Source organism: Poritiphilus flavus (genome assembly GCF_009901585.1).
Lineage (GTDB): Bacteria > Bacteroidota > Bacteroidia > Flavobacteriales > Flavobacteriaceae > Poritiphilus > Poritiphilus flavus.
Map to the genome: position 1 here is coordinate 692,057 of NZ_WXYO01000002.1, position 115,343 is coordinate 807,399.

Genomic DNA, 115,343 nt, shown 5'->3' on the forward strand with positions numbered 1-115,343 from the left:
GGAGGCCTTATTTGGGAAAGAAGATCCTATTGGCAAGGTGGTGGAAGTAAACAACGAGTTTGACATGATGGTGACGGCGGTTTATAAGGACATCCCTACGAACAACGCCTTTGACGATCTGGAATTCATTTTGCCCTGGGATAAATACCTGGCGGAATCCGAATGGGTCCGGGAAGCGGAGGACAACTGGGGTAACAACTCCTTCCAGATGTTCGTACAGATTGCCGAGAATACCACCATGGAAAAGGTCACCTCCACGATCAGGAACGTCAAAAAGGACCTGAATGAAGACACTGCAGAATTTAACCCTCAACTTATGCTTTTGCCTATGAAGGACTGGCACCTTCGTTCTAATTTTGAAAATGGTAAGCAAAGCGGCGGCAGGATCCAATACGTGTGGTTGTTTGGGATAATCGGTGCCTTTGTGCTGTTGTTGGCCTGTATCAATTTTATGAATCTCAGTACCGCCAGGTCTGAGAAACGCGCCAAGGAGGTGGGTATCAGAAAGTCTATCGGATCCCAAAGAAATCAATTGATCAACCAGTTCTTAAGCGAGTCTTTCCTGGTGGTTGTATTTGCCTTTTTTGTCGCGCTCATAATTGTATTGATCTCTTTAAATGGCTTTAACGATCTGGCCAAAAAAGAAATTGTATTTCCGTGGACCAGTCCGTTTTTCTGGGCTATTTCTGTGGTCTTTATTCTCTTTACTTCGCTCTTGTCCGGAAGTTATCCGGCGCTTTACCTCTCTTCCTTCAAGCCTGTGGAGGTTTTAAAGGGAACTTTCAAAGCCGGGAGATATTCCAGTCTTCCCAGAAAGATCTTGGTTGTTCTCCAATTTACCGTTTCCGTGGCTTTCATTATTGGTACTGTAATCGTAATGCAACAGATCAATCATGCTAAGAACCGTCCTGTGGGCTATGACAAAGAAGGACTTATTCAAATCCCAGCGATGAGCGAAGACTTTAGTGGAAAGTTCGAACTCATGAGGGACGAATTCATTGGATCCAATGCAGCAATTGAAGTGTCCGGTTCCAGTAGTCCCACAACCAATATATGGTCTAACCGAAGTGGGTATAATTGGGAAGGAAAACCAGAAGGTTTCCAGGAAGATTTTGCCTGGACCGAGGTAACACCGGAGTATGCCAGCTCACTGAACCTCCGCATTGTTGAAGGCCGAGATTTTTCAAGGGAATTCGCTTCAGATTCCAACGCAGTGCTGATCAACGAAACAGCCAAGAAGTACATGGGTGTATCGAATCCGATAGGTATGCTTCTAAAGGATGACGACGAGGAAGATCCCGCCCCGCCTATGAAAATTATAGGCGTAGTTCAGGATATTATCGCTCAAAGCCCTTATGAGCCTGTAAAACAAGCCCTTTACGTTTTTGACAGTGAGGAGAATTCCAACTTCTATAACTTAAGGTTGAATCCTAAGCAAAGTGTAAGTCAGAACCTGGCCATTATTGAAAGGGTCTTTAAGGAGCACTTTCCTGACCTTCCTTTTCAGTACGACTTTGTGGACCAGGAATACGCGGTGAAGTTCGCTTCCGAAGAGCGCGTCGGAAGACTGGCGGCAATATTCACGGCTCTGGCCATTTTGATCAGTTGTCTGGGACTATTTGGTCTCACTTCTTTCGTAGCCGAACAACGAACCAAGGAGATCGGAGTTCGCAAAGTGTTGGGGGCCTCAGCTTTTAATGTCTGGAATATGCTCTCAAAAGACTTTTTACGCCTGGTGACCATTTCCTGTTTTATTGCCATTCCCATTTCATATTACGTGATGAATGGCTGGCTACAGGATTATCCTTACCGGGTGATCATATCCTGGTGGAGCTTTGCCCTTGCCATGCTGGGCGCTATGCTGATCACCATCATCACTGTGAGTTTCCAGGCTATACGGGCGGCAAATGCCAATCCGATAAAAAGCCTGCGTACAGAATAAGCCATAATCAGGCGTCAAAAAACGTACAATCATGATCAAGAACTATCTAAAAATAGCCTGGAGAAACCTGAATAAGGACAGGGTGTATTCCGGTATAAACATCGGGGGCCTGGCCATAGGAATATGTGCATGCCTTCTTATACTGCAATATGTTGTCTTTGAGTTCAGTTATGAGGATTTTCACGATAAGAAGGACAGGATATATCGAATCCAGCAAGATCGTTATGACAATGGCAAGCTCGCCACCCAATGGGCAGCTGGTGCCTATGCCGTAGGCAATGACTTTAAAGCTGCTATCCCGGAAATTGAAGATTATGTAAAAGTGATACCTACCAGGGATCTTGTTGTAGACGTCAACGGGGATCCCCTCAAAATAGACAAGGTATACTATTCTAAAACTTCATTCTTCTCCATATTTTCTTACCCTTTGGTTAAAGGAGACCCAAATACCGTTCTGGATGAACCCAATACGGCGGCCATCTCGGAGTCTACTGCTCTGCAGGTATTCGGAAATACAAATGTAATTGGGGAAACACTTAAAATAAGTGGAGGAGAGGACTATAAAATAACCGGGGTGTACCAGGACATGCCAGCCAATACTCAACTAAAGCCCAATTTCTTAGCCTCTTACCCGACGCTACTGCAAATCCGAGGGGATAACCTACCGGAGACGCATTGGGCCTGGGACGGATGTTTGACCTATGTGCTGCTTCAAAAAAATGTGGACCCCAAACAGGTTGAAGCTAAATTTCCCCCTATAGTAGAGGAAAAGGTAGGAGAGCTATTAGAGCAATTCAATTCTTCGGTTGTCTACAATCTACAACCCATAACTGACATACATCTCTATTCCAATTATATGGAAGAACCCGGACCTAACGGCGATGCCAAGACGGTTTACCTGCTTCTGGGTATTGCCTTCTTCATTATCCTGATCGCCTGGGTGAACTATATCAATCTGGCCACAGCCAGATCCCTGGGTCGAGCCCGCGAAGTTGGGGTGCGCAAATCTGTGGGTTCCCAACGCAAGCAGTTGGTTGTTCAATTCTTCCTGGAATCAGCCTTGTTCAATGGTTTGGCTCTTATAGTGGCCCTTGCTATTATGTTTTTGGTACTGCCTTCCTTCAACCGGATTTCAGGTCAGCCAGTGTCTTACGCGCTGTTTACGGAACCCGTCTTCTGGTTGGGTCTTGGGTCTTTATTTGTTCTGGGTGTATTACTGTCCGGGTCTTATCCTGCTTTTGTACTGTCCAGCTTTCGGCCGGTTGAGGTATTGAAGGGAAAGATGGTAAGCACTAAACAGGGCGCCATGCTTCGAAAATCCCTAGTGGTATTGCAGTTTACTGCTTCGCTGTTCCTGTTGATCGGATCTTTGATAGTCTATCAGCAAATTCAATTCATGCGTAATCAGTCGCTGGGGATAAAAATAGATCAGACCCTCGTTGTTAAACCACCATTGGTGGCAGATTCTACCTTTTCTAACCGCAAACGGGCATTAAAAGAAGCGCTGCTTCAATATCCTACGATCAAGGAGGTCACAGTTTCGTCTACCGTACCTGGTCAGGATGGTGGCCTTAATGCAGGTGGCATAAGACTGGTCACTCAGGATCCTTCCGAGCAAAAACAATATCGTTTTATGCGGGTTGATCACGATTTTGCAGACCTGTTTGATCTTCAAATGCTGGCCGGAAGAAAATTCTCAAGGGATTTTGGTTCCGAAGAAGGATCTGTGATCTTTAACAGGATGGGCATAAAACAATTGGGCTTTGACCAGCCTGAAGAAGCCATAGGTAAGCGAATTGAGTTCTGGGGAGACCAATATACCATTGTTGGGGTGACAGAGAATTTTCATCAGCAATCCCTGAGGCAGGCATACGAACCTCTCATTCTTTGCCTGGTTCCGGATGTTTACGGTTTTTTCTCTTTGAGGACGGGTACGGATCAGATCGCAAGTACCATATCGAGAGTACAGTCGGAATGGGACAAATTTTTCCCGGGAAACACCTTTGAATTCTTTTTCCTGGATGATCATTTTAATGCGCAGTACAAGGCAGACCACAAGTTTGGCCAGGTGTTCGCACTCTTCACTTTACTCGCAATTTTTGTCGCCTGCCTGGGACTTTTCGGGCTGGCTTCATTCACCACTTTACAAAGAACGCGGGAGATTGGTGTTCGAAAAGTACTTGGAGCTTCGATAAGCGGTATTTTAAAATTGCTTTACAAGGAATTTGCCTTCTTGCTGCTCCTGGCATTTATAATTTCAATACCTCTGGCATGGTATGGCGCGACCAACTGGCTGGAAGGTTACGCTTTTAGAATTCCGATCAGCTGGACCTTCTTCCTTTGGCCTTTTATAGCTATGGCCGCTGTTGCATTGCTCACAGTTAGCTTTCAATCCATAAAGGCTGCCTTGCAAAACCCGGTAACAAGCCTGAGAACCGAATAAGTTGTAAAAGATGAAGAGCACTATCACATTGACAGCGAATTGGCAGGACATAAAAGGAAGGTCCATGTTTACCCTATGCATTCTTATGTTATGCGGTAGCGGACTGTATTCGCAGGATCAGGGCACTGCCAATGCAATGGACCTGGGTAAAGTGGTTCCGCAATTTAACCAAATCTACGTTTCCGGGGTAGCAAAGGTATTCTTTAAACAGGGATCCGGTCCGGAAATTACGGAAAAGTTAGAGGGGAACACGGTACCGGAACTGATCAAAGAAGTAAAAAACGGGGTGCTGAGAGTCTATACCAAAGGTCCGGCCAGAGGAGAAACTGTTGAGGTATACGTCAGTAACCCTGAGTTAAAAAAAGTTGAAGTCTGGGACAGAGGTGAGTTTTACAATACTGATACTTTGAAAGCTGAGGTGCTCGAAGTTGAGGTAAATGAGTTGGGGGCTGCATTTATGGTAGTGGATACCCAGGAGGTGTTGATCACCATGAATGGGGGTGATCTGGATATAGGCGGGATCACCAGGAAACAACAAGTAACGAAAACCCCGGAAAGTGATCGTGGAACCCTGAAAGACGCTAAGTTGATAATTGTAGAAAAATAGACCAATATGCTGAAGAACAACCTGAAAATAGCATGGAGAAACCTTCTCAAACGTAAGGGTTTCAGTCTGATTAACATTTTGGGCCTAACCATTGGGTTTGCCTGTAGCGTCTTGGTCTTTCTATTTGTAAGCCATCACCTGAAGTATGACAACTTCCACGAGAACGCTGATCGTATCTACAGGGTTGTGACGGAACAACATCGGGAAGAGATCTATTATACGGCCAGTGTCCCACCGGGATTTGCGGAGGCGTTCAGAAATGACTATGATTTTGCCGAAAGAGTAGCAAACCTGGTCAGTTGGGAAGAACAGCAACTTACAATCTCCAGGACAGACGAAAAGGAAAAGTTTGTTGTAGATATTGCCTTTTCCGAGCCGGACTTTTTTGAAATAATGAATTTCCCCCTGCTTTACAAAAACAGCGGGCGAAACCTTATGGAGCCTAATGTGGCCTATATCACCCAAAGTGAAGCGAAGCGGATCTTCGGAACCGAGGACGTCATCGACCGCACCTTTGTTTTCAACAATCTGGAAACTGTTCAGGTCATAGGTGTTTTGGAGGACCTGCCTGTTACCACTTTGATTAACACGGATATCTTTTTATCCTATAAAACTGTTGAGGCCTACAACAGCTTCCTGGCTGAAGGTAGCTGGCACGGCTTAATGTCCAGCCTTCAATGTTTCACTTTGTTACGTCCTGATCAGGACCCTCAACAAATAGAATCCGTACTACCGGAATTGGTACAAAAACACCGTGCCGGGGTCAAGAACGTACATCATTATAAGCTGCAACCACTGGCAGATGTTCATTTCAATCCGGACTATGCCGGTAGTATGAACGCAGAGCTATTGTGGATTTTTTCCATTATAGGAGTTTTTATAATCGCAGTGGCCTGCATAAACTTCATTAACATTTCTACGGCTCAGGCTTTTGTTCGTTCAAAAGAAATTGGGGTAAGAAAAGTTTTGGGAGGGCAAAAAAAGAGCCTCTTCTGGCAGTTCATTTCTGAAACCTTTATTCTAAGTCTTGTATCCCTGATTTTTGGGTTATTGTTGGCGATGCTGCTATTGCCTGAGATGAGTACACTATTTGATATTGATCTTTCCGGTAACCTTTTCCGGTTTGAAGTCATCGGCTTTTCGCTTCTCTTGCTCATACTGGTATCATTTCTTGCAGGGAGTTATCCAGGTATCATTCTGGCCCGGGTTACCCCTGTGTTGGGCTTAAAGGGAAAATTGACTCAAAAGGATGCTGGCGGGCAGCTTACCAGGAAGGCCTTGGTTACAATACAATTCGCTATATCAATCGTACTTTTGATAGCTACCATAGTGATAGGCAAACAATTGGATTATGCGGTAAATGCGGATCTTGGTTTTGACAAGGAGGCTATTGTTATGATGACATTGCCTGAGGAGCTGGACCAGCTTGCTTTGGATGGCTTGAAAGAGAGAATGTCTGAAGTTCCGGGGGTGACACATATCTCCGCCTGTCTGTCTAGCCCTGGAGCGGCTGAAAACAGCTGGGGTACGGGTATCCAATATCACAATAGGCCCGAACGTGAAGAGTTCTCTATACAGGCTAAGATGGCAGATCAGGATTACATCAAAACTTTCGGACTTGAAGTTGTTGCCGGAAGAAATTTTAAAACGACAGACTCTATTCAGGAAGTAGTTGTTAATGAGATCCTTGCTCAAAAACTTGGACTCGAATCTATTGATGAGCTATTGGGGAAACGCCTTAAACTGAGTGGAGGTCACATTCAGGCGGAAGTGGTCGGTGTGGTTGCGAATTTTCATGACCAAAACTTCCACGAGGCCATAAGACCTGTTTTTATTGCCCCAAGAGTTGATGCCTATAGCGAACTGGCAGTAAAAATGCAGGGTTCTAACATTAAAACTACCCTGTCCGGAATTGCCGATCATTGGAAGCAGACTTTCCCGGATTATATCCATGAGTTTCATTTTATGGATGAAAGAGTGGCCGAACAATACGAGTCTGAACAACGGTTATTAAGCTTGTCAAAGCTGTTTTCCATTATTGCAATTTCAATTTGCTGCCTTGGCCTGTACGGAATGCTCACTTTTTTTGTCTCTCAAAAAACCAAAGAAATAGGGATTAGAAAAGTGCTGGGTGGGAGTGTCTTCCACATTCTAAATTTGTTTACAAATGGATTTTTGAAACTTCTGGGCATCGCCTCTTTGATTGCCTGTCCACTGGCTTGGTACTTTATGCGAAACTGGCTGGAGGGATATCAATTCAGAACAGAATTAAACTGGTGGATTTTTGCCCTTTCTCTTGTAGCAATCATGCTGATCACCATGGTCACCATCACCTATAAAATATATAAAGCCGCCAGGGCAAATCCGATCAAAAGTATACGAACAGAATAACCTCATGGGATAACAAAATTAAGACAAGGATCATGCTAAAGAATAACCTTAAAATAGCCTGGAGAAACCTACTCAAACGTAAGGGTTTCAGCCTGATAAACATTATCGGGCTCGCATTTGGATTTACATGCAGTATACTGGTCTTTCTCTTTGTAAGCCATCACCTGAAATTTGATAATTTTCACGAGAATTCCGATCGTATCTACCGTTTTGTGACCGAAGAACACACAGACGAGATAGAATATGCCGCGAGTGTCCCCCCGGGATTCTCTAATGCCTTCAAAGAGGATTACAACTATGCCGAACTAACCGCGCGTGTTGTTAATCGCGAAAACCAGCTAATCTGGGTAGAGGAGGCCAATTATAAAAACAGGCTTGAGGAGGGGGTTGTTTTTGCCGAAGCGGATCTTTTCAAGATTTTCAACTACCCTATGCTCAACGGTTCCAATGAGGTGCCAATAGTTGATCCGAATACCGCGGTCATAAGCGAAAGCATGGCAAAGCAAATCTTTGGGCATACGGATGTTACAGGCAGATCTTTTGTGCTGTCTAACGAGGAACTCATTACCATAACCGGTGTGCTCAGAGACCTTCCGGAACATACCCTGATCCAGGGAGAAATCTTTGTTTCCTTTCCCACACTGGAAACTTACAGCCGTTTTCTCGGTGGGGAATCCTGGGGTGGGATCAGTTCCGATCTGCAATGCTTCGGGCTGTTATATCCAAACCAAAAGGTAGCCGAAATCGAAGAAGTCATTGCCGGATATGTTCAAAAGTTCCGACCGACCTCCAAAAACGTTCATCATTATAAACTCCAACCGCTTTCTGAGATCCACTTTAGCTCAGACTATAGCGGCGGGATAGATCTTGCCATATTGTGGATCTTTTCCATGATAGGCTTTTTTATTCTGTTTATCGCCTGCATCAACTTTATTAATATCGCAACGGCCCAGTCTGTATATCGATCTAAAGAGGTTGGTGTACGTAAGGTTCTCGGCGGGTATAAGAACCATCTGTTTTGGCAGTTTATGGCTGAGGCCTTTTTAGTAAGCCTTATAGCGCTATGCCTTGGTTTTGCCTTGTGCTTCCTTGTTTTGCCATACTTTAATGCTGTTTTTGATCTGAGCCTTTCCATGGCGACGCTCTGGGAACTCCCTTCACTCGTATTCGTGCTGCTGCTCTTATTAACCGTTGCCTTTTTTGCAGGTAGCTATCCGGGTATAGTACTCACCAGAATAACTCCCATATTGGCACTGAAAGGGAAACTCACCCAAAAGGATGCCGGCGGTTACCTTACCAGAAAAACCCTGGTAATCCTGCAGTTTTCAATTTCGGCCGCACTTATCATAGGTACTTTGGTGATCAACAAACAACTCCGATACGCCATTAATTCTGATCTTGGTTATGACAAGTCGGCAGTATTAATGCTTGAAATACCGGATGAACTGGAATCTTTGCAGATAAAGAGCCTGAAAGAACGATTTTTACGGTCCGCAGGGGTTGAAAAGGTTACGGCCTGTTTTGCTTCCCCTGGCGGGGCAGGTAACAACAGGTGGGGAACCAATCTGAACTACGACAACCGCCCGGAGGATGAAGAGTTTCCTATCCAGATCAAGACTGCTGACAGGGATTACCTGAATACTTTCAATCTAAACCTGGTTGCCGGAAGGAACTTTTACGAAAAGGACACGGTAGACGAAGTTCTGGTGAATGAGACATTCGTCAGAAAGATAGGTTCTCAATCACCGGAAGAGGTACTTGGCCATCAGCTGGAAGTATCAGGTGGCTTTGCAAAAGGCACGATTGTGGGGGTAGTAGCTGATTTTCACGATCGGGATTTCCGCGAAAGCATCAATCCTATATTTATCGCTCCGGTGAGCCGAAGTTATGCGGAGTTGGCGGTAAAGGTCAATATGGCCAATATCTCTGAAGTCCTTCCATATTTGGAGAAAGAGTGGTCTTCTGTATTTCCGGATCACATATTTGTCTATGACTTCCTCGATGAAAGGGTGGCTGAATTGTATAGGTCAGAACAACAATTCCTTTCACTGACCTCTATCTTCTCTGCTTTGGCCATCTTAATAGCCTGTCTGGGGATCTACGGGCTGATCGCCTTCCTTATCGCCCAAAAAACCAAGGAAATCGGAATTCGAAAAGTACTGGGAAGCAGCATCTCCAGTATCCTCGTATTGCTTACCAAGGATTTTTTAAAACTCATCTTATTCGCCGGCTTACTGGCTGCGCCGGTTGCCTGGTATTTTGGAGACCGCTGGCTGGAGCAGTTCCAGTACAGGGTTGAAGTACCCTGGTGGTCTTTTGGTATCGCAGTGGGATCGCTGATGCTCATAGCCCTTTTAACCATAAGTTTTCAAGCCCTTAGAGCAGCCAGGGCAAATCCGGTGAAAAGCCTTCGAACAGAATAAAAAAAGCAAGTCATGATAAAAAGCAACCTAAAAATAACCTGGAGAAACTTATTGAAGAACAAAACCTATTTTTCTATCAATGTTCTTGGATTGTCTATCGCCTTAACCGTGTCTTTCCTGATGTTGCTTTGGGCGAATGACGAATGGAACATGGACAAGTTCCACGAACAGGACGCTCAGCTCTATCTGGCCAAAAGGACCATCCCGCTGGAAGGCAATGTACTGGATGTGTACAATAACGTGTCTTATCCATTTTTGGAAGCTGCAAAGGCTGAAATCCCTGAAATAGAAAACTATCTGATCCTCGGTCCGGCCTTTGAGGATAACCTGACACATGATAATGTCAATTTCCGGGCCAGGGGGTCTTATACCAAAGCGAACTTTTTTAAAGATTTTAGCTTCCCCGTATTGCTGGGCGATATTGATCAACTAGACGCAAAAGTAGAAGCTCTGGCCATTTCGGAAAGCCTTGCACATCGGATCTGGGGAGACGAGTGGCGAACCAGGGCCCTTGGAAGCACTATTCATATTCATGATAATGGAGATTTTAGCGTGGAAGCGGTTTATGCCGATTTCCCGGAACAATCCTCTATTCGCAATGAGTTCTATTATAGCTTTGATAACTTCCTGAACAGGAATGAGTGGGTCATGCAGTGGGGCAGCAATGGTATGCGGGGAGTTTTTGTCCTGGATCCAAAGGCAGACCCGGCTCTTGTCAGCACCAAAACCCATGAGTTATTCCAGGCCAATTTAAGTGGAGAGTTTAAGGAGGGTATAATCTTTCAAAAGTTTTCGGATAACTACCTATATGGAAATTTTGACGAGCAAGCCAGGGTGAGCGGCGGCCGCATAGAATATGTCAGGATATTCACTATTGCCGCGATTTTCCTGCTAATCATTTCATGTATAAATTTCATTAATCTGGCCACGGCCTATGCTACCAAAAGGGCTGCAGAGATAGGAGTTCGCAAGAGTATCGGTGCCAGAAAGGGAATACTGATCTCCCAGTTCCTGACCGAAACCGCATTGATCACTTCCATAGCATTTCTGATTGCTTATTTCCTCACCTTGTTGTTGCTTCCCGCTACGAACGACTTTACTGCCAAGAACCTGGCCCTGAATCCGGCTAATTGGACGATGTGGCTTGTGATCATTGGGGTTTACCTGGTAACAACGCTTTTGTCCGGATTGTACCCTGCTGCTGTAATTTCTTCTTTTAAACCGGTGGATGCATTAAAGGGTAAAAGCCTGGAGAAGAAAAACACCATCTCCTTGAGAAAAGGCCTGGTGGTATTACAGTTCACGCTAACCACGCTTCTAATCGTCGCGGCTATGGTGGTAAGACTGCAGGTAGACTATATAAACCAGAAAGATCTGGGCATTGCCAAAGACCATATTATATCTATCCATCAGGATCAGAAGCTTACTGAGAAATACGATGTACTGCGAGAAGAACTCGTCAAATCACCAGCAGTCCGGGACGTGACACTTGTAGGGCCAAGTCCGCTGCATAACAATGCTTCAACCGGTGGTGTTGTCTGGCCTGGAAAACGGGAAGATCAGTCGAATATCGAATTTAACTTGCAATGGACATCGCACAACTTTCCGGAAGTCTTTGATATTCCGCTGGCAGATGGCAACTATTATCGTGAAGGCTTGATAGACACACTTCAGATTGTGGTCAACGAAAGGGCGGTGGAGATCATGGGCCTTGAAGATCCGATAGGCAAAACCATTGAGCTTTGGCGAACTCCAAGGCAGATCATTGGGGTATTGAAGGATTATCACAATCGCTCCCTCTATGAACCTATCCAGCCGGGAGTATACCTTCTGGACGCCCTGGATGCCGGAAATATGTTTGTAAAGCTGAAAGCAGGCAGTACAGAGGAAGGCTTAACGGCCGTGCAGCAGGCTTTTGCCGCGGTTTTGCCGGATGTCCCTCTGCACTATGATTTCCTGGACGAACAACACGCCGCCAATTACAGGAGCGAGATCGTTACAGGTGGATTGACTTTTTATTTTGCCCTGGTTTCCATACTCATTTCCTGCCTTGGACTTTTCGGGCTGGCGACTTTTGTAGTGAAGCAACGGACTAAAGAAATTGGGATACGTAAGGTTTTGGGAGCCAGTGTTTCGAATATCACCAGTTTAATTTCAAAAGACTTTCTGAAACTGGTCACTGCGGCTATTCTGATCGCCACACCTGTTGCCTGGTTCTTTATGTCTAAATGGCTAGAAGGCTTTGCCTATAAGATTGAAATGTCCTGGTGGGTCTTTGCGATCACCGGACTGTTTACAGTTTTGATCGCGTTCCTGACCATTGGTTTTCACACCCTGCGGTCGGCACAATCAGATCCGGTAGAAAGTTTAAGAACAGAATAAAATCAATGCTATGATCAAGAATTATTTAAAAATCGCCTGGCGGAACCTCCTCAAGAATAAGGGCTATTCTGCTATAAACATCGGAGGTCTGGCTCTGGGTATGGCCGTGGTTATTCTGATTGGCCTTTGGGTTGCAGACGAACTCAGTTTCAACACATATCACAAGAATTACGACAGGATTGGTCAGATCTATGAGCGGGCAGAAGACCCGGATTCAGGTGGATTGGTAGAAGGGAATTCCATGATGTACGTCACGGGCACGGTATTAAAAGAAAATTTCCAGGATTATTTCAAGCACATTCTCAGGGCCTATTGGGTAATGGATTTTAGCGTACGATATCAGGACGAGACCCTGACTCAGACAGGAGAATTCATTGACAGCGGTGCACTGGAAATGTTCTCGCTTGAGATGATCAAAGGGACATATTCAAGCATGGACGAGAGAAACGCCATAGTAATCTCGAATTCTGCAGCCAAAGCAATATTCGGTAAAGAGGACCCGATTGGTAAATCAGTAAGAATAAACAATGAGATGAATGGGGTGGTCAAGGGAATATATAAGGATCTTCCTAAAAATACGCGCTTTGAAAATGTTGATTTCTTTGCGAACTGGAATTTGTTAGAAGACAATTCCCCATGGATTGATGACATCCGCGATGTCTGGGATGATTATTCCTTTAATCTGTACGTAGAACTCAAACCGCAAGTCGACCCGGAATCAGCGCAGCTGGCACTAAGCCGTTTTTTTCGGGATTATGCCCCGGAAAGCTTTGCCCGACTGGAAAAGTACAAGCCGGAGCTTTTCATGTATCCCATGAGCAAATGGCACCTCTATAACGACTTTGAACAAAGCTACCCGACAAAGGGCAGGATCAGTTTTGTATGGCTCTTTGCAGGGATCGGGCTGTTTGTGCTTTGTCTTGCCTGTATCAACTTTATGAATCTCAGTACGGCCAGATCGGAAAAAAGAGCCAAGGAAGTAGGTATCCGAAAAACACTCGGGTCCGAGAAAAAGCTATTGGTATATCAGTTTCTGGGCGAATCCCTGCTGGTGGCGACAATGTCCTTTGTCTTAGCCTTGGCCCTGGTTTCCCTGGCACTTCCGTGGTTCAATAATCTGGCTGATAAAGCAATGCATCTTCCTCTGACTGAGCCCGGCTTCTGGTTGGTATGTCTTTTAATTACTGTCACAACCGGTCTTCTCGCTGGAAGCTATCCAGCCTTGTTCCTGTCTTCGTTTAGACCCATAAAGGTGCTAAAAGGCACATTTAAGGCCGGAAACTCTGCATCCTTACCTCGTAAAGTACTGGTCGTATTTCAATTTGCGGTTTCCATTGTACTCACCATAGGTACAGTGATCGTCTTCGGTCAGATCCAGCATACCAAGAACAGACCTATGGGGTATGACAGCCAGAACCTGATTTCAATCGAAATGAACAACCCGGAATACACGGGCAAATACAATCTGCTTAGAAATGAGTTAAAAAAAACCGGATTAGTCCTGGAAATGTCCCAATCCTCATCGCCATTAACCGGAATATATTCCAATTCCGGAGGGTTCGATTGGGAAGGTAAGGATCCCGACAGGGACACCCATTTCGGTATACTAAGGGTAAGTCATGATCACGGTAATGCCATAGGATGGGAGTTTGCAGAAGGAAGGGATTTTTCCCGTGACCTGGCTTCGGATTCAACAGCCATCATTATTAATGAAACCGCTGTCACTTATATGGGCCTGGAAGACCCGGTAGGTAAATATGTGACCAGGCCGAATACCCCACCACTCAAAATCATTGGCATTGTTAAGGACCTGGTGATGGAGTCTCCCTATCAACCTGTAAGGCAATCGGTCTTCTTTTTGAGTTATGAGGATGTTAATTATATCAATATTAAACTCAATACGAACGGCAAAACTTCCGCGGCAATTTCCAGGATAAGAGAAGTCTTTGCAAAAGTTGTCCCCTCGGCAAATTTTGATTATCGCTTTGTGGACCTGGAATACAACAAGAAATTCCAGTCCGAGCAAAGATTGGGGAGTTTAGCAGGGGTGTTCACGGCCCTGGCCATCTTCATCAGTTGCCTGGGATTGTTTGGGCTGGCCTCATTTGTCTCAGAACAAAGAACCAAAGAAATTGGTGTGCGTAAGGTACTTGGGGCTACGGTTTATAACCTCTGGAGTATGCTTTCCAAAGACTTTGTCACGCTGGTACTGATCTCTTGTTTAATCGCTGTTCCTATGGCCTTTTATTTTATGAATCGCTGGCTGGAAGGTTATGAATATCGTATGGAGATTTCCTGGTGGATCTTTGGTTTGGCCGTAGCCGGGGCAATGACCATTACCATTCTAACGGTCAGTTTCCAGGCCCTGAAGGCCGCATCTGCCAACCCAATAAAGAGTTTAAGGACGGAGTAATAAAAACAAAAATGTAATCATGCTCAGAAATAATTTGAAAATCGCCTGGAGGAACTTATTGCAAAAAAAGGGGTTCTCCTTCCTGAATATCGCCGGCCTTGCAATAGGAATGGCTGCAAGCTTACTCATCGGACTTTGGATCTATAGCGAGCTTTCCTTTAATCAGGAATTCGAGAATTACGATGATATAGCCCAGGTAATGCAAACGCAGACCTTTGGCGGTGAACTTAGTACAGCGGTCAATCAACCCATGCAATTAGCAGGGGCACTTAGAAATTCCTTTGATGATCATTTTAAACATGTGATTACCAGTTCATTTACCGGTGATGAACTGCTCACTTATGAAGAAACCAGGATCACTCGTTCCGGAAACTTCATGGAACCGGGAATAACCGAAATGTTGTCTCTTCAAATGATTGCCGGAAGTAGAAATGCCCTGGAAGATCCTACAGCTATCTTATTGTCAGAATCAACCGCAAATGCCCTTTTTCCTAATGCGGATCCAATGGGCAAGCTTATAAAGATCGGTACGGGCATGAAGGCTCAGGTGAAGGGAGTCTATAAAGACCTTCCCCGGAATTCAGATTTTGGCGACCTTACTTTCATTGCACCCTGGGAGTTGCTGAATACCGTAGCAAATTTCGAAGCGAGGTTGGGCTGGGGCAATAACTGGTTTCAAACCTATGTACAACTGCAGCAGGGAGCGGATATTACTGCAGTTTCAGAACTGATAAGGGATGTTAAGTACGATAACATTAAAAGTTCCGGAGACGATTCAGGGCCCATATCCAAACCAGTCTTGCATTTACACCCAATGAGCAAATGGCATCTTTACTCTAGATTTGAAAATGGGGTGAATGTCGGAGGGGCAATAGACAGGGTTTGGTTATTCGGTATCATAGGGGTATTTATTCTTCTTCTGGCTTGCATTAATTTCATGAATCTTAGCACCGCCAAATCCGTAAAGCGGGCCAAAGAAGTTGGAATTCGAAAAACGATTGGGTCAGGAAAAAATCAATTGATATTTCAATTCCTCAGTGAAGCATTTCTTGTTGTTTTGCTTGCATTCGTGATTTCTATAGTTCTGGTCCTTGCCGGCCTGCCTTTTTTCAATGACCTTACAGATAAGACCATGGCTATTCCATGGGGAAATCCCATGTTTTGGTTTAGCTGTCTTCTTTTTATGCTATTTACGGGATTTATTGCCGGCAGTTATCCAGCCTTCTACCTGTCGTCTTTCCGCCCCGCCAGCGTTTTAAAGGGAACCTTTGGCAATGCACAGGGAGCCTCGGGTCTAAGAAGAGTACTCGTTGTTTTCCAATTTACCATTTCTACCGTTCTCATTATAGGAACGATTACAATTTTCAAACAAATAGAACACGCCAAGAACAGGCCGTTGGGTTATAATAAGGAACAACTGCTCTATTTTCCAATCAATACCCCGGAGGTTAGGGAAAGGTTTGAAACCATACGGGATGAATTGCTACAATCCTCTTCCATTGAGGAAGTTGCTGCCTCAGATGTACTTATTTCTGACACTTTTATAAGCAATAGCGGTTTTAGCTGGAAAGGAAAAGATCCTGGGATGAGTGAAGAATTCAATACCCTAAGGGCTACCTATGGTTTTGGTGAAATGATCGATTGGGAATTGAAAGACGGGAGGAATTTTTCCAGGGAATTTAAAGGTGATTCCCTGGCTTTTATCGTTAACGAATCCGCGGTTCGTTATATGGGACTTGAGAATCCCATAGGGGAGATGGTAAAATGGGGTGATAACGGATCGTATAAGATAGTAGGAGTTGTTGAAGATATGATCACCCGTTCTCCGTACGATCAGGTCCGGCCTACCTTATTTATCCTGCACTACGGCCGTTTTCTCAGTTTTGTAAACATTAAAATAGGTGGCCGAGGAAACACCAGGCAGGCCCTTGCGCATATCGAAAAAATATTCAATAAGTACGACCCCGAAAGCCTTTTTACCTACAATTTTATCGATCAGGAATACGCTCGGAATTTCCTCAATGAAGAGCGAATGGGGAAACTGGCAACTTTCTTTGCACTTCTTGCTATTTGTATAAGTTGCCTGGGAATTTTTGGTCTCTCGGCCTTCGTTGCCGAACAGCGTACTAAGGAGATAGGGATCCGAAAAGTGTTGGGAGCATCGGTATCTGGTTTGATCGGACTTTTGTCCAGAGAATTTGTTGTTCTGGTGCTCGTTTCCTGTCTGATCGCAATTCCTACCTCTTATTACTATATGAACAGCTGGATGGACGACTTCTACTACAGAACTGAAATCAGCTGGTGGATCTTTATTGCCGCATTGGTCGGAGCCCTTGCTATAACGCTTCTCACGGTTGGCTACCATGCGTTTAGGGCATCTTATCTCAATCCGGTAAAGAGTTTGAGGGCAGAGTAAATCATCAATCATCAAAAAACGAGAATCATGAGGTCGAATTTCTTTAGAATCGCTTTTAGAAAGTTTTGGAAACAAAAGGCAAGTACTTTTACCAAATTGTTTAGCCTGATCGTTGGCATTGTAAGCCTTTTTTATATCGGGGTCTATATTTTTCACGAGACCTCTTACGATCGGTTTCACCGAAACTACAACAATATCTATAAGCTGAATACGGCCATAATATCACCCACAGGGAATCTGTCCCTGGGTCTTAGCGCCACTCCCTTAGGGCCATATCTGCAGACTGTGGTACCAGAGATTAAAAAATTTGTAAGAATAAACAAGGAATACGGCAGCCATGCCCTTCGATATCAGGATCAGTTGTTTTCCGAAACCGAAAACATTTACTATGCGGACCCCGATTTTTTCGCTCTTTTCAACTTTGATTTCCTGAGAGGTAACCCGGATGAAGCACTGATCGGGCCAAACAAAGTGGTTATTACAGAAAGAATGGCTCAAAAATATATGGGTAGCCTGGATGCGGTAAATAAGACCATCAACTATGACGACAAGGTTTTTACGGTTACCGCTGTCCTTAAGGACCTTCCGTCTAATTCGCACCTACAGTTTGATTTTCTGGTCTCTATGGACACTTTTATGGCCAAAAGCGATCCGAATGCCACACAAAACTGGACCTGGTGCCCGATGAATACCTATTTGCTTATCAACGAAAATGCCAGGCCCGGATCATTAGAACAAAGCCTGAAGAACATTCCCGCTTATCTTGAAGAGACCGAGGCCGGAGATCGGTATGTTGCTTCCATTGAACCCCTTAAAGGCCTGCATTTTAGTGACCCCAAACTGGGAGAATTGGGGACAAAGGGCAAAATATCAGACTTATACGTCCTGCTGGGAATAGGAATTATGATCCTGCTTTTGGCAGTATCCAATTTCATCAATCTGAGCACTGCCCAGTTCAGTTTCCAACACAAGGAAGTATTTGTAAAGAAAACCGTAGGAGCTACCAGGAGTGCGATTTTCAGTCAGTTTTTTAATGAAACCGTATTGCTTAGTTCCCTGGCCACCGTGCTAGCCCTTTTTGTGATCCTTGCCTCATCAGGTGTTTACGGAGATTTCCTGGGGTATAATCTGGATCTGAGTTGGATGTATAAGCCCCTTGCAATACTAGGCCTGATCCTGATCCCCATGGCACTTTCGCTTTTAGGAGGCATCTTTCCCGCCTTTAAATATTCGAAAATTGCCGAGGTTTCCGGAACCAATATAGCGAAGCGAAAGCAGTACCTGATCGATACCAGGAGCGCGCTTGTCGCTTTTCAGTTCCTTATCACCAGTGGATTGATCATTGGCGCTTTGCTTATCTATTCACAAATGAAGTATCTCAACGATAAGGATCTTGGAATGGACATTGCCCAGAGGATCGTTCTGGAATACGGTCCCAATTCCGGCATTGGGAATTCGTTTGAAACACTGAAAGAGGAGCTGGGGCAAATTCCCGGCATAGAAACGGTGTCTTTTAGCTCTCATGTTCCCGGGCAAATACCTAACGGGGTTTCCACCGGGATTTACGGGCTTAACGGTCACAATAGCAATGGGGAGATCAATGTGAACCTGGTGGATTACGATTTCATTAAAGACTATGGTCTGGAGATTATCGCAGGAAGAGATTTCAGAAGGGGGGAGGCAGACCGTACATCAGCCCTGATACTGAATGAGTCTGCCGTAAAGGCCTTTGGGTTTCAAAATCCGGAAGATATTCTTGGCGCGTCCTTTGAACAATGGGGAGGTGATGGCAAGGTGATTGGAGTTGTGAAGGATTTTAATTATCTGTCCTTACACCAAAAAGTAGGTCTTTTATCCTTAAAGATCTGGCCGGATCAGTTCATGAAGATCAGCATGAGGATCAATCCCCTGGAATTTGAGAATACCCTGGAACAACTGGCATCCAAATGGACCTCTTTATACCCTCAGATCCCATTCAACTATTATTTTGTTGACGATAATTTCCGGGCTCAGTATAATAAAGACCAACAATTCGCCAGTATCATAAACGGATTTACGCTGGTTTCCATATGTATAGGGATCCTTGGCCTTATTGCCTATGCCACCTTTTGGTGTGGCAGAAGGCGAAAGGAACTTTCCATTCGCAAGGTCCTTGGAGCTACAACAGGCTTACTTACCTGGAGGTTATACAGCGGATTCAGTATTCCTGTGCTCTCTGGTTTTGTACTGGCCATACCGCTAGCATATTACCTTGGAAAACAATGGTTACAGGGCTTTGCATATCAGGTAGAACTACAATGGTACTTTTTTATCATACCCCTGGGTATCTTATTGGTATTTACCTGGTTGGCCGTAGGGGTTCAGACCTTGCGGGTAGTAAGTTCGAATCCTGTGGATAATTTAAAGGAAGAATAAAAAATTAGCTATGCACCTACTGTATTTTAAAATAGCGATAAGACATCTGTTTAAAAACAAGATGTACGCTTTTATCAACATATTTGGACTTTCCGTTGGGGTGGCCTCTTTCTTACTTATCATGCTCTATGTTAATTATGAGAGAAGCTACGATACCTTCAAGGATTCAGACCGGGTTTACCGGGTTTATATGGACTATACGGAAGGCGATCGCTTCGTTCCCGGAGATGCGCAAACCTATATCGTCAGCGGACCGACATTGCAGGCAGAATTCCCCGAAATATTACAGTTTGTACGCATGAGACACGGCACGGGAGTAGTTTTTATGAGGGATAATCAGGTTTTTAAGGACAATACAGGAGCTATGGCAGACCCGTCTTATTTTGAGGTCTTTAACCGTAGCCTGACTCGGGGCGATGAAGCCACCGCACTCTCTGAACCCTTTTCCATTGTGCTTACCAAATCCCTGGCCGGGAAAATCTTTGGGGACACAGACCCTATGGGCAAAACCCTGCAGATTTACGGAGGAAGTAAACCCTTGCTGACGGTGACAGGAATAATGGAAGACATAGGAGAAAACACCCACATTAAGACATCCTACCTAATGTCTCTGTCTTCTTTCTATAAATGGGAGATTTTCCGGCAGCAATGGGACGTGACCTGGAACCAAAACAATTATTTCACCTATATCAAACTGGATGAGAATGCGGATCCGGCCAGTGTCAAAGAGAAGATCATGGGGTATAAGGTAGAAGCGTTACCCTACGAAAGGCACAATATGGAGCCTATAGAAGATATACACCTCTATTCTAATAAACCCTATGAAGCGGAAGCCAATGGGAACGCCAATAGTGTTCGCTTTTTGACTATCATAGCCTTTATTACCATATTGCTATCCTGGCTGAATTACATCAACCTCTCAACCACAAAGTCCCTGGAAAGGGCTAAGGAAATAGGAATACGAAAAGTTGCCGGGGCCAAAAGAACACAGTTAGTGCTGCAGTCATTGTTTGAATCTGCCGTGTTGAACCTGGCCGCTATGGGGATAGCTCTGGGCCTCACATACCTATTTTTGCCGGCATTTAACGGCTTTGTGGGACATGAGCTGAGCTTTCAACTCATGCAATCCGGTGACCTTCTGATCATGGGAGGTATTCTTCTTCTTGGGACTGTCCTGGCAGCACTATACCCGGCTTTTGTTCTTAGTTCGTATAAGCCTTCAAAGGCGCTAAAGGGAAAAATACGGGTTTCGTCTTCGGGGCTTAATATTCGGAAAGCTCTGATCGTTGGCCAATTCCTGGCAACTATTAGCTTATTGGTCGGGACCTTTGTGGCAAACAAGCAGATCCGGTTTATCCGAAATCAGCCCATAGGAGCAAATCTTAATAATTTAGTTGCCCTGAATGGCCAGATCCTTGAAACCGCATCCGATTCGATAATTCAGCTAAAGCGCGAAACCTTAAAGTCCGAGCTGCTTAAAAACCCCTTTGTCAATGGTGTGTCAATGGTTGAAACTTATCCTGGTGAAGACGAGATCAACCTCTCATCTTCCGTTGGTATTACATTTCCTAACGGGGTTACAGACGATAAGCGAATTTGGTATAACTATGGTGTGGATCATGTTTACTTTGACCTATTAGAAATGGAATTCGCGGCCGGCGAGCCTTTCAGGCCTGCCCAGCCGGAGGGCATAAAACAAGTTGTGATCAACGAAAGGTTTGCCAGGCATATGGGGATAACGGATTTTGAAGGTCTTGTCGGAAAAAACCTGGAATTTTTCGGCGATAACTGGGAAGTTTCAGGAGTCTTGAAAGACTATCATCATCTGGGATTGAAAAAGGCCATAGAACCATTGTTGATAAGACCAATACTAAGAAATACAAATACTTTATTAGTTAAGTTGAATCAGGAGGCCTCTTCGCTAAAAGCGACCGATGAAGCCCTTAAACAATTCCGCGAGACCTGGTATGAAGTCTTTCCTGAAAGTTCATTTGACTTTTCTTTTTTAGACAAACAATTCGAGGCTCAATACCAGGAAGACGTAAAGTTCAACACTGCCTTTATGATCTTTACCGTATTGGCTATTGTGATCGCTTCTCTGGGCTTGTTCGGACTCACCTCATATTCCTGCCTGCAAAGAAGGAAAGAGATCGGGGTTCGCAAAGTGAACGGGGCTTCCACTACCCAGGTATTGCAATTGTTGAATCGAGATCTTGTGCGGTGGGTAGGTATTGCCTTTTTGCTTTCCATACCGCTTTCCTGGTATGCGATGAGTAAATGGCTGGAGTCTTTTGCCTATAAGACTGAAATGAATTGGTGGATATTCGGGCTTTCAGGTCTGATGGCCTTGACGATAGCGCTTGCTACAGTCAGCTGGCAAAGTTTTAAGACAGCTTCTCTGAATCCGGCCGAAACCCTTAGGGATGAATAGCGATTAAATACTTAAAGAAACGAATCATGCTAAAACACAGTATCACTATATTTTTACGGAGCATAAAAAGAGACAGAAGTACCTTTTTCATTAACATCGTTGGTCTTTCTACCGGATTGGCCTGCGTGATCCTGATCGCCATTTGGGTAAGGGACGAACTCGCTGTTGATAAATTCCACGAGAACGATAAGGAACTATACCAGGTCTGGAACCGATTTGGGGAGGCTGGCAACATCAAACTAGTTGACTGGACACCAGACATGCTTGCCGAAACCATGGCGGACAAACTACCGGAAGTAAAATATGCCTCTCCATTTATTCCTTCAGGATGGTTAGGGTCCGTACCACTGACTATTTCCGAAGAAACCCATAAGGCCAAAGGAGTGTTTGCAGGAGAAGACTATTTTAGGATGTTTTCCTTTGATTTCCTGATAGGAGATCCTGAAAAGGCCCTGAGTGAAATCGGATCCATGGTCATTTCGGAGTCCCTGGCCAGAAGGATTTTTGGAGAGCCACAGCGGGCAATCGGAAAGGCCTTGCGCTGGAACACCCTGAATACTTCGGAAACCAATACCATAGCCGGAGTATTTAAGGACATTCCGTCAAACTCCACACAGCAGTTTGATTTCGTACTGCCTTTTGAAAGGTTCGTTCAATTATCCCCAAACATTGGACGGGAATCCAGTTGGACGCAAAATGCCCCTATTACCTATATACTCTTAAAGGGCGGTACAGATGTAGCCGCTTTTTCGAAGAAAATAGAAGGGTTTTCCAAAGCTCAAAACCCGGATGTTCAGGCAGACTTATTCCTAAAGCAGTATTCCAGTAATTATTTGCACGGGAATTTTGAAAATGGCAAAGTTGCAGGGGGTCGTATTGATTACATATACCTATTTTCAGCAATCGCTTTATTCACCCTCATTATCGCCTGTATAAATTTTATGAACCTTACTACTGCCAACGCTACACGAAGGCTGAAAGAAATAGGGGTAAAGAAGGCCCTGGGATCCAGGAGAAAAACGCTTGTCGGGCAGTATTTCGGCGAGGCACTGCTTACGGCTATAATTGCCTTGCTTATTGCCTTAGTCCTTATCCAGTTGGTATTGCCGCAATTTAATCTGATAACTGGTAAGGAGCTATCTATTCCTTTTAATGTTAGTACAATTGCGACGGTTCTTGGCGTAACACTCTTCGCAGGACTACTTGCAGGAAGTTACCCTGCGCTTTACCTGGCACGTTTCAACCCAATTGCGGTATTGCGTGGCAAGTTGAAAAAGAGCCTTAATGAAGTCCGTGTACGTAAAAGCTTAGTTGTTTTTCAGTTTAGTTTGTCCATTATTCTGATCGTTGCAGTATTGGTAGTCTACCAACAGGTCAATTATATACAAAGCCGTAACCTTGGAATGGATAAGGACAATGTCGTTTACTTTCAGAAAGAAGGCTTGTTACAGCAGAATTCCGAAGCCTTTCTTACAGAGGTTAGAGAGATACCTGGAGTACGAAATGCAACTACTGCAGTTCAGAGCTTCATTGGCAACCAGCTAAACAATACTATGGGTGTACGATGGCCAGGCTTTGAGGAAGGCAACGAAGTCGATTTTACCGATATGAGCAGCACTATGGGGCTCATCGAGACACTTAACTTGGAAATGAAAGAGGGGAGAAGTTTTTCGAAAACCTATGCTTCAGACAGTACCCAGGCCATCATCTTTAATGAAACTGCCGTAGAAGCAATGGGATTGGAAGACGCTGTAGGAAAAACAGTCCAGCTTTGGGGCCAGGATAGAAAGGTAATCGGTGTGGTAAAAGATTTTCACTTTCAGTCTTTCAAGGAAACCATCAAACCATCCTTCCTTCGTCTGGTTCCGGATCATCGAACGTTTTTGTTCATTGCCAGCATTGAATCTGGCAGGGAAAAGGAAGTACTTGCGCAACTGGAAAATGCCTATGCCAAATTTAATCCTGGGTTTACCTTTGAATACAGGTTCCTGGATGAAGATTATCAGGTGCTGTATGAGTCTGAGCAGCGGGTATCCGTGCTTTCGGGTTATTTCGCCGGACTGGCCATATTGATCTCTTGTTTGGGCTTGTTTGGCCTGGCCATGTTCACCGCGGAGCGAAAAAGGAAAGAGATAAGTATACGGAAAGTGCTTGGGCAATCGGCCACTCAGGTTGCTGTAATGCTTTCTGCCGAATTCGGGAAACTCGTACTTTTGGCGATCGTCATAGGTTTGCCCCTTGCATACCTGCTAACTGATGATTGGCTAAAGGACTATGCTTATGGAATTTCGCTTAAATGGAGTTATTTCCTGGGTGCCGGACTATTGGCTATGTTCATCGCATTGCTAACCGTTGGAAGTCAGGCTTTAAAGGCCGCTGCCGCTAATCCGGTCAACGCGCTGAAGGAAGAATAAAGAAAACAGTGATTGAATAGCCCTTGTATTCAAAGGGGTAATATAATTTACGGTCTAAGCGCTATTCCTGAACGGTAAGGATGGTGCAGATTGAAGAACTTTAAATGAAATATGATGTTATTACAATTAAACAACCTTTTTAAATGGGTGCAGTCCGGCGGACAGCGGATCTTTCTGTTAAAAGATATCAATTTAGACGTGGAAGAAGGGGAGTTCATCTCCATTATGGGTCCTTCCGGATCCGGAAAATCCACCTTATTGAATGTTATTGGAATGCTGGACAATTTTGACGAAGGTGAATATCACTTTCTGGGAGAATCGGTTCACAACTTAAAAGAAAAATACCGGGCCAATTTGTATAAGGAATATATTGGCTTTGTTTTTCAGAGCTATCATTTGCTGGACGACCTGACCGTAAAGGAAAACCTGGAAATGCCCTTACTTTATAAAAAGTTCAAGGCGTCTGAACGCAAAGCTATGGTAGCCGATATGCTGGACCGTTTCAATATTGTGGGAAAAAAAGACCTTTTTCCAGTTCAGTTAAGCGGAGGCCAGCAACAGCTTGTGGGGATCGCAAGGGCCCTGATCTCAAATCCTAAATTGCTACTTGCAGATGAACCCACAGGGAACCTGAATTCCCAGCAGGGTGAGGAGATTATGGATCTGTTCAAACAGCTCAATAACGAGGGAGTCACAATAATCCAGGTAACGCATTCTGAAAAAAATGCCGCCTATGGTTCCAGAATAATTAATTTGCTTGACGGACGGATGATTTAAGAAGTTTGGCTCAGGAGGCCTCTAACTGACCCAGTGTGTATAATTGTTCCATGGTCGGAGTATCACTTCCCCCTTCAGGCTCCAGGGTTATTCCAAAGGCTTGGGATTCATTGGGATTAGACAGCTCAAAGATCTTGTCTCCGTCTGATGCAAAGGAATCCAGGATCCCGATGCTTGTAGGGCTCAGCGGGTTGAGTGTCAGTGACCAAACCTGGTAAACTTTGCCTTCAGGAGGTTCGGGGAGGCCAAGTGCATCAATGTAGACTTTCTGTTCGTTTTTACTCCAATAGACCCTGGCGTAGGACGAAGGTGCAACTTCCTGGCCTTCGAGGGGCGTGAAAATGACGTCCTTATCCCTGAACGCGTTCATGATCTCTTCTGTGCTATTTAGCGAGCTCCTGGCCTCAAAGATCTCTTGTCGCAGCACGGTGTTCTCTTTGTAAATAACATCGAATTCTGATTGCAACCTGGAATTCTCGTAGAAGAACCAGCTCAGTCCAGCTCCCAGTAAAACGGCCGCGGCCCATCCGATTCTTGCGCTCCAATTCCGTTTTGGCCTGGGAAGTTGTACCACGGTGGTATCCCGTCTCTGACCTATCCGAACTTTGAGATCATCAAAACCTTTTTTTCTGGCAATGTTTGGGGTAACGGTCTTACTTAGGGCCAGGACCGAAGCTTCAATTGCCTGGATCTCCTCCTTGATCTTTGGGTATAACTGAGCATTGCGGAATACTTCCATGTTTTCCTCTTCAGAAAGTTCTCCAGCTACGTATAGCTCAAGTATACCAGACGCTATGTACTTTTCTATGTCCATTCTAAAGTAATGTTCTCCCGCAATTGGGAAATACAACTTCTGTTTCTCGTCTTAACAGTACCTAGTGGAATGTCTAATTGTTCAGACGCTTCCTTTTGGGTGTATCCTTTAAAATATAATAACTCTATTAGTTCAATGCACTTCCGGCTCAGGTTTTTGACCAGTTTTTTAAGGCCTATATGATCTGAAATACGGGAAATATCCTGTTTGTCAGCTATATCTACGAAATAGTTTAGGGACAGGTTCTTTTTTTGATTTTTATAGGATTTTGATCGCAGTTCGTCGATAGCCGCGTTACGGGCAATATTCAGGACCCAGGTAAAAAAACGTCCTTTACCCGGATTATAGCTTTCCGAGTTATTCCATGCCTTGGCAAAAACATCCTGGGAGATCTCTTCCGCCCTTTCCCTGTCCTTTACAATGGTGTAAACAACGCCACAGATATTGTCCCAATACATTCCGTATAGCTTTTCAAAAGCTATGATATCTTTTTTCTGAAAACGTCTGACCAATCCGTCGAGTTCCATAAGTAGAATTTATGGGAGAACCTTACCAAATAAGTTGGTATATCGCTATATACGGAAATGGTGAATTACTGGATTATTCCTGTACAGCTAATTCGAGCCCCGGCAGCTCCGCTGGGTTGAGAGGTGAAGTCGTCTACCCCCTGATGTACAATTACTGCTTTACCAATAATGTTTTTGTTTGGATCATCGCATCCCATACACCATTGATCGGTGTCAAACTCCACTGTGGCATAACCTTCGGCATTGGCAACAAAGTTTCCTATGTCTCCTTTGTGGTAACCCTCTGCTGCACCCCATTTTCCATGAGGTTCATGAGTTGGATTCCAATGCCCTCCCGTAGATTTGCCGTCTGCGGAAGAACAATCCGCTTTTTCGTGTATGTGAATAGCGTGTTCTCCTTCGGAAAGTCCGCTTAATCTGGCTACCATTTTAACTCTACCGTCCTTCTCGGTAAAGAGGACTTCCCCTGTAACTTCGCTGTCGCTTTTAGGTTCCATGGTGAACTTAACGCTCTCTACCACGACCTCTTTTTTTACCTCTTCCACAGCCTCTTCCGTATTTTCTTTGACCTCCTTTTTGGCCTCTTTGCAGTTATATGATGCCAGGAGAACTAGTCCTAGGGCCACTAGTTTTATCTTTTTCATCTTCTTAGGTTTTATGTTTAGCGAGAAAGTTACACAATATTCAATGGCAAGTCAACTCTAGGTCAGAATGATTTTAACAGAAGCCTGGGGTCGCGGATCCCCCGTTTAAGATTTTCACATAACAACAGTGATTTATCAATTCTGGTCTGGGAATTCTTGTACCTGGCAATCATATAAATAATCCCTCTCTTTTTTCCGTCGGTAAGGGATTCAAAGGCCTGATATGCTTCGTGATCACTAAAAAGGACGGCTTCAAACTCCTCAGATAGCTCTACACCATACTTTGTGGTATCTTCAAACAACTGAAGCTCAAAATAATCGTTTGGAAAAATACCAAGGGCTTTCTGATTGTTTTTGCTAAACATGATATAGTAATTGCCATGTCTTTTCATCAAAGCCGCATAAATCTCAACATTTCGCCCCTCAAAAGTAGCCACGACACGTACACGCTTTTGATCTTTATCTATAAAAGGTTGTACCGCAGGCTTCGGAAGCAATATGCTGTGTGTCCCTAAAATGGTAACTTCAAAAGGATGGCTTTTCATACAGAAAATGGACGGAATACTAGATCTTAAACTTGATCTTAAACTTATACTTAATCTTAATTTTACCTAAACTTCAATCATTCTATTAAGGTGGAGATCACCTGAGTCTCACTATGCAGTGTTCTGTGTACAGGACATTTATCGGCAATTTCCATGATACGCGCTTTCTGCTTGTCATCGAGATCCCCAATTAATCTGATCTCCCGGTTAAATGTATCAATTTTGGAAGAATCAGATTCACATGCTTCACAATCCTGTGCGTGTTCTTTGCCGTACGAGGTATGTACTTCCACATTGCGAACATCCCATCCTTTTCTGCGTGCATACATCTGAATGGTCATGGCAGTACACGCGGATAGCCCGGCGGAAACCAGCTCGTAAGGTGAAGGCCCAAAATCATTCCCACCAAAGGAAGTTGGTTCATCGGCAGTCATATAATGATTACCCACACGCATTTGCGTAGTATAGCCGTCTTCGGCATCTAAGCTGGCCACCACATGATGATCCGTTCTCAAAGCTTCTTCTTCCGTGATCTCCAAATAGCGCTGTGCCCATCCGGCAATTACTCGCCCCGCGTAGGCAGAATCTTCTTTTTTAGACAAAAGATGATCCGCACCGTCTAAGGACACGAAACTTTTGGGGTGCCTTGCCGCGACATAGATCTCCTCTGCATTTTTGATCTCTACCGTCGCATCCTGCGGTGAATGCATGATCAGCAATGGTTTTCTTAGTTTCTGAGCCACATCTGCTAATGATTGGGTTTCCAGGTCGTCCAGGAACTGCTTTTTGATGGTAAAATCCCTTCCACTAAGATTCACCACCGCTTTCCCTTCGGCCTGGATCTGCTCTATTCCGGATCTAAGCAGGTGTTTAACATGCGTCGGGTTAGAAGGTGCTCCAATAGTAGCCAGAGCTCGCACAGACGTAATTTCAGCCGCTGCAAAGATCACCGCTGCACCTCCCAGGGAATGACCGATCAATAATGATGGCGCCTCAAAATTTTCGCTGAGGTAATCGGCCGCTGCTACAAGATCTTCAACATTTCCCGAAAAATTAGTGTCAGCAAAATCCCCATCACTTTCACCCAATCCGGTAAAATCAAAACGCAATACCCCAAAACCCTGTGAAGTAAGGGCCTTTCCAATATTCCTGACAGCTTGCAGGTTTTTGTTACAGGTAAAGCAGTGCGCGAAAAGTGCGTAATTATGAGGATGGCGATCTGCCGGAAGCTCTAATCTTCCCACCAATTCCTGACCTTGCTTGTTCTTAAAGCGTATTTTTTGAAGATTCATCCCTAAGCGGTTCTTAATTATAGTCTGTTGCTTGATTCCAACCCATGTCGGTTTCTACTCACCTAAACCTATAATTCCTGGATCTGACAACCGCCAGGTTGATCTGTTCCCGGGATCAATTAGGTGTAGGATTAGCTTTTTTAAAGATACCTCTTAAGTCGGGGTTATAAAAGATTCCTATCTGAAAACGATCAAAGTCAATCGCGTTGAAGTGATTTTTTAAATACCCGATCTGAACACTGCTGTTTTCGGTCACATTCAAACCAACTGCTCCGTACAAACGGTTCTGCCCGAATATCTCATCCTGCAGGTTTATAAATACTTCATCGTAAAAATTAAGAAAGAAAATATCTGTAAGAGGTAAGGTAACCTGTAAGCGATATCGAGCTCTGTGCTGGGTTTCAGATCTTGGTCCAAAGTCAATAAAACGTTGTTCCAGTCTATACCGGTGTTCAAACAGGAACTCTCCAACCTTATTTTTCAATATGAACTGTTGAAAGATCCTGTGTTCTTCGGAATCTATGGCACCCGGAGGTTCTTCAAAGGTACCGTCTGTACCTATGAACGCATATCCAAGTGTGGCAATGGCATTTGGATTTAAGTGATAGTTTGCCCCGGTACGCAGCAAGATCTGATTAAAATTGCCGGTGGTTTCGTAATAACGGAACTGGGCTTCTGTATGGATGCTCCACTTTTCAGAGACCCTGTTCATCCCGAAGTACATATACCAGGCTCCCCATACATTTTCGCCCGTATTTTGCGCCATTCCGGAACTTATGCCGAAAAAGACCAGCAAGAGAACGATACTTTTCTTCACTTTAGTATTGGTGTATTGATTAGATCAAATATTTGGTTTAGTCCAGACTAAAAACCTCTACTTCTTTGAAAGGTGAGATCTCAAGTTGCTCTATTTCTTCCTGATATTCCTTCCAGCTGTCATTAAAAAAAGCGTTGGTCTTGCTCAGTGCACCCTTTAATTCTTCTTCCGCGAATCGGATCAACTTCCTTTCGGTATCTGTTATTCCGGTTTTTCTTGAAGCTACATAAAATCTGGCAGTATTTAGTCTTCGAACAACAGTAGGTTCAGGATTTCTTGTGATTCCCTGTCTTTTGTCCTCTTTACCAACAAAAATGGCCACTACGGAATCAATCTTTTTGGAGATCAATTCAGAGGCTTTGATCTGATCTTTGAATTTCTCTTTATCCAAAGTCTTCAGTTCTTTGCCGTACTTGTTAGCGATATTCTTGCTCTTAACCAATTGCTTAACCGCATCTGCGGCTTTTTGCTGGTAGTCCTGAAGCCTCTTACCGATGTCATAGACTTCATTGATCGACGCGATGGATGGATTTAGCCTTGGGTCCGTTTTGACTTCAATTACAGTTTCATCGGTCTGTTCCCCGTAGTGGACTTTAATCCGGTAACTACCTGGCTTAACATCTATGCCTCCGGGCTCTTTCTTGCTTTTAGAGATTTTACGTGATGGTGTTTCGGCTCCTTTTTCATCCATTTCCCAGTAAATGCGATGGAAACCTGCTTTTTTTGGTGTTTTGTATTTCAATGTTCGAATGAGTCTTTCCCCATCAAAGAATTCAAAAACAAGGGAGTCTTTGGTTTTTTTGGATTTAGCCTTTTCACCTTCTGTATCCGTAGTTTCATCAGTCTTTTCCTCTTTTTTCGTTTTAGGGACGTTGTCCTTTTTCAGGAAATAAGTGATCATGGCACCGGACTTACGGTTTTCCGCATTGTATAGCGCATCTCCACCGAACCTGCTTCCGGAAGGCTGTTGATAGGCTGCCTGATAAGCCACTGGTGGTGAGAACAACGCGATATCTTTTTCCAGTATCCCTTGGTCCGAAGCAATCGCCCTCAGTGGCCGAATATCATCGAGAACCCAGGCTGCCCGCCCAAAAGTTCCTATGATGAGATCGTGTTCTCTGGGATGTATGGCCAGATCTTTGGTAGAAACTGTAGGGAAACCCTCGGTCCACTTTTGCCATTTTACTCCTGCATTAAAAGATATGTAAAGCCCATCGTCCGTACCCAAAAACATCAGATCCCGGTTTTCAGGATCTTCCAGTATGGATAAGGTATAACTTTGTACATCCTCAGCATCCACGATGCGCTCCCATGATTTGCCGTAATCCTTAGTCCGATAAGCATAAGGGGTGTAGTTAAATCTCCGGTAATCATTTGCGATGAGCAGTGCTTCTCCGGCATTGGTTTTAGAAGCCCTGATCTGAGGTATCCAGCTTCCTTCAGGCAGTCCCTTAATATTCCCTGATACCTCCGTCCAGTTTGCTCCACCATCACGGGTGTAATGTACTCTGCCGTCATCAGTACTAACCCAAAGCATGTCCTTTTCAACCGTGGAGGGTTCTATGACCAAAATGGTACAGTAGTTCTCCGCGCCTGTGGCATCCATGGTAAGGCCACCGCTTTCGCTTTGTTTTTGCTTTTCGGGATCGTTGGTAGTGAGGTCTGGGGATATGATGGTCCAGGTAAGACCCTTGTCTGTGCTTTTGTGAACAAACTGGCTGCCAAAATATACCGTGCTATTGTCAAAAGGATCCTGACCAATTCCGGCATTCCAGTTAAAACGAAGTTTGGTCTCCCGATCCGGCGGAGTGGGTCTCACGGTATAATTATTCCCTGTCATCCAGTCGTACCGGCGGACAAATCCCTGTTGACTCATGGCATATCCGTATCGGGAATCATCCGGATCCGGGACCACATCAAAACCGTCGCCAAAGGCGATCTCCTGCCAATAACTATTTCGTATTCCCTGGGCGCGCCATACATATGCCGGACCTCTCCAGGAGCCATTGTCCTGCATCCCTCCGTATACGTTATACGGGAATTCATTGTCTACACTAATGTGATAGAATTGGGCCACCGGTAAATTCCCGATGAAACGCCAGGAAGTACCACCGTCCTTGGTGATGTTTAGTCCACCGTCGTTTCCATCTATCATAAATTGTCCGTTTTCAGGATGTATCCACCAGGCATGATGGTCCGGATGCACGCCGTTATTGGCATTATATGCCGGCATCAGTTGCTTAAAGCTTTTGCCGCCGTCCTCCGAGACATTGACATAAGTGAATATAGAGTAGAGGCGATTCTCATTTTGAGGATCAACATAGATTTCGGAGTAATAAAAAGGGCGGTTACCTATATCGTTCTTGTCATTGACCTTATCCCATTTAGCTCCTCCATCCACAGATTTGTAAAGGGCATTTTTCTTAGCCTCAACAAGGGCATAGACCACATTGGGTTTACTTTTAGCTATTGCAACCCCGATCCTTCCAAGTTCTCCTTTAGGAAAGCCCTCTTCCTCTGTAACCTTTTTCCAATTTTTACCCCCGTCATAGGTAATATATAATCCGCTGCCTTTTCCACCGGACTTAAAGAACCAGGGGTCCCTTTTGTGTTCCCATAGGGCAGCGAACAATTTATTCGGATTGGTAGGATCCATAACCAGGTCTGCTACTCCGCTTTGGTTGTTAACAAAGAGGATCTTTTCCCAGTTTTCGCCACCGTCGGTGCTCTTAAATACCCCTCTCTCAGGGTGCGCTCCCCAGGGGGAACCTATAGCCCCGACATATATGGTCTGAGGGTCTGTCGGGTCTATGATAATACGATGTATGTGCCTTGTCTTTTCCAGGCCCATGGATTGCCAGGTCTTTCCCCCGTCAAGAGATCTGTAGATCCCGTAACCACCATTTAGGCTATTCCTGGGGTTACCCTCTCCAGTGCCCACCCAGATCGCAGAAGGGTTGGATTGTTGTATGGCCACGGCACCGATAGAAGCAGTTACCTCCTTATCAAAGATGGGCTTCCAACTGACGCCTCCGGAAGTAGATTTCCAAAGTCCTCCGGATGCGGTACCTGCGTAAATAATGTCAGGATCCTTATGAACTACATCTATTGCGGTAACCCGGCCACTCATTCCGCCAGGGCCTATATTTCTGGGTTTAAGGTCTTGTAAAAGCTTCATATTGAAGTCCTGGGCAGTAAGCGATAGGAAACTAAAAATAAGGAATAGCAGCGGTAGAGATTTTTTCAAGTTGCATTAGTTTAAGAGGTAGAGGACCTGAGATTCCACACAGGGAAATATCCTCTCCGAATTAGCCGCCTAAAGATACCAAAATCCCTAACGGGATTTCTTAAAGGGGTGTTAAGGTGGTTTTCAGTTGGCAGCCCTCCTTCGCTAAAGCTACGGAGGATGAGGTCAGTTGGCAGTTGGCAGTTAGCAGTTGGCAGTAATCAGTAATCAGTAAACAGTGAACAGTGAACGGTACCCATCACTTAACACTCAACATTTAAAACTTATAAACTTAGACTTAAACTTATACTTAATCTTTGATTTCTCTGCTTTTAAGTTGCAGCATGAATGATTAACTTGATATAGGGGAGGGGTTTAGACCCCTGGTCAGTTAGCAGTTGGCGGTTGCCAGTTAGCAGTTGGCAGTAATCAGTAAACAGTGAACAGTGAACAGTGAACAGTGAACGGCACCCCTCACTTAACACTCAAAACTTAAAACCTTTAAACTTAAGCTTATACTTAAACTTGAACTTTGTCTTTTCTGCTTTTAAAATGCGGTATGACCGATTAACTTAATATCGGGGAGGGGTCTGGACCCCTGGTCAGTTGGCAGTTGCCAGTTGGCGGTAATCAGTCCTCCTTCGCTAAAGCTACGGAGGATGAGGTCAGTTGGCAGTTGGCAGTTAGCAGTTGGCAGTAATCAGTAATCAGTAAACAGTGAACAGTGAACGGCACCTCTCACTTAACACTCAAAACTTAAAACCTTTAAACTTAAGCTTATACTTAAACTTGAACTTTGTCTTTTCTGCTTTTAAAATGCGGTATGACCGATTAACTTGAATTTGGGGAGGGGTTTGGACCCCCGGTCAGTAAGCAGTAATCAGTTTTCCTTATCCAAAACTTAAAACTCAAAACTCAACACTTAAAACCTCTAAACTTATACTTAAACTTGATCTTAAACTTATACTTAATCCCATTACCGCCTCATCAACTTAAATCCGATTTCCCTTCCCTGACCCTGGAAAATAGCCAGATTGATCCAAAACCAGGCGAATTGCTCCATAAGCTCAAATTTGTCATTCCCCCCAACATCATAACATTCACCAAATCCGGCATCCTTAGCTAGAATAGCGGCGATTTTCTTCCCCTTTGCGCTATCACCACACACAAACATATCTGTAGCAACACCCTGATAAACCGGGTCTTCCATATTATTAGAGCCAGTGGTGTTAAAACACTTTACCACCTCTTTGGTATTGGTGCTGGCTAAAACGGCGTCCGAGGTGTTGGAAAAACCCTCGGGACCCCGCCCCATAACAATATTCATAGCGTCAATGATGACCTTTCCTGCAGTATTTCCAAGGCTCTCACTTACAGTAACGGCTGCTGTGGCAGGAGTGGCTAGCAAAATGACCTCTGAGAGCTCCACGGCCTGACTAATTTCGAATACCTCAGTATTAGGGTTTTCCAGCAGCTCATCTCCTTTAAAACTACTCTTGTCCCTTACCCCTAAACGTATATGATGCCCGGATTTGGACCATTTGGTAGCCAGGGCGCTTCCTACATTTCCCGTCCCAACAATAGCAATATTCATCTTACAATATTTTAATTCTACATTTTTTTGAGTAATTCGATTTCAGCGATAAGATAGAAGGTCTACGACCATATGAGCTGCAGCGGCACCTGAGTTTTGCTGTTGTCCGGTAACCAGATTCCCGTCCCTTATAGCAAAGGACGAAAAGGCATCGGCTACCTTGAATTTGGTATCCCGTATCTTCCTGGCTTCATCTTCAATACGATAAGGCTGGATCTTTTGTCCTACCGCCTGGTCCGCATAATCTTCTTCTGCATTGGCGAAACCTGTCCAGGTCTTTCCCTTTACCAACAATTCTCCATCAGTCCGCCTGGTTTCCAAAAGCAGTGTTGTAGAATGACAAACCGCTGCACTGGGTTTTCCGGAGTCATAAAATGAAGCGAAAAGCTCTTGCAACTCCTTATTGTCCTTAAAGGTATACATGGGTCCCTGGCCACCAACCAGGAAAATAGCATCGTGATCCGCCGGATCCAGATGGCTTATTTTTTTGGTATTTCCCAGAAGTTGCCTAAACCAATCGTATTGCATATATCCCAAAGATATCACATCGTCGGCGGCATAGCCACTGGAATCAGTGGGGTCTGACCAGGCGTCCATTAAGATCTCGCCGCCTTCGGTTGAGGCTATATCGACTTCGTATCCCGCCTCCTGAAATACCCGTAGAGGATGAGTAAGTTCGGCAGCCCAAAAACCGATTGGCCAACCCGTTTGTTGAGAAACTGACGGACTGCTGGCCACCATCAAAATCCGCCCTTTCAAAGGCATACCATGTGCATGTACATATTGCTGTTGCTCAATTATTTCTTTTTTCATACCTGGTTACATTTGTCAATTCAGAGATGGTTTAAAATTATAGAAGTTACCTACTTTTGTCAATATACTGTCAACTAAGTACGATACTAACTAAAATGAAAGTATACTGTAAATCAAAAAGTTATGGGTGATTTTATGTACAACAACAAACTGTATTACAATCCTGTGGAGTTCGCGCTTGATAAAATAGGGGGTACCTGGAAAATGCCGATCTTGTGGAGATTGAACAAAAAGGTGATGCGTTTTAGTGAGTTGAAACGTAGCATGCCACATATCTCTGATAAGATGCTTACCTCACAACTCAGGGACCTGGAAGGTAACGGTTTCATTAAGCGCAAGGTTTATGCCGTGGTGCCGCCTAAAGTAGAATATTCGATCACAGAGGATGGGAAGCGTGTAATACCTGTTTTGGAAACCCTTCGGAATTTTGGTTTGGAACTGATGAAAGAAGCCGGAATAGAGCTCAAGAAAGGCACTGCGGGAACAGCTAAGCCTTAAACGTCAATGAGGAAGCCCGTTTACACATATCCTGATTTTGTAAGCAGGATCGCACTGTATCAACAACCCGGCAAACGGTATTGGTTGACCCTGACCGTTTGTGAACATATGGAGGAGGAATTGTGTGTTATCTTAAAAAATCCAAGCAGGGCGAACAGGGAGGTTTCAGACAAAACCGTTTATAATGTGGCCAGCTATATATACAGGAATAAAGAAAGATATGAGGAACTGCGCAATGTAGGGAAGGTAACTATTCTCAACCTGATTCCCTTTTATCAGACCTATTCGGATCGACTTCAACTCCACAGAAATGGCATAGCAGACCATAAAAACCTTAGTTTTATTGATAAGTTCAGTAAAAACTGTGACAAGGTGATCCTCGCCTGGGGAAATCATCCAAAAGGACTTTACGAGGAATACGAGGCTTTGAAAGAGGAGGTGAAAAACATATTGAGAAATAATGGGAATTCTCTCTTTTATGTGGATCGGCTGAGTTTGAGCGGAAACCCCAAACACGGGCAAGTGTGGGGATATCAGGATTCATTTTGCAAAATTTGGGTTTAGACTATTCTTTAAATAGCTAAAAATTCTGCTGACTTTTTCAAAATCAACTCAATATTCCAATTGATTTACTATCCATTTCTCGTATTGGCCTAAGAAAAATCCATTTTTATTTTAGGAAAATATGTAATAGATTTATAGTAAGCAGATTAAGACGACATAACTTGAATTGTGGCATCAAATATGTCAAAGTCGTTATCTGTATTCCTGGTTCCCCCTTCACTCTTGGTACTCATTTAAATCAAAGTAATGAGAATAAATATCTTGTCTGATAAGAAGGCGGAAGAAAAGAAAGACGCGCTGATAGTTTTTGTACATGGCTTTACAGGAGGGTCTGATACCTGGATTAGAAAGGATAATCTAAAGTCGATTTTAGATCACCTTCGAGATGATGAGGAGCTTTCAAAGAGTTATGACTTTGCTGTGGCCGAATACTTCACGAAAATCACCGACCTACTCGAAAAACCCTCCTGGATACTGGCAAAGTTATCCGGTCGTAAGAAGAAGCTACATAAGAATATAGACATCAATGGGATTTCCCAAATGCTACAGTCCGAAATAAGGTACCGTTGTAAAGAATACAAAACAATCGTACTGGTGGCCCATAGCATGGGAGGATTAGTTTCAAAGTCCTATATATTAGGTGAGATCGACGCTTTCGAAAGGGGCAAGATAAACACCGCCTTGCCAATACAACTCTTTATTTCGCTTGCTGTTCCTCATCGTGGAGCTACTTTAGCTTCCTTTGGAAAGATGGTCGCCGGAAACCCTCAAATCAGGGACCTTGATCCTTTATCATCAATTGTTACCGAAATGAACGACAAATGGGTTGAATTCTCCCGATTCGTACCTGAAACCCTATATTTTCAAGGGAAACAAGATCAAATTGTGCCCGATACGGCAACGGTAGGTAATGAAGGCAGAAATCCTGAAGTTATATATACTAATGACGACCATTTCTCAATTGTTACAACCGGAATTGACGATATTGTGGTTGAGGTGATAAAGGACCGTTGTAAGTCTCTTCTACAGCAAAACAGTAGTAGCACATCAACTAAGCAATCCCAAACCGTAGCCAATAAAACACAACTAAAAGATCCTGCCAAACCTGGTTCCGATACGAAGGAAAAACCTAGTGAAACGACATATGATTTTGTCTTTGACTTTAACTCCCGATTCAAAGCAAATGGAATTACCGTGGCGGACGTTATAAATAAGTTGGATAGCAAAAACCTTGACAAGGATTTTTTAATTCAGTGGTCTCCGGAATTATGGGAAGCCAAAAAAGCCTGTGAATCGGTCTATGAGGAGGTTAAGAATCACCTAAAAGAAAGTTCAATATTCTTTAATCAAAAAGAAGAAACAATAGAAAGTCTGGTAAGTTATATCCCCAGTGCACTCAGGGGTGCCGAAAGTATTATGGAAGGGGCTGCTGAAAGAATTCCAAAACTTATCAAGGGGATGAGCTTCGAAAGGCAGGGAACTCTGGGATGTAAGGTCTCGTTGATAAATTTCCTTAGCCATTGCAATATTAAGGCCCTTGAAACTTTATGCTATCCACTTACCTTTAATTTGCTCGAAAATACGGACTACCATTACAAGAGTATTGTGGCTCAATTCCCTGATGAGATCTTTAGTACGGTTGGATTTTATCATTATGTATACAACTTGGATAAAGAGGCTATGGAGTCAGTTTCTCTTTACTCCCTAAAAGATCCGGAAGGAGTGGCACTTGCGAATGTCAAATATGGACTAACTGTAGTGGGTAACAAAGCATCCTTGGATAATAAAGACCACAACTATAAGTTCTACGATCAGGTGTTTGTTCCTCAAATAGAATTTCAAATGATAGGCAAACCTGAAACGGTTAAATACGATCTGGATCGTAAAATTTACATGAAGGAACATAGATCACCTTGTTATTAGGGCTTACCTTAATAAGGAAATCTTTGTATACAATTTTATTTGCTTCAATTAAAATTTGTACTTTTATCTACCTGATTTGCTTCCCCGAACAGTAGAAACGGCCCTGGCCCCTGGCTAGTTGGGACCTTTAAAATTGTGTTTGCCCTATGAAGAATACATATTTTAATACCCTGTATCTGCTTGCTCTGATCCTTTTAGGATTACTCTTTTTTCTCAGTATTTCGCGGGATGCTGCAGCAGAGGGAACTTATTCCGATATCGGTTATACCATAAGCCCCTGGGGGGTTGTCATTGGTGGTTTGCTGATAATTATGTTACTGATGTACTTCCAGGTTCGCAAAAAGTTCAGAAACCGATTCCCCAAATCCTGAAGACCCCTTCAGATATCCCCTGGGATACCGGATGGCCTAATTCTTTTCAGCATTTTTGGCGATTTGAGCCAGTTTCGAGTCTATATGTGATCTACTGAGCCAGGTACCCCTTACCATTACACCTATGGGTTCTTTGAGTGCAGAAAGATCAGTCAAAGGGTTACTATTGATTATGAATAGGTCGGCAGACTGTCCAACGCCAATCTCTCCGAATTCCCCTTCCTTCTCAAAGAAGATAGCTGGATTAATGGTCCCGGACTGCAATATCTGCAATGGTGTTAGACCCGCATCCAGCATTCCCTGAATTTCGTGATGTATGGAAAAACCTGGAACATTAAAGAGTTGTGGGGCATCAGAACCCAAAAGCATGCCGTAGCCGTTTTCCTGAAGTCGGTTGATCAGCCGTTTTCTTATTTCATCAAATTTCTTCCATTGTTCTGGACTAAAATTTTCATCCGCCATATACTCCCGTTTAACGCGTTCCCAATTAGCAAGGGTGGTCTTGGGCATGTACTTCATTTCGGGTTGTGCTAATAATTCTTCAACCCCAACCGGGGCGAACCATCGTTCAAAAAGACTTTGGGTAGGGACTATCCAGACTTTATTGGCCTTGGTCATGGCTACCAATTCGTCAATTTTCTCCGGATCCGCCAAAGGGGTGAAGTTGTATCCGAAAAACCCGTTTGCTGCCGGGTTCACATTCTCGGACTCTGGTACCAGACCCTCCAGATAACCATCCACATGATCGATAGAGGCGTATTGACTCTCAAGAGCATGCCTTATACCAACAGCCACAGGAACGTGTCCGGAGAATCTAATTCCTACTTCGTTAGCTGTGGCAACTAATTCGTCAAAGACATTCAAAAGAATGCCAGGATGTATTTTTAAAAAGTCATAGCCGTCCTTTTGAAATGCGGTTACTTTGGTTCTTGCCTCTTCTGGTGTGCGGACGGTTAATCCGTTAAGCGACGGACTGGAAGTAAAGATCCGTGGGCTTAGCAATTCCCCTGCTGCTGCCTTAGAACGCATCTCAAGATGAGAAGGGTGTCCAAGCATTCCTCTAATAGTAGTTACTCCGTTAGATAGGTAAAGGAAAAGTACCTCTTCAATACGCTCTTGGGAGGTGTTGGGAGATGGAATATGCGCGTGCATTTCAGCAAGCCCGGGGACCGCAAATTTACCTGTCCCGTCTATGGTCTCCTTAAATTTTGTCGCGTCCTCAACGGACTGTTCTATGGCCATGATCTTACCGGAATCTATAATAATATTCCTGTTTTCCCGTATTACACCATTCCTGACATCAACAATATTGATATTAGATATTAGAATTCCTTTTGGGTTCGATTTTTCCTGGGCCTGATTACAAGAAATGACTATCAGCCCGATGAATAAGAGTGCTAACTTTTTCATGCCTCGGTTGTTTGTAGTTATCTTGAGAACCTGTCTTTGATATTATCCTGACAGAGTTGAACGATCTCTTTGATCCTTTTATTCCTGGTCTCCTGCCGTTTAGCCTGATTTAGCCAATATAAATAGCTCTTTCGTTGTCCACGCGTAAATGCATTATAATTCTCAAAGGCAATCGTATTTTGGTCAAAGGCCAATTGCAGGTCCTTTGGGATCACGCCGTTCTCTACGTCATCCAGGGCGGTCCAGGAGCCGTCCTTTTTCGCTGAAGCAATTTTTTTTAATCCACTCTCGTGCATCAGGCCTTTGGAAATAAGATCCTTTATATGGGTCTTGTTCACCTTGCTCCATACGCTTTTGGGCTTTCTGGGGCAGAAGTATTGCCTTCTTCTTCCATTTCCAAGACTTTTTACAGTGCTATCAATCCAACCATAACACAAGGCTACTTTAACAGCCTCTTCCCAGCGCATGCTTTCCTTTTTATGGGCCACGGCATAAAAGATAAGGTAAATGCCGCCGGATTTATCGTGATTCAAGTGAAGCCACTCCCTCCACTCCTGGTCATTTTTGAAATAAATTTCTTCCAAAGCGTTAAATTTTGTTGATCTATTGGAAAAAGATGTACCGTACGCACGGAATGTTTGGTTTTTAACAACAACAATACATATCTTTAAAAACGAGTGAACTTAAAGGTAATATTTTATAATGAAAAATTCGTTTTGGATGACAGCTCTTGTGTGCTGTCTTTTTTTAATTGGTTGCAGTAAGAAAAGGGAAGGTAACCCAAAGGTTTTAGTTTTTTCCAAGACCATGGGATTTAAGCATTCCTCTATTCCCAATGGAATTGCCGCCATCCAGAAATTAGGGGCTGAGAATAACTTTGAAGTGGATACAACGAAAAACGCTGATCTTTTTGAAGACGATATCCTCAAGCAATATTCTGCCATCATTTTCCTTAGTACTACAGGAAATGTGCTCGATAACAAACAAGAGGCGGCCTTTGAACGTTACATTCAATCCGGTGGCGGATATGTGGGGATACATGCCGCTACGGACACCGAATACGATTGGGGATGGTATGGAAAACTTGTAGGAGCTTATTTTCAGAGTCACCCTTCCGGGACACCAGAGGCGGACTTCATCATAAAAAGCAAGACATTCCCGGCCACCTCTTTCTTTACCGATAGTATCTGGCACCGCACGGATGAGATGTATAATTTCAAGAAAATGAATCCGGAGGTCAATGTGGTGATGACCATAGACGAAAGCACCTATGAAGGGGGCACCAATGGAGATTATCACCCCATGAGCTGGTATCATGAATACGACGGCGGACGCGCATTCTACACCGCTCTGGGGCATACTGAGGAGAGTTATACCGAAGAAAAGTTTCTCAAACATGTATTAGGGGGGATCCAATATGCCATTGGGGATAATCTGATGTTGGATTATGCCAAGGCCACCTCACAAATTCCACCAGATGCGGATAGGTTTACCAAAGCGCCCCTGGTAGGGGGGGAATTTTTTGAACCTACGGAAATGGCGGTTCTCCCGAATGATGATATCCTGATCTCACAAAGACGGGGTGAGATCCTGCATTATAGTGCAAGTACCAATGAAATGAAACAGGTCGCATTTTTGGATGTGTATTATAAGACCCTGAATACCCCTGGTGTAAATGCGGAGGAAGGCCTGATGGGAATCCAAAAAGATCCCAACTATGCGCAGAATAATTGGATCTATGTATTCTATTCCCCGTCCGGGGACGAATGGGTTAACAGGCTCTCCAGGTTCAAGTTTGTAGATGGTAATTTCGACATGAGTTCCGAGCAGGTAATTCTAGATGTGGAAAGTCAACGAGAGATTTGTTGTCATACCGGAGGTTCCATTGCATTCGGACCCGGGGATCTGCTTTATCTTTCAACAGGTGATAATTCCACACCATTTAATGAAAAAGGAGTCAAATACGTAAACAACGGATATGCACCTCTAAATGATGTTCCCGGGCATGAGCAGTACGATGCAAGGAGATCTTCGGGCAATACCAATGACCTTAGAGGTAAAATACTAAGGATTAAAGTGAATGAAGATGGTACGTATGATATCCCTGAAGGGAATTTGTTCCCTCCGGGTACCGAGAAAACCCGTCCGGAGATCTATACTATGGGGCATAGGAATCCATACAGGATATCTGTTGATCCTAAGAACGGGTATCTGTATTGGGGAGATGTAGGTCCCGATTCCAGAATAGACAGTCTGGCAACCCGTGGACCTATGGGTTACGACGAGGTAGGGCAGGCCAGGGAAGCCGGAAACTTTGGCTGGCCGTTGTTCATCGCGGATAACAAGGCCTATGTGGACTACGACTATGTGACAGGCGAAAGCGGTACTGCCTTTGATCCGGAAAAACCGATCAACGACTCCCGAAACAATACGGGACTACGGGAACTCCCTAAAGCCATGCCGGCAATGATCTATTATCCTTATGTGGATTCGTCAGACTTTCCACAGACCAGTACCGGAGGGCGGAACGCTATGGCCGGTCCTGTTTATTACGCCGATATGTATTCTGGCGAATCGAAATTGCCGGATTATTACGATGGGAAAGTAATCGTCTATGACTGGATGCGAGGCTGGATGATGGCTTTAAGCCTCTTTGAAGACGGCTCGCTGAACAAAATGGAGCCCTTTGCTCCGGAAATTGAAGTCAATAATCTTATAGATATGGAAATGGGCCAGGATGGCCGGGTCTACCTGCTGGAATACGGCAGTGGATGGTTCTCACAGAATGAGGATTCCGGGCTGAGTTACATTGATTATAATGGAGGTAACAGACCACCACTGATCGATCAGCTCATTGTGGATAAAACTTCAGGACCCCTGCCGCTAAAGATTGCGGCTGAAGTAAGTGCGGTAGATCGTGAAAAAGATGGTATTAGCTATGTCTGGAGCACTGGAAATGGAACAACCATGGTAACCGCCGAACCCAAGGCTGAATTCAGCTTTGACGAAGCCGGAGAATATAAGATCTCCGTGGAAGTAAAAGATGACAAAGGAGCTTCGGCAAGCAGTGAGACCATCTCCGTGGTAGCCGGGAACTCCCGACCCGAAGTTAGTATAGACCTAAGCGGAGGAAACTCCTCATTCTTCATGGCAGGTGTTCCTGTTAATTACAGCGTTTCTGTAAAGGATCCGGATGGAGGCTCCGAGATAGATTCGGATAATATCTTTGTTTCGGTGGATTACAGGGAAAGTATGGATGAGGTTAATATGTCCCTTGGTCACCAGGAAGTCTCTGCCGCTGTTACCGGTAAAGCTTTGGCCCTGGCCATGGATTGTAAAACCTGCCATAAAGAGAAGGAAGCTTCTATTGGGCCAAACTATATAGACATCGCCGAGAAATACAAGGATAATCCAAAAGCACAGGGTTATATACAAAAAAAGATCGTTGAAGGAGGTTCCGGAGTATGGGGTGAAGTGACCATGCCGGCTCATCCTAATGTTACTGCAGACGAGTCCAGGCAACTGGCGCTATATATCATGTCCCTGGCCGGAGGTCAGGCAAAAAAAGAGTCCTTGCCTCCTAGAGGAACTGTAGTGCCGCAACCCACGCAGGGTGCGAACGTAATGGTGCTTACGGCCAGCTATACCGACGGTGGTGTAGGATCTGCTAAACCGCTAACCGGGGTGAAAACTGTAACCCTTATGGGTAGCACCGTACCATTTACCCCCGCAACCAAAGCCGAAGGAATGATGTCTATTGCCTTTAACGGAATGGATCTGCTGGTAGTTCCACCACAGGAATGCTGGTTCGCCCTGGAGGAAATCGATCTGAAAGGAGTAAAGACCGCCATGATCACCGCAGGCTGGCAGGAACCACCTAAAACCGGCCTGGATTTTGAAATGCGTCTAAACGCTCCTGACGGAGAGTTGGTCGGTAAAGGAAGTATGCCAAAACCTGTGGAAGGTCAGCCGGGAGGTATGGTCCCGATCAAACTAAACCGGAAAGTCGATGGTAAGGCAGACGAGATCTACTTCGTGTACAAACCTCGGGAAGGTGAAGATAGGGGAGCAAACCCAGTCGCACTTATGAATGTGCGATTCGAAAGCAGATAAAAAGCATTGACCCCGTCCGTTCTTCACGACGGGGTTTTTTACAATTGGCGGACTTCAATGTAGAAGTTCTTGTCGAACTGTGGAGGGGTAGTGGTTCCTAAATCGGTCGTTTTCCACTCCGAGGACGGAAACAACCACTTTTCAGATTCACCTGCGAATACGCGAACCGGCATATCAAAATCCGCTACTACATCGGCATAACGGAATTTTATAGAATTACCCGCCATTTCATATTCCAAAACAGGAATTTTAGTCGTTCGCAGGTACTGATTAAAGAAGGCTGTAAGGTCTTTTTTTGTGTGTTTACTCAAATAAGACTCCACTTGTTCTGTGGTCACGGTCTGATGGTAGAATTCCTTGTTGAGACCTCTTAGGATCTCCCGCCATTTTTCATCGTCTTCAATCAGTTGGCGTAAGGTATGCAACATATTCGCCCCTTTGTAATACATATCTCCGGAACCTCGCTTATTTACGCCGTAGGGTCCAATAATCGGCTTGTCATTCTTAATATTCCGTCTGGTTCCGACAACGTATTCAGAGGCGGCTTTAGTACCGTAGTGATAATCCAGGTACAGGTTTTCAGAATAAGCTGTAAAACCTTCATGGATCCACATATCCGCGATGTCCTTGTATGTGATATTGTTCGCAAACCACTCATGCCCTGCTTCGTGAATGATAATAAAGTCAAATTCCAATCCCCAGCCACTTCCTGAGAGGTCGTTGCCGAGGTAGCCGTTCTGGTACATATTGCCATAGGTAATGGAACTTTGATGTTCCATACCCAGGTAAGGAACTTCCACCAGTTTAAAGGAATCCTCGTAAAAGGGATAGGGCCCAAACCAATGCTCAAAGGCCTGAAGCATCAATGGTACCTGCTTAAATTGCTCCTTCGCTTTTTCCTGGTTGTTTCTAAGCACGTAGTAGTCCAATTGTAATTCGCCTTTCTCCCCCTCATAGGTCTCTCCAAAGTGGACGTAGTCTCCAATATTGACATTCACCCCGTAGTTGTTGATCGGGTTTTGTACATACCAGTGGAAAGTCTTAGTGCTGTCCTGTTCACTTATCCCCTTTAACCTGCCGTTTCCAACGGCTATAAGGTCTTTAGGTGCGGTAATGCTTATGGCCATACTGTCTACCTCGTCGTACATATGGTCCTTATTGGGCCACCATACGCTTGCGCCAAGGCCCTGGCAGGATGTGGCTACGAAGGGTTTGCCATTGGTGTCCATTTTCCAGGAAAAGCCCCCGTCCCAGGGTGCCCGAACCGCCTCTTTGGGTTTGCCGGAATAGGTGACCACCAATTCGTTCAGATCTCCTTTATTTTGGGGCTTTTGGAGGTACACAAAATGTGCGTTCCCATTGGAATCAAAACTGAGCTCTTTCCCGTCCTGGCTAACACTTTCAATCTCTAATGGCGGTTGCAGGTCTATCTGCATGACATGATTCTCGTTAAGGACCTCATACCTGATGGTGTTGCTTCCGCTAATGAACTTTTCATAGGGCTTTACATCAATTTCCAGGTCGTAAAATACCAGATCCCACCATTCCCTTTCCATGGTAATACTGCCTCTCAGGGTATCCTGCGAGGTGAACAGGTCCTGTTGGGCGTAAGTACTTAATATCCCACCTAGTGCAAAAATTAAAAGTCTGGTTCTCATTACGTTTCAATTACTTTCCTGATTTAACAGATAGGCATATTCACTTTCCTCTACGATCATTGTAAAATCATCGGTGTTTAGCAACTCATATATTGCCGCTTTTTTGTCGGGCTGCAAATTGTAGTACGATTTTGTGATCAGGTAGCCAACCGTATATCCCAGATCGTGAGGGCGATCTTCTATAGCCCCGCCATTGTAAAGCCACCTGGAAAGATCGTTCGTATAGAGGTCCTGTTTGAGGTCGTTCATAATATTTTCCAGTTTTCCCGGTTTCTCAAGATAGCTTAAATTCTTATTCTTTAAGGGCTTTTGGGAGGATAACTCCAGCAGAAAATCACAAACCCCTTCTTCAATTACGCCGCGTAAAACATTGTTTGTATTCAGCGTATCTCGATAGCTTTGTTGAAAATGCATCAATTCGTGAATCGTGAGGCCGGGAAGTTCGGAAAACTTCATAATGGCACCTTTCTGCCAGTCGTTCAACCCTTCGGTGGGCATATTATCGGACCGTCCGTACATATCTCCGCCAATAAACAAACCCATTTCAGTTGCCGTACCCCCGGAATTTAGGATTCCGGGAACCACATAAACTTTAGGAAAAACCGCTTGAGGATACAATTGTTTGAAACGACTCATCCATTTTTTTGTCTGAGCCTTTAATGCATTCATACTATCCGGACTGAACTGATGTTTTAAATACCTATAATAACCAGGCGCCGCATTGATCATTTGGCCGTACATATTGTCTATGCTGGAATATCGTACCACATAAAAATCCCTTAATTCTTTGGGTCCGTCAAAAATAAACTCTTTAAAAGCGGTTTTAGCCTTAGCGCTATCGGCTACAGCTATTTCAAAATAATCCCAAAAGCGATTCATAGACTCCATTTCCAGATCGAAATGCGAAAGCTCCTGCACCTCTTGTTGTAAAGAATCCAGGCGAATCTTAAGTCTTTTCCACGATTCCGAATTCTCAGAAGGCTTCAGGTTTGGGAATTTTGAAAGCAGCTTCGGGTTCGCCATGCCCTGGTCTATCGCTAAGTTCAAAAGAGGGGCGACTTCATCGGATTTCCCGGCCTGATGATACAGCATGGCCGCCTGTACGTACATTTCAGAGGATCTGAGGTCTCGGTTTGCTTCGACCAGTTGCTCGGCAAAGTCACTGTAGTTTTTTGTACTGTCCAGTAGATCGTAGTTCTCAAAAACACGATCCATATTTGGCAGGTAAAGGGCTTCAACACCTTTGGCCATTTTCTTGTCCTCCCGGCAGCTCACTAAATTTAAAAGGAAGCCGGCAAGTAGAACTAAGGTGAGGTATCGACTTAGGGTTTTCACGATCATAATTTCACTCTCTAATAATGCCATTTGGAAAAACAACTACACTTTCATGCCCATCCGCTCCTATGGCGGCCAGTCCGAAGAAATAATTGTCAACGACAATACCCTCAAGGGTATACTCGTCCACATCGCCAACATAGCGGTGGTGATCCCAGGTAGGAGAGGTGGTTTCCCTCCAGTAAATCTTATATCCCGCCGCGCCTTCAACTTTACTCCATTTAAACTTGGCTGCCGGTTGTACAATTCCTCCTATCCTCACTTCCTCGGGTGCGGCTGGAGCCCATGCCAGGGAGGCAAGGTTAATAGCATTAACCGCCGTCAGTTTTCGTGCATATTCAAAGTTGACATGTTCCAGGACATCTCCATAAACTATTCCATCCTCCACCCGGATGTCCTGATGCTGTTGCGTATAATTTTCATGGGATTCCATAATCCGTATCCCTGCGAAGCCTGCATCGTTGAAAGGCCGGTGATGTCCACCCCTGCCAAAACGATCGAGCCTGTATATCATGGTTGGGTTCATTTCAGGCATGTAGGTCCTGGTGGTTTTGTGAACATAACGTGCCAGTTGCCTCGATATCCCATCTACTTCACCACCGAAAAACCGCCGGCCCCTGCGCTGCTGGTCGGTTTCAGTTGGAGGTACAGGTTCGGAGAAGATCCTGAAATCCGTATTGCTGATAATGCCGTCCACCCCCTTAATGTTCCCTATCATATCGTTGTTAAAAATACCCACAATGTCCCAGCCCTGGGTTTTTGCGTAAGCCGCCAGCCCTTTACCTCCAAAGAGACCCTGTTCTTCGCCGGATAAGCCAACATACATGATACTGCTTTCAAATTGGTATTTAGAAAGCACTCTAGCTGCTTCTATGGTCCCGGCCATACCACTGGCATTGTCGTTAGCCCCTGGGGCATCCGAAGTAAAATTATTGGGGTCGCTGACCCTTGAATCGATATCACCGCTCATGATCACAAATCTGTTCGGGTATTTACTCCCCCGTTGAATGGCCACCACGTTTACCACCCACACATCGTGAACGATCCTTTGATTTTCTCCTTTTTTCACCAGATCTTTCTGATAGAACACTTCCAAACAACCCTGGCAGTCTGCTGAAACATTCTCAAACTCTGCCTTGATCCACCGTCGTGCGGCTCCTATACCCCTGGTTTGTGATAGGGTGTCGCTAAGGGTATGCCTGGTGCCAAAATTCGCCAGGGTGGTAATGTCCGCCTTCAATCTTTCTGAAGAAACGGAATCTATAATGTTATAGAGACGGCTGTCTGTCTGACAGAGACCCCATAACGGAAGCAGTAACAAGATCCAAAGACTCCTCATAAATCTGTTTGGTATTTTCGATTAAACAATTTGCCATGTGCATAACACAATGGCCCCAGAAGGCCATAGATGATCCCCGGTAGGGCAAATTTTAAGCCTACTTGAAATTTAGATAGTAATATGGATAATATGGCAACCCCCACGTAGATTCCAAAGTGCCTGGTATAGAAAAGCAGTTGAATGTTTGGTTTGGTACTTTTTGTCTTAACGTAAACCCGGTAATACATTAACGACAGACATCCAAAGATCAGGAAGAATCCAAGGCTGTATAACTGGAACAGGGTTCCCAGGTCTTCCATAGTTCGCATGGCGACCTTCCCGGTCATGGAGTTTATCAGTGATTTTAAGGGAAAGACATAATACAGGACCACAAACAGTAGAACAGCATTTATAGCAATGATCCAATTATCCATATAGTCCGTTCTCCGGAAAAAATTGTAATGTAACCACCAAAGGGAAACCAGCACAAAAAAGCTTACGCTAAAACTGAGAAAAACAACCCAATCAATCCGAAGTATGGAAGTGCCACTTTCACTTCCAACAGAAACAACCAGCAAGGTCGCAGCAAACGCAAAAACAGCGTCGCTAAAGGCTTCAACCCTACTTACATTATGCAAATACTTCACTTTGAATGGTCTGTGTTGGTTATTAAGAAGTACAGCAAACAAACAATTTCTTTAGATTACAATGTATAAAATTAATGCAACTTTCTCCGGAATAATTGCCATAATCCTAGCAATGGGCCAGGTACTAAAACCAGAAAGAGAAGTTGCCCGTCAATTTTATCGATAAGGGCCGAAAGCAGTTCAATGCTAACAATGCTGATGGCAAAACCTATAGAGTTCACCATAGTTAGCCCGGTACCTTTCAGCTCAGGTACCACGGAATTGGCAACAAGCGAAGAGAACTGTGGGGAATCTGCAGTAACCGCCATCCCCCAAATTGAAAAGCAGAACAGGAAACCGGCCGGAGCTAATTCAAAAAACAAGGGAGATAACAGACAGCATAACCCGGAAAGGGCAAGGGCAGTCCTGGCCACTCTAAGGCTTCCGAACCTCAGGGAAAAATAACCTCCGAGAATGCAGGATATACCTCCCAGGGCTATGATAATAAAAGTCCAGACAGGAACCGATACCTTCTCAACCTGACCTTCGTTAAAGACATATAAGGCGTAAGCTAAAAAGCCCCAGAAGGCGTAAAGTTCCCACATATGCCCAAAATAGCCAATAGCGGCTTTCCTGAATCCGCTGATCCTGAATAGCGCGGGGCCAGCCTCCAGCCGCAGTTTTATACTCGGCCTTCGGTATGGGCCATCTTTTACAAGTATCCAAAGCAGTATTCCACCAAAGACGGCCATTGCCGAGGCTGCCAAAATTACGATTTCGTAATCCCGACCGAATTCTGCGCCTTTTATAAAGTAGGGAAAGGACTTTCCTAGTACTAATGCCCCTACTAATAGTCCAAGTGCTTTTCCAAGGCCCGATTCAAAATAATCCGCTGCGATCTTCATACCTACCGGATATATACCTGCCAGGAAGAATCCGGTCCCGAATCTCGCTGTTAGCAGCAGCAGCTTGGAATCACCGGTAAAGAGGACCGCCAGATTGCAGAAGGCGGCAAGAAAGGCAGAAAACATAAATACCCTGGATGGAGAAAACCGATCGGCGATCATCAACAACGCGAACACCAGGGTGCCTATAATGAAACCCAATTGTACCGAAGACAGTATGTAACCTATGATCTCATTTCCAAACCCAGCTTTGGCACCCAACTCATCCACCACCGCATTTCCGGCAAACCAGACCGTGGTGCAGGCGAACTGGGAAAATATTATGGTAGGGAGGATATGCGGCTTCGGTTTCAAACTCAGCGATTATTGAATAAAAGTGACCCTGGCGATCTTTCCGTTTTCTACCTCATAGATTGCAACAGCAGTAAACTGTTGACCATTTACTGTAACCAATTCCTGATCTATGACCTTTTGGCCGATAACAATGCGATTCAGGATCTCGGCCTTTAGATCCGGTGTTGAGGCGAAAAACCCACCGTATTGTTCCTTGAGCTTTTCTATACCCTCAGACCTTAAGGTATTGGGAAATGAAAATAGTTTGACCTTATCTGAATAAGTATCTGCAAAAGCTTCGATATCCCGGGAGTTGTAAGCATCCAACTGTTGCTGGACAATAAATTCAGGAGATCCCTCCGCGACCAGGGCCAGTTTAGTTCCAGTGTCGTTAATGGCTAATCTGCTTATACTGTAAAGTTCTTTATTTTCGAATGTTTTGATAGTTTCCCATTCCTGCCCGCTAGCCGGATTGTACAAAAGGAGTTTGTTGCCCTCTCCGGCAAGGATGCTGCCATTTTTCATCCAACATATGTCCTGAATACCTGCTGGCATTTTGACGATCAGGTCGGTAGCCCCACTGATCGGATCAAGGGATCTTAACTCAGCAGAGCCATTTTCATAACTAATGTAACTAATGCGATCAGAATCCGGAATGTTTTGTAAAGAACGTCCTATGTTTTTCTGAACCGTATAATTAGAGCCGTCCTTAAAATTAGAGTTAACCAGGTCCATTCGTTCTTCGGTCAAAACCGCGGAAAGGACTTGCTGCTTAGAGACCCAGACATGATAACCGACCTTTAGATCTTCCAGAAGCAGATCCGGCTTTCCGTCGGAAAGCTTGTAAGAATACAGCAATTGGGTACCGTCTTTATCCAGACGAATAGCTGAAACCGCTTTTTTTCCGGGTATTTTTAAGGGGGAATACTCACTTCCTTCCGTAGTAGCTGAAACCCATGAAATACCACCCGAATTAAGATCGTACTTGGCAATATCCGTCTGTCCATCCCTGGTAGACGAGAAAAGGACAGACCCATCTTCGTAAAATGAAGGTTGATTGTCATAGCCCGGATTGTTGGAAATGTTCCTCAGGTTCTTAAATTCAAAACCGTCCGATGCAGGTATCAGATCCAATAAATAAACTTCAGTATCTGGCTGCCCAAAGAGATAAGATCCTGACAGGCATGCCAGGAAGAAGAAACAGTTCTTCATAACTTAAAGGTATTTGGAAAGATGTTATTAATTCGTCACAAATTTTTGAAGAAGCGCACGTACCCTTGCCGTGTTCTCTACAAAGTACTGGGCCTGAGTCTTTTGACGCCCTACTTTTACGGTAATACTATCATTGGGTAATTCCTGGAACATAAACTCATCCGTCCAGTCGTCTCCTATGGCAAAGATAAAATCGTACTCCTTTTCAGATATCATTCGCATCGCGGCCCGTCCTTTGTTTACATTACTGCTCTTGATCTCCAGTACCTTATTCCCGGAGAGCACGCTGATATCGTCAGTACCGATAAGACTTGTAAGCACGGTGGTAAGTTCTGTCGCCCTAAGGTTCCCAAAATCCGGATCCGTATTGCGGTAGTGCCAGGCAAGGGAGTAATTCTTTTCCTCGATAAATGAGCCGGGGGTACGGTCTACAAAGGACTCCAAAACAGGTCTTATTTTTTCCATCCAGTCATTCTTTACTTGTTCCAGCAAACTAAAAGGCTCACCGTCCCTGGAAATCCAAACCCCGTGCTCTACGATCATATTGTACTTCTTTTTGAGAAACCAGCGTTCAAAAGTGTCCTTGTCCCTGCCGCTTATCAAAAAAACTGTAGTGTCCGGCTGTTTGTTCAGCTCATCCAGCAGTTTGTACAATTCTTTATCCGGACTGGCTTTTTGGGGGTCGGACTGAAAGCCCGCCAGGGTACCATCATAGTCAAGGAATAGGATCTTTTCGTCAGCTTTCCCGAATTTCTCTACCAGGGAATTTTGAAGGCTTTCCGTGATTCTCCTGGAAATGTTTATGGCATCGAGCTCTCTTTGTTCTCTTAGAGAAGTCATGAAATCATTGGCCCATTTTTCCACATTGTAACGCTCAAGACGTTTCTGAAGCTGAGAATTTCGTTCTTTCTGCTCTTCTACAGGCATATTGATAGCCCGGTAGAGCGATTCGGATATCTGTTCAAAATTATTGGGATTAATAAGCAAGGCTTCATTCATTTCGTTGGCAGATCCGGCCATCTCGCTCAGGATCAAAACCCCTGTTTTATCTGTCCTGGTAGCAATGTATTCCTTAGCCACCAGATTCATACCATCGCGAATAGGAGTAAGCCATGCGATATCGCTGGAAGTGTACAGGTCAATGAGGTTCTCAAAGGGTAGCGACCTGTAAAAGTACCAGATGGGTGTCCAACTGACCGTTGCCAATTCTCCATTGATCCGCCCCACGAGTTCATCCACTTCTCTTTTAAGGAGTTGATATTGAGGCACGTTGGAACGGGAAGGAACAGCCAGGATGATTAGTCGGACTTTTTCCTTGTATTCCGGGTATTTTTTGAGGAAATACTCAAAGGCATTCAATCGTTTAGCGATCCCTTTGGTATAATCCAGCCGGTCTATGGAAAGGATGAATTTGGCATCCGGTGTAGATTCTTTGTGCTTGTTTAACCTTCGTTGAAGATCAGATTGCTCACTAGCCTTATTGTTGCCATGATTTTTGGCAGCTGTACTGAATTTCTTGTAATCAATACCCATGGGGAAAGAATCCACTTTAACCAATCTATTGCTAACATCTATTTCATTGAAATGCACTTCCAGTCCCAGCAATCTTCTAACGGAACTCAGAAAGTGCCTTTCGTAGTCGTAAGTGTGAAACCCGATCAGATCCGATCCGAGCAGGCCCTCTAATACTTCTTCCCTCCAGGGCAGGGTACGGAAAATCTCGTAAGATGGAAAAGGAATATGCAAGAAGAAACCAATGGCGATGTTGGGCCTTTGTTTTCTAACCATCTGCGGAACCAACATCAATTGGTAGTCATGTATCCATATAGTGTCTTCCTCATCAGAACTGGCAAGGACGGCATCCGCGAATTTTTGATTTACATTTTTGTAGGTATTCCAACTGTCGAGTTCAAACTCCGAATATTCCAAAAAGTAGTGAAATAATGGCCAGATGGTCCGGTTACTGAAACCGAAATAAAACCCGTCCACTTCTTCCTGGCTGAGGTTTACCTTGGAGGAGCCGTGTTCTGCAAGGGCTTTATCTATCTGCGGAGCAAGCTCTTTTGGAATTTCCTCATCTGTGAGTCCACTCCAACCTATCCAAAGACTGTCTCCACCGGAATGAACGGATTTCATGCCTGTCGCCAATCCTCCCACGCTGGGTACAGCGGTAATGCTTCCATTGCTAATTTGTAGCTGTACGGGGAGTCTATTTGAGATTATGATAGTTTTGCCCATAAAAAGGAGGTTTTTGGCGGGAATTGCTTTTAATTTCTCTAAATTTCGTCAAATTGCACGGCAAAACCAACTTGTAAAAAACATTTAGCGGATATTTAAAAATGGACAATCTGGATTACGGAATTATCGGAAATTGCAGAAGTGCGGCATTAATTTCCAAAACTGGTTCATTAGAGTGGTGTTGCCTTCCTGAATTTGACTCTTCTTCTGTCTTTGCCAAGCTACTGGATACTGAGAAGGGGGGTAGTTTTGAGATCCTGGTTGACGATTCCTACGAGATCAGCCAACGGTATAAAAAAAATACCGCAGTACTGATCACGAAGTTCTCTGATGGGGACAACATCTTTGAAGTGCATGATTTCATGCCGCGTTATTACACTGAGAGCGGTAAGTATCACGCACCACCGGAAGTAGCCAGGCATATAAGACATATACAGGGCAAACCAAAGTTTCGGGTGCACTATGATCCGAAACTGGAGTACGCGCTGGGAAAAACCAAGACCTATGTCAAAAAGAATTTTGTAGTCAGCCTTACCACCAAGGAAAAATTCGACACAATTTTCCTGTATACCTCATTTAACAAAAATGCCGTGGTTGAAGGCCGGGAACTGGAGGTTACCAAAAACGGCTACTTTCTTTTAGGATATAATGAAAAGATATTACAACCCACTTCAAGGAAAATATATCTGGACCTTGAGCGCACCAAGGTCTATTGGCTAAACTGGACCAACCGTACCCCCACTTATAACAAATACAACAAAGAGATCACCAGGAGCGCTATTACCTTGAAATTGCTCAGCTATGACAAGACCGGGGCGGTTCTTGCAGCAGCCACAACTTCCTTACCTGAAACTATTGGGGAGGTACGCAATTGGGATTATCGCTTTTGCTGGATCCGTGATGCCTCCATGGTTATAAAGGTTATGGCCAATTTGGGGCACAAGAATGTTGCCCGAAGGTATTTACAGTTCATAATTGACCTTATTCCGGATAAGGACGAGAAGCTGCAGATAATGTACGGGATCAATAAGGAAAAGACCCTCACGGAAGAAACGCTGGACCATTTAAGCGGTTATAAGGGATCTAAACCGGTTCGAATAGGAAACGCCGCCTATGCGCAAAAGCAGAATGATATCTATGGGATATTGATGGATGTAATGCACGCTCAATTGGTCCGATTCAGTACCGATATTGAAAACGGGGAGGAACTTTGGGGGATAACCAAAGGTATCGTCTGGATCGTTACCAGGCACTGGCGTGAACCAGATAAAGGAATTTGGGAATTCCGGACAGAAGACCGACACTTTACTTTCTCAAAAGTGTTGTGCTGGGTGGCCATAGACCGGGCTATCAAAGTAGCGCGTATCCTTAAGAAAACCCGTAAACTGGATCAGTGGGTTCCCCTGGAGCAGGAGATCAAACAGGATATTCTTGAAAACTCATGGAACAAAAAGGTCAATGCCTTTACGCAATCCTATGGCTCAGACCACCTGGACGCATCGGTATTGCTCATGGAATCTTACGGTTTTATTCACGCAAGGGACCCTAAATTTGTGAGTACGGTAAAAGCTATTGGAAAAGATCTTAACAACGGCGGCTTACTCTATCGTTATAAGAACGAAGATGATTTCGGTCTTCCTTCATCTTCATTTACTATCTGTACATTTTGGTACATCAATAGCCTGTTCAAAATAGGGGAGGAAGACGAGGCAATGAAACTCTTTGATCAGATCCTGGGCTATAGTAATCACCTGGGGCTGTTTAGTGAGGACATCGATTTCAAAACCAAAAGGCTATTGGGTAATTTTCCACAGGCCTATTCCCACCTTGCGCTTATAGAATGCGCGGTCAACTTTGCCAACAAAGCAGGGGAGGAAAAGGTTTTGGAATCCATGCGCGAATAGGACTGCCAAACACTAATTTCTAGGACTTAATTGCTCAGCTTTTTGTTTAATGTTTTCTAATAGCCCTCTAAAGTGTTCCGCGGTAGTAAACGGATTCATTATCGTTGTTCGCAAATAGTGTTTTCCCCTGAGTTTTGTTTGTACGATATAGAAGGTACCTTCTTCCAGGATCTGTTGCCTGATCTTTTGGTTAATACGATTTAAGGCTTCCTCATCATGGTTCTTATCCCGGTACCTGAAGCATAAAATGTTGGTCATTGGCCTTACGGCAAGCTCAAAATCGGGATGCTGATCAATGAGATCGGCAAATTGATGGCCCAGATCGTAAAGGGTACTAACAAAAGTGTCAAATATTACAGGGCCGTATTGCTTCAGCAGCATATACCAGTGCAAACTCATCATATGTTTGGTACATTCAAATGTTCGCTTGGCCAGGTTGTACCAGTCTTCTTCCCTGGAGGCCTCTAAAAGATAGTCTGCTTTCTGCCTGAAGGTTGTATGGGAATTGGTTCCGTCCCGGAACAGTAGGGCAGTGGTAATGCCGGGCATCATCATCATCTTATGTCCGTCAATAACCACGGAATCAGACATAGCCGCACCGGATAAAAGGTGTTTGTATTTTTCCGAAAAGAAAGCCCCTCCGCCATGGGCCGCGTCGACATGGAACCACAGGCCATTTTCTTGTGCGAATCGCGCCAGGGATTCAAGGTTGTCATGGATCCCGGTTGCTGTCGCGGGAGCACTGCCAACTATGGCAAAGACTTCCAGGCCGTTTTCTTTTGCTTGCTGATAAGCTTCTTCCAGTTTATCCGTCCTTATGCTGAAATCGGCATTGGTCGGGATTTTGATGATCCCATTTTCTCCCAGTCCCATGATCCTGACCGCCCGATCTATACAATAATGCGCTTCCTCAGAAACCATTACCGCCAGATTGGTTTTGGTTCCCTCGTTCCACACATCATGAGAAGCTTTATTTTTTCTTGCACTTAAGAGTGCGGTGAGGTTAGCCAGGGTACCGCCGGAGGTAAGAAAACCGTTGGCGCCTTCCGGATAACCCACAGTACTACACAACATGTCTGTAACCACCCTTTCCATTGCGGTAGGTGCTGCGCCCATTTCATAGATCCCCATGCCGTTATTCATAAAGGCGCTTAGCAGCCCGCTTAGCCCCGTGATCGGCGCGGCCGGACTTATCTGATGCCCCATGTATTTAGGATGGTGAATGTGAATGGTATGTTCAAGCATTCGCTCGAGGAAATCGTCCGGATCGCCTTCCTTGAAGAACCGCTTCCAAAACTTATGCTCTTCTACCGGTATTTTCCAATCGATTACTTTGGAGTTTTCCCCTTTAAGTGACTCCTCCAAATGGTCTGCCAGTTTATCTATGAGTTGGTGCCCCTGATGCCTGAAATCAGATGGTGAATATACCTCACCTAATAAATCTTTACCCATAACGTAAATGTAAGGGTATTTGCCTTCCTAACAATCCTTGTAAAAACAAAAACCATCCTCATTCGGAGGATGGTTTCAACTTCTGTCTCACAAAAGTTTTGATTTGAATTAGTCAAAGGTATATCCGCCGTCAGCGGCTATTTTGTCTGCTATTTGAGTGCGAAGCGCAACTACATTGGGTTGATTGGTATACTTGGTAAATCGCTTCAGACCCATAAGCATGATACGTTGCTCATCTCCTTCGGCAAATGATACTATCGCTTCTTTGCCTTTTTGAATGGTGGTATCTACCGCCTCGTAGAGGTACAATTTGGCCATGGCTATCTGGGCTGCCTGAGAATCCTCTCCAAACCTTTTGGCGTTCTTTTCGGTTCTTAGTAGCGTTGATTCTGCCATATAGATCTCGATCAGGATATCGGAAGCAGCCATTAGCAGTTGCTGGTGCTTGTCCAATTCAGTACCGTATTTCTGGACGGCACTTCCCGCCACCATGAGGAACACTTTTTTGAGTCTGGCCAGCAATTCCTTTTCTTCTGAGAAGAGTTCTGAAAAGTCAGGCGTTTCAAAAGAAGGGATCCCCATCAGTTCCTCTCCAACCGCCGTTGCGGGTCCCAGCAGATCTACATGACCTCTCATCGCCTTCTTTACCAGCATTCCTACTGCGAGCATGCGGTTGATCTCGTTTGTTCCTTCGTATATTCTTGAGATCCTGGCGTCTCTCCAGGCAGATTCCATGGGAGTGTCCGCGCTGAAGCCCATGCCACCAAAGATCTGTATTCCCTCATCTGTGGTGTCTTGTACATCTTCGGACACCGCAACCTTCAGTATGGAACATTCAATAGCGTATTCCTCAACCCCTTTGAGCTCGGCCTCCTGATGCGAATTGCCTTCGGCTTCACGGATAGCGATACGATCTTCAATATCCTTGGCTGCCCTGTAGCAAGCAGATTCACCTGCATAGGCGTTGGTAGCCATACGAGCGATCTTAACCTTTATAGCCCCGAAATTAGCAATAGGGGTTTTGAACTGAATGCGTTCGTTGGCATATTTCACGGCCTCGCCGGTTACCCTCCTTTGTGCATCCAGGCATGCGGCTGCCAGTTTGATCCTTCCGATATTCAAAGCATTCATGGCTATTTTAAAACCGTTTCCTCGTTCGGAAAGCATGTTTTCAACAGGTACCTTGGTTTCATTAAAGAATACCTGCCGGGTAGAGGAGGAGTGAATTCCCAGCTTTTTTTCCTCGTCCCCAAGGCTAATACCGTTATCAGGATCATTCTCTACTATAAAACCTGTAATATTCTTATCATCCTCTATACGGGCAAATACAATGAACAGTTTGCAAAAACCAGCATTAGAGATCCACATTTTCTGTCCACTGATACTGTAGTACTTCCCATCTTTGGAGCGTACAGCTTTGGTCTTTCCTGAATTTGCATCAGAACCAGCTCCGGGTTCGGTAAGGCAATAGGCTCCGAACCACTCGCCGGAAGCTAGTTTCGGCACATATTTTTGTTTCTGCTCTTCGGTACCATACAAAGTGATCGGCATAGTTCCAATTCCCGTATGCGCCCCGAATGCGGTGCTAAAGGATCCGGTGGCACCGGAAATGTAGTCGCACACCAGCATGGTTGACACAAAACCCATACCCATTCCTCCACAGGATTCAGGAACAGCAACGCTGAGCAGTCCAAGCTCACCGGCCTTTTTCATGCATTCCTCTGTATAGGCATAGTCTTTTTGCTCAAAGCGCTCCCAATGGGCCCATAACTCGCGGTCGACAAACTCCTTAGTGCTTTCACGCATCATCTTTTGTTCTTCAGACAGGTCTTCGAGCGTAAAAACATCCTCGCATTTGGTTTCCTTTACCAAAAACTGCCCGCCTCTCAGCAATTCTTTATTTAAGGTTTCTGTACTCATAGATATTTGATTTGAGAAAAAAGAGGAAAGAAAAGAGCTAAAAGATTTCTATTTTAAGACCATTTTGAAAGCTCATGGTCATTCTTTGCCATTCTTCTATGTTATCTTCCAGTTTTTTCAGGGTGTTATTGTTTATGTACTTTCACAGGATTTATCCTTTTTAATTCAAAAACTCATAGATGCCTGCTGCGCCCTGGCCTGTTCCAACACACATAGTCACCATGCCGTATTTCCCCTTCATGTCCCTTTTCCGCATTTCGTCAAACAGTTGCACGGACAATTTAGCTCCTGTACAGCCGAGGGGATGACCTAAAGCGATAGCACCTCCATTGACATTGATAATATCAGGATTAAGGTCTAGTTCCCGTATCACGGCCAGGGATTGGGAAGCAAAGGCCTCATTGAGCTCAATCAGCTCAACCTCAGATTGTTTCATCCCAGCTTGTTTAAGGGCTTTTGGCACTGCTTTTACCGGCCCGATCCCCATGATCCTGGGCTCCACCCCGGCAGCTGCATAATTAACAAGACGGGCGATGGGCTCCAGATTGAGTTCTTTCACCATTTCCTCACTCATTACCAATACGAAGGCAGCTCCGTCACTCATCTGTGAAGAATTACCAGCGGTTACACTTCCGCCAGCCGCAAATACCGGACGCAGTTTAGCCAGGACTTCTTTAGAAGTGTCCGCCCTGGGTCCTTCATCCACGCCAACGGTATAGTTTTTCGTCTCTTTTTTGCCAACTGTATTAATAAAAGTGTGTTCAACTTCAATAGGAACAATTTGTTCTTTGAAACGGTCTCCTTCCTGTGCCTTTAAGGCCTTCATATGGGAGTTGTAAGCAAATTCATCCTGATCTTCCCGGGATACATTGAATTGTTGGGCCACCGCTTCCGCAGTAAGTCCCATTCCCCAGTAGTAGTCCTCATTACCCTCCTTGGCTACCTCGTAGTCCGGAGTGGGTTTGTACCCTCCCATAGGAATGTAACTCATGCTTTCCGCTCCTCCGGCGATAATACAGTCTGCCATTCCGGCCTGTATCTTTGCCGTAGCGATACCAATGGTTTCAAGTCCCGAAGCGCAATAGCGATTCACTGTTACCCCGGGTACATCCTCTATCTCAAGGCCCATAAGGGATATGAGTCGAGCCATATTCAGACCCTGCTCGGCTTCTGGCATTGCATTTCCAACAATGACATCGTCGATGCGCTTTTTATCCAATTGGGGCACCTCTTTCATCATGTGTTCTATGGTCTCCGCTGCCAGTTCATCCGGCCTTTTGAAACGGAATAATCCTCTTGGGGCTTTGCCTACAGCCGTTCTATAGGCTTTTACGATATATGCTGTTTTATTCATTGCTCATTTATATTGTGATGGTTCAAGTAACTGGACGTTCAGAGCCTAGATGCTGGACTTCTTGTCACTAAGGTTATCTATGAACGATCCTATCATTTTTTGAATCTGTAATACTTTAGTTTCCAATTCTTTAAATAAGCCATCATTTAGATATGATTGACTATGCGCTACTATTAGCTGTGTTTCCCATTCAAATGCCGATCCCAGGCTGTTTTCCAGAAAGATCTTAAAATGCCTATTCGTACTTTTGCTTGAGCCTTCTACAATATTAGATGGTATAGAAACTGCAGATCTGTTCATTTGACTCGCAAGATTAAATCTTTCGAAATCAGGAAAGTTTCTGGTGATTCCATAACTTTCTTTCACCAGTTCAATTCCCTCTTGCCAGATCTTAAGTTTTTTAAAATTGTGTCTACTCATCTGTCTAGGCTCTATTATCTACACATCTAATTTCTTAATGGTTTACCTGTCTTCAACATATGCTGTATTCTTTCCAGCGTTTTTCTTTCTGTACAAAGCGAAAGGAAGGCTTCTCTTTCCAGGTCCAGCAAGTATTGTTCGCTTACGTAACTGGCTTCTGAAAGATCACCTCCGGCCATGACGTAGGCCAGCTTGTTGGCAATTTTCTTGTCGTGTTCGGAAATATAGTGTCCGGCCTCCATGGAATCTGTTCCAACCAGGAACATTCCCAGGGCCTGTTTACCGAGCACCTTTACATCTTTTCGCTTAACCGGCCTGGTATAACCAGACTCAGCCATAAGTTTGGCATAAGCCTTGGCGGTGGCAATCTGCCTGTCCTTGTTTACCACAACGATATCTTTTCCTTTCTGGAGGATGCCCAGATCGTAGGCCTCATAGGCGGAAGTAGAGACTTTGGCCATCCCTATGGTTAAAAAGTATTCCTGAAGAACATTCAGTTCCACATCATTTTTCCTAAAGGTATCTGAAGCCCTGAGCGCCATTTCCTTGGAACCTCCGCCACCCGGGATAACGCCCACTCCGAATTCTACCAATCCGATATAGGATTCGGCCGCGGCAACAACCTTGTCCGCATGCAGGGTAAGCTCGCAACCACCTCCAAGACACATTCCATGCGGGGCGGAAACCGTTGGGATAGAGGAGTAACGCATTCGCATTACGGTATCCTGGAACATTTTAATGGCCAGGTTCAGTTCGTCATACTCCTGTTCAACGGCCATCATAAAGATCATCGCGATATTGGCCCCAACTGAAAAATTGGCTGCCTGATTTCCTACAACCAATCCCTGGAAGTCCTTTTCCGCCAGGTCTATAGCCTTATTGAGGCCGGCAATGACATCTCCTCCTATGGTATTCATCTTGGATTGGAACTCCACATTGAGAATACCGTCTCCCAGGTCTTCCACTACAACGCCGCTATTCTTGAAAACTTCGTTGGATTTGCGAATGTTGTCCAATATGATAAAGGCGTCCTGGCCCGGCACCTTCTCCATGGCTTTCTTAGGAATGTCATAGTAATAAGTGGCCCCTTCTTTTACGGAATAGAACGAAGATATTCCCGCATCCTTCATTTCGGTAACCCAAGAAGCTACTTCCTGCCCCTCGGCCTTAATTAGTTCCAGACCTTTCTCCAGGCCAATAGCATCCCATACCTGGAACGGCCCGTGTTCCCAACCGAAGCCGGCTTTCATCGCGTCATCTATCTTGTAGAGTTCGTCGCTGATTTCCGGAATCCTGTGAGATACATAGGCAAAAAGGGCTCCGAAGCTTTTGCGATAGAACTCTCCGGCCTTGTCCTTGCCGTTCACTAAGATCTCAAAGCGATCAATAACCTTGTCTACCGTTTTGGTGAGTTCAAGTGTGGCGAACTTGGCACTTTTCTTAGACCTGTAGTCCATAGTACCCAGGTCCAGGGTAAGTATTTCGCTCTTGCCCTTGTCTCCCTTTACTTTTTTATAAAATCCCTGACCAGACTTACTTCCCAACCACTTGTTTTCCACCATGGTTTGGATAAAATCCGGAAGGCTAAACAGCTGGTGTCGTTCGTCATCCTTACAATTCTCGCTTATCCCGTTGGCCACATGAACCAGGGTGTCAAGGCCTACCACATCTACTGTTCTGAAGGTTGCGGATTTAGGCCTGCCGATTACCGGACCGGTAAGTTTATCCACTTCCTCAACGGTCATACCCAGTTCATTAACCATATGGAAGAGACTCTGAATACTGAAAATTCCAATACGGTTTCCTATAAAGGCAGGTGTGTCCTTGGCAAGCACGGAGGTCTTACCCAGGAATTTTTCCCCATAGGCGTTCAGAAATTCCAGGACTTCCGGTTTGGTCTTGGGACCCGGAATGATCTCAAACAGTTTTAAATATCTGGCAGGATTGAAGAAGTGTGTTCCGCAAAAATGAACCTGAAAGTCTTCACTACGGCCCTCACTCATAAACTGAATAGGGATTCCCGAAGTGTTCGATGTGATCAGAGTGCCAGGCGTTCTGTACTTTTCAAGATTCTCGAACACCTGTTTTTTAATATCCAGACGCTCCACAACCACTTCAATGATCCAATCAACCTCTGAAATTTTGCTTATATCGTCTTCCAGGTTGCCTGTGGTAATGCGTTTCGAAAAACTCTTGTGATATATCGGGGAGGGTTTGGATTTCAATGCCCCATTGAGCGAATCATTAACCAGCCTGTTTCGGACTACACGGTCATCCAGTGACAGGCCTTTCGCTTTTTCTTTTTCAGTAAGTTCTCGGGGTACAATGTCCAGAAGCAGTACTTCCACTCCTATATTGGCAAAATGACAGGCAATACCGCTCCCCATTATTCCGGAGCCGATGACAGCCACTTTATTAATGTGCTTGTTCATAGGTTTAGTTCGTTGCAGAATTTTTGCTGTAGATCTTCTTATCTGTTATTAGCTGATTAATGATTTCTATTACTTCAAAAAAGTGATCCAGTTTCTCTTTGCTCACATTTTCCCTTACTACGTCGTTGAATCTGATGACAACGTCTTTAGAATCTCCTCGTTTTTCAAGCCCAAAAGGGGTCAGGTGGATCAATACGCCGCGCCCGTCTTCAGGGTTTGGCCTTCTTTCGATGAGGCCCTTTTCTTCCATGCTCTTCAGTATCCTGGAAAGGCTGGTGGCTTCCATGCCCATTTTAGGACCCAGAGCGGTAGAAGGGGTGCCGGTTTTAGGATCAATGCTCAAAAGCGTAAAGCCAACGGCCATTGTAGTGCCGAAATGCTTGGCCTCTTCGTTGTACATTCTGGCTACCGCTTGCCAGGTAGCGCGTAGGGCATAATCTATTGTTATTTCCTTCATAAGGTAAAATGTGGTTATCAAAGATATAAAAATTTATTATGCATGCATAATAAATTGCATTAAAATATTAACAAATAAGTCGACTTTCAGTTGGGGGGATGTTGAAAGGGGGGTAGCCCGGATCTTAGGTCCGACGGCCGTAGATGTCGTTATAGAGTGCTATATATTTCTCTTTAATGATCTTCCTTCTAAGCTTCATAGTGGGTGTGAGATGACCATCGTCAACTGACCAAACGTCCGGGGTGAGCCTGAACTGTTTTACCTTTTCCCACTTCGCAAAACTCTCATTTGCAAGATCTACTTCTTCCTGGTACTTGGCTAGTATCTGATCATTAACCACAATATCAGAGTTTTCTCCGAAAGTAATATTGTTCTTATCGGCCCAGTCATAAAGAAACTCATAGTTGGGTTGTATTATAGCTGCCGGCATTTTTTCGCCTTCTCCAACTACCATGATCTGTTCTATGAATTGTGATTGTTTGAATCTGTTTTCCAGCAACTGAGGTGCTACGTATTTACCTCCGGAGGTCTTGAACATCTGCTTTTTCCTGTCCGTAATTTTAAGGAAACCGTCAGCATCTAACTCGCCTATGTCGCCGGTATGGAAATATCCATCTTTGATCACTTCGGCAGTTTTTTCCGGATCCTTGTAATAGCCCAGCATAACCTGTGGTCCCTTTATACAGATCTCGCCATCCTCCGCGATCTTTACATCTGTCCTGCCGATTGGTCTGCCAACGGTTCCAATTTTGAATCCACCGTTGCGCATATCGTTTACAGAAATAACGGGCGAAGTCTCGGTAAGCCCATAACCTTCCATAACGCCCATTTCAGCCGCATTGAATATTCGTGCCAGTCTGGGTTGCAAAGCGGCACTACCGGATGCTATCAACGCAAGATTTCCTCCCAAACCGGCTTTCCATTTACTGAAAATAAGCTTTCTGGCCCATTTTAGCTGCTGTTCGTACCACCATCCGTTCTGTCCATAGGGCTCAAAACGCAATCCGACCTTTACCGCCCAAAAGAAGAGTTTCTTTTTTATTCCGCTGAGATCGTTTCCTTTTGCGATTATCTTGTCATATACTTTTTCCAACAGTCTTGGCACGGCGGTCATTACATGCGGTTCGGTTTCTTTGAGGTTATCACTGATGGTCTCCAGGGATTCTGCAAAATAGATCGCCACGCTCCTGTATTGATAGAGATACATCAACATACGCTCATAAACATGGCAAACTGGTAAGAAGCTCAACGCTCTTACGGAACCATCCGCTATGGGCAGCCGTTCCGAACTTTCCAGGGCATTGCTTACAATATTCATATGCGATAGCATAACGCCCTTAGGCTTACCTGTAGTTCCGGAAGTATAGATCAGGGTGGCCAGATCGTCTGCTTTAACGACCTCTTTTAGTTTTTCTACTTCGTTTTGGTTGGAATTGTCCGCTCCAAGTTCCAGTACCTCCTCCCAGTTTTTACAGCCTGGAACCTCATCAAAAGAATATACTTCAATCAGTGAAGGAACCTGCGCTTTTATCGCTTTTACCTTTTCATAGACTTCTGCACAGGAAACAAAGCAATACTTGGATTCGGAATGATTAAGTACATAGGCATAATCTTCTTCCGAAATAGTAGGGTAGATGGGAACGTTCTGTGCACCTAACTGAAGTACTCCGATATCCATGATATTCCATTCAGTCCTATTGGTCATGGATATCAACGCTATCTTGTCATTCGCCCCAATGCCCATTCGCAGTAGTGCCCGGCTAATGGCATTTGCCTTGTCCACGTACTCCTGAGTGGAAGTTGTTACCCATTCGCCATTGTATTTGGTAACTAAAGCATTGTCCAATGGGAATTTCTCCAGTTGGAAATATGGAAAATCGAAAAGTCTGGTAATCTCTTGCATACTAAGTTTCTCTATGGTAATCGCAAAATAGGAAAAGGAAACCGGATTCAAAAATCGGACTTTCTAAATCCCTGATTAGCGGTAACTTTAACGAATACTAAGTTGGAGCAACGGTCCTTAAGTGAAATGTAACTTCATACCCTCATGACTCGCAGTGAAACCGAGCTTTTGATAAAAGTTCAACGCATCGGGCCTTTTTTTGTCGGTAGTGAGTTGAACCAAATGGGCTCCACGCTCCTCAGCCCTTGAAATTGCCCATTCAAAGAGCTTTTGTCCTATTCCCTGCCCGCGATAAGATTTATGTACCCTAACCGCTTCTATTTGTGCTCTGACCCCGCCCTGATAGGTGAGGTATTGAATGAAACTTAACTGAAGGGTGCCTATTATATCACCCGAATCGTTTTCCAGGACCATTAATTCCTGGTTTGGATCTGAGATGATGTTATTAAACGCTTCGACATAAACCGCAGGCAGAGGTTCTGTAAAGCGCTCTCTTTTTTGTCCCAACGGGTCATCTGCCAGCATTTTTACGATTTTAGGGAGGTCTTTTAGTTCTGCCCTTCGTGGAATATTGGAGGAAATCATAAGTTCATTTGGTTTTATAATGCCTTCAGGCATTATCCCTTGTGTTGACCTTGAAAAGTAAGCAAGATTTTTGTAAAATTTGGTTAATCGAGATTAGCCTATCAGTACTTTATTAGGAAGAGACAGCGGCTTTTTCCAAAATCCAATTACGCGCATTCACAAACGCCTCCAGCCAGGGTGATACCTGATCTTCCCTGCCATCTGGGTAATAGGCCCAGTTCCATGGGAAGGTAGAACGCTCAATATGCGGCATGGTAACGAGATGCCTTCCGGTACTGTCGCAGAGCATGGCGGTATTGTAATCACTTCCGTTTGGATTGGCAGGATAGGACTCATAACCGTATTTGGCTACAATTTCATAGGTTTCTTCCTCATGGGGGAGCTTAAACTTTCCCTCCCCATGTGAGATCCAAACCCCCAGGGTGCAACCTTCGAGGGTGGAAAGCATTACCGAATTGTTTTTTTGGATCTTGACTGATGTAAAATTGCTCTCGTGTTTTCCGGAATCATTGTAGGTCAATTTACCATGGATCTCGTGATCCGGGTTGATGAGGTCTAATTCCATAAACAGCTGACAGCCGTTACAGATCCCAACAGAAAGGGTATCAGGGCGCGCGAAGAAGTCTTTTATTACCGCATTGGCCTTTTCATTGTATTTGATCGCCCCGGCCCAGCCCTTGGCGCTTCCCAATACATCTGAATTGGAAAATCCTCCTACGGCTCCCAGGAATTGCACATCCTCAAGAGTCTCCCTACCGGAAATGAGGTCAGTCATATGGACGTCTTTAACATCGAAGCCCGCCAGGAACATGGCGTTGGCCATTTCCCGTTCAGAATTGCTCCCTTTTTCCCTGAGAATGGCCGCTTTTGGTCTTGGTCCATGATTTGAAAAGGCCTCCGACTTTCCGGTAAAATGGGTTGGAAAACTGTAGCTTAGGGGTTGCGATTTGTAGTTTGTAAATCGCGCCTTAGCCAGTCCATTGGCAGTTTGCTTATCGTCCAGCAAATACGAAGTATAATACCATTTATCACGAAGTGCAGAAACGTCCAGGTCCAATGCTGCCTCATGGTTTCTAATATTAAGTACGGATCTATCAGTGACTTGCCCTATTTTTCTGTAGTCTATCCCGGCTTCCTTCAGCACCTCCTCAATGCTATCATCTTTGGATTGGAAAACCAATCCGGCATTTTCAGCAAAAAGTAGTTTTACCGTATCCGGCTCTCCCAGATCACTAAGATCAATATCTGCTCCAAGGTTTAGGTCAGAAAAACACATTTCCAAAAGGCTCGTGATCAGACCACCTGAAGCGACATCGTGGCCGGCAAGGATCTGTCCCTGTCTTATAAGCTGTTGTATGCTGTTAAAGACCTTACGGACATATTCCGCATCCTTAATGTCCGGAACCTGGTTCCCGAGTTTGTTCAATATCTGGGCAAATGAAGAGCCACCAAGTTTATACGAATCTTGAGATATGTTGATGTAGTAAACCGCACCGCCTCCTTTTTGCAATACCGGTTCCACAACATTGGCAATCTCATCGCAGTGTGCTGCTGCTGAGATGATCACGGTTCCGGGGGCGATAACTTCCCCGTCAGGGTACTTTTGTTTCATAGAAAGGGAGTCCTTTCCGGTAGGTACATTGATACCGAGGGTAATGGCAAAATCAGAAACCGCCTGAACTGCCTCATATAATCGGGCATCTTCTCCTTCATTTCGGCAGGGCCACATCCAATTTGCCGAAAGAGAAACAGATTTTAGGCCTTCTGTCAACGGAGCCCAGACAATATTCGTCAATGCTTCTGCAATGCTGTTCCTGCTCCCTGCTCCCGGATCTACCAAAGCAGAAATTGGCGAATGGCCCACAGAGGTGGCGATGCCTTCCTTCCCTTTATAATCCAATGCCATTACGCCGCAATTGTTCAATGGGAGTTGTAGCGGGCCGGCACACTGCTGTTTAGCCACCAGGCCTCCCACACAACGGTCCACTTTGTTGGTAAGCCAGTCTTTGCATGCTACGGCCTCGAGTTGTAAAACGCTCTCCAGGTAAGTATTGAAATTGCTCAGGGTATAATCCAATGAAGCGTAATTCCTGTTTAGACTTTGGTCTGACATCACAGTTTTGGGTGAACTTCCAAACATATCAGCCAATTCCAGATTCATAGGGATTTCTCCGCTTTTCTCGGATTCAAAAACAAAGCGATGGTCCCCGGTTACTTCACCTACTTCATACAAAGGTGATCTTTCACGGGATGCGATCCGCTCTAAAAGCTTGATATCCTTTTCACTGATTACCAGACCCATTCGTTCCTGGGATTCATTACCGATAATCTCCTTTGCGGAAAGGGTGGGGTCTCCTATTGGAAGTGCGTCCAGTTGTATCTTCCCCCCGGTTTCTTCCACCAGTTCGGAAAGACAATTGAGATGGCCGCCGGCCCCGTGGTCGTGTATGGAAACGATCAGGTTCTCCTGGCTCTCAACCATTCCTCGTATGGCGTTGGCTGCTCTTTTCTGCATTTCCGGATTAGATCGCTGAACGGCGTTCAGTTCAATCAGTGATCCAAATTCTCCGGTATCTGCACTGGAAACGGCTGCACCACCCATTCCGATACGGTAGTTGTCTCCACCCAATATCACGATCTTGTCTCCCTTAGCCGGAGTATCTTTTAGTGCCTGGTCTGCTTTGCCATATCCAATGCCTCCCGCAAGCATGATCACCTTGTCATAACCAAGTCTGCGACTATTTTCCTCGTGCTCAAAGGTGAGAAGCGAACCGCAGATAAGGGGCTGCCCGAACTTATTGCCAAAATCCGACGCCCCGTTAGAGGCTTTGATCAGTATATCCATTGGGGTCTGATACAGCCAATCGCGCTCCTGCATACCGTTTTCCCAGTCGCGGTTCTCAGCCAATCGCGAATAGGAGGTCATATATATAGCTGTTCCCGCAAGCGGAATAGACCCTTTTCCACCAGCCAGCCGGTCTCGGATCTCACCTCCGGAACCTGTAGCAGCTCCATTGAAGGGTTCTACGGTTGTAGGAAAGTTGTGGGTTTCAGCTTTGAGCGAAATCACCGATTCAAAGGGCTTTTCCGCGTAAAAGTCGGGTTCATCCGCCTTCTTAGGGGCGAATTGTACAACTTCCGGACCTTTGATGAAAGCCACATTGTCTTTGTAGGCAGAAACAATGGAATTTGGGTTGGTTTCCGAGGTCTTTTTGATCAATTTAAAAAGGGAAAGTGGCTTTTCTTTGCCATCAATTACAAAAGTCCCGTTGAAGATCTTATGCCTGCAGTGTTCAGAGTTTACCTGGCTGAATCCGAAAACCTCAGAATCTGTTAGTTTTCTTCCCAACCTTCCCGCAAGTTCTTCAAGATAGCTTACCTCTTCCTCGCTCAAAGCAAGTCCTTCCTGTTCATTGTATCGTCCGATATCTTCAATTTCCAAAACAGGCTCCGGCTTCATATCAATCGTAAAGATATCTTGCCCCAGATTGGGATATTTCTGAAAGAGCATGGGATCAAAGTCATTGAAGGAATCAGTGACGGCTGTGAATTCTTCTATCCGCTCAATACCTGAAATTCCCATGTTTTGGGTTATCTCTGTGGCATTGGTACTCCATGGTGTGATCATAGCCGCTCTTGGGCCAACAAAAAAGGCGTCGAGAGACGCCAGGTTGATTTTAGGTTGGTTGCCGAATAACCATGTAAGTTTTTGGATGGTTTCCTTAGAAAATTCTTTGGTGGACTGGACGGCAAAAACCTTTTTGGTCTTCTCCCCGAAAAAATGGATCATGGACTAAGAGGTTGATAGTTTTAAGAAAGTCCAAATTTACGGCTTTTTAACTAAAGATGGAGTTGTCTCAGGAACAGTTTTCAAGAATAAGTTGTTGATTACTTTCGCTTGAGTCGCGCCATATAAAAACCATCAAATCCGGCTTCTGAGGCGAAGATGGACTGTTCCTCTTCCAGGCTGAATTCCTCGCCGGCATCCGATTGAAGAAATTCCTGAACCTGATCGGAATTCTCCTGCCGGAGGATGGAGCAAGTAGCATATACCATAGTGCCCCCTTTTTTTACCATCTTGCTGTAATCCCGTAATATGGTCTTCTGGGTTTGGATTACCCTATCCAGAAACTCAGGTTGTAGTTTCCATTTGGCGTCCGGATTTCTTCTTAGGACCCCTGTGCCGGTACAAGGAACGTCTAGCAGCAGTTTGTCTGCACGTTGTGTTAATTTTTTGATGACCTTCTGGGAATCAATATGCCTTGTTTCCGTGTTGTGTACCCCATTCCTTCTCGCCCTGCGTTTTAACTCCTTTAATTTGCCAGGATAGATATCGAGCGCAAGGAGTTGGCCTTTGTTTTCCATCAAGGCTGCCAGGTGTAGGCTTTTGCCTCCGGCTCCCGCACAGGCGTCAATGACAAAATCCCCCGGACTTATCTGAAGAAAGGGAGCCACAAGTTGAGAGGCCGCGTCCTGTACCTCAAAAAGTCCGGCTTTAAAAGTCGGGGAGGCAAAAACATTAGCGCGTTTTTTCAGCCTTAAGGCATTGGGATATCCTTTAATCGTTTCTGTCTCTAATTTGTCCGCAGCCAGCAGTTGCTGCAGCTCGGATCTTGTGGTTTTTAAGGTATTTACCCTTAGAATGACCTCCGCTTGTTGGTTTAAAGCGGCTATTTCTGCCGTCCAGAGTTCTTCTCCCAGTGTTTTGGCGCCCAGGCTATCCAGCCAGTCCGGAATGGACTCCCGGTATTTTCTAATCCTGGAAAGTTCATCAAATTTTCCCTTTATCCTTCTCACCGGGGTGCCTGAAAACTGTTTCCAGTCCGGCAAGCTAATTCCCCTGAGAACCGCCCATACTGCAAATACCCGGAAAAGATCTTCTCTGGAATAGGGAGGCCGTACACCGGCGATTTTAGCATAGAGCCTTTTCCATCGAACGATATCGTATGTAGTTTCAGCGATAAACCCTCTATCCCGGGATCCCCAGCGTTTGTCTTGTTTTAAAACCCGTTCAACAGTTTTATCCGCCAGTTGCCCTTGGTTGAATATGTCTTCCAGTGCACTTATCGTGGCAAAAACCAGGTTCTTGTGTAGTCTCATCAAAAGAATTAAAGGGCAAAGGTACGGTTTTGGAATCGCTTAAAATATGTAATTTGTTGTCCAAAGCTATCCATTGAAAGAACGGGATCTTATCGAAGCTTTGCGCACCGGAGACAGCCTGGCTTACAGCCAATTGCTTGATGAGTATCAGCAGAAAGTCTTTAGTACCTGCCTTTCTTTCGTTCCTAACCGGGAGGACGCCGAGGACATCAGTCAGGAGGTATTCGTTGAGGTCTTTAACTCAGTAGGCAAATTTAATGGTAGATCTAAGCTTGGCACCTGGATCTATAGGATCGCTGTAAATAAAAGCCTGGAGTTTATCCGTAAAAAAAATACCAAAAAACGATTTGGTTTCATGCAATCCCTATCAGGAAATGTAGTCCCTGTTGATAGAAGCTCCTACTTTACGGAATTTAATCATCCCGGAATACAGTTGGAAAATAAAGAACGAACTGAGTTATTATTCCGGGCAATAGACCAACTACCGGAAGCTCAAAAAGTTGTTTTCACCCTGCACAGGATTGATGGCATGAGCCATAAGGAGGTGGCCGAAATCACTAAAAAGAGTATCTCATCCGTGGAATCAATAATGTTCAGGGCCAAGAAGAACCTGCAGAAAATATTGTACAATTATTACAAAAACGAAGATGCTTAGCGCAAGTTTTTTTTGTTAATGGCATCTTAAATTATGAATAGCAAATTATGAAGGATAAGGAAAAAATTCAATCCAGGGTAGATCAAACCCTTGACGTCTCTTCTCAAATGAAAGAAGTTAGGATATCTCCTTTTTTTAAAGAAAAGGTACTCAGGAGATTGAATGAAAAAGCGGAACCAGAAACTCAGACTTTGGTATTGGCGTGGTTCAGGCCGGAATACCAGCTTGCCGCATTGATATGCATCATTATTGTCAATGCCTACCTATTACTGAAATATTCTGAGAATAATTACAGTGAGAATCTTGAAAGTTTTGCTTGGACCTACGGAATAGAGGTAGGGGAGGACGAAAATTACTATGATTGGAATTGACATGAAGAAAAATCTACTACTAACTGTATTACTGGTATTCCTGATTGCCATGAATGCGGTATTGTTATTCCTGTTGTTCAACAAATCCGATAATAAACAGGGGCCGCCTCACGAATTTGTGGTACGGCAGCTGAATTTTTCGGACGAGCAAACAGAACAATATCACCTTTTGGAGCAAAGATTTCGGGAACGTATGCGACCTGTTCACCATCGTACCAGGGAGCTCAAAGACGCCCTATTCAATTCCGTAACTGATGAAAACACTTCTCAAGTTATTGTCGATTCACTTACTACCCTTATAGGGAATTTAGAAAAGGCCCGGGATACCGAAGTTTTTAATCATTTCAGGGCTATTTATGATTTATGCGATAGCGAACAAAAACAGCGATTTCAGAAGTTGATAGGAAATGTGATGCAGCGCCGCGGACCAGGCGGTCCACCACCACCTGAAGGGCGCCACCATCCGCCGCCACCAGGAGGACGGCAAGGACCTCCACCAAGGTAAATTCTAACGCTTTACAAAACTAAAACCTCAAGTATTTGAGGTTTTTTTTTTTTGATCCGGCGCAAGATTTCCAGAGAAAACTAATCTAAAGTTTAAAGAAATCATTTAAAACAATACAGAATGAAAAGAAATAAGCTAAAGTATTTCACGATTGTTGCCCTAATGCTGGCCACTGCTATGGCGCATGCGCAGTCTACGGAAGGCGAGAGGCAAAATAACAGAAGGCCATCGCTTGATCAGCTATTTGCAGACCTGGATGAGAATGAAGACGGCAAACTCTCCAAAGCGGAGATAAAGGGCCCTTTGAAGCGGGATTTTGACAAGTTTGACACTGATGAAGACGGGTATCTTACCCGGGAGGAATTGAAGAAAGCGCCTAAGCCGGAAGGAAGAAGGCCTAGAAACAGGGATAATTAACAAAATAATCGATGATGAAAAGAACGATCAAAACTTTGACCATGCTAAGCATTATGCTTGGTATTTCCGCATTAGCCTTTATGGCGTGCAGTTCAGATAGCGATGAGGTAGCCGAAGACATCATAGGTAATGAGGATGGAGAAGATGCAGCGGATGAGGACGGTGATTCCAGCGCTGAACTACACGCCGCTTTTCTGGAGTTCGATGAAGACAATACAGACATATACTTGGATGGCTCCAATGTGGTTATTGAGACCAACGGACTCCCCAATCATTCCACGGTATATTGGGGTGAGGGAAATGCTCTATACGAAGACGAACCCGACGTTGCCCTTACACCTTCGATCATTCCAAATTTTGATGGTTCTGCTGTGTTGACAGTCTCCGCCAATCCGGAGCTTGCCAGCAGTTCTACTTCTACCCAATTGGGCAGCATAGGGATCGCGATTAGCGGAGCTGCAATATTTAACGATCAGGAAGGCAATGGACCACTAAGTGGTGCCATTGGGAGTTTGGATTATACCGGCGGACATATCGGTCCTTCGGTGTATCACTACCACCTGGAACCCAAAGCATGGTCTGATGACGATGATAGCCTTATAGGTATCCTGGCTGACGGCTTCTTTATATACGGAAGGAAGTGCAACTCTACCGGGGATTATCCAACGGATCTTGATGCTTCCGGAGGCCATACCCATACCACACAACATTCTACAGAGCCGGAATATCATTATCACATCATCAATGAATTATACTTTAGTCAATATTATGTTCTTTTCGCAGGTGATTACCAGGGAACTCCGAGTAGAATCAATTAAAATACCGCTTCTTGGTATAGCGGTATTAGTTTCTGCCTGTGCTCATAATAAACAGCGATCTGAAGTAGCACCTAATGTTGTGGAAATTCCTGAGATAGAGGTTAAAAAGGAAGATTTAGAGCTTCGGCCTATGGAGGGAAAGTGGTACCGGAACAACGAGCCCTTTAACGGATACGCCATGAGATGCTACCCGGACGGGAGTCCTGCTGAACGAACAACGTATCGCGATGGTAAAAAAGAAGGAGAGGCCACAAAGTGGTATCAGGACGGGGTACTTAAGAAAAAGGCCTTTTACAAAGCGAATAAGTTGCATGGGGAGATCCATACCTGGTGGCCAGACGGGTCTCCCGCATCCGCCCTGAATTACCAAAATGGCTCAAAAGACGGGGAGCAGATGAGATGGTACCCCAACGGACAGATTTCCCGTAAAACCAACTTTAGTATGGGGAAGGAGGAAGGCATGCAGCAAGCCTGGTTGAAGAATGGAAAGATATATGTCAATTACGAGTCAAAGAACGGGCGCACTTTTGGTCTGAGAAAAGCGAAATTGTGTTACGAGTTAAAAGATGAGATCGTACAGCGTTAGTTTACTAGGGATATTAATGCTTCTTTTCCTTGCCAGATGTGAGGAAAAGCCGAAAAAAGGAAGCAGGGTAGCCTCGCTTCCATACTACAATGACTCCCGGTTTACTCCCAGGTGGTTGGAAGCCGGGAGCGAAATACTGAAGGAATTTCACCGTATCCCGGAATTTGATCTGGTCAATCAGGATGGTGAAACAATAACCCAACAGACCTTTAATGATAAGATCTATGTAGCTGATTTCATATTTACCACCTGTCCTGGTATTTGCCCCAGGATGACAGCAAATATGGCGTTGCTGCAGGAAGCTTATATTAATGACACTGATGTTCTGTTACTCTCACATTCCGTTACTCCGGAAATAGATTCTGTCCCTGTCCTGAAAAGTTTTGCTCAATCCAAAGGTATACAAAGTGGCAAGTGGCATTTGGCTACGGGAGACAGAACGCAGATATACGACCTGGGAAGGAATTATTACTTCGCCGAGGAAGACCTTGGAGCAGTGAAGACAGCAAACGATTTTTTGCATACGGAGAATTTTGTTCTGGTGGATAAGAACAGACATATCAGAGGAATTTACAACGGATTGAACAAAACTTCCGTCCGCCAGTTGATGGCGGATATTGAAACCCTTAAACGGGAAAACTGATTTTTGTTGAGGATTGTTTTTAGCGTTTGTTTGTCAAGGGAAGTGTACTTGTACTACTTCCCTTTTGATTTTTAATCCCTTCTCCTGTCTTAACTTATTCTATGTACTTTTAGAGCATGCGAAATTTTTGTATTCTGGCGATCTGCATGTTGATTTTGTCTTGTTCCGGGAAAAGACAAAGTCACCGGTACGCCGAGCTAGAGATCGATATTATCTGGGAAGATTCCGTAAGTATACGCGCTATTGAAATTATGCCGGGAAGCCTGGCTTTTGCAGCTGACCAGGGGATCTTTGGCTCGGTAGACCTTCAAACACATAAAGTAAGGACCAGTGTTCAGCGCTACGATTCCATACTACCGCACTTCAGAGCTGTAGCTCATACGGATACGGACTTTTTTATGCTATCCATAGCCAGTCCAGCCTTGTTGTATAAGACGGGTAATGAAGGGCGAATGGAATTGGTTTATAAAGAAGAGGATCCGAAGGTTTTCTACGACGCCATGACTTTTTGGGATAATAAGGAGGGGATCGCGGTTGGGGATGCTATGAACGGTTGCCTTTCCATTTTGATTACCAGGGACGGCGGAACTCAATGGGAAAAGTTGGATTGTTCAAAATTACCAAAAGCCCTACCCGAGGAAGGAGCCTTTGCCGCTAGTAACAGCAATATTGCCGTCATTGGGGATAAGACCTGGGTGGCCACCTCCAAAGGAAGGGTGCTGTATTCTGATGACAGAGGCAAAAGCTGGGAAGTATTTCAAACTCCTGTAAATGGGGTAGAAGCAACCCATGGCATTTATAGTCTGTCTTTCTGGGATAATAAACTTGGGGTGGCTTTTGGCGGAGATTACACCAAACCCGATCGGAATACCGCCAATAAGGCCATTACCTTAGATGGGGGTAAAAGTTGGGAATTGCTTGCGGAAGGGCTACCTCCGGGATATAAGAGCTGTGTGCAATTCATTCCGGGAGGGGGAGGGGAAGACCTGGTTGCCTTGGGCTTTACTGGCATAGCCTATTCCACTGACCAGGGTAAAAGCTGGGAGGAACTATCCGATGAACCTTTTTACACCCTTCGTTTCCTGAATGATTCTATCGCATATGCGGCCGGCAAGAACCGTATCGCCCGATTAAGGTTTAAATAGAAAGGAGGAAGTAGTACAAGTACACTTCCCCCCATTACAACTAAGGCTGCCGGGAGGCAGCCAACCCAAACCAACTAAACTGAATTATGCGTATACTACTCGGTAGTTTCTTCCTCGTTTGGCGTACAATACTCCCCGATATTTGAAGTATCTCTTACCTTTTATGAAAACCACTCTATGACCTCTTGGCAAAGTACGGATCTTAATACCTGCCGGAGCTGCACATACTACGAACCTATTGCCTCTTGCCCTGTACCAAACCCCTCCGGCCAGGTGAAATCTTACTCCACCGTGAACATAGACTTTGGGTTTGTTTAAAGTAGTGACTACGGTTCCATATCTGGGATATACCTTCACAACAGTCCGCTGTCCGTAAACAGCTCCCAAACTTCCCAGAAGGATTATCCCTATCAAAAGTAATTTCAAGCTTTTCATAACATTTATTTTAATGGGTTTACTACTTAGACCTCCTGGAATCCTCAGGGTTTAATCTCCAATTGTGCAATTCGTCGAATTTGGAGTAGTTTTTACCCAAAAAAAAGTCTGCCTGGTGATATTCCAGGCAGACTAACTAATCCGAACCTTTTTTAAATCTAATTTCTGTTCATTCTTCGTTCCTGTATACGTTTTAGCAGGCGCCTGTTAAAATCCTCTTCCGCCTTGATCAGCAGGAAAGTCTTCTTGGGAGAGACTGCCTCACTGATTTTTCGCAAATATTCCACATTCAGGCGGTGTTTTTCTTGTTCCAGGGCAATGAGTTGGCTTAAGAGTTTATTGGCTTCATTTTCAGACAGCCCTTCAAAATCTACAAGTTTGCTTCGGATCTCCCTTCTTTCCTTTTGGTTTAAGGCAGCCTTTTTTTCTTCGTGCTCATTGTAAAGCGGCCAAAATACTTGTGCTTCCTGGGAAGTGAGTCCAAGGCGCTCTGTTATAAAAGCTACTTTTAGGGTTTTAATCCGTTCTTTTCCCGGCCTGTTCTGTCCGTAAAAAACTGTTGCGCTACATAAGAACAACAGCAATACCCCTATTTTGCTGTATTTACTCATCGCTGTCTAAATTTAGTTCACCAAAATCCCCATCCAAATCATCAAAATCTTGCAGGTTCTCGTCTAAATATTCGATTATGTTTTCTTCGTCTATGGTAGATTCTAAAAAGTCGTCTATTTCCAATTCGTCCACCGAGACCATTTCTGCGAGTTCATAGGAATTCAATCCCAACTCCGTCTGTTCAAAATAGGCCTCGATTTCCGTCCCGGCCAAATCGTCAAAGGTCAGACTTTCACCGGAATTCCATGTTAACCCAAAAAACAGTAACAGGGCTGCGGCGACTGAAGCCGCTGCAAAGTAGTACTTTCTGTAAGTCCTAAGCTTAATAACTTTCGGATCCTTTTCCTCCTCCAGTTTGTCCAATAAACTTTTATCCAGCTTGTCAAAATAACCTTCAGGCACGGCAAACCCCTCCTTTTCCGGAAGTTTTGGTCCTTCAGCCCCCATCTTCTTCATCAAGCGGGCGTTGAAGTCCTCAAAGTACCCGTCCGGGGTTTTAAATTGCTGCTTTTTGTATTTCTTGTCCATGCTTTAAGTTTGACTATCAAAACCTTAAAAGGTTTACTCTTCCTTTAAAAAACCCTCAATCTTTTTAACCGCGAGATGGTAAGAGGCCTTTAGTCCACCTACCGAGGTATCCAAAATTTCGGAGATTTCCTCGTACTTCATCTCCTCAAAATACTTCATATTGAACACCAGTTTCTGTTTTTCAGGCAATGAGGCAATGGCTTTTTGCAATTTCAATTGGATGTCGTCCCCTTCAAAATAGACATCAGCCTTCAGGTTCTCAGTCATTCGTTGTTGTAACTCTTCGTTACTAACCCCTAATTTCCTCGATTTAGCCTTGAGGAAACTGAGGGCCTCATTGGTCCCGATACGGTACATCCACGAATATAACTTACTTTCACCTTTAAACCCCTCAATGCTTTTGAAAACCTTAATAAACGTATTCTGCAATACATCATCTGCATCATCGTGATCCAGGACTATTCTACGAATATGCCAGTAAAGTCGCTCTTTATAGGTATTTATGAGCACTTCAAAAGCCCTCGCCTGGGTCTCTTTTTGCTTTAACTGTTGTACTAAGGTCTCTTCAGCGATCAAAATCAGCTTGTTAGGTTAACATAAGACCCTTTTTTGTAGAAAAGGTTTAATTCTTATCCCGTTTTAACCCTGAAGTTTAACCTGCAAGTCTCACAAACAGGGGTTTAGGAGGCCAAAGATTGCATTTCTACCAGCTTTTTGTACGGCCCCTTTTGTGCCATAAGCTCAGCATGTCCTCCCTGCTCCACAATTTTCCCTTTTTGGAGCACCACTATGATATCGGCATTTTGAATAGTACTCAGCCGGTGTGCAATCACCAATGAAGTGCGATTGCGCATCATCTTTTCCAGGGCATCCTGCACCAGGCGCTCGCTTTCCGTATCCAATGCTGAGGTGGCCTCGTCCAAAACCATAATTGGAGGGTTCTTCAGCACCGCCCTGGCAATGGACAGCCGCTGCTTCTGGCCCCCGCTTAATTTGGTTCCACCATCTCCTATATTATGGTCATAGCCTTCAGCAAGATCTGCTATGAATTCATGGGCGTTCGCGATCTTGGCCGCTGCAATGATCTCATCCTCCGTAGCATCTTCCTTCCCAAGGGCTATATTATTTCGAACGGAATCATTGAACAAAATTGAGTCCTGGGTAACCAGGCCTGTCAGATCCCGAAGCGATTTTTTGGAAAGGTCTTTTATATCGATGCCATCAATGGAAATGACTCCTGCATTTACATCGTAAAAACGTGTAATAAGATTGGCAATAGTACTTTTCCCGCTTCCGGATTTCCCTACCAGGGCCACTGTGCTTCCTTTAGGGACTTCCAGGCTGAAGTCTTTGAGCACGTATTCATTATCGTACTTAAAGGAAACGTTCTTAATGGAAATACCGCTTTCAAAGGTTTCCTTTTCAATGGCATTTTCCTTTTCTACAATGGGGTTTTCGGTCTCAAGGATCTCCAACACACGTTCTGCCGCGGCATTGCCTTTGCGTACCCCATAGGATGCCTTGCTCAGTGCTTTGGCCGGTGTCAGTATATTATAAGCCAGCCCCATATAGGCAATGAAGGAAGAGGCATCCAGTGTTTTATCTACCAGGACCATCTTACCACCAAACCAAAGTAAAACCCCAATGACCAGGATACCCAGGAACTCCCCGGTTGGAGAAGCGAGGTTCTGACGGTTCAGCAATTTGTTCGAGAAATGGAAGAAGCGTTCAGTAGAATTCTTGAATGTCTGATAGAACCTGGATTCCGCGTTAAAAGCCTTGATCACCCTGAGGCCACCAAGGGTCTCCTCAACAATTGAAAGAAACTTTCCCTGTTCTTTTTGTACCCTGTCCGACTTCCTCTTAAGCGACTTGCCGATGCGCGAAATAATGGCCCCGGCCAGCGGGATAAAAATAAAGACGAAGATCGTTAGCTTGGCGCTGATCAGGAACATCACGATTATGGTGAAAATAATGGTCAGTGGCTCGCGCACTATGAGCTCTAAAATGGAGAGGAACGAATGCTGGATTTCCAGTACGTCCGACGTAATACGGGCAATCACATCACCTTTCCGCTTTTCGGAATAAAAGGAGATCGGTAAAGCGTTGATCTTTTGGTACATCTCATTTCGGATGTCGCGTAATACCCCGTTTCTCAAAAAGGTGATGAAATACATCGCCAGGTAATTGAAGATGTTCTTCAGGAGGAATAGCACTAGAACAAGGCCTATTACCAGAACCAGTCCCTTCATTTCGTCCTCACCGGAGTATTGCGTCACGCGATAATTCATATAATCCATGAAGTAATCCTTGAGATCCCCTATCCCGGTGTAGGCAGGTGCTGATGTCAATCGCTCGGCCTTATCAAAAAGGACGTTGAGCATGGGAATAAGAGCGGCAAATGAAAGGGCGCTAAATAAAGCGTAAAGTATGTTGAAAAATATGTTCAGTAATCCATACCTCCTGTAAGGTATGGCATAACGAAGGATCTTTCTGAAATACTCCATTAACTCAGTTTCAGTTCTTCTATGATGCGGGTAATTTTATCGTCCAGTTCCCGGCCAACCTTTTTAAAATCATCCGCATTCTGTAAATCGGTATTCACACTGAAGTAAAATTTAATCTTGGGTTCAGTGCCACTGGGTCTTGCAGCCATACGCGTACCATCTTCCGTGGTGTAGATCAGCACATTGGATTTGGGAATATCAATAGTTTCTACTTCCCCTGTGGTCAAATCTGAAGAAGTAGAAGTGTTGTAATCGTCAATTCGTATAACCTTAGAGCCATCCAGTGTTTCTATGGGATTTTCTTTAAAATCCACCATCATCTGCTTGATCTCTTCTGCACCGCTGATCCCTTTTTTGGTCAGGGAGATCAGCTTCTCTTTGTAAAAGCCATAGTCCACATAGCAATCGATAAGATCCTTGTAGAAAGAACTTCCTTTTGCCTTGGCTTCCGAGCCGATCTCACAAGCCAGTAGGGTAGAGGTTACGGCATCTTTATCCCGGACAAAATCGCCCACCATGAAACCAAAACTTTCTTCGCCTCCTCCTACGAAATCCTCCTCCGGATAATCCTCAATCATCTTGGCAATCCATTTGAAACCGGTCAGGGCTGTCTTGAATCCCACTCCATAGGCCTCGGCAAGTCCCTCAAGCATAGGGGTGGATACAATCGTAGTGGCGATGAACTCATCTCCTTTTAACCCTGTTTTTTTGCGCTGATCTAGGAGGTACTTGGTCATCAGCAGCATGGTTTGGTTGCCGTTGAGCAATTCCATGTCACCTTCCAGGTTGCGGACCGCTATGCCAAGACGATCGCTATCCGGATCAGTCCCAACAACCATATCCGCACCGATCTCCTCGGCTTTTTTCAGCGCGATTTCCAGTGCTTCCGGTTCCTCCGGATTCGGGGAATCTACCGTAGGAAAGCTACCATCCGGGGTGGCTTGTTCCTCAATTATGGTCACATTTTCGTAACCTGCCCGCTTTAGAACTTCAGGGATCGCTGTAATGGAAGTTCCGTGAAGAGAGGTAAATACGATTTTAAAATTGGATTTTCCGTCGGCATCAAAATTTCCGTTTCGTACACTGGCCTCAATAAAGGCCTCATCCACATCCCGATCTATCTTTTGAATAAGGCTATTCTCGGGGGTGAATTTGATATCGTCGAAAGAAACTGTATTGATAGCCCCAATGATCTCGGCATCCTGTGGTGGAACAATTTGCCCTCCATCAGTCCAATAAACCTTGTATCCGTTGTATTCAGGCGGGTTGTGTGAGGCCGTAAGCACCACGCCGGCATGGCATTTTAAATGTCGGACTGCGAAAGATAATTCAGGTGTAGTTCGCAGTTCTGAAAACAAATACACCTTAATGCCATTTGCAGAGAATACCTCTGCCACAGTTTGCGCCAGGGTATCACTATTGTGTCTGCAATCGTAGGCAATAACCACTTTAAGACGCTCATCAGGGTATACTTTTTTGAGATAATTACTCAATCCCTGAGTACTTTTTCCAAGGGTATATTTATTGATTCGGTTCGTGCCAATTCCCATTATTCCGCGCATTCCTCCGGTACCGAATTCCAGGTCCTTATAGAAGCGTTCCTTTAATTCTTCAGGGTCATTATCTATAAGTCGTTGTACAACTTCTTGGGCATTGCTGTCAAAAGTATCGGTCAGCCAGCCTTTGGCGGTGGTGATAATATCGCGCATAGAAAGGTTGTGATTTAAAACGGATCAAAATTACGAAGAATATTGGTTTTCAGCCTGGGAAAGATTGATTTCTTCGGATATGGTATAACGGGATTCACTTTTACGAGAGCGCACCATGATCTCGCCCAGGAAACCAGCCAGAAACAGCTGTGTACCGATGATCATGGCGGTCAGCGCGATGAAGAACTGCGGGCGGTCTGTCAGTAACCTTCCTGTGGGGTTAATAAAGAGTTTATCAATACCAAGATAAAGTGCAAAACCGGATCCGATCACAAACATGAGAACCCCCAGGGCACCGAATAAGTGCATAGGCTGTTTCCCGAATTTAGAAACAAACCAAATGGTAATGAGGTCTAAAAAACCTTTTATAAAGCGATCCATCCCAAATTTGGTCTTCCCGTATTTTCTGGCCTGATGCTGAACCACTTTCTCCCCGATCTTATTGAAACCAGCACTTTTGGCCAATACAGGAATATAACGATGCATTTCTCCGGAAACCACAATAGTTTTTACAACCCTTTGCCTGAATGCCTTGAGTCCACAATTAAAATCGTGAAGCTTTACGCCAGAGGTTTTACGCGCAGCCCAATTGAAAAGTTTGGAAGGGATATTTTTCGCCAGGATAGAATCATAGCGCTTTTTTTTCCATCCGGAGATCAGGTCGTACCCATCTTCACGGATCAGTTGGTAGAGTTCAGGGATTTCTTCAGGATTGTCCTGCAGATCGGCATCCATAGTAATGACCACTTCGCCTTTGGCCGCTTTAAACCCCGCGTGCAGGGCCTGAGACTTCCCAAAATTCCTTTGGAAACGTATACCTTTCACATTAGGGTTACGCACGGAAAGCTCTGAGATCACCTTCCAGGAATCGTCAGTACTGCCATCGTCAATAAAGAGGATCTCATACAAAAAACGATTGGACTGCATAACGTCTGCAATCCAATCATGGAGCTCTTTAAGTGATTCTTCCTCGTTCAGGAGGGGAATAACTATGGATATATTCATAGGTACGAAGGCGTTTTCCCTTCAAAAGTACCAATTTTTGGTTTTACTATTGCTGTGGGGTCTTCTTCATGATCAGTCCGCCTATGAGCGAGATGATAAAACCGAAGAACAAACTCCCCACAAGTGAGAAGATGATAATTGCGGTAGGTCCGCTGAACCTCTCCATCATTTCAACTGCCCCATCTACCTGTTCCTGGGTCATACCCGGGTTTTTAGCGATCATCTCATTCTTCCTGATCTCCATTACGTTCGCCAGAAAATCCGGTTCTATTACGTTAATAAAGATCATCTGATAGATAATACTTACAACAGCGGCGATCACGGCAATCCCAAGTCCTACTTTCAAAGCCTGAACCAGGGTCAGGAACCCCGCATTTGCTTTTTTGAACTGAAGGATACCGAAGACGATAACTGCGGCCATAATCAGGAAGTTGACTATGCCTAGGGTCCATCCCTGCTCGTATTGCAGGTCCATGCTGTAAAGAATCAAACCGAATACAATCCCGATTGCACCCAGTAATAAACCGAAATTCAGGGCGTACTTACCCGTTTTAGGTTGATTTTCCATTTTCTATTTGATTTAAGTTGCTAATTGGTTAGTTATCCTTCCTCAGGAATTGTTACATTATCAAGTTACGATTTTTTAGTATTCTTTTTTGAAAGGAAATATTGTAGGTTGTTAGAAAAAGACCTAAATTTGCAGCCGGAAAAATTCGGAATTAACTTTTTAGACGATGAGAAAAGGCATACATCCAGAGAATTACAGATTGGTGGCATTTAAAGATATGTCTAATGACGATGTTTTTATCACCAAGTCTACTGCACAAACCAAAGAGACCATTACCGTAGACGGGCAGGAATACCCACTGGTAAAATTGGAGATCTCCAGAACTTCTCATCCTTATTATACCGGAAAAGCCAAATTGGTTGATACCGCCGGACGAATTGATAAGTTCAAGAGTAAGTACCAGAAATTCAAAAAAGAAGCACCCGCTGCAGATTCTAAAAAAGAAGAAAAGTAATCAGGGAAATCTTTTCAAGAAAATATAAAGAAACGCCTCCGGAGCACATCGGGGGCGTTATTTTTTTATTTTTACCTTCAAACTTCGGGTTATGAATTATATCCTCTTCGACGGGCCAGAACGAGACTCCCTTTTACCATTTACTTTTACCCGGCCTGTAGCGGACATCAGAATTGGAATTCTCACCATCCGCGAAAAATGGGAAAGGACGCTCGGAATGCCTACTTCATCCAAAACCCAGGAGTACCTTTCCAAAAAATATCCTTTGACCGTAGCAGAGGCTAATGTACTAATCAATGGTTCTGTGCTCCCAAATGAGGAACTTATTGATTTGGTGACAAATCTCCGTGTCGGAGATGCTGTTTTTTATGAAGATGATCTGATCGCATATTGTGTTGATACTATGGGGGATCACGATACTGCATCTTTCGAAAGAATAGACCTGGACGGGGAGCCTTTCCAGGTACTGAACACCTGGGATATCTTCTCCAGGAATGGAGAGGCTTTGGAGGCCGACTACAATTTGATCACTAAAGGTCGTACAAGTGCTCCGATATCTGAGACCAATAAGTTGATCCATCCTGAGCGGATCTTCCTGGAGGAAGGGGCCTCTGTTGAACACAGTATTCTCAATGCCAGTAAAGGCCCAATTTATCTGGGTAAAAACGCCCAGATTTGGGAAGGAAATCTAATTCGGGGAGGCTTTGCCCTTTGCGATTATGCCATAGTTAAAATGGGCGCCAAGATCTACGGGCCAACAACTGTGGGACCACATGGAAAGGTTTGCGGAGAGATCAACAATTCCGTGATCTTCGGTTATTCCAGCAAGGGTCATGACGGCTACCTTGGGAATTCTGTATTAGGGGAATGGTGTAATATAGGAGCGGATTCCAATAACTCCAACCTCAAGAATAATTACGCTAAGGTCAGGCTTTGGAATTACGCCACGGAAACCTTTGATCATACGGGCCTTCAGTTTTGTGGCCTTATGATGGGCGATCACAGCAAAACCGCGATCAATACCATGTTTAATACAGGAACGGTCATAGGGGTTAATTCCAACATTTACGTCCCCGGTTTTCCCAGGAATTTTATTCCCAGTTTCAGTTGGGGAGGAGCATCTGGTTTTAGCACTTATTTGCCCAGAAAAGCATTCGAGGCTGCCAAAGTAATGATGGCCAGGCGAGGAGTAACTTTCGACGAAACCGAAGCCGATATCCTGAACCACGTATTTGAGCTTACCAAAAAGTGGCGGAATTATTAGGGGTAGGTTCAAGTTGAAGTTTAAGTGCAAGCACAAGTACAAGTTTAAGTTTAAGGGTTAGGTTGTAGGTGTTGGATTGTTGGATGGTTGGAGGTTTAGATGGTTAGACTGATAGACATTTGGATCGTTGGACTGTTAGACGGTTGGATAGTTAGATGTTTAGACAGTTAGCCATTTGGATCGTCAGACATTTTAATGAGGGTCTGACTTCTGTTTACTTATTACTAATTACTGTTACCTGATTACTCCCGATAGCTATTGGGACAGTTTATGGCCTATCCTAAATTAGGTCTCGACTGCCCGTCCGAACGCCTTGGCCGGGCGGACGCTCGACCTGACATAATGGCTCAATGCATTCATCCTCCGAAGCTTCAGCGAAGGAGGACTGCCCACTGATCTCGTCCTCTGCGGCTTTAGCGAAGGAGAAGCGCCACCTACCTCCTAAAAACTGGGGTCTAGACCCCACCCCAAAATTAAGTTAGCCGCTGGTACTGCAATTTCAAAGCAGAATGATGATTTGTCCATTTGAAGATTTGAAAATTTGAAAATGGCTAGTCGGATCTTTGGAGGTATGGATTGTTAGAAGGATAGACGGTTGGATGACTAGATGTTTAGACTGTTGGACGGTTGGATTGTTGGATGGTTGGATTGTTGGATGGTTGGATTGTTGGATGGTTGGATTGTTGGATGGTTGGAGGTTTAGATGGTTGGATGGTTAGACTGTTAGACATTTGGATCGTTGGACTGTTAGACGGTTGGATCTTTGGACATTTTAGTGAGGGACAGACTTCTGCTTACTGTTTACTGTTCACTGATTACTGTTTACTGCCCACTGCCCACAGCCCACTGTTTACTGTTCACTGTTTACTGACTACTGATTCCCCCCAAAACACTATCTTTGCAGCCTCAATAGCGTTTGATAGATGCCAAATAAAGTAGCATTCCACACCTTAGGTTGCAAATTGAACTTTTCGGAAACCTCGACCATTGCGAGAGGTTTTGTTTCTGAAGGATTTCAGCGCGTGGAGTTTTCGGAACCTGCGGATATCTATGTTATCAATACCTGCTCCGTTACAGAGAATGCAGACAAGCGATTTAAGACGGTGGTCCGACAGGCGTTAAAACTAAACCCGGAAGCTTTTGTTGCAGCCATAGGATGTTACGCCCAATTGAAACCGGAAGAATTGGCCGCGGTAGACGGGGTTGACCTGGTGCTGGGGGCAACGGAGAAATTCAAGATCACTTCCTATGTCAATGAACTGCTGAATTCGCCGGACCGCAATCAGGGACATGGCCAGATCCATTCCTGTGAGATAGCCGACGCGGATTTCTATGTCGGAAGCTATGCGATCGGTGACCGGACCAGGGCATTTTTGAAAGTTCAGGACGGATGCGATTATAAGTGTACCTATTGCACCATTCCTTTGGCACGTGGAATTTCACGAAGTGATACCCTGGAAAATGTGATTAACAACGCACGGGAAATCGCGGCCCAGGATATTAAAGAGATCGTACTTACCGGAGTCAATATAGGGGACTACGGAAAAGGAGAATTCGGGAACAAAAAGCACGAACATACTTTCCTGGATCTTGTAAAAGCACTGGATCAGGTAGATGGGGTAGAAAGGTTGAGAATTTCATCTATTGAGCCGAATTTATTGAAAAACGAAACGATAGCCTTTGTATCCGAAAGTCGCAGTTTTGTCCCGCATTTCCACATTCCTCTGCAGAGCGGAAGTGATGAGGTATTGAAACAGATGCGTAGGCGGTATCTGAGTGATCTTTACGTAGACCGCGTAGCACAAATCAAACAGTTAATGCCACATGCCTGTATAGGCGTGGATGTCATAGTGGGCTTTCCGGGCGAAACGGAGGAGCAATTCCTGGAAACCTATCACTTTCTAAATGAACTAGACATTTCCTACCTGCACGTTTTCACCTATTCGGAAAGGGACAATACCCTGGCCGCAGAAATGAGCGGATCGGTTCCCAGGGAAATTCGACATAAAAGAAGTAAAATGCTGCGTGGGCTTTCTGCAAAAAAACGCAGGGCCTTTTATGAAAGCCAGCTTGGCAGTTCCAGGACTGTACTTTTTGAGGGCGAGAATAAAGAAGGCTACATCTACGGTTTTACTGAAAACTACGTAAAAGTCAAAGCGCCATGGGATCCTACTCTGGTGAATACTTTGCATCGGATCAGGCTTACGGAAATTGACGAAGATGGCCTGGTGAGGTTTGTTTTTGCGCCGGAAGAAGTAGCTGTATAAAAAAAATCCTGACGCTACGTCAGGACTCAATTCTTATATTCTGATGCCTACGGGGAGCATTTCTTTATATTGCCTGTTCTTTCTTAAAAAGCCTGCAATTTGTGGACTGGTGGGAACTACGCGTAAATTTTGTTCCTGAATGTGGTGTAAAACAGATTTGATAAAATCTTCTTTAAATCCCTCTTTTTGAATTTCTTCTGGGATGACCAGCTTAGTTAAAAAAACTTTTCTTTCTTGGGAAGAGTACTCAATTTTGGCTAAATGTCCGTCGACCCTAGTTTCAAATTGGCGCAAGAAACTATTGTCCTTAATTGCTACTTCATTCATATAGTTTGATTTAATAGTGGTTTCAGATCTAAAAACTACGACGTTCTCGAAAGCGTAGTTATCTAAAAAACAAGAGTTTGGTAATTTTGCAATATGGTGACAAAGGTATCAAAAAAAATGCTAAATTCCTAGTAAAAAGAGAGTTTGGAGCCGGAGAACTTCACCAAAATTCACGTTTACTTTATGCCAGGATTGGCAGCTGCTTCAAGCATCTTTGAGAATATTGTTCTGCCCCCGGATCGCTTTGTAATACACCGGCTGGAATGGTTCGTTCCATCACGCGGTATGGATCTAAAATCCTATGCGGCGGAAATGTGTCAAAAGATAAAGCACAAAGATCCGGTGTTAGTGGGAGTATCATTTGGCGGTGTTCTGGTACAGGAAATGGCTCGGTATTTGCCGACGAGAAAGGTCATCATAGTTTCCAGTGTAAAACAGAAGTCCGAATTACCCAAAAGGATGATCTTCGCCAAATATACCAAAGTACATAAACTGCTTCCCACAGGACTTGTGAACAATGTAGAACTGCTGGCTAAGTACGCTTTTGGCGAAACGGTTACAAAACGCCTGGCGCTCTACGAAAAATATCTTTCCATTCGCGACAAACGTTATATAGACTGGGCCATCGATCAAATGGTAAATTGGGCCCAGTCTGAATATGATCCGGATCTCATTCACATCCACGGAGAGCAGGATGCGGTCTTTCCCATTCAGAATATCCGGGAGTGCATCCGGGTGGAAAAGGGAACCCATACCATGATCATTCATCGTTATAAATGGTTCAATGAACACCTGCCAACAATTATTTTGGAATAAGTGAGTTATGTCTTTATATCAATTCTTTGCTACCTTTGATATTGTAGCTAATAAATCGCCTATGAAATTTTTGAAGAATGTCCTAATGATATTGGGTGTGTTTTTTGTGATAAGCACCCTCATCTTTGCCGTCCAACACAGTAGTTCAGCCACTCAGGAAAACTCACAGGGTCCTGAGGTTGAAATTGATAAGAACGTAGCAAAAGAATACACCATTTCCGCTATCGATATTCCGGAAGATCTGAACTTTGCAGGCGAAATGGTACCCCAGGATGATCCTGAGATCATGGAAAGAGTGGACAGAGAATTCCTGGTGAATACCTATTGGCAGTCTAATGCCTTGCTTTTGATGAAACGGGCACATAAGTACTTTCCGGTTATCGAACCAATTTTGGCAAAGAATGGTATTCCTGACGATTTCAAATACCTGGCGGTTGCAGAAAGCGGACTTCAAAACGTGGTTTCTCATGCTGGAGCCACAGGTTTCTGGCAAATTATGAAAGCTACCGGTAGAGAATACGGCCTGGAGATCAATGCAAATGTGGACGAACGCTATCACCTTGCAAAGTCTACCGAAGTGGCGTGCAGGTATATTAAGAAATGGAAAGAAAAGTACGGAAGCTGGACCCTTACGGCTGCAGCCTATAATGCCGGACCCGGATCCATAAACAAATTTATGGGTATTCAGCAGGTGGATAATTATTACGATCTGCTGCTGGGAGAGGAAACCGGGCGATACGTCTTTAGGATTATGGCGATTAAAGAAATACTATCCAACCCTGAGAAGTACGGCTTTCAAATAGAAAAAGAAGATCTGTATTCCGCGGTCCCCACATTTCAGGTTGAAGTAGATGAACCTATCTTGAGTTTTGCGGAATTTGCGAAGCAGTATGAGGTTAATTACAAGATACTCAAAAGGCATAATCCCTGGTTACGCCAACCTCATCTGAACAACGCCTCCCGAAAGAAATACATCATAGAGATCCCAAATAAAGGCTACTACAACATGGGGCAATAGCGGTTTGCTATTCTAGGTTTAAGGGTTAAGTTGTAAGTGCTAAGTTATGAATAACTGACCACCGTTTACTGTTTACTGTTCACTGCCAACTGATCTCATCCTCCGAAGCTTAAGCAAAGGAGGACTGTTCACTGATTACTGATTACTGTTTACTGCCCACTGCCCACTGAACTATATCCTCTTCATCTGCTGCTGCATCATCTTGATCTGATCCGTCAGCATATTGTTCTTGTCCAGCTTTTTGGCTTCCTGAAGTAAGGTGGTAGCCTCGCGTTTCCTTCGCTTTTGCATGGCTATCCCAGCCAGGCTTAATTTCGCCATGGCCACGTCATAATCCATGTTAAGGCCAAGTTTCAGGGCCTTTCTAAAGTACTTTTCTGCCTGGGTTAGGTTCTTTTGGGAGTAGATAATCCCATATAGATAGTTGTAATAGCCTTGCTGTTTAGTGGTTAGAGATGCCTCCGGATTCTTTATCCTGCTCAACCATCTTTCTGTTCCGGCAAGGTCTTGCTTTCGCATTCTCAGGAAGGCTAGCAAGATGATCTCGTTCCTGAAAAACAGAAAAACAAAGATGAGAGATAGCAGTATGAGAAAGATCCCATTTCCAATATACCCTTCGGTGATCTGATAACCTGCATAACCCACAATTAGGAATGCGATTACCAATTTTATGTATTTATTGAACATTTAGATTATAAGTTGTCTATTAATTCGTACGTAATCAATGATTTGATGGTGGTAGGGATCTCCTGGTCTCCCATTTGAGCCAGAGTAGATGTACCTTCAGAGATACCCTCAACGGTCATCTTTAGAATAAAGCCCGATTCGCTGTCCGCCGTTACCTGGGTATCCTGTGTCCCGGTCAACTTCATGGTAGTGGCCGGTTCTTTCAGATCCATTACCACATCGGCCTTGCAACTGAGATCTGTTTCGGTTTCGGTTACCTTGTCCAAAGTCCAGACATTTTTGGTGGCTAATTTACCGCTGTACTCATTCTCCCAACTCTCCCCAACTTCCTTATCGTCGTCCGGATAAATATAGGTCATTTGTTTATAGCTGTTGGAAAGCGCTTCGGAACCGAACTCCTTTTCCAGAGATTTTTTCATCATATTCAAAGTAAACTGATCCTCTACTCCTGAAGCTTTTGCCATTTTGGCCACAAGGCTGTCGCCGCCATTTACCTCAAGAACATCCCCGTTCTTGGCCAGGATAATTTGAACGGGAGTATTTAAAAGGCTGTTAAAGATCTTGGATTGAGGATCCTCACTCGTAACATCTCCCGCTTTAACATCCATAAGTGTTCCCTGAATGCTGGAACTCATACTCAGGTTCAGGTCTTTGAAGGTCACAGCCACTGAATAGTTATCTTCTGTTTCACCTAAGACCCGGAATTCCATAATGCCATCAATGGTATTGGTAATTTCGTGGGCTGCCCCGTCAATTTCCTGGGTTATGAGTTGCTGAGCGCTTTGTTTGATCGTAAAAGTGTCACCTTCCTTTAGCGAATACTTCAAGGAAGTCTGCCCGTGCAATACTGCGGAAAACAAGGCTAAAATTGGGATAAGGAGCACTCTTTTCATTCTGTGGGGATTGTAATTCGGATGCCGCAAAAGTAGTAAAAACAATCCGAAATCGAACTTGGCCTTTGGGTCTAATTTATCCTTTAACTTCTACGATTTACTGACCTAAGCTGTTTAAATAGTAGTTCACAACCTTATCTTTGTCATGGAAAGGCATACCTTAAAAACTGCAGCAATAAGGCTGTTATTTATTGAAGAATTATTTCTGTAATATTTTTATTTTTCAATTTGCCAAAGCAAAAACTCTTCGTATATTTGCGCCCAGAATTTTGCCAGCAGTTGCAAAATTGATTCAAGTACAAGAAATCAGGGTCAGATGAAAAGAACATTTCAGCCATCTAAAAGGAAGAGAAGGAACAAGCACGGCTTTAGAGAGCGTATGGCTTCCGTTAACGGAAGAAAAGTATTGGCGTCCAGAAGAGCCAAGGGAAGAAAGAAATTGAGTGTATCTTCAGAGCCCAGACATAAAAAATAATGATCGAATCATTCTTCGAAATAAGCAGGTGTTACTTTCTTAAAGTAGCACCTTTTTTTTATCCGATAAATAACAGATTAGTAATTAACAGTAAAGAAAAAAAGTAGCAAATGCCCAAGAGAAAAGACTTAAACACGGTTTTGATTATTGGCTCAGGTCCGATTATTATCGGGCAGGCCTGTGAATTTGATTATTCAGGATCCCAATCCCTGAGATCCCTGCGTGAAGATGGAATTAAAACGGTTTTGATCAATAGCAACCCGGCTACCATCATGACGGATCCTTCCATGGCAGACCATGTTTATCTCTTACCCCTTAATACCAAGTCTATTATAAAGATACTCAAGGAACATCCGGAGATTGATGCGGTTTTACCCACTATGGGTGGGCAGACTGCACTTAACCTCTGTATCGAAGCTGGTGAAAAAGGCATTTGGGAAGATTTTGATGTGGAGATCATAGGGGTGGATATTGATGCGATCAATATTACTGAAGACCGTGAGCAGTTCAGGGCACTCATGGAAAAGATCGGAATAGGAATGGCTCCTCAGGCAACTGCTACTTCATTTCTAAAGGGGAAGGAAATCGCTCAGGAATTTGGATTTCCTCTGGTGATCAGGGCCTCTTACACCTTAGGTGGGGCTGGTGCTTCTATCGTTTATAAACCGGAAGATTTTGATGAACTTCTGAGTCGGGGTCTGGAAGTCTCGCCCATTCACGAGGTGATGATAGACAAGGCTATGATGGGATGGAAGGAATACGAACTGGAGTTACTTCGGGATAAGAATGATAACGTCGTTATAATCTGTACCATTGAAAATATGGATCCTATGGGCATCCACACCGGGGATTCCATAACGGTTGCTCCCGCCATGACACTTTCTGATACAACTTTTCAGAGAATGCGGGATATGGCCATCTTAATGATGCGCAGTATTGGGGATTTTGCCGGAGGCTGTAACGTACAATTCGCTGTAAGTCCGGATGAAAAAGAAGATATAATTGCTATTGAGATCAACCCAAGGGTATCCCGTTCATCTGCCCTGGCCTCCAAAGCCACTGGTTACCCTATCGCCAAGGTGGCCGCCAAACTGGCGATCGGATATTCTCTGGACGAACTGGAGAATCAGATCACAAAATCTACATCCGCGCTTTTTGAACCTACTCTGGACTACGTGATCGTTAAGATCCCAAGATGGAATTTTGACAAGTTCGAGGGCTCAGACCGTTCCCTGGGCTTGCAGATGAAAGCCGTTGGGGAAGTTATGGGAATAGGACGCTCCTTCCAGGAAGCATTGCATAAAGCTACCCAATCCTTAGAGATTAAAAGAAACGGTCTTGGAGCCGATGGGAAAGGATATAAAAATTATGACCAGATCATCAGCAAACTTACGGTAGCCAGTTGGGACAGGGTCTTTGTGATATACGATGCCATACAGCTGGGTATTCCGTTGAGCCGAATACATGAGATCACCAAAATAGACATGTGGTTCCTGAAGCAGTACGAAGAACTGCATCACCTGGAAAAAGAGATCTCCAAATACACTGTGGAAAGCTTGCCAAAAAACCTTTTGTTAGAAGCAAAACAAAAGGGATTTGCTGACAGGCAGATTGCCCATATGCTGGATTGCTATGAGAGCGAGGTTCACAAGAAAAGAACCGCTTTGAATATCAACAGGGTGTATAAACTGGTAGATACCTGTGCCGCGGAATTCAAGGCAATGACACCTTATTACTACTCTACTTTTGAAGAGGAGATTGAATCTGCCGATGGAAAACGTTATGTGGTAAACGATAGTGAAGTTACCGACAGGAAGAAAATAGTGGTGCTCGGTTCCGGCCCAAATAGGATAGGGCAGGGGATAGAATTTGATTACTGCTGTGTGCACGGGGTATATGCAGCGGCGGAATGTGGTTACGAAACTATCATGATAAACTGTAACCCGGAGACAGTTTCCACCGATTTTGACACTGCTGACAAGCTGTATTTTGAACCGGTTTTCTGGGAGCATATTTACGATATCATACTACATGAGAAACCCGAGGGGGTCATCGTACAATTAGGCGGACAAACAGCCCTGAAACTGGCAGAGAAGCTCGATAAATATGGCATAAAGATCATGGGTACCAGCTTTCAGTCACTGGACCTGGCCGAGGACCGGGGTAGCTTTTCCAAATTGCTTAAAGAGAACGGAATTCCTTACCCGCAGTTCGGTGTAGCCGAAAGCGCGGATGAAGCTCTGGCCCTGGCAGATGAACTAAACTTTCCATTATTGGTAAGGCCTTCATATGTGCTTGGGGGTCAGGGAATGAAGATTGTGATAAACAAAGAGGAATTGGAAGAACACGTGGTAGATCTACTGCGTAAGATCCCTAACAACAAATTACTTCTGGACCATTACCTGGATGGGGCCATAGAAGCCGAAGCGGATGCCATTTGCGATGGGGAAGATATTTACATTATCGGTATAATGGAGCATATCGAACCATGTGGCATCCATTCCGGAGATTCTAACGCTACACTTCCACCCTTCAATCTAGGGGAGTTCGTTATGCAGCAGATAAAAGATCATACCAAAAAGATCGCGTTGGCGCTTAATACGGTTGGACTTATTAACATACAATTCGCCATCAAGGATGATCAGGTATACATCATCGAGGCTAATCCGAGGGCTTCGCGTACGGTACCATTTATCGCCAAGGCTTATGGGGAACCCTATGTGAACTATGCGACCAAGGTAATGCTGAAACACAATAAGTTGAAGGATTTCAAGTTCGAACCTTATCTGGAAGGGTTTGCGATCAAGCAACCGGTGTTCTCGTTCAATAAATTCCCGAATGTCAATAAGAATCTGGGGCCTGAGATGAAAAGTACCGGCGAAAGTATCCTTTTCATTGACAGTCTTAAGGATGATGAATTCTACAACCTCTACGGGCGAAGGAAAATGTATTTGAGCAAGTAAAAAGCTTGTTTATTGCTTTTTCAGCTTAAAATTGACGGAAACCATTACTTCCTGAGCGATCTTTTTAAAAAGCAGGGTTGGGATCTCTATGTCAAAAGATTCCGGTTGGATCATAAATTCCGATTGTAAATCTATGGCATCCGACCTTTTTCTCAGGGATACCTCAGAGTTAAAGTTCCGGGTAACCCCATGGATGGTGAGTTTACCGTTTAGCTGGAAAGTTTTAGGTTCCGAACCGAGTTCTGCTATCCTGAAATTTTGGATGGTACCACTGAGGTAGCTTTTGGGATAACGATCGGACTCAGCGTAATTCTCGTTGAAGTGTTCCTGCATCAGCTTTCTTCTGAAATCGAAGTCTTTCATCAGCAGGACGGTAGCAAAGTTACCGCTCTCTGTTTTTAAAATTGCGTTTACCTCCCTGTTTGCGGCTTTAATATCTTCCAATGGGGTTGAGGCATTAAAACGAACTTCGCCGGAAGTGGTTTTATAGGTTTCCTGGGTATAGACAAGCTGTGTCATACCTAAAATCAAAAGACAAATTAAAATTCTCAAGCCGCTGATTCTCGGGGTTTTTATCATTTGAATTACTTATTCTAAGCTCTTTGCAAGTGCCGTGCCAAAAGTATTTTCAAAAGATAAACACTTTTTCCATAATACCTATTGCCCTTGATGTAGCCCGAAGGTATATTTTTGTTACCTGAATACTGGTTTTGGTCAGAAATCGGTAATTTACCGGCAAAATAAGAACCGAAAGAAAACTTAGGGTAATAATCCATTGCTATGCGAACCATAAAACTCAGTCTCCTACTTATTGTATTTCTTACCTCTAAAGGTTTTACCCAGGATGATCTGCTTCAGGAGATCGATAAATCAGATACTACACAGATTGCGGAAGCCGCTTTCAAAGGACTGAAGATCGTGAATTTTGAATCTACCAAAATGGTAAACAGAAAAGAATTTTACTTTATTGTTTCTCACCGTTTCGGTAGTATTAAGAATGGTTTTGATGATTTTTTCGGCCTGGATTTTGCCAATACCAGACTGCACTTTATTTACGGATTTACTGATGGCTTTAATCTAGCGGTTTCCAGAAGTTCTTTCAATAAGACCTATGATCTTTCAGCCAAATACCGATTGACGCGACAGCAAAAGGATTTTCCGGTTACCATTGTGGGGTATAGCCAGGGAGCCATAAATACCTTAATAGAGGAGGCCTTAATACTACGGGAAGTAGATTTTTCAGACAGGATATCCTTTACACAGCAGCTACTTATCTCCAGGAAAGTCTCCAATAAGTTGTCTTTACAACTCATGCCCACCTATTTCTATGAAGGTTATGTGGCTTATGAACCCCAGGATAATTCTCAGTTTGCTCTGGGAGTTGGTGGAAGATATAAACTGGGCAAAAGATGGAGTATTAACCTGGATTACGGTTGGCATCTGAACAGGGCTGATGGCTCGCCATTCGTCAACCCGCTATCTATAGGTTTTGATATTGAAACCGGAGGTCACGTTTTTCAATTGCACTTTACCAACGCTCAGCCTACCTTCGAAAGCGGTTTTCTTGGAAATGGAGTGGGTGACTGGTCTGAGGGAGATATTTACTTTGGATTTAACCTGAGCAGGACATTCTAGTTTTCCGGAAAATCCGGTACCAAGGTATTGATCATGAGTAAACCCCGGTCTAAGCACCCCATTCCGTATGGAATATCCCTTCCATATCTATCCGTTCGTAGGTGTGCGACCCGAAATGGTCTCGTTGTGCCTGGATCAGGTTCAGCGGAAGCCTTCCCGAAGTGTAGGCGTCAAAATAGGTCAGGGAATTTGACAGCCCGGGCATGGGAATTCCGCTGCCGGCGGCAAAGCTGACCAGTGCACGCGCAGATTCTACGGTTGATTTTACCTTGTCTACAAAGGCTGGTGCCAACAGCAGGTTTGTAAGGCCTTTTTCAGCATCATAGGCCCTTGAAATATCATCCAATAAGGCCGCGCGAATAATACATCCGGCCCTCCAGATCTTGGCTATGGTCTCTAATTCAAGTTCATATCCGTATTCATCAGAGGCCTCGGAAAGTTGGTGTAATCCCTGTGCATAGGTGATGATAAAGGCAAAATAAAGGGCTTCCTCAGCGATTTTTACTGCCGTTTCCTGATCCATTTTCCGGATATCCGGCCTGGAATAAATCTCGTCCGCTTTTAGCCTTTCTTCCTTAAGTGCAGAAAGTTCACGCATGCTTACCGCAATATCAATGGAGGGAACAGGGATCCCAAGATCCATGGCGTTCTGGGATGTCCATTTACCAGTACCTTTTTGCTTGGCCTTATCCAGGATCTTGTCTACCAACCGTCCTTCACCCTGGTCATCTTGCTGTTTGAATATCTCTGCGGTGATCTCCACCAGGAAAGACTGCAACCTTCCGGCATTCCATTGGGCAAATGTATCGTGAAGGTCGTCATTGCTCAGGCCGGCTGCTCTGTGCAGGAAGTCGTAGACCTCGGACGTGAGTTGCATCAGCCCATACTCAATACCGTTGTGTACCATTTTAACATAGTTACCGGCAGATTTAGGGCCCAGGTAAGCTACACAGGGTTCACCTTTGAATTTAGCCGCTACGGCCTCAAATACAGGTTTTACTTCCTTGTATGCTTCACGGGAACCTCCTGGCATAATACTCGGGCCTCGTCGGGCGCCCTTCGCACCTCCGGAAACCCCGGCGCCGAAGAAATGGATGCCTTTGGATTGTAAATAACTCTCACGCCTGTCCGTATCGGTAAAAAAAGAATTTCCTCCGTCAATAATGATATCATCCTTATCCAATAAGGGGAGTAGCCCTTCTATAACGGCATCGACGATCTTTCCGGCAGGAACGAGCAGCATGATCTTTCTGGGGGTACTCAAGGCCTGGACAAATGTATTTACCTCTGTGGAAGCATCAACTTTCTGAAGGTCTCCGCCTTCTTCCTTCAGGGCATTTACCTTTTCTTCGTCCAGGTCGTGACCGTAAGCGGTAAAGCCATTGTCTGCTACGTTGAGGATAAAATTACGTCCCATTACTCCAAGACCTACCAATCCAAAATCATACTTAGATTCCTGCATTTGCTCAGTTTTATGAATTAAAAAAAGTGGTGTTTTTCGCTAAAGCTCAAATGTAGCTCAAAATCGTGAGAATTGTTAAAAGCACAACAGCAAAGTTGGTTGCTGAACCATTTCTTTTCGATATATTTAAAAATAACTTTATCTCTCTTAACATGAATAAGACTGAGAACCAAATGCTGGTTATTTTCGGGGCCTCAGGAGACCTTACTGCCAGAAAGCTGATCCCCGCAATATTCAATTTATACAAAGGAAAACACCTCCCTAAGAATTTTGTGGTATTAGGGATAAGCCGAAGCAATCTTAGCGATGAGGATTTCAGACAGCGGGTGGTTTATGACAGCCAATATCTGAAGGACGAATTGAATGGAGCCAATGATGCTTTTGTAAAGGGTTTTGCAGACATGCTCTATTATGAAGATTTGGGGGATAATTACGACACGGATTACTCGGGTTTAAGGGCCCGGATCGAGAAATTGAGCAGTGCGCACGGCACCGGGTCCAATATGATCTATTACCTGTCCACTCCGCCCAACTTATATGAGATCATCGCCAAAAACCTAAGTGATCAGGATCTTACCCGGGAAGAAAACGGTTGGAAGCGCATCATTGTGGAAAAACCCTTTGGTTATAGCCTGGAAACCGCAAAGGAGCTTAATGACGCCCTGCACAAGTATTTTGAAGAACCTCAGATATACAGAATAGATCATTACCTGGGAAAAGAGACCGTCCAGAACCTGTTGGTCACCCGTTTTGCCAACAGCATCTTTGAACCGCTCTGGAACCGCAATTACATTCATCATGTGGAGATAACCAATGCGGAAAGCGTCGGGGTTGAAAAACGGGGTGGCTATTACGATAAGTCCGGTGCCCTTCGCGATATGTTCCAAAATCACTTGTTGCAGATCGTTTCGCTGGTGGTTATGGAACCTCCCATTGGTCCGAACGCTGAGGAGATCCGGAATGAAAAGGTCAAAGCCCTGAAGTCTATTCGCATTATGCGAGATGAAGAAACCTTGTATAAAAATACCATCCGCGGACAATACCTGGCAGCGGATGTTAATGGAGAACAGGTAAAAGGGTATAGGGAAGAAGATGGGGTAGACCCCGAATCGACCACGGAGACTTATGCGGCTATTAAGTTTTTTGTGGATAACTGGCGATGGGCAGATGTACCGTTTTATGTGCGTACGGCCAAGCGGATGCCTACCAAGGTCACAGAAGTGGTGATCCATTTTAAAACGCCACATCATCAGATATTTAAAGATGCTGGCTTTGCCAATAAAGACAATAAGTTGATCATTCGCGTGCAGCCGGATGAAGGTATGCTCATGAAATTTGGGGTTAAGGTCCCCGGACAGGGATTTAAGGTGGAAAGAGCAAACCTGGATTTTTACTACTCCAGTCTTACCGATACCCATGTGATGACAGCCTATGAGCGTTTACTGTTGGACGCGATGCAGGGAGATGCCACCTTATACGCCAGGGCGGATGAGGTAGAGGCCGCCTGGGAATTTGTGGATCCTATACTGGATTACTGGGCAAATGGTAAGGAGGTGCGCACCTATGGGTATTCCGCAGGGATGTGGGGCCCACAGAACGCGGATGACCTCATAGAAGGCTTATATATGTGGCGTAATCCCGGGAAAAACCTTGCAGACGACCCCGGTTTTTGTGTAATTAATTAATAACTCCATGGACGTAAAAGTTTCCAGAAGTAAAGAAGCAGTGGCTGCTTACTTTTCCGAATACCTGGCCCATTTGATACGTAAGCAGGGTGAAACCCATATTGCCCTGTCAGGAGGTAGCACCCCAAAGATCGTTTTTGATCTTCTCGCTGAGGAATACAAGGACAGCATCAACTGGTCTGATGTGCATTTGTATTGGGGTGACGAACGCTGTGTTCCACCTGATGATGATCAGAGCAATTATAAGATGACCGTGACCCATTTGCTTTCCAAAATAGAGATCCCGGAAGATAATATTCATCGAATACTGGGAGAAACGGAACCGGAGGCAGAGGCTGATCGATATGGGGAACTGCTTTCGAATTTTCTTCCGGAAGCCAACGAATTGCCTCAATTTGACCTGGTAATATTAGGTATGGGGGATGACGGGCATACCGCCTCGGTCTTTCCTCATGAAATTCAACTATGGGATTCGGAAAAGAACTGCGAAGTTGCTATTCACCCGGAATCCGGGCAACGACGTGTCACCATCACGGGTAAGTTGATAAATAACGCCAGGGAAGTGGCTTTTTTGGTCACAGGAGGAAGTAAAGCAGAAAAGGTAAAGGCCATTCTGCACAAGGAGAAAGACTACGAGCAATACCCCGCTGCCCTGGTTAACCCACAATCCGGAAAATTGTACTGGTTTTTGGACTCTGAAGCCGCGAAACTCGTCACTTCAGGTTGAGCCTTACATTTTCGCCTTCTAGTTCCGGCAAATATGCATGGTGATCAAACTTAGACTCTTCGAATTCCGTACTCCGTTTAAAAGCTTGTTGTTTGCGTATTTTACTTCTGGCAAATCTTCGGACTCCCTGCTGATCGGTGAGAATCAATCCCGGCACAGGAACACTTTTACCTTTCTCATCTTTGGCCACCATGGTAAAATAAGAAGAGTTGCAATGTTTCCGCTCGCCGGAGGTTACGTTTTCTGATTCCACCCGTACTCCAACTACCATGGAGGTCCGGCCGGTATAGTTAATTGAAGCTTTAAGGGTAACAAGTTCCCCAACTTCTATCGGATTCAGGAAGTCAACCCGATTTACAGAAGCTGTCACACAGTAGCGCTGAGAGTGTTTGGAAGCACAGGCAAAGGCGATCTGGTCCATCAGATTCAGGATGTAACCACCGTGTACCTTTCCTCCAAAATTGGAATGCGAGGGTAACATTAGTTCTGTAATGGATAACCTGGATTCCCGGGCTGTTTTAAAGGAAGACATAATCAGTTCCTGAAGTGAGGTGAGCGTTCTTTTTGTACATTCTTGATAAAATACTTGGTGTCTCCCCACCAAAAAAAGGTGGCGTATCGTTCAATATAGTCCACTTTGACATATTGCCCCTGGTATTCTTTCAGCTTTGCTATGACCTCTTTATCCTTTCCCTGAACGGAAAATTTAAAGATCTGCGCTCCGGAAATACCCTGACTAATCTCGCCTTCCCAGGTTTTGGATATAACGCCCTTTCTACTGATTTTGATCAATTCTCCGGATCTGACCCCTTCGCTAAACGGCACATAGTAAATGAAGGCGTAGTAGCAGGCGGATAACAATAGAACTCCACCAATTACTAAGAATAATATCTTTTTCACAATTTCAATTTGGGTTCTTCAAAATCGTCTTGCTGCGCCCGTTTCAAAATGGGATCAGGCAGGCTCTTTTTAGCTTTGGCCCCCATTTTTTTGAGTTTTTCTATACTCGTAATGATATTACCCCGTCCCTCGACCAGTTTATTCATCGCTCCGCGATATTCGTTCTTTGCCTCGTCCATTTTCTTACCCACTTTGGTGAGGTCTCCAACAAATCCTTCAAATTTGTCGTATAGCGCACCGGCCTGCCGTGCAATCTCTATGGCGTTGCGCTGCTGTTTCTCGTTACTCCACATACTGTCAATAGTCCTGAGCGTTGCCAGAAGCGTGGAAGGGGTCACAATAACTATATTTCTTTCAAATGCCCTGTTGTAAAGGTTGTTTTCCTGGTTTATGGCTACAGAAAAAGCAGTTTCAATCGGCACAAACATCAATACAAAATCCGGACTTTCCATTTCGTATAGATCTTCGTATTTCTTTGCAGACAATTGGTCCACGTGCTTTTTAAGGGAGTTGATATGTTCTTTTAAATTCTGTTCCTTGGTTTCTTCATCGGCATTGATATAGCGCTCGTAATCCGTAAGCGAAACCTTAGAGTCTACTACCATTTTTTTACCGTCGGGTAGATGGATGATAACGTCTGGCAAGACCCTGCTGCCATCTTCGCGGCTAAAACTTTGCTGTACGCTGTATTCCCTGTCTTTTTCCAGTCCGGATTTTTCCAATACCCGCTCCAGCACCAATTCCCCCCAATTACCCTGGGTTTTACTATCTCCTTTCAAAGCTTTAGTGAGGTTTTCCGCTTCCTTGGTGATCTTTAGGTTTTGGTTCTGCAGATTTAGCAACTGCTCTTTCAGCGCCTGATGTATTCCATAGTTTTCTTTCCTGCTTTCTTCTACCTTCTTTTCAAACAACTGGATCTTTTCCTGTAAGGGGGTAAGGATGTTTTTGATATTCTTTTGGTTTTGCTCCGTAAACTTCACACTCTTCTCGTCCAGGATCTTATTAGCCAGATTTTCAAACTCCTTGGTAAATTTTTCCTGTAGCTTTAAGATCTCTTCTTTTTGCTCGTCATACTTAGACTGTAGATTTTCCAGATCAGCACGGTAGCGTGTGATCTGATTACCCAGTTGCTCTTTATGCAGCCTCAGTTCGTTTTTTTCTTCATTGGATTGCACCAATTGTTCATTGACCATGTTGAGATTATTCTTCAGCTGATCTTCTCTTTCCAGTAATCTGCTTTGCCGGGAAGTGGTCTTAAGATTTTGAATATAGATCCCAATAAAGTACCCCAGGGCCAAAAAGCCCACACCTACAATTATGTACAGCAAAAATTCATTCATCTAATTCTCAATTGGTAAGCATAAAGATACAGGTTTGGGTTTAAACCAACCACTGCGAAATAGGCTACTTATTAACTTTGAAGGAGGCAGTTCGTGGGTCGAATACAAGTGTATCTTCGGGGAACAACTTTTCGAAACTGTGTCGCGCGATAAGCTCGGAAGGGGTGCCAAAGGCATTCTGTTCATTATCAAGTACTAACAGCTTGTCGCACAACTGAATGGCAAGCTCTATTTCATGGGTGGTGAAAAGAATGGTTTTCCCATGTTCGTGGGCTATTCGCTGCAACAGTTTGAGGATCTGTACCTTGTGATAAAGATCAAGATGTGTGGTCGGTTCATCCAACAATATAATTCGAGTATCCTGTGCCAGGGCTCTTGCGATAAATACCCTTTGTAACTGCCCGTCACTAAGCTCAAAACACTTTTTTTGTACCAGCTTTTCAATTTGCATCCACTCCACGGCTTCAAGAACTACTTTCCTGTCTTGTGCAGTAAGGCTACCGATCCAATTGGTGTGAGGGTGTCTGCCCAAACTCACTAATTCCAGCGCTGTTAGATTTCCGGAAGCAGTGGGCTCCGTTAGTACCACACTTAGTAACTCAGCAAGTTTTCGCTGATTTATTTCCTTTAATGCTTCGCCATTAACAGAAAGATTCCCGGATAGCGACGGCTGTACGCCTCCAAGTGTGCGAAGTAAAGTACTTTTTCCGATACCGTTTACCCCTACAATTCCCACCAATTCAGAAGATTGTAATGAAAAAGTAAGTCCTTCGACCACACGGATCTCCCTGGATCCCCGACCGTAACCAATGCAGAGGTCTTCTGCAGAAAGCGTTGTGTTATGTTTTAAGTTTAAGTTCAAGTTAAAGTATAAGTTGATGGCATATGGCCTGTTATTTCAGAATCCGACATTAGAACATCATCTTTCTTTTCCGAATAAGCAACCAGATCACCACCGGTGCTCCAACCAATGAGGTTATAGCGTTAATGGGTAAAATATACGAAGTAGAGGGCAGTTGCGCCAGCGTATCGCATAAAAGAAGAATAATAGCCCCGTACAGAAGTACCGCGGGCAGCAGGATTCTATGGTTTGTGGTATCGAAAATCTGCCGTGTAAGATGGGGTACTGCCAACCCTATAAAAGCAATGGGTCCGGCAAAGGCCGTAATGGTACCGGCAAGAAGTCCGGTCGCGATAATGATGATATACCTGGATCTTTGTATGGCAACCCCCATACTTCTGGCATAATTCTCTCCAAGTAAGAAAGCGTTCAATGGCTTTATGGTTAGTATACTAAGGATAACTCCAATGAGGATCAAGCCCAGTAGCAGGGATATTTGTGCCCAGGACAGGTTTCCCACACTGCCGAAAGACCAGAATATGAACTGCTGCAGCTTCTCTGCACCTGTGAAATAGGAGAGTACAGTTACAATTGCAGCTGTGATGCTTCCAAACATAAGCCCGATTATTAGCAGAGCCATGGTGTCCCTGACTTTTGAGGCAACGACTACCACTGCCAGCAAAACCACAAAACTGCCTATACTCGATGCGATTGCCAGGGAAACGTCATTGGCAATATTGTAAGAGATCAGGCCGGAGAATACAGAGGATCCCATGATCAACAGCGCAGCCCCCAGACTGGCACCCGCGCTGATCCCCAGAACAAAAGGTCCGGCCAGAGGATTTCTAAAGAGGGTTTGCATCAACAAACCGCTTAGGGAAAGCCCACTGCCTATCAATATGGCTGTTACTGCTTTGGGAATACGGTAGTTCCAAATGATATAACGCCAGGATTCCGACTGTACGTCGCCCCCGATCAGGGCATTAATAGTATCTTTAAGAGGAATGTTTACTGATCCCAGGCTGATATTGACCCCAAGAGAACACAGTAGCAGCAACAGTAGCAGCACAAAAGAAAAGGTATATGATCTTTCTTTTTCCAAATTACTCCAGGGGCTTAAAGAAAAATAGTTCGTGATCAGGAAGCAATTCCGGATGGAAGATATGGATCAGATCTTTGAGTACCACATCAGGTCTGTTCGGTGCGTACTCATAAAACAATAAGCCGCCGGTCTCCCCAATGCTGCGAGCATGCGTAAAAACCCTTTTGTTTTTAAAAGCGCTAAACTGCAGGTAGTGTCGGTTTGTCTCTTCCAATTCATTATAGGAAGTATGCATTGAGGGGTTCAGCCAAAAGTCAGCATCCTGGGCTCTTTCCAGCACACTTTCAATACTTAAACCAATGCTCCCGGTATTCTCAGTTTCCTTCCACAGATAGTTCGTATTAGCATCTCTAAGAAATTCTGCCATCCAGCTTTTTCCACCGGCCACATACCACACATCCTTGTAAAGTCCACCACTTAAGATGGTAGGTTTGGTCTTAGCCTGAAGGGCCAGTTCTTTGGCTCGGGCATAGGACAGTTCGATCGCTTTATAAAGGCTATCTCCTTTTTTCTCCAGACCGAAAAAAGGAGCAAAAAACTTGATCCATTCTGCCTTTCCCAACGGGGTTTCTTCTGTCCAGTCCCCGTTGTAGACCAAAGGGATCCCTGCTTGCTGAAGCGTTTCATAGGCTTTATTCTTTCCGCTTATGCCAAAGCCAACCATGAGTTCCGGGCTGAGTTCCATTAGGATTTCCGTATTTATCGCTTCGTTGGTCCCTAATTCCTTCACCTGTCCGGATGCTATCCGTTTCCTGGTCTCTTTGGAAGAGACAAACTGGGAATTCGGAAAGCCCACCAGTCTATCCGCGACACCAAGGGATTCCAGGGCTGGAATATGCGTGGTGGATGTTACCACGATCCGTTCTACAGGTACCCGGACCACAGCGTCATATTTTTCCTTATCTAGCGATATTTCCGGGGTATTTTTCGGGACCAGGGCATATGAAAATCCGGATTTAGCATCCGGCCAGGGAGAAGAGACCTCAATTACCTTAATTCCTTGTTCTGTTTCCTTAATCGTGAAGCCCCTGGCGTAGGTTATGGATGCTTTGGAGGTAGCCATGGCCCTTTGCTCAGAAGTGGTCTCCTTCTGTTTGCAGCAGCAAACCAAAAGGATTAACAGCCAACATATAGATCTATTCAAAATCCAGGATTTTCTATTTTTTTCAAATGTAGTATTATTTGATCTTTGGCTACAAAGTTGTATCAAATTGTTTACCTTCGTTCCGGAATTTTGGTTCCTTTTGGGTAATTGACCCCATTAGGATTAAAAGGGAATCCAGTGATTTGGATTGTGATTTGAGAACTTAAGCCTTTGAAACCTTCAAAAAGCTTTGCTCATTTCGAGAGGTAGCTCATACAAGCAATCTGAAAATTCTGGAACTGTTCCCGCAACTGTAAGCTTTGCCGATCCATTCTGATCTGTTTTTAGATCAAAATGTTTGAGGCGGCTGCCATTTCTTCGATACCACTGCTCTAAAAAGGGCGGGAAGGTCGATGGCAGTACGTAAGTCAGGAGACCTGCCAAATTCGGTTAATCATTGTTAAACTTTCGGGATAAAAGTTTACGTATGGGTACACACATACTACACTCCCGTTTATTGAATTAAACAACATGGGTAAAAAACCATTGGGCTTATGTATCGCGGTTTTGGCGAGTGCAGGCCTGGTTGCGCAGGTGCAACAAAAAGACTCCACAGACATTCAGTACCTCGATGAGGTTGTGGTCACAGACACGCGTTTTGAGATAAAACGCGAGCAGTCCGGAAAAACTGTGATTAAGATTGGGGCCGAAGAGCTCCAGAGAAGCTACGGTCAGACTTTGGCTCAGGTGATCAATGTTAAGAGCGGAATCGAGATAGCCGGTAGTAGGGGAAGGGAAGGAGCCGTACTAGGAGTTTTCGCAAGAGGAGGCCGGGGCCGACAGGTGTTGGTGATCATAGACGGTATAAGGGTTTCGGACCCCTCGTCTTTTTCATCGGAATACGATCTGAGGTTATTGCCCATAGCCTCTATTGAGTCCATCGAGATTATCAAAGGTGCGGCCAGTACACTTTACGGTACGAACGCGGCTACAGCAGTGATCAATATCACTACTAAACAAGCATCCGAAAAAGGAATCTCGGCCAATTTTCAGTCCAGTATTGGAACAAATCAGACTGCCGGGGAACAGAATTACAATTTTGGGAATTTTGAAAACAATGCCCGGGTTTCCGGAACGGTTGACAAGCTGAGCTACACCCTGGATTTTGCCGCACGTAACTCGGAAGGCTTATCGGCCATAGTTACTCCGGAAAACGAGGAAGATACTTTTTCCAATGTCAGTACAAACCTGAAGATCGGTTACCAGATAAGCGAGCGATTCAATCTTGGGATTTTTGGAAATCAAACTAAACTAAAGACAGATTTCGACGAGTCTTTCGGACTTGTAGATGCGCCCTATCAATTCATTAGTGAACAAAAAAGGGTAGGTATCAATGCCTCACATACGTATAAAGGTGGTGGGATATATTTAAACGCGGCATACAGTGATTTTGAGTCTGAAAATATCAGTGCCTTCCCAAGTAGCTTCGTGGGTCAGAATTATGTACTTGATCTCTATAACAAGACGAGCTTCGCGAACGGGATTAATGCAATTTTGGGGGTGAATTATATTAAGGACGATGCGCAGTTCTCAGCGGATCAGGATTTTACCATTATTGATCCATACCTGAATATGGTTTATGTTTCGGAATTTGGACTTAATGTTAATGCCGGAGCCCGGCTGAACAACCATTCGGAATACGGAACACAGCTGGTGTACAATTTGAATCCTTCATTCAGTCTGCAAACGGACAAAGGCTATTTGAAATTTTTAGGTTCCTTTGCCACTTCGTACATAACCCCTTCTTTGACTCAATTGTTTGGTGATTTTGGGGCGAATCCTGATCTGGAACCGGAAGAGAACAGGACCCTCGAAGGTGGCGTAGAATATGCCTTGTCCTCAGGTCTTCGTCTTAGCGCATTGTACTTCAACAGGAGAGAGGAGAATTTTGTGTTTTTTGACAATGCAACAGGTACCTATGGCAACGCGGATAACATCATAAAAGCCCAGGGATTGGAACTGGAGGCGAATTGGAAACCCCTTGATAAACTGGTAGTAAGTACCAATTATACTTTTACGGAAAGAAAGGGAGACAACGCGATCCGCATACCAAAACACAAGGCCAATCTGCTGTGTGCCTATGATCTCTCGGAGAGGACTTCCGCTTCCTTTAGCTATTCTTATACGGGGGAGCGTTCCGATACGGATTTTAATGTTTTTCCCTTTGTAGATGTGCCTTTGGATGCCTTTTCTTTGGTCGGCCTTCACCTACAGCATAAGCTTATTGAAGAAAAACTCAGAATATTCCTTAATATGGAAAACCTATTGAATGAGGAATTCACGGAAGTCCTTGGTTTTACAACCAGGGGAAGGAATATCAGTATGGGAATTAACCTTACCTTGTAATCTAAATCGAGTGTTGTGCTAAAAGTCTGTTCTTTCCTTCCGGCAGTTACCCAAACGATCTACGATATGGGCCTTCAGGAGCACTTGGTGGGGATTACGTTTGAGTGCCCGGAACAAGCGTTAAAAGAAAAGCCCACGGTAGTTCAATGCGTTTTGGAAGGTTTGGATCTGAGCAGCCGTCAGATAAATTCATTTTTTTCCGCCAGCAAACGGGACGGAGAATCGCTATACTATGTTAATGAGGATCTATTGGAGGAACTGAAACCTGATGTAATTTTCACCCAGGATGTTTGCGAGGTTTGCCAGATAGATACTGAATGCACTATGGCTGCAGTAGCTAAGCTGCCTAAACAACCGGAGATTATTTCCATAACTCCCCAGTCCCTGGAGGATGTGTTCAAATCAGCGGAAGTTATTGCTACCGCCATGGGCGTGCCTGAAAAAGGCCATAAGTATACCCGTTTGCTACGCAATCGTATTTCAGAAACAGAGCATCGGTTCCAAAAAAGCGGCTCTAAGCGCCAAAAGGTGTTTTTTATGGAATGGATGGATCCCATCTTTAATTCAGGGCATTGGATCCCGGATCAGGTACGTATTGCAGGAGGAAAAGACAAATTGTCTAATCCCTGTGGCGATAGCACCGGAATGCACTGGGAGGAATTAGTTAAATACGATCCGGATATACTGGTAATTGCGCCCTGCGGATTTAGTATTGAGCGAACCTTAAGTGAAATTTCCTTATTGACCTCCAAAACCGGATGGGAAACTATGAGTGCTGTCCGGAATAATAAGGTATATATCGCGGATTTTGAGCTATTCACTCAGTCATCCCTCAGCACTTTGGCTGATGGCATTGCTTTACTAAACTACCTTTTTCATTCGGAGCATAGTGTACTTCCTTCGAAATTAAAAAATTCCTATATCCGTTGGAGCGCTGATCATAAGGCTACAAGACCTTTTAAGGATGCTAATTTAAACTGAGGCTGTTTAAAGGGATCGCATTTGTATCGTGGTCACATCGAGCTCCCGCCTGAATGACTTAGCCGGGCAGGCAGTCGAGATGTATTTGATAATCGAAACTTTAACTAGTTCTCGACTGCCCGTCCGAATGTCTTAGGTGGGCGGACACTCGAACAGACAAAAATCTCTTTTCAGACAACCTTTTTAAAGGTTTTATTCCTCGTATAGCTCATAGGGGAGGTGCAGTGGTTTATCGAGCACCATATTGTCTTTTAGCGGCTGGAACATCCTGGAACTTGTAAAATAAGGCGCAGGAGTTTTTACCGTAAAATCTCTTTTACTTGCCGGACTGGTAATGGCTTCTATTGCCCTGGCCAGCAAGGGTTCATTTACATCTCCCAGTATACCCAGGTTTTCCAGGTCTTCATCCAACTCAATATCTGGTGGAAAACCACTGGTATAATCGAAGAATCCGGCAGCGTTCTCATTGCGTCCAACTAACGGCTGGATCGCCCATTGATTATCAGGATTTATTTGATTTTCCCTTGAAGGTGTATAGATAAAAGGTGCTCCATCCCTGCTTGGATCGTCCACCATGGTAAGTGAAAACTCATTTTTTCCGGTTGTGGTCCTTCCGATTAGGATTACCTCAATATACGGATCCAGGCCATTGATCACCAGCTCACTGGCAGAAGCTGTGCTCCTGGAAGTCAGGATATATACCCGGCTTAAATTTAAGGTGTTTATTGGAGAACCATCCCCGGTTTCTGAGGCAAAATAGTCCTCCACATCCTCAGCGCTAAAGGCAGCCATAATTTTCGGATTCCAACGCTGGCGGATGTACAGGTCGTTGGTGTTTGTTCCGTAGATCATACTGGAAAGCAAACGGGAAGAGTTTACAGAGCCTCCGGAATTATAGCGCAAATCCAGGACCAACTCCGTAACTCCTGCGGCTTTAAGCTGCCCGAAAGCGTCGTTCAGTTGTTCATCAAATTCATTGGTAAAGCCGTTATACATCAGATAACCAATGTTAGACCCACCAACATTAAAGGAATCTACTATAAAGACCGGATTCTCAACGAGGCCTTCTTCTTTGGTCAAAGTAACTTCTTTGCCGTTAGGAGTGATCACATCATTCGCAATATCTGCCATATTCAGCGTATAGGTGTTGTTTTCACCAAACAGCAGATCCTGGTAATTGTTTTCGGTAAGCGTTTGACCGTCTACCCCAGTGAACAGTTCACCCCTGGAAATATCCTTGGTTGAAGCATCCGAGTTAGGAATAATGTATTTAACAAAGCCAAAGACCTCATTGGAATCCCCAAAGAAGAACAGCTGGAATTCCACTCCATTACTTCTGGAGATACCGGCAAGATTGTTGGTCAATTCCCGATAATCATCATTAAAAAAGCTAAACCGGTCTTCGGAAAAGCGTAATTTGTTGTTAAAGAAGTTCTCAGGACTGGATTCAGACTCCAGGAATTCGGTATATTCTGCATTCGTACTAAAGCGATCATCAGCAAGGTCATCAACTTCGGCCTGCCAGAAATACCAGATATTCATGGATTTCCACATAAAATCCTGGACCACCACATTGGCGGAAGGATCTGGATCGGGGCCACTAGGACCTCCTACGCCGGCATCGTCATCATTATTACAACTGGCCAATAAAAATGCCATACCAAGAAGTGGGGCAAGGTATTTTCTCATCTCTTTCATGATTATTTCTTTATTTTCCACCAATTATCATTCCAAAAAACGGGAAAACGGTAATTGAAGAAGAAATTTTCTTTTTTATAGCTTAATTTTCAAACTAGTAATTAGTTAGAATGAGCCTAAATTACTTACATCTTAAGGAAAAAAAAATTTTTTGTTACAAAATTCGATGTTCTTCGTCTTCCTTGTGTAACACCCTAAATAAATGGTTTACACGACAACTCAACAACCAACAATGACACAGTCGGAATTTTTAAATGTGGTCATGCCTTTTAAGGATAAGCTGTACCGGCTAGCCAAAAGGCTGCTGGTATCTTCCGAAGAGGCCGAGGATGCGACCCAGGAGATCTTAATGAAGCTGTGGGCCAAGAACAAGATGATGGAGAGCTATAAGAATGTGGAGGCCTTTGCTATGACAATGACAAAGAATTTCTGTCTGGACAGACTGAAATCCAAACAGTCCAGTAACCTGAAACTGGTTCATAGCAACTACAGCGACGACAGCAGTTCGCTTCAAACGCAGGTAGAGGCCAAGGACAGTGTAAGTTGGGTAGAAAAGATCATGGAAGAATTGCCTGAGCAACAAAAAATGGTATTACAGCTCAGGGACATTGAAGAATACGATTTTGACGAAATAGCAGAATTACTGGAAATGAAACCCACCGCAGTTAGAGTGGCCCTTTCCAGAGCCCGGAAAACCGTAAGAGAAAAACTATTACAAAAACACCGTTATGGGATCAGATAAGATTGAAAAAATATTGGAGAAGTATTTTGAAGCTACTGCAACAGAAGCCGAAGAGCGTACCCTTAAAAACTATTTTTTAGAAGGTGATATAGCCCCGCATTTGGAACAGTACGCACCCATGTTCACCTACTTTTCCGAAGCCAAAGAAGAACGGTTTACCAGACAGGTTCCATTAAATACCAGAAGTAGATACTACAAATGGATTTCCGTCGCAGCGGTGGCTTTAGTAGCCTTTGGCATTTATTTTGGTACGGAGTACCAGCAAAAGAGAGCGTTAGAACGGCAGGAAGCTGAAATAGCCTACCAGGAAACCAAGAAAGCCCTGGACCTGCTGGCGACTAACTTTGGAAAAGGCACTCAAAAAATGGCCTATCTCAACGAATTTGAAACAACAAAACAAAAAATTTACAACAAAAATTAAATCTTAAACCGATGAAAACTAAGATCATAATACTATTATTGGCCGTCATACCGTTGGCGGGCTTCTCCCAGTCTTTATTCGATAAGTATGAGGATCTGGACGATGTGACCACTGTTGTGGTTAATGAAAATATGTTCAAACTACTGAGCAAAATAGAAGTGGAAGTGGATGATCCTGAGGCAAAAGACTTTATGGATATCGCTCAGAGCCTTAAGAGCCTCAAAGTCTTTACCACAGAGGACAAGGCCATTGGAACTGAAATGAAAGCTTCCGTAGATAAGTATCTGAAAACAGCTTCCCTGGAAGAACTGATGCGTATCAAGGATAAGGATGCGAATGTAAAGTTCTATATCAAGACCGGGAAAGACGAAGACCACGTTAGCGAGTTGCTGATGTTCGTTACTGGCATTAAGGAGATTGAGGCTAACGGAAGAAAGTTTGAAACCGTACTGCTTTCACTTACAGGGGATATCGATCTGAATAAGATCAACTCCCTGACCAGGAAAATGAATCTGCCGGAGGAACTTAACGAAGCTGGAAAGAAGAAAAATTAATCGGAATTACATCATCAATAAATAACTAACATCATGAAAAAAGTAATTATAGCAGTGGTTTTGGTACTGGCACCTCTAGCGGGATTCTCCCAGTCCATTTTTGACAAATATGAAGACATGGATAATGTGGCTTCTGTGATCATCAACAAGGGAATGATAGACCTTATGGCAACAGTTGGTGAAAATGCAGACGACCCTGAAGCGGAAGAGTTTGTAGGCCTTGCCAAACAGCTCAAAGGAGTAAAAGTATTCCTTACAGAAGACGAGGAGGTAACGGCCAGTATGAAAACAACCGTGAATAGCTACCTGAAATCCTCCTCAATGGAAGAATTAATGCGGGTTAAGGACGAAGACACCAATGTTAAATTCTTTGTCAATTACGGAAAGAATGAAAATTATGTAGAGGAATTACTCATGTTTGTAACAGGAGTGGGGGATGTTGAAGTCGGACCCAATGGACGAAATATAGAAACTGTTCTCGTATCTTTGACAGGAGACATTGACCTTAGAAAGATTGGCACCCTTACACGCGGAATGAACCTGCCACATCATATGCATAAAGCGGAGAAAAAGAAGAAGAATTGAATGATGTCCGGATCGAGACAAATCAAAACACAGTTTTAAAAACCAACAGATGAAAAGGATAATAGCACTAATAGCCATAGTAGGAGTAGCTTTCTTATCTGCCTGCTCTTCAACCCAGAGTCTTCAGGAGTACTATGTGGACAGTACGGAAAACCCGAATTTCATTTCTGTCGATGTACCCACCAGCGTCCTAAAACTTGAGGATGCTGATCTTACCGAGAAGCAAAGACAGGCTTTGAAGTCGCTCAAAAAACTGAATCTGCTCGCATTTAAGAAAACAACTGAAAATGCGGAGGAGTTCAAAATAGAAAAAGCGAAAGTAAATGCCATATTGAAAAATGATGAGTTCATAGAGCTAATGAAATTAAACTCTCAATACGGCAAGGGAGTGATCAAGTACTTGGGAGATGAGGATGCCATAGATGAGGTAATTATTTTTGGAAGCAGCGATGACAAGGGCTTTGCCCTGATCCGGGTACTCGGGGACGATATGAACCCAGCTAACCTGGTGCAGTTAATGCAGGCCATACAGAAGTCGGATTACGATGGGGAAGGCCTCGGGGAAATAGGCAAATTCTTAAGAGGATAGCAAACTACGACACATGATAGAAACCTGTTGGAAATTCAATTTCCGGCAGGTTTTTTTATTTCCGATATGTGGGTCCAAAAGCTTAGAATTTAGACGTGATATTACTATATTAGGGCGGAACATTAACACTAACTATATCATGGAAAAAGCACAGGAATGGATCAACTACGGAATTGAGCTGGCCAAAGAATTCGGGCCGAGATTACTAACGGCGATCCTTATTTACATTGTGGGTTCGTGGATCATAAAAAGGATCATCGGGGCCACGAGAAAAGTAATGTCTAAGAGCAGTTATGACGAATCGCTTCAGCGCTTCCTTCTCAATCTGATCTCGTGGGCATTAAAAGTCTTTTTAATTCTTCTGGTGATCTCCAGGCTTGGGGTGGATGTCACCACCTTTGCAGCCGTTATCGCCGCAGCCGGTTTGGCTGTAGGATTGGCTCTTCAGGGTTCTCTTGCCAATTTTGCCGGGGGCGTTCTCATTATGATCTTCAGGCCCTACAAGATCGGAGACCTTATTGAGGCCCAGGGGGTGATAGGAGTGGTCAAGGAGATTGAGATCTTTACCACAAAACTCACTACTCCCGAAAATAAATTGGCCATTGTCCCAAATGGAGCTATGGCCAACGGGAATATCATCAACTATACAGCAGAAGGTAAAATACGTGTAGACACCGTAATTGGAGTGGGTTATGGAGAAGACATTAAACAGACTAAAGAAGTGCTGTTAAATGTGCTTACCTCTAATCCACAGGTACTGGAAGATCCGGCTCCTTCTGTAAATGTGTCTGAATTGGCAGACAGTTCGGTTAACTTTGCCGTTAGACCTTTCTGTAAGCCGGAACACTATTGGGATGTGTATTTCGCTACTTATGAAGGCTGCAAGCTGGCGCTGGATGAAGCGGGAATAGAGATCCCATATCCGCACCAGGTGGAAATTCACAAAGGTGAATAATAAACCGAAACAGGAATAACTCTAAACCCCGGTATAATTGCTGGGGTTTATTGCTTTCAACTCCTTTTTCAGGCTATCAGAAACGTCCAGGGAATCTATAAAGCCAGCGATAACTTTGCTGGTTATTTTTTCGTTCGTCCGGGTCAAACCCTTCAGGGCTTCGTAAGGGTTGGGGTATCCTTCGCGCCTAAGGATGGTCTGAATAGCTTCGGCCACTACCGCCCAGTTCTCTTCCAGGTCTGAAGCGAACTTTTCCTTATTCAGTAAAAGCTTATTCAGGCCTTTTAAAGTGGCACTGAAAGCAATAACGGTATGTGCAAAGGGTACACCCACATTGCGCAGAACCGTACTGTCTGTAAGATCCCTTTGAAGCCTGGAGACAGGTAATTTGGAGGACAGATGGTCAAATAGCGCGTTTGCCAGACCCAGGTTTCCTTCTGAGTTTTCAAAATCGATCGGGTTTACTTTATGCGGCATAGCAGAAGAACCGATCTCTCCTTTTTTGATCTTTTGCTTGAAATATTCCATGGAGATATAGGTCCAGATATCTCTGTCAAGATCAATGATGATGGTGTTGATCCTTTTTAGGGCATCGAACAAGGCGGCCAGAT

At 44.4% G+C, this 115,343-nt stretch carries 93 protein-coding genes and 1 riboswitch (2 of these 94 running past the window's edge); of the genes, 44 read left to right on the forward strand and 49 right to left on the reverse strand.

Annotated features, from left to right (window positions below; translation table 11 throughout):
• The 12 genes from GTQ38_RS06345 to GTQ38_RS06400 all read left to right on the forward strand — a co-directional run.
• Nucleotides 1–1,942, forward strand: the 3' portion of a protein-coding gene (locus GTQ38_RS06345; RefSeq protein WP_161434629.1) for an ABC transporter permease. It extends 458 nt beyond the left edge of the window; the window shows 1,942 of its 2,400 coding nt (coding positions 459–2,400); its start codon lies off the left edge, out of view; its stop codon occupies nucleotides 1,940–1,942.
• Nucleotides 1,943–1,973: 31 nt separating this feature from the next.
• Nucleotides 1,974–4,385 carry an ABC transporter permease gene (locus tag GTQ38_RS06350; protein ID WP_161434630.1) on the forward strand — a complete coding sequence of 804 codons (2,412 nt, stop codon included), beginning with the start codon at nucleotides 1,974–1,976 and terminating at the stop codon, nucleotides 4,383–4,385.
• A gap of 10 nt (nucleotides 4,386–4,395) precedes the next feature.
• A complete protein-coding gene (locus GTQ38_RS06355; protein WP_161434631.1) occupies nucleotides 4,396–4,992 on the forward strand; it encodes a GIN domain-containing protein in 597 nt (198 codons plus the stop codon).
• Between the two features lie 6 nt (nucleotides 4,993–4,998).
• Complete coding sequence (locus tag GTQ38_RS06360; protein ID WP_161434632.1) at nucleotides 4,999–7,383, forward strand: ABC transporter permease; 2,385 nt, start codon at nucleotides 4,999–5,001, stop codon at nucleotides 7,381–7,383.
• Between the two features lie 32 nt (nucleotides 7,384–7,415).
• On the forward strand, nucleotides 7,416–9,806 hold the full coding sequence (locus GTQ38_RS06365; RefSeq protein ID WP_161434633.1) for an ABC transporter permease: 2,391 nt from the start codon (nucleotides 7,416–7,418) through the stop codon (nucleotides 9,804–9,806).
• A gap of 12 nt (nucleotides 9,807–9,818) precedes the next feature.
• Complete coding sequence (locus GTQ38_RS06370; RefSeq protein WP_161434634.1) at nucleotides 9,819–12,188, forward strand: FtsX-like permease family protein; 2,370 nt, start codon at nucleotides 9,819–9,821, stop codon at nucleotides 12,186–12,188.
• Between the two features lie 10 nt (nucleotides 12,189–12,198).
• A complete protein-coding gene (locus GTQ38_RS06375; protein ID WP_161434635.1) occupies nucleotides 12,199–14,601 on the forward strand; it encodes an ABC transporter permease in 2,403 nt (800 codons plus the stop codon).
• Between the two features lie 19 nt (nucleotides 14,602–14,620).
• Nucleotides 14,621–17,017 carry an ABC transporter permease gene (locus tag GTQ38_RS06380; protein WP_161434636.1) on the forward strand — a complete coding sequence of 799 codons (2,397 nt, stop codon included), beginning with the start codon at nucleotides 14,621–14,623 and terminating at the stop codon, nucleotides 17,015–17,017.
• 27 nt (nucleotides 17,018–17,044) lie between these two features.
• Nucleotides 17,045–19,432 carry an ABC transporter permease gene (locus GTQ38_RS06385; protein WP_161434637.1) on the forward strand — a complete coding sequence of 796 codons (2,388 nt, stop codon included), beginning with the start codon at nucleotides 17,045–17,047 and terminating at the stop codon, nucleotides 19,430–19,432.
• A 10-nt stretch (nucleotides 19,433–19,442) separates the two neighbouring features.
• The gene (locus GTQ38_RS06390) at nucleotides 19,443–21,863 is read left to right on the forward strand and encodes an ABC transporter permease (RefSeq protein WP_161434638.1); all 2,421 of its coding nucleotides are present in this window, start codon (nucleotides 19,443–19,445) and stop codon (nucleotides 21,861–21,863) included.
• A 26-nt stretch (nucleotides 21,864–21,889) separates the two neighbouring features.
• Nucleotides 21,890–24,277, forward strand: coding sequence for an ABC transporter permease (locus tag GTQ38_RS06395; protein WP_161434639.1), 2,388 nt, complete (start codon nucleotides 21,890–21,892; stop codon nucleotides 24,275–24,277).
• A gap of 114 nt (nucleotides 24,278–24,391) precedes the next feature.
• Entirely contained in the window at nucleotides 24,392–25,054 is a 663-nt protein-coding gene (locus GTQ38_RS06400; protein WP_161434778.1) for an ABC transporter ATP-binding protein, read from the forward strand.
• A 10-nt stretch (nucleotides 25,055–25,064) separates the two neighbouring features.
• Here GTQ38_RS06400 and GTQ38_RS06405 read toward each other — a convergent pair whose 3' ends face one another.
• The 9 genes from GTQ38_RS06405 to GTQ38_RS06445 form a co-directional block, all read right to left on the reverse strand.
• A complete protein-coding gene (locus tag GTQ38_RS06405) occupies nucleotides 25,065–25,868 on the reverse strand; it encodes an anti-sigma factor (protein ID WP_161434640.1) in 804 nt (267 codons plus the stop codon).
• Nucleotides 25,859–26,395, reverse strand: coding sequence for an RNA polymerase sigma factor (locus GTQ38_RS06410; RefSeq protein WP_161434641.1), 537 nt, complete (start codon nucleotides 26,393–26,395; stop codon nucleotides 25,859–25,861). The genes GTQ38_RS06405 and GTQ38_RS06410 overlap by 10 nt, the downstream gene beginning before the upstream one ends.
• Nucleotides 26,396–26,460: 65 nt before the next feature.
• The gene (locus GTQ38_RS06415; RefSeq protein WP_161434642.1) at nucleotides 26,461–27,039 is read right to left on the reverse strand and encodes a superoxide dismutase family protein; all 579 of its coding nucleotides are present in this window, start codon (nucleotides 27,037–27,039) and stop codon (nucleotides 26,461–26,463) included.
• Nucleotides 27,040–27,101: 62 nt separating this feature from the next.
• Nucleotides 27,102–27,584: a YdeI/OmpD-associated family protein gene (locus GTQ38_RS06420; protein ID WP_161434643.1), complete on the reverse strand. Its 483-nt coding sequence runs from the start codon at nucleotides 27,582–27,584 to the stop codon at nucleotides 27,102–27,104.
• Between the two features lie 77 nt (nucleotides 27,585–27,661).
• A complete protein-coding gene (locus GTQ38_RS06425; protein WP_161434644.1) occupies nucleotides 27,662–28,876 on the reverse strand; it encodes a bifunctional alpha/beta hydrolase/OsmC family protein in 1,215 nt (404 codons plus the stop codon).
• A 115-nt stretch (nucleotides 28,877–28,991) separates the two neighbouring features.
• Nucleotides 28,992–29,693, reverse strand: coding sequence for a DUF2490 domain-containing protein (locus GTQ38_RS06430; protein ID WP_317169046.1), 702 nt, complete (start codon nucleotides 29,691–29,693; stop codon nucleotides 28,992–28,994).
• Between the two features lie 37 nt (nucleotides 29,694–29,730).
• Nucleotides 29,731–32,940: a WD40/YVTN/BNR-like repeat-containing protein gene (locus GTQ38_RS06435; protein WP_238857816.1), complete on the reverse strand. Its 3,210-nt coding sequence runs from the start codon at nucleotides 32,938–32,940 to the stop codon at nucleotides 29,731–29,733.
• Nucleotides 32,941–33,895: 955 nt separating this feature from the next.
• On the reverse strand, nucleotides 33,896–34,549 hold the full coding sequence (locus GTQ38_RS06440; RefSeq protein ID WP_394350961.1) for an NADPH-dependent F420 reductase: 654 nt from the start codon (nucleotides 34,547–34,549) through the stop codon (nucleotides 33,896–33,898).
• A 6-nt stretch (nucleotides 34,550–34,555) separates the two neighbouring features.
• Nucleotides 34,556–35,326, reverse strand: a complete 771-nt coding sequence (locus tag GTQ38_RS06445; RefSeq protein ID WP_161434646.1) for a type 1 glutamine amidotransferase domain-containing protein — start codon at nucleotides 35,324–35,326, stop codon at nucleotides 34,556–34,558.
• Between the two features lie 123 nt (nucleotides 35,327–35,449).
• Between GTQ38_RS06445 and GTQ38_RS06450 the strand changes: the two genes are divergently transcribed.
• The 4 genes from GTQ38_RS06450 to GTQ38_RS06465 all read left to right on the forward strand — a co-directional run bounded on the left by GTQ38_RS06450 (nucleotide 35,450) and on the right by GTQ38_RS06465 (nucleotide 38,682).
• A complete protein-coding gene (locus GTQ38_RS06450) occupies nucleotides 35,450–35,824 on the forward strand; it encodes a winged helix-turn-helix transcriptional regulator (RefSeq protein WP_161434647.1) in 375 nt (124 codons plus the stop codon).
• Nucleotides 35,825–35,830: 6 nt separating this feature from the next.
• Nucleotides 35,831–36,388 (forward strand): DUF1643 domain-containing protein, encoded by a 558-nt coding sequence (locus GTQ38_RS06455; RefSeq protein WP_161434648.1) that lies wholly within the window; start codon nucleotides 35,831–35,833, stop codon nucleotides 36,386–36,388.
• A gap of 246 nt (nucleotides 36,389–36,634) precedes the next feature.
• Nucleotides 36,635–38,311, forward strand: a complete 1,677-nt coding sequence (locus tag GTQ38_RS06460; protein ID WP_161434649.1) for an esterase/lipase family protein — start codon at nucleotides 36,635–36,637, stop codon at nucleotides 38,309–38,311.
• Nucleotides 38,312–38,457: 146 nt separating this feature from the next.
• Nucleotides 38,458–38,682: a hypothetical protein gene (locus GTQ38_RS06465; RefSeq protein ID WP_161434650.1), complete on the forward strand. Its 225-nt coding sequence runs from the start codon at nucleotides 38,458–38,460 to the stop codon at nucleotides 38,680–38,682.
• 36 nt (nucleotides 38,683–38,718) lie between these two features.
• Here GTQ38_RS06465 and GTQ38_RS06470 read toward each other — a convergent pair whose 3' ends face one another.
• Both GTQ38_RS06470 and GTQ38_RS06475 read right to left on the reverse strand, forming a co-directional pair.
• On the reverse strand, nucleotides 38,719–40,092 hold the full coding sequence (locus GTQ38_RS06470; RefSeq protein ID WP_161434651.1) for an amidohydrolase family protein: 1,374 nt from the start codon (nucleotides 40,090–40,092) through the stop codon (nucleotides 38,719–38,721).
• Between the two features lie 17 nt (nucleotides 40,093–40,109).
• Nucleotides 40,110–40,676: a YdeI/OmpD-associated family protein gene (locus tag GTQ38_RS06475; RefSeq protein ID WP_161434652.1), complete on the reverse strand. Its 567-nt coding sequence runs from the start codon at nucleotides 40,674–40,676 to the stop codon at nucleotides 40,110–40,112.
• 136 nt (nucleotides 40,677–40,812) lie between these two features.
• Between GTQ38_RS06475 and GTQ38_RS06480 the strand changes: the two genes are divergently transcribed.
• Nucleotides 40,813–44,205: a ThuA domain-containing protein gene (locus GTQ38_RS06480; protein WP_262886118.1), complete on the forward strand. Its 3,393-nt coding sequence runs from the start codon at nucleotides 40,813–40,815 to the stop codon at nucleotides 44,203–44,205.
• A gap of 38 nt (nucleotides 44,206–44,243) precedes the next feature.
• On the opposite strand, the gene GTQ38_RS06485 is transcribed toward GTQ38_RS06480, so the two are convergent.
• From GTQ38_RS06485 to GTQ38_RS06515, 7 genes are all read right to left on the reverse strand, one after another.
• Nucleotides 44,244–45,863: a M1 family metallopeptidase gene (locus tag GTQ38_RS06485; RefSeq protein ID WP_161434654.1), complete on the reverse strand. Its 1,620-nt coding sequence runs from the start codon at nucleotides 45,861–45,863 to the stop codon at nucleotides 44,244–44,246.
• Nucleotides 45,864–45,869: 6 nt separating this feature from the next.
• Complete coding sequence (locus tag GTQ38_RS06490; protein WP_238857818.1) at nucleotides 45,870–47,228, reverse strand: hypothetical protein; 1,359 nt, start codon at nucleotides 47,226–47,228, stop codon at nucleotides 45,870–45,872.
• Nucleotides 47,209–48,537, reverse strand: coding sequence for a M28 family peptidase (locus tag GTQ38_RS06495; protein ID WP_161434655.1), 1,329 nt, complete (start codon nucleotides 48,535–48,537; stop codon nucleotides 47,209–47,211). Before GTQ38_RS06495 ends, GTQ38_RS06490 begins: the two co-directional genes overlap by 20 nt.
• Nucleotides 48,534–49,163, reverse strand: a complete 630-nt coding sequence (locus GTQ38_RS06500) for a TMEM175 family protein (RefSeq protein WP_161434656.1) — start codon at nucleotides 49,161–49,163, stop codon at nucleotides 48,534–48,536. The genes GTQ38_RS06495 and GTQ38_RS06500 overlap by 4 nt, the downstream gene beginning before the upstream one ends.
• A gap of 71 nt (nucleotides 49,164–49,234) precedes the next feature.
• Nucleotides 49,235–50,401, reverse strand: coding sequence for an MFS transporter (locus GTQ38_RS06505; protein ID WP_161434657.1), 1,167 nt, complete (start codon nucleotides 50,399–50,401; stop codon nucleotides 49,235–49,237).
• Between the two features lie 9 nt (nucleotides 50,402–50,410).
• On the reverse strand, nucleotides 50,411–51,592 hold the full coding sequence (locus GTQ38_RS06510; protein WP_161434658.1) for a nuclear transport factor 2 family protein: 1,182 nt from the start codon (nucleotides 51,590–51,592) through the stop codon (nucleotides 50,411–50,413).
• A gap of 27 nt (nucleotides 51,593–51,619) precedes the next feature.
• Nucleotides 51,620–53,830, reverse strand: coding sequence for a bifunctional alpha,alpha-trehalose-phosphate synthase (UDP-forming)/trehalose-phosphatase (locus GTQ38_RS06515; protein WP_161434659.1), 2,211 nt, complete (start codon nucleotides 53,828–53,830; stop codon nucleotides 51,620–51,622).
• 101 nt (nucleotides 53,831–53,931) lie between these two features.
• On the opposite strand from GTQ38_RS06515, the gene GTQ38_RS06520 reads away from it, so the two are divergent.
• The gene (locus GTQ38_RS06520) at nucleotides 53,932–55,734 is read left to right on the forward strand and encodes a glycoside hydrolase family 15 protein (RefSeq protein WP_161434660.1); all 1,803 of its coding nucleotides are present in this window, start codon (nucleotides 53,932–53,934) and stop codon (nucleotides 55,732–55,734) included.
• A gap of 12 nt (nucleotides 55,735–55,746) precedes the next feature.
• On the opposite strand, the gene GTQ38_RS06525 is transcribed toward GTQ38_RS06520, so the two are convergent.
• The 10 genes from GTQ38_RS06525 to GTQ38_RS06570 form a co-directional block, all read right to left on the reverse strand.
• Nucleotides 55,747–57,186 (reverse strand): pyridoxal phosphate-dependent decarboxylase family protein, encoded by a 1,440-nt coding sequence (locus tag GTQ38_RS06525; protein ID WP_161434661.1) that lies wholly within the window; start codon nucleotides 57,184–57,186, stop codon nucleotides 55,747–55,749.
• 108 nt (nucleotides 57,187–57,294) lie between these two features.
• A complete protein-coding gene (locus GTQ38_RS06530; protein WP_161434662.1) occupies nucleotides 57,295–59,106 on the reverse strand; it encodes an acyl-CoA dehydrogenase family protein in 1,812 nt (603 codons plus the stop codon).
• 160 nt (nucleotides 59,107–59,266) lie between these two features.
• Nucleotides 59,267–60,460, reverse strand: a complete 1,194-nt coding sequence (locus GTQ38_RS06535; RefSeq protein WP_161434663.1) for an acetyl-CoA C-acyltransferase — start codon at nucleotides 60,458–60,460, stop codon at nucleotides 59,267–59,269.
• A gap of 45 nt (nucleotides 60,461–60,505) precedes the next feature.
• A complete protein-coding gene (locus GTQ38_RS06540; protein ID WP_161434664.1) occupies nucleotides 60,506–60,880 on the reverse strand; it encodes a four helix bundle protein in 375 nt (124 codons plus the stop codon).
• Between the two features lie 26 nt (nucleotides 60,881–60,906).
• Entirely contained in the window at nucleotides 60,907–63,312 is a 2,406-nt protein-coding gene (locus GTQ38_RS06545; protein WP_161434665.1) for a 3-hydroxyacyl-CoA dehydrogenase/enoyl-CoA hydratase family protein, read from the reverse strand.
• A 4-nt stretch (nucleotides 63,313–63,316) separates the two neighbouring features.
• On the reverse strand, nucleotides 63,317–63,769 hold the full coding sequence (locus GTQ38_RS06550; protein WP_161434666.1) for a MarR family winged helix-turn-helix transcriptional regulator: 453 nt from the start codon (nucleotides 63,767–63,769) through the stop codon (nucleotides 63,317–63,319).
• A gap of 124 nt (nucleotides 63,770–63,893) precedes the next feature.
• Nucleotides 63,894–65,672: an AMP-dependent synthetase/ligase gene (locus GTQ38_RS06555; RefSeq protein ID WP_161434667.1), complete on the reverse strand. Its 1,779-nt coding sequence runs from the start codon at nucleotides 65,670–65,672 to the stop codon at nucleotides 63,894–63,896.
• Nucleotides 65,673–65,789: 117 nt separating this feature from the next.
• On the reverse strand, nucleotides 65,790–66,290 hold the full coding sequence (locus tag GTQ38_RS06560) for a GNAT family N-acetyltransferase (protein WP_238857819.1): 501 nt from the start codon (nucleotides 66,288–66,290) through the stop codon (nucleotides 65,790–65,792).
• Nucleotides 66,291–66,369: 79 nt separating this feature from the next.
• Nucleotides 66,370–70,047 carry a phosphoribosylformylglycinamidine synthase gene (gene purL, locus GTQ38_RS06565; RefSeq protein ID WP_161434668.1) on the reverse strand — a complete coding sequence of 1,226 codons (3,678 nt, stop codon included), beginning with the start codon at nucleotides 70,045–70,047 and terminating at the stop codon, nucleotides 66,370–66,372.
• Nucleotides 70,048–70,145: 98 nt separating this feature from the next.
• The gene (locus GTQ38_RS06570) at nucleotides 70,146–71,357 is read right to left on the reverse strand and encodes an RsmB/NOP family class I SAM-dependent RNA methyltransferase (RefSeq protein ID WP_161434669.1); all 1,212 of its coding nucleotides are present in this window, start codon (nucleotides 71,355–71,357) and stop codon (nucleotides 70,146–70,148) included.
• Between the two features lie 73 nt (nucleotides 71,358–71,430).
• Between GTQ38_RS06570 and GTQ38_RS06575 the strand changes: the two genes are divergently transcribed.
• The 8 genes from GTQ38_RS06575 to GTQ38_RS06610 all read left to right on the forward strand — a co-directional run bounded on the left by GTQ38_RS06575 (nucleotide 71,431) and on the right by GTQ38_RS06610 (nucleotide 76,497).
• Nucleotides 71,431–72,012, forward strand: a complete 582-nt coding sequence (locus tag GTQ38_RS06575; RefSeq protein ID WP_161434670.1) for an RNA polymerase sigma factor — start codon at nucleotides 71,431–71,433, stop codon at nucleotides 72,010–72,012.
• A 47-nt stretch (nucleotides 72,013–72,059) separates the two neighbouring features.
• Nucleotides 72,060–72,383 (forward strand): hypothetical protein, encoded by a 324-nt coding sequence (locus tag GTQ38_RS06580; protein ID WP_161434671.1) that lies wholly within the window; start codon nucleotides 72,060–72,062, stop codon nucleotides 72,381–72,383.
• Between the two features lies 1 nt (nucleotide 72,384).
• A complete protein-coding gene (locus GTQ38_RS06585; RefSeq protein WP_161434672.1) occupies nucleotides 72,385–72,888 on the forward strand; it encodes a Spy/CpxP family protein refolding chaperone in 504 nt (167 codons plus the stop codon).
• A 120-nt stretch (nucleotides 72,889–73,008) separates the two neighbouring features.
• On the forward strand, nucleotides 73,009–73,305 hold the full coding sequence (locus tag GTQ38_RS06590) for an EF-hand domain-containing protein (protein WP_161434673.1): 297 nt from the start codon (nucleotides 73,009–73,011) through the stop codon (nucleotides 73,303–73,305).
• A 41-nt stretch (nucleotides 73,306–73,346) separates the two neighbouring features.
• Nucleotides 73,347–74,123: a YHYH protein gene (locus GTQ38_RS06595; protein ID WP_161434674.1), complete on the forward strand. Its 777-nt coding sequence runs from the start codon at nucleotides 73,347–73,349 to the stop codon at nucleotides 74,121–74,123.
• Nucleotides 74,074–74,709: a toxin-antitoxin system YwqK family antitoxin gene (locus tag GTQ38_RS06600; RefSeq protein ID WP_161434675.1), complete on the forward strand. Its 636-nt coding sequence runs from the start codon at nucleotides 74,074–74,076 to the stop codon at nucleotides 74,707–74,709. Before GTQ38_RS06595 ends, GTQ38_RS06600 begins: the two co-directional genes overlap by 50 nt.
• Entirely contained in the window at nucleotides 74,690–75,352 is a 663-nt protein-coding gene (locus tag GTQ38_RS06605) for an SCO family protein (protein ID WP_161434676.1), read from the forward strand. Before GTQ38_RS06600 ends, GTQ38_RS06605 begins: the two co-directional genes overlap by 20 nt.
• Before the next feature lie 116 nt (nucleotides 75,353–75,468).
• Entirely contained in the window at nucleotides 75,469–76,497 is a 1,029-nt protein-coding gene (locus tag GTQ38_RS06610; RefSeq protein WP_161434677.1) for a WD40/YVTN/BNR-like repeat-containing protein, read from the forward strand.
• An 84-nt stretch (nucleotides 76,498–76,581) separates the two neighbouring features.
• Here the strand turns inward: GTQ38_RS06610 and GTQ38_RS06615 are convergent, their stop codons facing one another.
• From GTQ38_RS06615 to GTQ38_RS06650, 8 genes are all read right to left on the reverse strand, one after another.
• The gene (locus tag GTQ38_RS06615; RefSeq protein WP_161434678.1) at nucleotides 76,582–76,932 is read right to left on the reverse strand and encodes a DUF6515 family protein; all 351 of its coding nucleotides are present in this window, start codon (nucleotides 76,930–76,932) and stop codon (nucleotides 76,582–76,584) included.
• 158 nt (nucleotides 76,933–77,090) lie between these two features.
• Entirely contained in the window at nucleotides 77,091–77,543 is a 453-nt protein-coding gene (locus tag GTQ38_RS06620) for a hypothetical protein (protein ID WP_161434679.1), read from the reverse strand.
• A complete protein-coding gene (locus GTQ38_RS06625; RefSeq protein WP_161434680.1) occupies nucleotides 77,536–78,072 on the reverse strand; it encodes a hypothetical protein in 537 nt (178 codons plus the stop codon). The genes GTQ38_RS06620 and GTQ38_RS06625 overlap by 8 nt, the downstream gene beginning before the upstream one ends.
• A 33-nt stretch (nucleotides 78,073–78,105) precedes the next feature.
• Nucleotides 78,106–78,648, reverse strand: coding sequence for an RNA polymerase sigma factor (locus tag GTQ38_RS06630; RefSeq protein ID WP_161434681.1), 543 nt, complete (start codon nucleotides 78,646–78,648; stop codon nucleotides 78,106–78,108).
• Nucleotides 78,649–78,752: 104 nt separating this feature from the next.
• A complete protein-coding gene (locus GTQ38_RS06635) occupies nucleotides 78,753–80,579 on the reverse strand; it encodes an ABC transporter ATP-binding protein (RefSeq protein ID WP_161434682.1) in 1,827 nt (608 codons plus the stop codon).
• Nucleotides 80,579–82,288: a phospho-sugar mutase gene (locus tag GTQ38_RS06640; protein ID WP_161434683.1), complete on the reverse strand. Its 1,710-nt coding sequence runs from the start codon at nucleotides 82,286–82,288 to the stop codon at nucleotides 80,579–80,581. The genes GTQ38_RS06635 and GTQ38_RS06640 overlap by 1 nt, the downstream gene beginning before the upstream one ends.
• A gap of 30 nt (nucleotides 82,289–82,318) precedes the next feature.
• Nucleotides 82,319–83,293 carry a glycosyltransferase family 2 protein gene (locus tag GTQ38_RS06645; RefSeq protein ID WP_161434684.1) on the reverse strand — a complete coding sequence of 325 codons (975 nt, stop codon included), beginning with the start codon at nucleotides 83,291–83,293 and terminating at the stop codon, nucleotides 82,319–82,321.
• A gap of 46 nt (nucleotides 83,294–83,339) precedes the next feature.
• A complete protein-coding gene (locus GTQ38_RS06650; RefSeq protein WP_161434685.1) occupies nucleotides 83,340–83,861 on the reverse strand; it encodes a DUF4199 domain-containing protein in 522 nt (173 codons plus the stop codon).
• 166 nt (nucleotides 83,862–84,027) lie between these two features.
• Here GTQ38_RS06650 and GTQ38_RS06655 point away from each other — a divergent pair, with 166 nt between their 5' ends.
• The 3 genes from GTQ38_RS06655 to mtaB all read left to right on the forward strand — a co-directional run bounded on the left by GTQ38_RS06655 (nucleotide 84,028) and on the right by mtaB (nucleotide 87,846).
• A complete protein-coding gene (locus GTQ38_RS06655) occupies nucleotides 84,028–84,315 on the forward strand; it encodes a type B 50S ribosomal protein L31 (RefSeq protein ID WP_161434686.1) in 288 nt (95 codons plus the stop codon).
• 91 nt (nucleotides 84,316–84,406) lie between these two features.
• The gene (locus GTQ38_RS06660; protein WP_161434687.1) at nucleotides 84,407–85,579 is read left to right on the forward strand and encodes a GlmU family protein; all 1,173 of its coding nucleotides are present in this window, start codon (nucleotides 84,407–84,409) and stop codon (nucleotides 85,577–85,579) included.
• A 923-nt stretch (nucleotides 85,580–86,502) separates the two neighbouring features.
• Entirely contained in the window at nucleotides 86,503–87,846 is a 1,344-nt protein-coding gene (gene mtaB, locus GTQ38_RS06665) for a tRNA (N(6)-L-threonylcarbamoyladenosine(37)-C(2))-methylthiotransferase MtaB (protein WP_161434688.1), read from the forward strand.
• 33 nt (nucleotides 87,847–87,879) lie between these two features.
• Here mtaB and GTQ38_RS06670 read toward each other — a convergent pair whose 3' ends face one another.
• A complete protein-coding gene (locus tag GTQ38_RS06670; protein WP_161434689.1) occupies nucleotides 87,880–88,173 on the reverse strand; it encodes a GNAT family N-acetyltransferase in 294 nt (97 codons plus the stop codon).
• 183 nt (nucleotides 88,174–88,356) lie between these two features.
• On the opposite strand from GTQ38_RS06670, the gene GTQ38_RS06675 reads away from it, so the two are divergent.
• Both GTQ38_RS06675 and GTQ38_RS06680 read left to right on the forward strand, forming a co-directional pair.
• Nucleotides 88,357–88,989 carry an alpha/beta hydrolase family protein gene (locus GTQ38_RS06675; protein ID WP_161434690.1) on the forward strand — a complete coding sequence of 211 codons (633 nt, stop codon included), beginning with the start codon at nucleotides 88,357–88,359 and terminating at the stop codon, nucleotides 88,987–88,989.
• A 61-nt stretch (nucleotides 88,990–89,050) separates the two neighbouring features.
• Entirely contained in the window at nucleotides 89,051–90,007 is a 957-nt protein-coding gene (locus tag GTQ38_RS06680; protein ID WP_161434691.1) for a lytic transglycosylase domain-containing protein, read from the forward strand.
• 171 nt (nucleotides 90,008–90,178) lie between these two features.
• Here the strand turns inward: GTQ38_RS06680 and GTQ38_RS06685 are convergent, their stop codons facing one another.
• Both GTQ38_RS06685 and GTQ38_RS06690 read right to left on the reverse strand, forming a co-directional pair.
• Nucleotides 90,179–90,694: a DUF2892 domain-containing protein gene (locus GTQ38_RS06685; protein WP_161434692.1), complete on the reverse strand. Its 516-nt coding sequence runs from the start codon at nucleotides 90,692–90,694 to the stop codon at nucleotides 90,179–90,181.
• A 5-nt stretch (nucleotides 90,695–90,699) separates the two neighbouring features.
• Nucleotides 90,700–91,587 carry a DUF6263 family protein gene (locus GTQ38_RS06690; protein ID WP_161434693.1) on the reverse strand — a complete coding sequence of 296 codons (888 nt, stop codon included), beginning with the start codon at nucleotides 91,585–91,587 and terminating at the stop codon, nucleotides 90,700–90,702.
• A 316-nt stretch (nucleotides 91,588–91,903) separates the two neighbouring features.
• On the opposite strand from GTQ38_RS06690, the gene rpmH reads away from it, so the two are divergent.
• Complete coding sequence (gene rpmH, locus GTQ38_RS06695; RefSeq protein WP_105217492.1) at nucleotides 91,904–92,062, forward strand: 50S ribosomal protein L34; 159 nt, start codon at nucleotides 91,904–91,906, stop codon at nucleotides 92,060–92,062.
• A gap of 110 nt (nucleotides 92,063–92,172) precedes the next feature.
• Complete coding sequence (carB, locus tag GTQ38_RS06700; protein ID WP_161434694.1) at nucleotides 92,173–95,025, forward strand: carbamoyl-phosphate synthase large subunit; 2,853 nt, start codon at nucleotides 92,173–92,175, stop codon at nucleotides 95,023–95,025.
• Between the two features lie 9 nt (nucleotides 95,026–95,034).
• Here carB and GTQ38_RS06705 read toward each other — a convergent pair whose 3' ends face one another.
• The gene (locus GTQ38_RS06705) at nucleotides 95,035–95,544 is read right to left on the reverse strand and encodes a YceI family protein (protein ID WP_161434695.1); all 510 of its coding nucleotides are present in this window, start codon (nucleotides 95,542–95,544) and stop codon (nucleotides 95,035–95,037) included.
• Nucleotides 95,545–95,805: 261 nt separating this feature from the next.
• Here GTQ38_RS06705 and GTQ38_RS06710 point away from each other — a divergent pair, with 261 nt between their 5' ends.
• Nucleotides 95,806–96,660 carry a DUF5777 family beta-barrel protein gene (locus tag GTQ38_RS06710; RefSeq protein ID WP_161434696.1) on the forward strand — a complete coding sequence of 285 codons (855 nt, stop codon included), beginning with the start codon at nucleotides 95,806–95,808 and terminating at the stop codon, nucleotides 96,658–96,660.
• Between the two features lie 49 nt (nucleotides 96,661–96,709).
• Here GTQ38_RS06710 and gndA read toward each other — a convergent pair whose 3' ends face one another.
• The gene (gene gndA, locus GTQ38_RS06715) at nucleotides 96,710–98,122 is read right to left on the reverse strand and encodes an NADP-dependent phosphogluconate dehydrogenase (protein WP_161434697.1); all 1,413 of its coding nucleotides are present in this window, start codon (nucleotides 98,120–98,122) and stop codon (nucleotides 96,710–96,712) included.
• A gap of 152 nt (nucleotides 98,123–98,274) precedes the next feature.
• Here gndA and zwf point away from each other — a divergent pair, with 152 nt between their 5' ends.
• Nucleotides 98,275–99,807 (forward strand): glucose-6-phosphate dehydrogenase, encoded by a 1,533-nt coding sequence (gene zwf, locus GTQ38_RS06720; RefSeq protein WP_161434698.1) that lies wholly within the window; start codon nucleotides 98,275–98,277, stop codon nucleotides 99,805–99,807.
• Between the two features lie 7 nt (nucleotides 99,808–99,814).
• Nucleotides 99,815–100,534 (forward strand): 6-phosphogluconolactonase, encoded by a 720-nt coding sequence (gene pgl / locus GTQ38_RS06725; RefSeq protein WP_161434699.1) that lies wholly within the window; start codon nucleotides 99,815–99,817, stop codon nucleotides 100,532–100,534.
• Here pgl and GTQ38_RS06730 read toward each other — a convergent pair.
• The 6 genes from GTQ38_RS06730 to GTQ38_RS06755 all read right to left on the reverse strand — a co-directional run bounded on the left by GTQ38_RS06730 (nucleotide 100,521) and on the right by GTQ38_RS06755 (nucleotide 105,861).
• Entirely contained in the window at nucleotides 100,521–101,066 is a 546-nt protein-coding gene (locus GTQ38_RS06730; RefSeq protein ID WP_238857820.1) for an acyl-CoA thioesterase, read from the reverse strand. The genes pgl and GTQ38_RS06730 overlap by 14 nt on opposite strands.
• A gap of 2 nt (nucleotides 101,067–101,068) precedes the next feature.
• Nucleotides 101,069–101,434, reverse strand: coding sequence for a 6-phosphogluconate dehydrogenase (locus tag GTQ38_RS06735; RefSeq protein WP_161434700.1), 366 nt, complete (start codon nucleotides 101,432–101,434; stop codon nucleotides 101,069–101,071).
• Entirely contained in the window at nucleotides 101,431–102,774 is a 1,344-nt protein-coding gene (gene rmuC / locus GTQ38_RS06740) for a DNA recombination protein RmuC (protein WP_161434701.1), read from the reverse strand. Before rmuC ends, GTQ38_RS06735 begins: the two co-directional genes overlap by 4 nt.
• A gap of 64 nt (nucleotides 102,775–102,838) precedes the next feature.
• Nucleotides 102,839–103,636 carry an ABC transporter ATP-binding protein gene (locus tag GTQ38_RS06745; RefSeq protein ID WP_161434702.1) on the reverse strand — a complete coding sequence of 266 codons (798 nt, stop codon included), beginning with the start codon at nucleotides 103,634–103,636 and terminating at the stop codon, nucleotides 102,839–102,841.
• Between the two features lie 49 nt (nucleotides 103,637–103,685).
• Complete coding sequence (locus GTQ38_RS06750; RefSeq protein ID WP_161434703.1) at nucleotides 103,686–104,717, reverse strand: FecCD family ABC transporter permease; 1,032 nt, start codon at nucleotides 104,715–104,717, stop codon at nucleotides 103,686–103,688.
• Between the two features lies 1 nt (nucleotide 104,718).
• The gene (locus GTQ38_RS06755; RefSeq protein WP_238857821.1) at nucleotides 104,719–105,861 is read right to left on the reverse strand and encodes an ABC transporter substrate-binding protein; all 1,143 of its coding nucleotides are present in this window, start codon (nucleotides 105,859–105,861) and stop codon (nucleotides 104,719–104,721) included.
• Between the two features lie 74 nt (nucleotides 105,862–105,935).
• A riboswitch (cobalamin riboswitch) is annotated at nucleotides 105,936–106,260 on the forward strand.
• A gap of 72 nt (nucleotides 106,261–106,332) precedes the next feature.
• Between GTQ38_RS06755 and GTQ38_RS06760 the strand changes: the two genes are divergently transcribed.
• Together GTQ38_RS06760 and GTQ38_RS06765 are read left to right on the forward strand one after the other, a co-directional pair.
• Nucleotides 106,333–108,207 (forward strand): TonB-dependent receptor plug domain-containing protein, encoded by a 1,875-nt coding sequence (locus tag GTQ38_RS06760; protein ID WP_161434704.1) that lies wholly within the window; start codon nucleotides 106,333–106,335, stop codon nucleotides 108,205–108,207.
• A gap of 15 nt (nucleotides 108,208–108,222) precedes the next feature.
• The gene (locus tag GTQ38_RS06765) at nucleotides 108,223–109,188 is read left to right on the forward strand and encodes an ABC transporter substrate-binding protein (RefSeq protein ID WP_317169047.1); all 966 of its coding nucleotides are present in this window, start codon (nucleotides 108,223–108,225) and stop codon (nucleotides 109,186–109,188) included.
• A gap of 192 nt (nucleotides 109,189–109,380) precedes the next feature.
• Here the strand turns inward: GTQ38_RS06765 and GTQ38_RS06770 are convergent, their stop codons facing one another.
• On the reverse strand, nucleotides 109,381–110,877 hold the full coding sequence (locus GTQ38_RS06770; protein ID WP_238857822.1) for a S41 family peptidase: 1,497 nt from the start codon (nucleotides 110,875–110,877) through the stop codon (nucleotides 109,381–109,383).
• 241 nt (nucleotides 110,878–111,118) lie between these two features.
• On the opposite strand from GTQ38_RS06770, the gene GTQ38_RS06775 reads away from it, so the two are divergent.
• The 6 genes from GTQ38_RS06775 (at nucleotide 111,119) to GTQ38_RS06800 (ending at nucleotide 114,732) form a co-directional block, all read left to right on the forward strand.
• The gene (locus GTQ38_RS06775; RefSeq protein WP_161434706.1) at nucleotides 111,119–111,628 is read left to right on the forward strand and encodes an RNA polymerase sigma factor; all 510 of its coding nucleotides are present in this window, start codon (nucleotides 111,119–111,121) and stop codon (nucleotides 111,626–111,628) included.
• Entirely contained in the window at nucleotides 111,615–112,049 is a 435-nt protein-coding gene (locus GTQ38_RS06780) for a hypothetical protein (protein ID WP_161434707.1), read from the forward strand. The genes GTQ38_RS06775 and GTQ38_RS06780 overlap by 14 nt, the downstream gene beginning before the upstream one ends.
• A gap of 11 nt (nucleotides 112,050–112,060) precedes the next feature.
• The gene (locus GTQ38_RS06785; protein WP_161434708.1) at nucleotides 112,061–112,603 is read left to right on the forward strand and encodes a DUF4252 domain-containing protein; all 543 of its coding nucleotides are present in this window, start codon (nucleotides 112,061–112,063) and stop codon (nucleotides 112,601–112,603) included.
• 33 nt (nucleotides 112,604–112,636) lie between these two features.
• Nucleotides 112,637–113,188 carry a DUF4252 domain-containing protein gene (locus GTQ38_RS06790; protein WP_161434709.1) on the forward strand — a complete coding sequence of 184 codons (552 nt, stop codon included), beginning with the start codon at nucleotides 112,637–112,639 and terminating at the stop codon, nucleotides 113,186–113,188.
• A 49-nt stretch (nucleotides 113,189–113,237) separates the two neighbouring features.
• Nucleotides 113,238–113,777, forward strand: a complete 540-nt coding sequence (locus GTQ38_RS06795; protein WP_161434710.1) for a DUF4252 domain-containing protein — start codon at nucleotides 113,238–113,240, stop codon at nucleotides 113,775–113,777.
• A 139-nt stretch (nucleotides 113,778–113,916) separates the two neighbouring features.
• Nucleotides 113,917–114,732 carry a mechanosensitive ion channel family protein gene (locus GTQ38_RS06800; RefSeq protein ID WP_161434711.1) on the forward strand — a complete coding sequence of 272 codons (816 nt, stop codon included), beginning with the start codon at nucleotides 113,917–113,919 and terminating at the stop codon, nucleotides 114,730–114,732.
• 21 nt (nucleotides 114,733–114,753) lie between these two features.
• Here GTQ38_RS06800 and purB read toward each other — a convergent pair whose 3' ends face one another.
• On the reverse strand, nucleotides 114,754–115,343 hold the 3' portion of the coding sequence (purB, locus tag GTQ38_RS06805) for an adenylosuccinate lyase (RefSeq protein ID WP_161434712.1). The gene runs 754 nt beyond the window's last position; 590 of the gene's 1,344 nt are visible here — the last part of the coding sequence; the start codon falls outside the window, past its right edge; the stop codon is at nucleotides 114,754–114,756.

Coding starts and splice junctions, on each gene's coding strand:
- GTQ38_RS06350 (WP_161434630.1), top strand. CDS start 1,974: ATGATCAAGAACTATCTAAAAATAGCCTGGAGAAACCTGAATAAGGAC.
- GTQ38_RS06355 (WP_161434631.1), top strand. CDS start 4,396: ATGAAGAGCACTATCACATTGACAGCGAATTGGCAGGACATAAAAGGA.
- GTQ38_RS06360 (WP_161434632.1), top strand. CDS start 4,999: ATGCTGAAGAACAACCTGAAAATAGCATGGAGAAACCTTCTCAAACGT.
- GTQ38_RS06365 (WP_161434633.1), top strand. CDS start 7,416: ATGCTAAAGAATAACCTTAAAATAGCCTGGAGAAACCTACTCAAACGT.
- GTQ38_RS06370 (WP_161434634.1), top strand. CDS start 9,819: ATGATAAAAAGCAACCTAAAAATAACCTGGAGAAACTTATTGAAGAAC.
- GTQ38_RS06375 (WP_161434635.1), top strand. CDS start 12,199: ATGATCAAGAATTATTTAAAAATCGCCTGGCGGAACCTCCTCAAGAAT.
- GTQ38_RS06380 (WP_161434636.1), top strand. CDS start 14,621: ATGCTCAGAAATAATTTGAAAATCGCCTGGAGGAACTTATTGCAAAAA.
- GTQ38_RS06385 (WP_161434637.1), top strand. CDS start 17,045: ATGAGGTCGAATTTCTTTAGAATCGCTTTTAGAAAGTTTTGGAAACAA.
- GTQ38_RS06390 (WP_161434638.1), top strand. CDS start 19,443: ATGCACCTACTGTATTTTAAAATAGCGATAAGACATCTGTTTAAAAAC.
- GTQ38_RS06395 (WP_161434639.1), top strand. CDS start 21,890: ATGCTAAAACACAGTATCACTATATTTTTACGGAGCATAAAAAGAGAC.
- GTQ38_RS06400 (WP_161434778.1), top strand. CDS start 24,392: ATGTTATTACAATTAAACAACCTTTTTAAATGGGTGCAGTCCGGCGGA.
- GTQ38_RS06405 (WP_161434640.1), bottom strand. CDS start 25,868: ATGGACATAGAAAAGTACATAGCGTCTGGTATACTTGAGCTATACGTA.
- GTQ38_RS06410 (WP_161434641.1), bottom strand. CDS start 26,395: ATGGAACTCGACGGATTGGTCAGACGTTTTCAGAAAAAAGATATCATA.
- GTQ38_RS06415 (WP_161434642.1), bottom strand. CDS start 27,039: ATGAAAAAGATAAAACTAGTGGCCCTAGGACTAGTTCTCCTGGCATCA.
- GTQ38_RS06420 (WP_161434643.1), bottom strand. CDS start 27,584: ATGAAAAGCCATCCTTTTGAAGTTACCATTTTAGGGACACACAGCATA.
- GTQ38_RS06425 (WP_161434644.1), bottom strand. CDS start 28,876: ATGAATCTTCAAAAAATACGCTTTAAGAACAAGCAAGGTCAGGAATTG.
- GTQ38_RS06445 (WP_161434646.1), bottom strand. CDS start 35,326: ATGAAAAAAGAAATAATTGAGCAACAGCAATATGTACATGCACATGGT.
- GTQ38_RS06450 (WP_161434647.1), top strand. CDS start 35,450: ATGGGTGATTTTATGTACAACAACAAACTGTATTACAATCCTGTGGAG.
- GTQ38_RS06455 (WP_161434648.1), top strand. CDS start 35,831: ATGAGGAAGCCCGTTTACACATATCCTGATTTTGTAAGCAGGATCGCA.
- GTQ38_RS06460 (WP_161434649.1), top strand. CDS start 36,635: ATGAGAATAAATATCTTGTCTGATAAGAAGGCGGAAGAAAAGAAAGAC.
- GTQ38_RS06465 (WP_161434650.1), top strand. CDS start 38,458: ATGAAGAATACATATTTTAATACCCTGTATCTGCTTGCTCTGATCCTT.
- GTQ38_RS06470 (WP_161434651.1), bottom strand. CDS start 40,092: ATGAAAAAGTTAGCACTCTTATTCATCGGGCTGATAGTCATTTCTTGT.
- GTQ38_RS06480 (WP_262886118.1), top strand. CDS start 40,813: ATGACAGCTCTTGTGTGCTGTCTTTTTTTAATTGGTTGCAGTAAGAAA.
- GTQ38_RS06485 (WP_161434654.1), bottom strand. CDS start 45,863: ATGAGAACCAGACTTTTAATTTTTGCACTAGGTGGGATATTAAGTACT.
- GTQ38_RS06490 (WP_238857818.1), bottom strand. CDS start 47,228: ATGGCATTATTAGAGAGTGAAATTATGATCGTGAAAACCCTAAGTCGA.
- GTQ38_RS06495 (WP_161434655.1), bottom strand. CDS start 48,537: ATGAGGAGTCTTTGGATCTTGTTACTGCTTCCGTTATGGGGTCTCTGT.
- GTQ38_RS06510 (WP_161434658.1), bottom strand. CDS start 51,592: ATGAAGAACTGTTTCTTCTTCCTGGCATGCCTGTCAGGATCTTATCTC.
- GTQ38_RS06515 (WP_161434659.1), bottom strand. CDS start 53,830: ATGGGCAAAACTATCATAATCTCAAATAGACTCCCCGTACAGCTACAA.
- GTQ38_RS06520 (WP_161434660.1), top strand. CDS start 53,932: ATGGACAATCTGGATTACGGAATTATCGGAAATTGCAGAAGTGCGGCA.
- GTQ38_RS06525 (WP_161434661.1), bottom strand. CDS start 57,186: ATGGGTAAAGATTTATTAGGTGAGGTATATTCACCATCTGATTTCAGG.
- GTQ38_RS06530 (WP_161434662.1), bottom strand. CDS start 59,106: ATGAGTACAGAAACCTTAAATAAAGAATTGCTGAGAGGCGGGCAGTTT.
- GTQ38_RS06535 (WP_161434663.1), bottom strand. CDS start 60,460: ATGAATAAAACAGCATATATCGTAAAAGCCTATAGAACGGCTGTAGGC.
- GTQ38_RS06540 (WP_161434664.1), bottom strand. CDS start 60,880: ATGAGTAGACACAATTTTAAAAAACTTAAGATCTGGCAAGAGGGAATT.
- GTQ38_RS06545 (WP_161434665.1), bottom strand. CDS start 63,312: ATGAACAAGCACATTAATAAAGTGGCTGTCATCGGCTCCGGAATAATG.
- GTQ38_RS06550 (WP_161434666.1), bottom strand. CDS start 63,769: ATGAAGGAAATAACAATAGATTATGCCCTACGCGCTACCTGGCAAGCG.
- GTQ38_RS06555 (WP_161434667.1), bottom strand. CDS start 65,672: ATGCAAGAGATTACCAGACTTTTCGATTTTCCATATTTCCAACTGGAG.
- GTQ38_RS06560 (WP_238857819.1), bottom strand. CDS start 66,290: ATGCCTGAAGGCATTATAAAACCAAATGAACTTATGATTTCCTCCAAT.
- purL (WP_161434668.1), bottom strand. CDS start 70,047: ATGATCCATTTTTTCGGGGAGAAGACCAAAAAGGTTTTTGCCGTCCAG.
- GTQ38_RS06570 (WP_161434669.1), bottom strand. CDS start 71,357: ATGAGACTACACAAGAACCTGGTTTTTGCCACGATAAGTGCACTGGAA.
- GTQ38_RS06580 (WP_161434671.1), top strand. CDS start 72,060: ATGAAGGATAAGGAAAAAATTCAATCCAGGGTAGATCAAACCCTTGAC.
- GTQ38_RS06585 (WP_161434672.1), top strand. CDS start 72,385: ATGAAGAAAAATCTACTACTAACTGTATTACTGGTATTCCTGATTGCC.
- GTQ38_RS06590 (WP_161434673.1), top strand. CDS start 73,009: ATGAAAAGAAATAAGCTAAAGTATTTCACGATTGTTGCCCTAATGCTG.
- GTQ38_RS06595 (WP_161434674.1), top strand. CDS start 73,347: ATGCTAAGCATTATGCTTGGTATTTCCGCATTAGCCTTTATGGCGTGC.
- GTQ38_RS06600 (WP_161434675.1), top strand. CDS start 74,074: ATGTTCTTTTCGCAGGTGATTACCAGGGAACTCCGAGTAGAATCAATT.
- GTQ38_RS06605 (WP_161434676.1), top strand. CDS start 74,690: ATGAGATCGTACAGCGTTAGTTTACTAGGGATATTAATGCTTCTTTTC.
- GTQ38_RS06610 (WP_161434677.1), top strand. CDS start 75,469: ATGCGAAATTTTTGTATTCTGGCGATCTGCATGTTGATTTTGTCTTGT.
- GTQ38_RS06615 (WP_161434678.1), bottom strand. CDS start 76,932: ATGAAAAGCTTGAAATTACTTTTGATAGGGATAATCCTTCTGGGAAGT.
- GTQ38_RS06620 (WP_161434679.1), bottom strand. CDS start 77,543: ATGAGTAAATACAGCAAAATAGGGGTATTGCTGTTGTTCTTATGTAGC.
- GTQ38_RS06625 (WP_161434680.1), bottom strand. CDS start 78,072: ATGGACAAGAAATACAAAAAGCAGCAATTTAAAACCCCGGACGGGTAC.
- GTQ38_RS06635 (WP_161434682.1), bottom strand. CDS start 80,579: ATGGAGTATTTCAGAAAGATCCTTCGTTATGCCATACCTTACAGGAGG.
- GTQ38_RS06640 (WP_161434683.1), bottom strand. CDS start 82,288: ATGCGCGATATTATCACCACCGCCAAAGGCTGGCTGACCGATACTTTT.
- GTQ38_RS06645 (WP_161434684.1), bottom strand. CDS start 83,293: ATGAATATATCCATAGTTATTCCCCTCCTGAACGAGGAAGAATCACTT.
- GTQ38_RS06650 (WP_161434685.1), bottom strand. CDS start 83,861: ATGGAAAATCAACCTAAAACGGGTAAGTACGCCCTGAATTTCGGTTTA.
- GTQ38_RS06655 (WP_161434686.1), top strand. CDS start 84,028: ATGAGAAAAGGCATACATCCAGAGAATTACAGATTGGTGGCATTTAAA.
- GTQ38_RS06660 (WP_161434687.1), top strand. CDS start 84,407: ATGAATTATATCCTCTTCGACGGGCCAGAACGAGACTCCCTTTTACCA.
- mtaB (WP_161434688.1), top strand. CDS start 86,503: ATGCCAAATAAAGTAGCATTCCACACCTTAGGTTGCAAATTGAACTTT.
- GTQ38_RS06670 (WP_161434689.1), bottom strand. CDS start 88,173: ATGAATGAAGTAGCAATTAAGGACAATAGTTTCTTGCGCCAATTTGAA.
- GTQ38_RS06675 (WP_161434690.1), top strand. CDS start 88,357: ATGCCAGGATTGGCAGCTGCTTCAAGCATCTTTGAGAATATTGTTCTG.
- GTQ38_RS06680 (WP_161434691.1), top strand. CDS start 89,051: ATGAAATTTTTGAAGAATGTCCTAATGATATTGGGTGTGTTTTTTGTG.
- GTQ38_RS06685 (WP_161434692.1), bottom strand. CDS start 90,694: ATGTTCAATAAATACATAAAATTGGTAATCGCATTCCTAATTGTGGGT.
- GTQ38_RS06690 (WP_161434693.1), bottom strand. CDS start 91,587: ATGAAAAGAGTGCTCCTTATCCCAATTTTAGCCTTGTTTTCCGCAGTA.
- rpmH (WP_105217492.1), top strand. CDS start 91,904: ATGAAAAGAACATTTCAGCCATCTAAAAGGAAGAGAAGGAACAAGCAC.
- carB (WP_161434694.1), top strand. CDS start 92,173: ATGCCCAAGAGAAAAGACTTAAACACGGTTTTGATTATTGGCTCAGGT.
- GTQ38_RS06705 (WP_161434695.1), bottom strand. CDS start 95,544: ATGACACAGCTTGTCTATACCCAGGAAACCTATAAAACCACTTCCGGC.
- GTQ38_RS06710 (WP_161434696.1), top strand. CDS start 95,806: ATGCGAACCATAAAACTCAGTCTCCTACTTATTGTATTTCTTACCTCT.
- gndA (WP_161434697.1), bottom strand. CDS start 98,122: ATGCAGGAATCTAAGTATGATTTTGGATTGGTAGGTCTTGGAGTAATG.
- zwf (WP_161434698.1), top strand. CDS start 98,275: ATGAATAAGACTGAGAACCAAATGCTGGTTATTTTCGGGGCCTCAGGA.
- pgl (WP_161434699.1), top strand. CDS start 99,815: ATGGACGTAAAAGTTTCCAGAAGTAAAGAAGCAGTGGCTGCTTACTTT.
- GTQ38_RS06730 (WP_238857820.1), bottom strand. CDS start 101,066: ATGTCTTCCTTTAAAACAGCCCGGGAATCCAGGTTATCCATTACAGAA.
- rmuC (WP_161434701.1), bottom strand. CDS start 102,774: ATGAATGAATTTTTGCTGTACATAATTGTAGGTGTGGGCTTTTTGGCC.
- GTQ38_RS06760 (WP_161434704.1), top strand. CDS start 106,333: ATGGGTAAAAAACCATTGGGCTTATGTATCGCGGTTTTGGCGAGTGCA.
- GTQ38_RS06770 (WP_238857822.1), bottom strand. CDS start 110,877: ATGAGAAAATACCTTGCCCCACTTCTTGGTATGGCATTTTTATTGGCC.
- GTQ38_RS06775 (WP_161434706.1), top strand. CDS start 111,119: ATGACACAGTCGGAATTTTTAAATGTGGTCATGCCTTTTAAGGATAAG.
- GTQ38_RS06780 (WP_161434707.1), top strand. CDS start 111,615: ATGGGATCAGATAAGATTGAAAAAATATTGGAGAAGTATTTTGAAGCT.
- GTQ38_RS06785 (WP_161434708.1), top strand. CDS start 112,061: ATGAAAACTAAGATCATAATACTATTATTGGCCGTCATACCGTTGGCG.
- GTQ38_RS06790 (WP_161434709.1), top strand. CDS start 112,637: ATGAAAAAAGTAATTATAGCAGTGGTTTTGGTACTGGCACCTCTAGCG.
- GTQ38_RS06795 (WP_161434710.1), top strand. CDS start 113,238: ATGAAAAGGATAATAGCACTAATAGCCATAGTAGGAGTAGCTTTCTTA.
- GTQ38_RS06800 (WP_161434711.1), top strand. CDS start 113,917: ATGGAAAAAGCACAGGAATGGATCAACTACGGAATTGAGCTGGCCAAA.